Annotated in this window: 82 protein-coding genes, 5 tRNA genes and 2 pseudogenes; 21 read left to right on the top strand and 68 right to left on the bottom strand. The window is 69.8% G+C overall.

Features of this window, described 5'->3' with window-relative positions:
- A partial coding sequence (locus tag GCN81_RS00570; protein WP_197287426.1) for an XdhC family protein occupies window positions 1-579 on the top strand: 579 nt, incomplete at its 5' end.
- Window positions 580-617: 38 nt separating this feature from the next.
- Here GCN81_RS00570 and GCN81_RS00565 read toward each other — a convergent pair.
- From GCN81_RS00565 to rpsB, 10 genes are all read right to left on the bottom strand, one after another.
- Window positions 618-1,409 carry a maleylpyruvate isomerase family mycothiol-dependent enzyme gene (locus tag GCN81_RS00565; protein WP_156721389.1) on the bottom strand — a complete coding sequence of 264 codons (792 nt, stop codon included), beginning with the start codon at window positions 1,407-1,409 and terminating at the stop codon, window positions 618-620.
- A gap of 57 nt (window positions 1,410-1,466) precedes the next feature.
- On the bottom strand, window positions 1,467-2,534 hold the full coding sequence (locus GCN81_RS00560; protein WP_156721388.1) for an ABC transporter ATP-binding protein: 1,068 nt from the start codon (window positions 2,532-2,534) through the stop codon (window positions 1,467-1,469).
- Window positions 2,534-4,141 carry an ABC transporter permease gene (locus GCN81_RS00555; RefSeq protein ID WP_156721395.1) on the bottom strand — a complete coding sequence of 536 codons (1,608 nt, stop codon included), beginning with the start codon at window positions 4,139-4,141 and terminating at the stop codon, window positions 2,534-2,536. The genes GCN81_RS00560 and GCN81_RS00555 overlap by 1 nt, the downstream gene beginning before the upstream one ends.
- An 83-nt stretch (window positions 4,142-4,224) precedes the next feature.
- Entirely contained in the window at window positions 4,225-5,316 is a 1,092-nt protein-coding gene (locus tag GCN81_RS00550) for a thiamine ABC transporter substrate-binding protein (protein WP_156721387.1), read from the bottom strand.
- 226 nt (window positions 5,317-5,542) lie between these two features.
- Window positions 5,543-6,649: a 23S rRNA (adenine(2503)-C(2))-methyltransferase RlmN gene (rlmN, locus tag GCN81_RS00545; protein WP_156721386.1), complete on the bottom strand. Its 1,107-nt coding sequence runs from the start codon at window positions 6,647-6,649 to the stop codon at window positions 5,543-5,545.
- Window positions 6,650-6,767: 118 nt separating this feature from the next.
- On the bottom strand, window positions 6,768-7,826 hold the full coding sequence (locus tag GCN81_RS00540; RefSeq protein WP_156721385.1) for a phosphatidate cytidylyltransferase: 1,059 nt from the start codon (window positions 7,824-7,826) through the stop codon (window positions 6,768-6,770).
- Window positions 7,826-8,383, bottom strand: a complete 558-nt coding sequence (gene frr, locus GCN81_RS00535; protein WP_156721384.1) for a ribosome recycling factor — start codon at window positions 8,381-8,383, stop codon at window positions 7,826-7,828. Before frr ends, GCN81_RS00540 begins: the two co-directional genes overlap by 1 nt.
- A gap of 124 nt (window positions 8,384-8,507) precedes the next feature.
- Window positions 8,508-9,272 (bottom strand): UMP kinase, encoded by a 765-nt coding sequence (gene pyrH, locus GCN81_RS00530; RefSeq protein WP_156721383.1) that lies wholly within the window; start codon window positions 9,270-9,272, stop codon window positions 8,508-8,510.
- Between the two features lie 185 nt (window positions 9,273-9,457).
- The gene (gene tsf / locus GCN81_RS00525) at window positions 9,458-10,294 is read right to left on the bottom strand and encodes a translation elongation factor Ts (protein WP_156721382.1); all 837 of its coding nucleotides are present in this window, start codon (window positions 10,292-10,294) and stop codon (window positions 9,458-9,460) included.
- A 135-nt stretch (window positions 10,295-10,429) separates the two neighbouring features.
- Complete coding sequence (rpsB, locus tag GCN81_RS00520) at window positions 10,430-11,350, bottom strand: 30S ribosomal protein S2 (RefSeq protein ID WP_156721381.1); 921 nt, start codon at window positions 11,348-11,350, stop codon at window positions 10,430-10,432.
- Between the two features lie 341 nt (window positions 11,351-11,691).
- On the opposite strand from rpsB, the pseudogene GCN81_RS00515 reads away from it, so the two are divergent.
- Window positions 11,692-12,228: pseudogene (locus tag GCN81_RS00515) on the top strand (peptidoglycan DD-metalloendopeptidase family protein); the annotation flags it as partial.
- Between the two features lie 184 nt (window positions 12,229-12,412).
- On the opposite strand, the gene GCN81_RS00510 reads toward GCN81_RS00515, so the two are convergent.
- The 18 genes from GCN81_RS00510 to proS all read right to left on the bottom strand — a co-directional run bounded on the left by GCN81_RS00510 (window position 12,413) and on the right by proS (window position 27,169).
- On the bottom strand, window positions 12,413-12,970 hold the full coding sequence (locus tag GCN81_RS00510; RefSeq protein ID WP_156721393.1) for a TetR/AcrR family transcriptional regulator: 558 nt from the start codon (window positions 12,968-12,970) through the stop codon (window positions 12,413-12,415).
- A 98-nt stretch (window positions 12,971-13,068) separates the two neighbouring features.
- Window positions 13,069-13,905: an RNA polymerase sigma factor WhiG gene (whiG, locus tag GCN81_RS00505; protein ID WP_156721380.1), complete on the bottom strand. Its 837-nt coding sequence runs from the start codon at window positions 13,903-13,905 to the stop codon at window positions 13,069-13,071.
- A gap of 255 nt (window positions 13,906-14,160) precedes the next feature.
- Window positions 14,161-15,342, bottom strand: coding sequence for a DNA-processing protein DprA (dprA, locus tag GCN81_RS00500; RefSeq protein WP_156721379.1), 1,182 nt, complete (start codon window positions 15,340-15,342; stop codon window positions 14,161-14,163).
- Entirely contained in the window at window positions 15,339-16,961 is a 1,623-nt protein-coding gene (locus tag GCN81_RS00495; protein WP_156721378.1) for a YifB family Mg chelatase-like AAA ATPase, read from the bottom strand. The genes dprA and GCN81_RS00495 overlap by 4 nt, the downstream gene beginning before the upstream one ends.
- A gap of 1 nt (window position 16,962) precedes the next feature.
- Window positions 16,963-17,340, bottom strand: a complete 378-nt coding sequence (locus GCN81_RS00490; protein WP_156721377.1) for a YraN family protein — start codon at window positions 17,338-17,340, stop codon at window positions 16,963-16,965.
- Between the two features lie 106 nt (window positions 17,341-17,446).
- Window positions 17,447-17,755: a DUF2469 domain-containing protein gene (locus tag GCN81_RS00485; protein WP_055510545.1), complete on the bottom strand. Its 309-nt coding sequence runs from the start codon at window positions 17,753-17,755 to the stop codon at window positions 17,447-17,449.
- A gap of 55 nt (window positions 17,756-17,810) precedes the next feature.
- Entirely contained in the window at window positions 17,811-18,341 is a 531-nt protein-coding gene (locus GCN81_RS00480; RefSeq protein ID WP_156721376.1) for an NUDIX hydrolase, read from the bottom strand.
- Window positions 18,331-19,071: a signal peptidase I gene (lepB, locus tag GCN81_RS00475; RefSeq protein WP_156721375.1), complete on the bottom strand. Its 741-nt coding sequence runs from the start codon at window positions 19,069-19,071 to the stop codon at window positions 18,331-18,333. The genes GCN81_RS00480 and lepB (GCN81_RS00475) overlap by 11 nt, the downstream gene beginning before the upstream one ends.
- 57 nt (window positions 19,072-19,128) lie before the next feature.
- The gene (lepB, locus tag GCN81_RS00470; protein ID WP_156721374.1) at window positions 19,129-20,085 is read right to left on the bottom strand and encodes a signal peptidase I; all 957 of its coding nucleotides are present in this window, start codon (window positions 20,083-20,085) and stop codon (window positions 19,129-19,131) included.
- On the bottom strand, window positions 20,033-21,118 hold the full coding sequence (gene lepB, locus GCN81_RS00465) for a signal peptidase I (protein ID WP_156721373.1): 1,086 nt from the start codon (window positions 21,116-21,118) through the stop codon (window positions 20,033-20,035). Before lepB (GCN81_RS00465) ends, lepB (GCN81_RS00470) begins: the two co-directional genes overlap by 53 nt.
- Window positions 21,111-21,836: a signal peptidase I gene (gene lepB / locus GCN81_RS00460; protein ID WP_156721372.1), complete on the bottom strand. Its 726-nt coding sequence runs from the start codon at window positions 21,834-21,836 to the stop codon at window positions 21,111-21,113. The genes lepB (GCN81_RS00465) and lepB (GCN81_RS00460) overlap by 8 nt, the downstream gene beginning before the upstream one ends.
- Window positions 21,837-21,906: 70 nt before the next feature.
- Complete coding sequence (gene rplS / locus GCN81_RS00455; RefSeq protein ID WP_156721371.1) at window positions 21,907-22,257, bottom strand: 50S ribosomal protein L19; 351 nt, start codon at window positions 22,255-22,257, stop codon at window positions 21,907-21,909.
- A 131-nt stretch (window positions 22,258-22,388) separates the two neighbouring features.
- On the bottom strand, window positions 22,389-23,210 hold the full coding sequence (gene trmD, locus GCN81_RS00450; RefSeq protein WP_156721370.1) for a tRNA (guanosine(37)-N1)-methyltransferase TrmD: 822 nt from the start codon (window positions 23,208-23,210) through the stop codon (window positions 22,389-22,391).
- On the bottom strand, window positions 23,210-23,836 hold the full coding sequence (gene rimM, locus GCN81_RS00445) for a ribosome maturation factor RimM (protein WP_156721369.1): 627 nt from the start codon (window positions 23,834-23,836) through the stop codon (window positions 23,210-23,212). Before rimM ends, trmD begins: the two co-directional genes overlap by 1 nt.
- Before the next feature lie 93 nt (window positions 23,837-23,929).
- Window positions 23,930-24,169: an RNA-binding protein gene (locus GCN81_RS00440; protein ID WP_033321114.1), complete on the bottom strand. Its 240-nt coding sequence runs from the start codon at window positions 24,167-24,169 to the stop codon at window positions 23,930-23,932.
- Window positions 24,170-24,171: 2 nt separating this feature from the next.
- A complete protein-coding gene (gene rpsP / locus GCN81_RS00435) occupies window positions 24,172-24,615 on the bottom strand; it encodes a 30S ribosomal protein S16 (protein WP_156721368.1) in 444 nt (147 codons plus the stop codon).
- 212 nt (window positions 24,616-24,827) lie between these two features.
- Complete coding sequence (locus GCN81_RS00430) at window positions 24,828-25,421, bottom strand: hypothetical protein (RefSeq protein WP_156721367.1); 594 nt, start codon at window positions 25,419-25,421, stop codon at window positions 24,828-24,830.
- A gap of 335 nt (window positions 25,422-25,756) precedes the next feature.
- The gene (gene proS / locus GCN81_RS00425; RefSeq protein WP_156721366.1) at window positions 25,757-27,169 is read right to left on the bottom strand and encodes a proline--tRNA ligase; all 1,413 of its coding nucleotides are present in this window, start codon (window positions 27,167-27,169) and stop codon (window positions 25,757-25,759) included.
- Between the two features lie 200 nt (window positions 27,170-27,369).
- On the opposite strand from proS, the gene GCN81_RS00420 reads away from it, so the two are divergent.
- Window positions 27,370-28,263, top strand: coding sequence for an SAM-dependent methyltransferase (locus GCN81_RS00420; RefSeq protein ID WP_156721365.1), 894 nt, complete (start codon window positions 27,370-27,372; stop codon window positions 28,261-28,263).
- Window positions 28,264-28,272: 9 nt separating this feature from the next.
- Here the strand turns inward: GCN81_RS00420 and ftsH are convergent, their stop codons facing one another.
- The 6 genes from ftsH to nsdA all read right to left on the bottom strand — a co-directional run bounded on the left by ftsH (window position 28,273) and on the right by nsdA (window position 38,134).
- Window positions 28,273-30,192, bottom strand: a complete 1,920-nt coding sequence (gene ftsH / locus GCN81_RS00415) for an ATP-dependent zinc metalloprotease FtsH (RefSeq protein WP_197287425.1) — start codon at window positions 30,190-30,192, stop codon at window positions 28,273-28,275.
- 131 nt (window positions 30,193-30,323) lie between these two features.
- Window positions 30,324-31,871 carry a signal recognition particle protein gene (gene ffh, locus GCN81_RS00410; RefSeq protein WP_156721364.1) on the bottom strand — a complete coding sequence of 516 codons (1,548 nt, stop codon included), beginning with the start codon at window positions 31,869-31,871 and terminating at the stop codon, window positions 30,324-30,326.
- A 296-nt stretch (window positions 31,872-32,167) separates the two neighbouring features.
- Window positions 32,168-34,630, bottom strand: coding sequence for a [protein-PII] uridylyltransferase (locus GCN81_RS00405; protein ID WP_156721363.1), 2,463 nt, complete (start codon window positions 34,628-34,630; stop codon window positions 32,168-32,170).
- 39 nt (window positions 34,631-34,669) lie between these two features.
- Window positions 34,670-35,008 (bottom strand): P-II family nitrogen regulator, encoded by a 339-nt coding sequence (locus GCN81_RS00400; protein WP_156721362.1) that lies wholly within the window; start codon window positions 35,006-35,008, stop codon window positions 34,670-34,672.
- A complete protein-coding gene (locus GCN81_RS00395; protein ID WP_156721361.1) occupies window positions 35,005-36,294 on the bottom strand; it encodes an ammonium transporter in 1,290 nt (429 codons plus the stop codon). The genes GCN81_RS00400 and GCN81_RS00395 overlap by 4 nt, the downstream gene beginning before the upstream one ends.
- 364 nt (window positions 36,295-36,658) lie before the next feature.
- Window positions 36,659-38,134, bottom strand: a complete 1,476-nt coding sequence (nsdA, locus tag GCN81_RS00390) for a transcriptional repressor NsdA (protein WP_156721360.1) — start codon at window positions 38,132-38,134, stop codon at window positions 36,659-36,661.
- A gap of 448 nt (window positions 38,135-38,582) precedes the next feature.
- Between nsdA and GCN81_RS00385 the strand changes: the two genes are divergently transcribed.
- Window positions 38,583-39,272 (top strand): bifunctional DNA primase/polymerase, encoded by a 690-nt coding sequence (locus GCN81_RS00385; RefSeq protein ID WP_156721359.1) that lies wholly within the window; start codon window positions 38,583-38,585, stop codon window positions 39,270-39,272.
- A gap of 104 nt (window positions 39,273-39,376) precedes the next feature.
- Here the strand turns inward: GCN81_RS00385 and ftsY are convergent, their stop codons facing one another.
- Complete coding sequence (ftsY, locus tag GCN81_RS00380; RefSeq protein WP_156721358.1) at window positions 39,377-40,603, bottom strand: signal recognition particle-docking protein FtsY; 1,227 nt, start codon at window positions 40,601-40,603, stop codon at window positions 39,377-39,379.
- 199 nt (window positions 40,604-40,802) lie between these two features.
- Here ftsY and GCN81_RS00375 point away from each other — a divergent pair, with 199 nt between their 5' ends.
- Both GCN81_RS00375 and GCN81_RS00370 read left to right on the top strand, forming a co-directional pair.
- Window positions 40,803-42,266, top strand: a complete 1,464-nt coding sequence (locus GCN81_RS00375) for a cytosine permease (RefSeq protein ID WP_156721357.1) — start codon at window positions 40,803-40,805, stop codon at window positions 42,264-42,266.
- Window positions 42,267-42,375: 109 nt separating this feature from the next.
- Window positions 42,376-43,359 (top strand): LLM class flavin-dependent oxidoreductase, encoded by a 984-nt coding sequence (locus GCN81_RS00370; protein WP_156721356.1) that lies wholly within the window; start codon window positions 42,376-42,378, stop codon window positions 43,357-43,359.
- 93 nt (window positions 43,360-43,452) lie between these two features.
- Here the strand turns inward: GCN81_RS00370 and GCN81_RS00365 are convergent, their stop codons facing one another.
- The 4 genes from GCN81_RS00365 to GCN81_RS00345 form a co-directional block, all read right to left on the bottom strand.
- Window positions 43,453-44,880, bottom strand: a complete 1,428-nt coding sequence (locus tag GCN81_RS00365) for a sugar porter family MFS transporter (protein WP_156721355.1) — start codon at window positions 44,878-44,880, stop codon at window positions 43,453-43,455.
- Window positions 44,881-45,088: 208 nt separating this feature from the next.
- Window positions 45,089-48,937 (bottom strand): AAA family ATPase, encoded by a 3,849-nt coding sequence (locus GCN81_RS00360; RefSeq protein WP_156721354.1) that lies wholly within the window; start codon window positions 48,935-48,937, stop codon window positions 45,089-45,091.
- Window positions 48,938-49,149: 212 nt separating this feature from the next.
- The gene (locus GCN81_RS00355) at window positions 49,150-49,359 is read right to left on the bottom strand and encodes a hypothetical protein (protein ID WP_156721353.1); all 210 of its coding nucleotides are present in this window, start codon (window positions 49,357-49,359) and stop codon (window positions 49,150-49,152) included.
- 414 nt (window positions 49,360-49,773) lie between these two features.
- Window positions 49,774-50,055 (bottom strand): acylphosphatase, encoded by a 282-nt coding sequence (locus tag GCN81_RS00345; protein ID WP_156721351.1) that lies wholly within the window; start codon window positions 50,053-50,055, stop codon window positions 49,774-49,776.
- Window positions 50,056-50,186: 131 nt separating this feature from the next.
- On the opposite strand from GCN81_RS00345, the gene GCN81_RS00340 reads away from it, so the two are divergent.
- Window positions 50,187-51,134 (top strand): CAP domain-containing protein, encoded by a 948-nt coding sequence (locus GCN81_RS00340; RefSeq protein WP_156721350.1) that lies wholly within the window; start codon window positions 50,187-50,189, stop codon window positions 51,132-51,134.
- Between the two features lie 20 nt (window positions 51,135-51,154).
- Here GCN81_RS00340 and GCN81_RS00335 read toward each other — a convergent pair whose 3' ends face one another.
- The 7 genes from GCN81_RS00335 to GCN81_RS00305 are packed head-to-tail and all read right to left on the bottom strand — an operon-like array spanning window position 51,155 to window position 55,126.
- Window positions 51,155-52,393 carry a tyrosine-type recombinase/integrase gene (locus GCN81_RS00335; RefSeq protein WP_156721349.1) on the bottom strand — a complete coding sequence of 413 codons (1,239 nt, stop codon included), beginning with the start codon at window positions 52,391-52,393 and terminating at the stop codon, window positions 51,155-51,157.
- Window positions 52,393-52,587, bottom strand: a complete 195-nt coding sequence (locus GCN81_RS00330; protein ID WP_156721348.1) for a helix-turn-helix transcriptional regulator — start codon at window positions 52,585-52,587, stop codon at window positions 52,393-52,395. The genes GCN81_RS00335 and GCN81_RS00330 overlap by 1 nt, the downstream gene beginning before the upstream one ends.
- Window positions 52,584-54,014, bottom strand: a complete 1,431-nt coding sequence (repSA, locus tag GCN81_RS00325) for a replication initiator protein RepSA (RefSeq protein ID WP_156721347.1) — start codon at window positions 54,012-54,014, stop codon at window positions 52,584-52,586. The genes GCN81_RS00330 and repSA overlap by 4 nt, the downstream gene beginning before the upstream one ends.
- Window positions 54,011-54,223 carry a hypothetical protein gene (locus tag GCN81_RS00320; RefSeq protein WP_231626284.1) on the bottom strand — a complete coding sequence of 71 codons (213 nt, stop codon included), beginning with the start codon at window positions 54,221-54,223 and terminating at the stop codon, window positions 54,011-54,013. Before GCN81_RS00320 ends, repSA begins: the two co-directional genes overlap by 4 nt.
- Window positions 54,220-54,444, bottom strand: coding sequence for a hypothetical protein (locus tag GCN81_RS00315; RefSeq protein WP_156721345.1), 225 nt, complete (start codon window positions 54,442-54,444; stop codon window positions 54,220-54,222). The genes GCN81_RS00320 and GCN81_RS00315 overlap by 4 nt, the downstream gene beginning before the upstream one ends.
- The gene (locus tag GCN81_RS00310; protein WP_156721344.1) at window positions 54,444-54,842 is read right to left on the bottom strand and encodes a hypothetical protein; all 399 of its coding nucleotides are present in this window, start codon (window positions 54,840-54,842) and stop codon (window positions 54,444-54,446) included. Before GCN81_RS00310 ends, GCN81_RS00315 begins: the two co-directional genes overlap by 1 nt.
- On the bottom strand, window positions 54,839-55,126 hold the full coding sequence (locus GCN81_RS00305; protein WP_156721343.1) for a hypothetical protein: 288 nt from the start codon (window positions 55,124-55,126) through the stop codon (window positions 54,839-54,841). Before GCN81_RS00305 ends, GCN81_RS00310 begins: the two co-directional genes overlap by 4 nt.
- Window positions 55,127-55,299: 173 nt before the next feature.
- Here GCN81_RS00305 and GCN81_RS00300 point away from each other — a divergent pair, with 173 nt between their 5' ends.
- Complete coding sequence (locus tag GCN81_RS00300; RefSeq protein ID WP_156721391.1) at window positions 55,300-56,037, top strand: GntR family transcriptional regulator; 738 nt, start codon at window positions 55,300-55,302, stop codon at window positions 56,035-56,037.
- Window positions 56,038-57,060: 1,023 nt separating this feature from the next.
- On the opposite strand, the gene GCN81_RS32650 is transcribed toward GCN81_RS00300, so the two are convergent.
- The 6 genes from GCN81_RS32650 to rpmB form a co-directional block, all read right to left on the bottom strand.
- On the bottom strand, window positions 57,061-57,195 hold the full coding sequence (locus GCN81_RS32650) for a hypothetical protein (RefSeq protein ID WP_267904546.1): 135 nt from the start codon (window positions 57,193-57,195) through the stop codon (window positions 57,061-57,063).
- 213 nt (window positions 57,196-57,408) lie between these two features.
- Window positions 57,409-57,783 carry a DUF2283 domain-containing protein gene (locus tag GCN81_RS00295; protein ID WP_156721342.1) on the bottom strand — a complete coding sequence of 125 codons (375 nt, stop codon included), beginning with the start codon at window positions 57,781-57,783 and terminating at the stop codon, window positions 57,409-57,411.
- Window positions 57,776-58,018, bottom strand: coding sequence for a DUF4258 domain-containing protein (locus tag GCN81_RS32940; protein WP_156721341.1), 243 nt, complete (start codon window positions 58,016-58,018; stop codon window positions 57,776-57,778). The genes GCN81_RS00295 and GCN81_RS32940 overlap by 8 nt, the downstream gene beginning before the upstream one ends.
- Window positions 58,018-58,431: a DUF6941 family protein gene (locus GCN81_RS00285; RefSeq protein WP_156721340.1), complete on the bottom strand. Its 414-nt coding sequence runs from the start codon at window positions 58,429-58,431 to the stop codon at window positions 58,018-58,020. Before GCN81_RS00285 ends, GCN81_RS32940 begins: the two co-directional genes overlap by 1 nt.
- A gap of 290 nt (window positions 58,432-58,721) precedes the next feature.
- Window positions 58,722-59,588 (bottom strand): bifunctional DNA-formamidopyrimidine glycosylase/DNA-(apurinic or apyrimidinic site) lyase, encoded by an 867-nt coding sequence (mutM, locus tag GCN81_RS00280; RefSeq protein ID WP_156721339.1) that lies wholly within the window; start codon window positions 59,586-59,588, stop codon window positions 58,722-58,724.
- Between the two features lie 102 nt (window positions 59,589-59,690).
- Window positions 59,691-59,876 carry a 50S ribosomal protein L28 gene (gene rpmB, locus GCN81_RS00275; protein WP_016642993.1) on the bottom strand — a complete coding sequence of 62 codons (186 nt, stop codon included), beginning with the start codon at window positions 59,874-59,876 and terminating at the stop codon, window positions 59,691-59,693.
- Window positions 59,877-60,105: 229 nt separating this feature from the next.
- Here rpmB and GCN81_RS00270 point away from each other — a divergent pair, with 229 nt between their 5' ends.
- The 8 genes from GCN81_RS00270 to rnc all read left to right on the top strand — a co-directional run bounded on the left by GCN81_RS00270 (window position 60,106) and on the right by rnc (window position 68,321).
- Complete coding sequence (locus GCN81_RS00270; protein WP_156721338.1) at window positions 60,106-61,812, top strand: DAK2 domain-containing protein; 1,707 nt, start codon at window positions 60,106-60,108, stop codon at window positions 61,810-61,812.
- 61 nt (window positions 61,813-61,873) lie between these two features.
- Window positions 61,874-64,126, top strand: a complete 2,253-nt coding sequence (gene recG, locus GCN81_RS00265; RefSeq protein ID WP_156721337.1) for an ATP-dependent DNA helicase RecG — start codon at window positions 61,874-61,876, stop codon at window positions 64,124-64,126.
- Between the two features lie 108 nt (window positions 64,127-64,234).
- Window positions 64,235-64,831 carry a 16S rRNA (guanine(966)-N(2))-methyltransferase RsmD gene (rsmD, locus tag GCN81_RS00260; RefSeq protein WP_156721336.1) on the top strand — a complete coding sequence of 199 codons (597 nt, stop codon included), beginning with the start codon at window positions 64,235-64,237 and terminating at the stop codon, window positions 64,829-64,831.
- A complete protein-coding gene (coaD, locus tag GCN81_RS00255; RefSeq protein ID WP_156721335.1) occupies window positions 64,828-65,337 on the top strand; it encodes a pantetheine-phosphate adenylyltransferase in 510 nt (169 codons plus the stop codon). The genes rsmD and coaD overlap by 4 nt, the downstream gene beginning before the upstream one ends.
- 86 nt (window positions 65,338-65,423) lie before the next feature.
- On the top strand, window positions 65,424-66,497 hold the full coding sequence (locus tag GCN81_RS00250; protein WP_156721334.1) for a cell division initiation protein: 1,074 nt from the start codon (window positions 65,424-65,426) through the stop codon (window positions 66,495-66,497).
- A gap of 180 nt (window positions 66,498-66,677) precedes the next feature.
- Entirely contained in the window at window positions 66,678-67,316 is a 639-nt protein-coding gene (locus GCN81_RS00245; protein WP_156721333.1) for a YceD family protein, read from the top strand.
- A 2-nt stretch (window positions 67,317-67,318) separates the two neighbouring features.
- Window positions 67,319-67,492 carry a 50S ribosomal protein L32 gene (gene rpmF / locus GCN81_RS00240; protein ID WP_030361955.1) on the top strand — a complete coding sequence of 58 codons (174 nt, stop codon included), beginning with the start codon at window positions 67,319-67,321 and terminating at the stop codon, window positions 67,490-67,492.
- Window positions 67,493-67,511: 19 nt separating this feature from the next.
- Window positions 67,512-68,321, top strand: coding sequence for a ribonuclease III (gene rnc, locus GCN81_RS00235; protein WP_156721332.1), 810 nt, complete (start codon window positions 67,512-67,514; stop codon window positions 68,319-68,321).
- 330 nt (window positions 68,322-68,651) lie between these two features.
- Here rnc and thiD read toward each other — a convergent pair whose 3' ends face one another.
- Window positions 68,652-69,470 carry a bifunctional hydroxymethylpyrimidine kinase/phosphomethylpyrimidine kinase gene (gene thiD / locus GCN81_RS00230; RefSeq protein WP_156721331.1) on the bottom strand — a complete coding sequence of 273 codons (819 nt, stop codon included), beginning with the start codon at window positions 69,468-69,470 and terminating at the stop codon, window positions 68,652-68,654.
- A 1-nt stretch (window position 69,471) separates the two neighbouring features.
- Window positions 69,472-70,437, bottom strand: coding sequence for a thiamine-phosphate kinase (locus GCN81_RS00225; RefSeq protein ID WP_156721330.1), 966 nt, complete (start codon window positions 70,435-70,437; stop codon window positions 69,472-69,474).
- A gap of 212 nt (window positions 70,438-70,649) precedes the next feature.
- Between GCN81_RS00225 and GCN81_RS00220 the strand changes: the two genes are divergently transcribed.
- Both GCN81_RS00220 and GCN81_RS00215 read left to right on the top strand, forming a co-directional pair.
- Window positions 70,650-70,883, top strand: a complete 234-nt coding sequence (locus tag GCN81_RS00220) for an Lrp/AsnC family transcriptional regulator (RefSeq protein WP_156721329.1) — start codon at window positions 70,650-70,652, stop codon at window positions 70,881-70,883.
- 20 nt (window positions 70,884-70,903) lie between these two features.
- Window positions 70,904-71,389: a DUF3515 domain-containing protein gene (locus GCN81_RS00215; protein WP_156721328.1), complete on the top strand. Its 486-nt coding sequence runs from the start codon at window positions 70,904-70,906 to the stop codon at window positions 71,387-71,389.
- An 18-nt stretch (window positions 71,390-71,407) separates the two neighbouring features.
- Here the strand turns inward: GCN81_RS00215 and GCN81_RS00210 are convergent, their stop codons facing one another.
- Genes GCN81_RS00210 through GCN81_RS00200 form a run of 3 tightly spaced genes read right to left on the bottom strand, consistent with a single transcriptional unit; the run spans window position 71,408 to window position 74,434 of the window.
- Entirely contained in the window at window positions 71,408-72,580 is a 1,173-nt protein-coding gene (locus GCN81_RS00210; protein ID WP_156721327.1) for a D-alanine--D-alanine ligase family protein, read from the bottom strand.
- A 34-nt stretch (window positions 72,581-72,614) separates the two neighbouring features.
- Entirely contained in the window at window positions 72,615-73,625 is a 1,011-nt protein-coding gene (locus GCN81_RS00205) for an NAD(P)H-dependent glycerol-3-phosphate dehydrogenase (protein ID WP_156721326.1), read from the bottom strand.
- A complete protein-coding gene (locus GCN81_RS00200) occupies window positions 73,622-74,434 on the bottom strand; it encodes a lysophospholipid acyltransferase family protein (RefSeq protein WP_156721325.1) in 813 nt (270 codons plus the stop codon). The genes GCN81_RS00205 and GCN81_RS00200 overlap by 4 nt, the downstream gene beginning before the upstream one ends.
- A gap of 144 nt (window positions 74,435-74,578) precedes the next feature.
- Here GCN81_RS00200 and cofC point away from each other — a divergent pair, with 144 nt between their 5' ends.
- Entirely contained in the window at window positions 74,579-75,241 is a 663-nt protein-coding gene (cofC, locus tag GCN81_RS00195; protein WP_156721324.1) for a 2-phospho-L-lactate guanylyltransferase, read from the top strand.
- A gap of 42 nt (window positions 75,242-75,283) precedes the next feature.
- Window positions 75,284-75,499, top strand: coding sequence for a hypothetical protein (locus GCN81_RS00190; protein WP_156721323.1), 216 nt, complete (start codon window positions 75,284-75,286; stop codon window positions 75,497-75,499).
- 138 nt (window positions 75,500-75,637) lie between these two features.
- Here GCN81_RS00190 and GCN81_RS00185 read toward each other — a convergent pair whose 3' ends face one another.
- From GCN81_RS00185 to leuC, 4 genes are all read right to left on the bottom strand, one after another.
- Window positions 75,638-76,276, bottom strand: a complete 639-nt coding sequence (locus GCN81_RS00185) for an HU family DNA-binding protein (protein WP_156721322.1) — start codon at window positions 76,274-76,276, stop codon at window positions 75,638-75,640.
- Between the two features lie 123 nt (window positions 76,277-76,399).
- Window positions 76,400-76,645 (bottom strand): SCO5555 family protein, encoded by a 246-nt coding sequence (locus tag GCN81_RS00180; RefSeq protein ID WP_156721321.1) that lies wholly within the window; start codon window positions 76,643-76,645, stop codon window positions 76,400-76,402.
- 274 nt (window positions 76,646-76,919) lie between these two features.
- Complete coding sequence (leuD, locus tag GCN81_RS00175; protein ID WP_156721390.1) at window positions 76,920-77,513, bottom strand: 3-isopropylmalate dehydratase small subunit; 594 nt, start codon at window positions 77,511-77,513, stop codon at window positions 76,920-76,922.
- 8 nt (window positions 77,514-77,521) lie between these two features.
- Complete coding sequence (gene leuC, locus GCN81_RS00170; protein WP_156721320.1) at window positions 77,522-78,949, bottom strand: 3-isopropylmalate dehydratase large subunit; 1,428 nt, start codon at window positions 78,947-78,949, stop codon at window positions 77,522-77,524.
- 185 nt (window positions 78,950-79,134) lie between these two features.
- On the opposite strand from leuC, the gene ndgR reads away from it, so the two are divergent.
- Window positions 79,135-79,851 (top strand): IclR family transcriptional regulator NdgR, encoded by a 717-nt coding sequence (gene ndgR, locus GCN81_RS00165; protein WP_156721319.1) that lies wholly within the window; start codon window positions 79,135-79,137, stop codon window positions 79,849-79,851.
- A gap of 125 nt (window positions 79,852-79,976) precedes the next feature.
- Here the strand turns inward: ndgR and GCN81_RS00160 are convergent.
- The 7 genes and pseudogenes from GCN81_RS00160 to GCN81_RS00130 form a co-directional block, all read right to left on the bottom strand.
- Window positions 79,977-80,049 (bottom strand) — tRNA-Glu (locus GCN81_RS00160).
- A gap of 20 nt (window positions 80,050-80,069) precedes the next feature.
- A tRNA-Gln gene (locus GCN81_RS00155) sits at window positions 80,070-80,141 on the bottom strand.
- An 18-nt stretch (window positions 80,142-80,159) separates the two neighbouring features.
- Window positions 80,160-80,232: transfer RNA gene (locus tag GCN81_RS00150), tRNA-Glu, on the bottom strand.
- Window positions 80,233-80,317: 85 nt separating this feature from the next.
- Window positions 80,318-80,390 (bottom strand) — tRNA-Glu (locus GCN81_RS00145).
- Window positions 80,391-80,411: 21 nt separating this feature from the next.
- Window positions 80,412-80,483, bottom strand: a tRNA-Gln gene (locus GCN81_RS00140).
- A 279-nt stretch (window positions 80,484-80,762) separates the two neighbouring features.
- Window positions 80,763-81,341 (bottom strand): GTP-binding protein, encoded by a 579-nt coding sequence (locus GCN81_RS00135; protein ID WP_156721318.1) that lies wholly within the window; start codon window positions 81,339-81,341, stop codon window positions 80,763-80,765.
- Window positions 81,322-81,417, bottom strand: a pseudogene (locus tag GCN81_RS00130) (DUF742 domain-containing protein); the annotation flags it as partial. The gene GCN81_RS00135 and the pseudogene GCN81_RS00130, both read right to left, overlap by 20 nt.

Genomic DNA, 81,417 nt, shown 5'->3' with positions numbered 1-81,417 from the left:
GTGCCCGCGCCCCGGATGATCGTGTTCGGCGCGATCGACTTCGCGTCGGCGCTGGTACGGGTCGGCAAGTTCCTCGGCTACCACGTCACCGTCTGCGACGCCCGCCCGGTATTCGCCACCCGCACCCGCTTCCCCGAGGCGGACGACATCGTCGTGGAGTGGCCCCACAAGTTTCTGGAGCGTACGAGGGCGGAGGTCGACGGCCGCACGGTGCTGTGCGTCCTCACCCACGACGCCAAGTTCGACGTCCCGCTCATCAAACTCGCCCTCACCCTCCCGGTCGCCTACATCGGCGCCATGGGATCCCGCCGCACCCACGAAGACCGCAACCGCCGCCTGCGCGAAGTCGGCGTGAGTAACCTGGCGTTGACCCGCCTGCACTCCCCCATCGGCCTCGACCTGGGATCCCGTACGCCCGAGGAGACGGCCCTGTCCATCGCGGCGGAGATCGTCGCGGCCCGTCGCGGCGGCACCGGGGTCTCGCTGACCGGTGCGCATACGCCGATCCACCACGACGGCGACGAAACGGCACCCCCACCATCGGCCATGACCCAGGCGGTCCCACCCGCACGGCCTTAGAGCCCGTCCCTCAACCCGACAGCGGCTCTCGACTGCCTTCAGCCGAAGGTGGCCCGCTGTAGCCAGAAGTCAAGCAACTCCCGCTCCCCCAGCACCTCGACACGCTCGCTGTCCATCGGAAGCCGCCGGTAGAAGACCTGGAGCACATCGGTCAGCGGGCCGCGCAGCGCGACGGTCGCCTTCTCGTGCCCACGCCTCCAGCTGAAACCCTCATCGCCGAACTCGATCAACCACTCGGCGTTGAGCTCGGCCGCGGTGTCGGTGGCATGCAGATGGAGACTGCGGCCGCCGCCGCGCAGCTCCGCGGCGCTGTCGTCTGGTTCGGTGCGCTGGGCGAACCGTACGATCTCCAGCCACTCGTCGATCGCGTCGGCCGCTACCTCAGGGGCGAGCACGTACTCCGCGCCGACCGCGCCCGCCGCGTCCGCGCGGTGCACGACCGTCTCATGGGCCATCCGCCGCGCCCAGAACCCGCTGTTCCGCTCCCACGCCCAGGACCACACCTCGGCCTCGGGTCCCGCGTCGCGCAGCGCCTTGACCAGCCGCTCGGCGCCGTCCGCCAGCCAGGCGTCCAGGGCGGCGGGGTCGTCACCAACCGGCCCAGCTATCCCGGGTACCTGCTCCTCGGGGACGTCATCGGCCGCCCGCGTCCGTACCAGCAGCTCGGCCCACCGGTGGGCGCCGCCGACGTGCACGGCCAGGTCCCGCAGGGTCCAGTCCGGGCAGGTCGGCACGGTCACGGAGAGGTCCGCGCCGTCCAGGTGGCCTCTCAACAGCTCGGTCTGGCGAATGATTTCGTCGCAGAATCGGTCATGGTCCAGGAACGTCATGAGCGCACCCTATGGGCTGCCCGGCGGGTCACGACATCCGGTTTTCGCCGGGCCCGCTCAGCCGAGTACGACCACCTCGTCCGGATCGAAGACCACGCCGACCGCGTCGCCCACCGCGGGCGCGTCCCGCAGCCCGCAGGCCGCTTCGAGCCGAGGCGCGTCGGTGGGCTGAAGGTGCACGGCGACATGGGTGCCACGGAAGGTACGGGCCGCCACGCGGCAGCGCAGCCCCTCCTTCGCCGGTACGAGGCGGACGCCCGCGGGGCGCACCAGCAGGGTCTGCGCGCCCTGCGCCGAACCGTCGGGGACCGGCACCTTGCCCCAGGCGGTGTCCGCCACCTCACCGCTGACAGTCGCGTCGACCACGTTGTCGAATCCGAGGAAGCGGGCGACGAACGCGTCCGCCGGCCGCTGCCACACCTCGAGCGGAGATCCGGCCTGGGCGATGCGGCCCTCCCGCATCACGACGACCCGGTCGGCGAGCGCGAAGGCCTCGCCCTGATCGTGGGTGACGGCCAGCACGGTGGTGCCCAGTTCGTCGAAGAGTTCGCGGAGCTCGACGACCAGGCGCTCGCGGAGCGACCGGTCCAGCTGGCCGAGCGGCTCGTCCAGCATCAGCAGCCGGGGCCGTGGCGCCAGCGCTCTGGCCAGGGCGACGCGCTGCTGCTCGCCGCCGGAGAGCGAGGCGACAGCGCGGCGCCCGGCGCCGGGCAGTCCGACCAGCTCCAGCAACTCGCGTACCCGTAGCTCCCGCTGGTCGCGTGGCACGGCACGGGTCTGGAGGCCGAAGGCGACGTTGCGGCCGACGTCCCGTTGGGGGAAGAGCTGGTGGTCCTGGAACATCAGGCCGACGCCCCGCTGGTGGGCGGGGACCCGGGCCTGGTCGCGGCCTTCGAGCAGGACCCGTCCGCTGTCCAGCGGCTGGAGGCCCGCGACGGCGCGCAGCAGGGTGGACTTGCCGCTGCCGCTCGGTCCGAGTACGCAGACGATCTCGTGCTCGGCGACCTCCAGGTCGACGCCGTCGAGCGCGGGGCCGCCCGGGAAGCGGACGGTGGCCTCGGTGAGGCTGAGCAGGGCTGGCCCCCGCCCCGGCTCTGCCCCTGCCCCTGCATGTGCTGGCGTCATCAGAACTCCCCAGTCCGGTCGGTACGGATGCGTTCGAGCAGCAGCAACGAGACCGCGCACACCAGCATCAGCAGGGTCGAGAGGGCCATCGCCTGACCGTAGTTGAGCTCGCCCGCGCGGCCGAGCAGGGTGGCCACCGCGACCGGCAGCGTCGGGTTGTCGGACCGCGCGATGAACACCGTCGCGCCGAACTCGCCGAGCGACACCGCGAAGGCGAACCCCGCGGCGACCAGCAGGGCGCGCCGTACCAGCGGCAGGTCCACCTCACGCCACACCCGCCAGGGCGAGGCACCGAGCACGGCGGCGGCCTCGCGCAGCCGCACGTCCACCGCGCGCAGCACGGGCAGCATGGTGCGTACGACGAAGGGCACGCCGACCAGCGCCTGGGCGAGCGGCACCAGAATCCAGGAGGCCCGCAGATCCAGCGGCGGTTCGTCCAGCGCGATGAGGAAGCCGAAGCCGACGGTCACGGCGGAGACGCCGAGGGGCAGCATCAGCAGGGCGTCGAAGCCACGGACCAGGCGGCCCGCCCTGCGGGTGAGGGCGGTGGCGGCGAGACCGCCGATCACGACCGCGATGACGGTGGCGGCGAGCGCGTACTGGAGGGAGTTGCCGATCGCGTCGATCGGCGGTACCAGGAAAGCGCCGCCCTCCTGGGAGGTCAGCTCCCGGTAGTACGTGGTGGCGTAGCCGGTGGAGGTGTTGAAGGACCGCTCGACCAGCACACCGAGCGGCACCAGGATCAACAGGACGACTGTCAGCAGTACGCCGCCGAGCAGCGCCCACTGCCCGGCGCCGCGCGGCCTGCGCGCCGTGTGCGCCGCGTCCACCAGGCGCAGCGCGCTCTCCCTGCGCCGTACGGTCCAGGCGTGCACGGCGAGGATCGAGCCGACCGCGGCGAACTGCACCATGGTCAGCACGGCCGCCGTGTCCAGGGCGAGCAGCTGTGCGGTCTGGCGGTAGATCTCGACTTCCAGGGTGGAGAAGGCGGGGCCGCCGAGGATCTTCACGACGCCGAAGGACGTGAAGGTGAACAGGAACACCATCAGCGCGGCGGCCGCGACGGCGGGCCCGAGCGCGGGCAGGGTCACCTTCCGCCAGGCGGCGATCCGCGAGGCGCCGAGCATCCGGGCCGCCTCCTCCTGGCGCGGGTCGAGCTGCGACCAGAGTCCGCCGACGGTACGGACGACGACCGCGTAGTTGAAGAAGACATGGGCGAGCAGGATCGCCCAGACCGACGTGTCCAGACGCAGGCCCCACAGCTCGTCGAGCAGTCCGCCGCGGCCGAGTACCGCCAGGAAGGCGGAGCCGACGACGACCGTGGGCAGCACGAACGGCACCGTGACGACCGCCCTCAGCACCTGCTTGCCGGGAAAGGTGAAGCGCGCGAAGACATACGCGGCCGGGAGGGCGATGAGCAGGGTGAGCGCGGTCGAGGCCAGCGCCTGCCAGGTGGTGAACCACAGCACCCCGAGAATGCCGGGATCGCTCAGCACATCGGCGAAGCGGCCGAAGTGCCAGGCGCCGTCCGTCCGGAGACCCCGGCTGACGATCGCCGAGACCGGGTAGGCGAAGAAGACCGCGAAGAACGCGACGGGCAGGGCCATCAGGCCCAGCCGCGCCGCGCTCCCGCGCCAGCCGCGCTTCGTACGGTCGCCCGCCGAAGGGCCTGGCTGGCGCTCGGCCGCCGCTACTTCAGGACCAGCGACTGCCACGACTTGGTCCAGGCCTCACGGTTGTCGGCGATCTTCTGGGGGTCCATGGTCTGCGCGTCGTCGGCCTGCGCGCCGAACTCGGTGAACACCTCCGGCAGCTTGGCGTCCTTGACGACCGGGTTCACGAACATGTTCAGCGGCATGTCCTCCTGGAACTTCTTGGAGATCAGGAAGTCCAGCAGGGCCTTGCCGCCCGCCTCGTTCTTGGCTCCGCTGAGCAGTCCCGCGAACTCGGTCTGCTGGAAGCAGGTGCCGGTGGCGACGCCGGTCGGCGCCTCCTTCGGCTGCGGCTCGGCGAAGTGCACCTCGGCGGGCGGGCTGGAGGCGTACGAGACGACCAGCGGCCGGTCGCCGTTGGCCTGCTTGCCGCCCGCGGAGCCGGAGAACTCCTCGTTGTAGGCCTGGTCCCAGCCGTCAACGACCTTGACGCCGTTGGCGCTCAGCTTCTTCCAGTAGTCCTGCCAGCCGTCGTCGCCGTACTGGGCGGCGGTGCCGAGCAGGAAGCCGAGGCCGGGCGACGAGGTCGCGGCGTTCTCGGTGACCAGCAGGTTCTTGTACTCGGGCTTGATCAGGTCGTCGAAGGTGCTGGGCGGCGCCAGCTTCTTGTCGGCGAAGTACTTCTTGTCGTAGTTGACGCAGATCTCGCCGGTGTCGATGGGCGTGACCCGGTGCTCGTCCTGGTCGAGCTGGACCTCGTCGGGGACGCGGTCCAGGCCCTTGGCCTCGTACGGCGTGAAGAGGTCGTTGTCGAGCGCGAGGGACAGCAGGGTGTTGTCGACGCCGAAGAAGACATCGCCCTGCGGGTTGCCCTTGACCAGGACGGCCTTCTTGACCGCCTCGCCCGCGTCGCCGCTCTTGAGGATCTTGACCCGGTAGCCGGACTCCTTCTCGAACTCCTTGAGTACGTCCTTGGACACGGCGAAGGAGCTGTGGCTGACGAGGGTCACGGTCTTGGACCCGCTTCCGGACGAACCGGAGTCGCCGTCATCGCTCCCGCAGGCGGTGAGGGTGGCCAGGCCGAGTCCGGTGACCACGGCGAGCGCCGCGGCCTTCTTGATGGTGCTCACTGATTTCCTCCTGGGAGACCAGGAAGAGACGCGGCCCTGCCCGAGGCCTTGATCGGCCGCGGGCAGGGCGCAACAGCATGAGGTGATGACCGAACTTCCTACCCCGCATGACCGGGGCAAGGTTCAGAGGGTCTGCGGCCTGGACGGTTGCCGCACTCTCAGCGCTGTGGCGCTCCCCTGTCGGAATATGAAGATGTACGTGGCGTACGTGTGTACTGCGACCAGACTACCGTTCGGCAGCGGCGAGCTGACCGCACGCCCCGTCGATCTCCTGGCCGCGGGTGTCCCGTACGGTGACCGGCACGCCGTGCGCGGCGATCGCCTCGACGAAGGCCTTCTCGTCCTCCGGCCGCGATGCCGTCCACTTGGACCCCGGCGTGGGGTTCAGCGGAATCAGGTTCACATGCACCCGCTTGCCCTTGAGCAGGCGGCCGAGCCGGTCACCACGCCAGGCCTGGTCGTTGATGTCGCGGATCAGCGCGTACTCGATGGAGATGCGGCGTCCCGACTTGTCGGCGTACTCCCAGGCCGCGTCGAGTACCTCGCGTACCTGCCAGCGTGTGTTGACCGGTACGAGGGTGTCGCGCAGTTCGTCGTCGGGTGCGTGCAGCGAGACGGCGAGACGGCACTTGAGGCCCTCGTCGGCCAGGCGCAGCATCGCCGGGACGAGCCCGACCGTGGAGACGGTGATGCCGCGCTGGGTGATGCCGAGGCCGTCCGGCTCGGGGTCGGTCAGGCGGCGGATGGCGCCGACGACACGGTTGTAGTTGGCGAGCGGCTCGCCCATCCCCATGAAGACGATGTTCGACAGCCGGGCGGGCCCGCCGGGGACCTCGCCGTCCCGCAGCGCCCGCATGCCGTCCACGATCTGGTGCACGATCTCGGCGGTGGACAGGTTGCGGTCCAGGCCCGCCTGCCCGGTGGCGCAGAACGGGCAGTTCATCCCGCACCCGGCCTGCGAGGAGATGCACATCGTGACCCGGTCCGGGTACCGCATCAGCACGGACTCGACGAGCGTGCCGTCGTGCATCTTCCACAGCGTCTTACGGGTGGTGTCGTTGTCACAGCTGATGTGCCGCACCACCGACATCAGGTCGGGCAGCAGCGCTTCCTGGAGCCGTTCCCGGGAGGCGGCGGGGATGTCGGTCCACTCGGCCGGGTCGTGCGCGTACCGCGCGAAGTAGTGCTGCGAAAGCTGCTTGGCGCGAAACGGCTTCTCGCCAACGGCGACGACGGCGTCCTTGCGCTCGGCGGGCGTGAGGTCGGCGAGGTGCCGCGGGGGCTTCTTGGCTCCGCGGGGCGCGACGAAAGTGAGTTCTCCGGGCTTGGGCATGGTTCATCCAGTGTCGCAGATGTACGAAGCGGGGCCCGCCGTCCTGTGGACAACGGGCCCCGCTTCGTATACGCGCAGGTCAGAAGCTCACATCAAGAGCTCACACCTAGAGCTCACATCAGGAGCCTACGAAGACCACCAGCAGCAGCCACACCACCGGAGCCGTCGGCAGCAACGAGTCCAGGCGGTCCATGATGCCGCCGTGGCCGGGCAGCAGGGTCCCCATGTCCTTGATGCCGAGGTCCCGCTTGATCATCGACTCCCCGAGGTCGCCGAGCGTCGCACTGACCGCGACCGCGAACCCGAGCAGCAGCCCCTGCCACCAGGTCCCGTCGTCGATCAGGAACTGCATGCACAGCGCACCGGCCACCATCGCGAAGGAGACCGCTCCAAGCAGCCCCTCACGCGTCTTGCCGGGGCTGATGCGCGGGGCCAGCTTGTGCTTGCCGAAGCGCCAGCCGACCGCGTACGCACCGGTGTCGCTGACCACGGTGAGCAGCAGGAAGGTGAGCACCCGCTGCGGACCGTCGCCGGCGGTGAGCAGCAGGGCCACGAAGGTGGCCAGGAACGGCACGTAGAACGCGGCGAAGACACCGGCCGTGACGTCCCTGAGATAGCCCTCAGGCGGCTCGGTCATGCGCCAGACCAGCACCGCGAGCGCGGTCAGCGCCATCGCCACCCAGGCGCCCTCGGGACCGCGGACGTATCCGGCCACGACCATGGCCGCGCCACCGACCGCGAGCGGCACCAGCGGGGCCTTGATCTCCTTGCGCTCCGCGAGGCGTGAGGTGAGCTCCCAGAGCCCGACCACGACGGCGATCACTATGACGCCGACGAAGACGGCCTTCACGATGAACAGCGACGCGGCGATCACCACGCCGAGGCCGACCCCGACCCCTATCGCCGCGCGCAGGTCACGGCCCGCGCGCTTCTTCCGTGGGGCCTTGTGGGGCCCTGCGGACGGCTGGGGCGCGGGCTCTTGCGGTGACGGGGTGCGGCGCGAGGGCTCTGGGTCACCGGCGTCGGGGACCTCGGGCACGATGGGCATGGGCCGAGTCTGCTGCGCCGGGGCCTCATCGTAGGCGGGACCCGCCGACGCGGACCCCTGGACAGGCCCCGGCTCCGGCGGTCGCCAGTGGTCGGCCTGCGCCGGAGCCCCCCAGGAAGAGTCGTTCATCAGACCTCGAGCAGCTCGGATTCCTTGTGCTTGAGCAGCTCGTCCACCTGCGCGACGTACTTCGCGGTGGTGTCGTCGAGCTCCTTCTCGGCACGGCGGCCCTCGTCCTCGCCGACCTCGCCGTCCTTGACGGCCTTGTCGATGGCCTCCTTGGCCTTGCGACGGACGGAGCGGATCGAGATCTTGGAGTCCTCGGCCTTGGACTTGGCGACCTTGATGTAGTCCCGGCGGCGCTCCTCGGTGAGCTCGGGGAAGTTCACCCGGATGATGTTTCCGTCATTGCTCGGGTTGACGCCCAGGTCCGAGTCGCGGATCGCCTGCTCGATGTTGCGCAGCGCGGTCTTGTCGAACGGGGTCACCACCGCCATCCGCGGCTCGGGTACCGAGAACGACGCCAGCTGGTTGATCGGCGTCAGCGCGCCGTAGTAGTCAGCCACGATCTTGTTGAACATCGCCGGGTGCGCACGACCGGTACGGATCGCGGCGAAGTCCTCCTTGGCGACCACGACGGCCTTCTCCATCTTCTCCTCGGCCTCGAGGAGGGTCTCTTCGATCACCACTTGCTCCTGCGTATCTTGAGTGGGCCCGGCTTGCCCGGGGCGGTCGGCTGCGTCGCGTCTCTTTCCCTGCACGGTGTCCGACCGGCAGGGCTTTGTCTATCCCTCGGGGAGGTCCCCCGGATCAGGCCCGGGTGCCCTGGTCGCTCACGAGCGTGCCGATCTTCTCACCCTTGACCGCGCGGGCGATATTGCCCGCGGCCAGCAGCTCGAAGACGAGGATGGGCAGCTTGTTGTCGCGGCACAGGGTGATGGCGGTCATGTCGGCGACCTTCAGGTCGCGGGTGATGACCTCGCCGTATCCGAGTGCGTCGAACTTGACGGCGTCGGGGTTGGTCTTGGGGTCGGAGTCGTAGACCCCGTCGACGCCGTTCTTGCCCATCAGCATCGCCTCGGCGTTGATCTCCAGGGCGCGCTGGGCGGCGGTGGTGTCGGTGGAGAAGTACGGCATGCCCATACCGGCGCCGAAGATCACGACGCGGCCCTTCTCCAGGTGCCGTACGGCGCGCAGCGGGATGTACGGCTCCGCGACCTGCCCCATGGTGATGGCGGTCTGGACGCGGGAGTCGATGCCCTCCTTCTCCAGGAAGTCCTGGAGGGCCAGGCAGTTCATCACGGTGCCGAGCATGCCCATGTAGTCGGAGCGCGCCCGGTCCATGCCGCGCTGCTGCAGTTCGGCGCCCCGGAAGAAGTTGCCGCCGCCGAGGACGACCGCGATCTGCGCTCCGTCACGGACGACGGAGGCGATCTCGCGGGCGATGGCGTGCACCACGTCCGGGTCGACACCCAGGCCGCCGCCACCAGCGAACGCCTCGCCGGAGAGCTTCAGGAGATAGCGGCCGGTCCTTTTGCCGTCGCCGCTGGTGTCGGACGTGGTCGACTGGGTCATGGGGATCTCCTAGTGGTGCACATACAAAGAGGCCATTGCCGGTGGGATCTCAATAGTCCCTCAGCGGCAATGGCCTCCTCGTCAGATCTGCGGTCGTCCGGCGCGTACGAGGGTCCGTACGGGACGTCGTCGCCGAACGGCTGCTGTAGACCCTAGCGGGGTCTACAGCCGATCGCGGTACGGACTCAGATGCCGACCTTGATGCGCGAGAAGCGCTTCAGGGTGAGTCCGGCCTCGTCCAGAACCTTCTGGACGGTCTTCTTGTTGTCGAGCGCGTACGGCTGGCCGAGGAGGGTGGCCTCCTTGAAGAAGCCGTTGACGCGACCCTCGACGATCTTCGGCAGCGCGGCCTCGGGCTTGCCCTCGGCGCGGGTGGTCTCCTCGGCGACGCGGCGCTCGGCCTCGACGACCTCGGCCGGGACGTCCTCGCGGGAGAGGTACTTCGGCGCGAAGGCGGCGATGTGCTGAGCGATGCCCTTGGCGACCTCGGCGTCGGCCTTGTCGAGCTCGACGAGGACACCGATCTGCGGGGGCAGGTCGGGCATCGTGCGGTGCATGTACGCCGAGACGTAGCCACCGGAGAACTGGGCGAAGCGGTCCAGGACGATCTTCTCGCCCAGGGTCGCGTTGGCCTCGTCGACGTACGCCTGGACGGTCTTGCCGGGCTCGATCTCGGAGGCGAGCAGCGCCTCCAGGTCGGCCGGGTTGGTCTTGGCGACGTGCGCGGCGAGGGAGTTCGCCACGGCCTGGAACTTGTCGCCCTTGGCGACGAAGTCCGTCTCGCACTTCAGCTCGACGATGACACCGGAGGTGTTGTCGTCGGCGATGAGGGAGACCACGGCGCCGTTCTCGGCGGAGCGGCCCTCGCGCTTGGCGACGCCCTTCTGGCCCTTGATGCGCAGGGCCTCGACGGCCTTGTCCACGCTGCCGTCGGCCTCGTCCAGCGCCTTCTTGCAGTCCATCATGCCGGCGCCGGTGAGCTCGCGGAGCTTCTTGACGTCAGCGGCGGTGTAGTTCGCCATGATTCTCGGAATTCTCTCTCGAAGCGAAGTCTGAAGATCTACGGGTGGACAGATCTACGGGTGGACGGCGGGGGCCATGGCCCCCGCCGTCAACTACCGAATCTGTGACCGGTTCCCCGGGATTTTCTGGGGAGGTCAGGCCTGCTCGGCGGTGTCCGCGGCCGGAGCCTCGGCAGCGGCGTCCGCGGCCGGAGCCTCAACGGCGGCCTCGGCCGGCTTCTCAGCCTCGGCGGCCGGGGCCTCGGCGGGCTTGTCGGCGTCAGCCTTCTCGGCGTCGGCCTTCTTCTCGCCCTCGAGCAGGTCACGCTCCCACTCGGCCAGCGGCTCGCCGGCGGCCTTCTCGCCCTTGCCCTCGCCAGCGCCACCGGAGCGGGCGATGAGGCCCTCCGCGACGGCGTCGGCGATCACGCGGGTGAGCAGGGTGACGGAGCGGATCGCGTCGTCGTTGCCCGGGATCTTGTAGTCGACCTCGTCGGGGTCGCAGTTGGTGTCGAGGATGGCGACGACCGGGATGTTGAGCTTCCGGGCCTCACCAACCGCGATGTGCTCCTTCTTGGTGTCCACGATCCAGACGGCGCTGGGCACCTTCTGCATCTCGCGGATACCACCGAGGGTCTTCTCCAGCTTGGCCTTCTCGCGGGAGAGGACCAGGAGCTCCTTCTTGGTGAGGCCGGAAGCGGCCACATCCTCGAAGTCGATCTGCTCGAGCTCCTTCAGGCGCTGCAGGCGCTTGTAGACGGTCGAGAAGTTGGTCAGCATGCCGCCGAGCCAGCGCTGGTTCACGTAGGGCATGCCCACGCGAGTGGCCTGCTCGGCGATGGCCTCCTGGGCCTGCTTCTTCGTGCCGACGAACATGACCGTGCCGCCGTGGGCGACGGTCTCCTTGACGAACTCGTAGGCGCGGTCGATGTACGACAGCGACTGGAGCAGGTCGATGATGTAGATGCCGTTGCGCTCCGTGAAGATGAAGCGCTTCATCTTCGGGTTCCAACGACGGGTCTGGTGACCGAAGTGGACGCCGCTTTCCAGCAGCTCCCGCATCGTGACGACGGCCATGGCCGTACTCCTTGTTTTTGCTCGGTTATGTCCTGACACCCCAGCGCGCGCCGTGCCACATATGGGCGTGAGCCGCATACGGGACCGAGGGGCGCTGACGCCGATACTCAGGAGATCGACGTCGGGGCGTGCGAAGTCGACCCGGTGACCCGGATCGCCACAAGAAGTGTACGGGACCCGCGAGGTACCGGGTGACGCCGATGTCCACAACCGGTCGGTAGTCCACAGATCCGCTCCATGATCAGCGCGGATCGGCTCGGTGGTGCCACGGTGCGGGGATGAAACGGATCAACGATGCGTGGGCCGTGCGTCTCGTGCGGATCGTGCGGCTTGTGCGGCGCATGCGGCTTGTGCGGCTCGTACTGCTGGTGCTGTGCGCGCTGGTCCCGGCCGGGGCCGCGGCGGCTGCGCCGGCGGAGGGTGCAGGCGGGACCGTACGGGGCGAGCGCGTGTGGCCGGTCGGGGAGCGGCCTCCGGTGCTGCGTGGGTGGGAGCCGCCCGCCTCGGCCTACGGACCCGGGCACCGGGGGGTGGATCTCGCGGCGGCCGCTGGAGCGCCGGTGCGGGCGGTGGCGGCCGGGCGGGTGTCGTACGCGGGCCGGGTCGCTGGGCGCGGGGTGCTGTCGATCGAGCTCGCGGGTACGGGAGAGCCGCCCCTGCGTACGACGTACGAGCCGGTCCGCGCGACGGTCGCCAAGGGGGACGAGGTCGGCGCGGGCGACGTGGTCGGCGTCCTGGAGCCCGGGCCCGCGCACTGCGCGCCGACCTGTCTGCACTGGGGTCTGCGACGCGCCGACCGCTACCTCGACCCGCTCTCGCTGCTGCCACCGCGGGGCCCGTCGCGACTGCTGCCCGTGTTCGGGGTACCGGAACCGGCGACGGGCCGGGCGGCGGCCCGTATGACCCCTGCCATGCCGCCCCTACGCGCGGGCCCGGGCCACCACGCCCTCCAGGCGGTACTCCTCACGGTCACAGCCGCCTGGACCCACCACACCCTGCGCACCGCTACGGGGCGCCTGACACGTAACCGGTCCAGGGTGCGGCCCTGGAACCACGTGCCCCCTAGCCGCGAACGCCGCGGAGGGCCATGGATACCGCCGCGTCCGTGATGGCGGACGGGTCCTCCGCCGCGCCGAGCTCGATGCGGCGTACCGCCGCGTCCACGACGCCCTGGAGGAGCATCGCCGCCATCCGGGGCTGTTCCTGCCCCAGCGCCTGCAGCGCCTCGACGATCATGGCGACCAGACCGCCGTGCGCGGCGCGGATCTTGTCGCGGGCGCCGGCGTCCAGCTCGCTTGAGGAGATCGCGACCACCGCGCGGTGCCGCTGGTCGCCCACCAGGGCGAGCTGGGCGCGCACATACGCCTCGACCTTGCCCTCCGGCGAGTCCGCCCGCTCCATCGCCGTCTCGACCTCGGCTGCCCACACCGGGAAGTCGACCTCGCAGAGCTCTTCCACCACCGCCGCACGGGAGCGGAAGTACTCATAGACGGAGGACCGGGCCAGGCCCGTGCGCTCGGCGAGCGCGGGGAACGTCAGCGCGTCCGTACCGCCCTCGGACAGCAGGGAACGCGCGGCGTCCAGGAGGGCGCCGCGCTGCATCGACCGGTGCTCGGCCACAGAGGCCGCTCGAATCCTTGGCACGCTCCCACTGTACGGAGCCGACACCGCTGCCGGGGGCTGACCAGCGATTCAGCAGCCCCTGAGGCAGGACCGATTCAGCGTCCGAAGCTGGCCAGTTTGGCTCTGAGCTGGAGCACTGACTTGGTGTGGATCTGGCTGACCCGGCTCTCGGTGACGCCGAGGACATGGCCGATCTCGGCGAGCGTGAGCCCCTCGTAGTAGTAGAGGGTGACCACGGTCTTCTCGCGCTCCGGCAGGGTGTTGATCGACCGTGCGAGGAGTCTGCGGAGTTCACGGCCCTCGGCGACCTCCACGGGGTTGTCCGCGGAGGTGTCCTCCAGCGTGTCCATCAGGCTCAGCCGGTCGCCGCCCTCACCGCCGACATGCAGCAGCTCCTCCAGGGCCACCACGTTGGCCAGCGACAACTGACTGAAGACCGTGTGCAGTTCCTCCAGCCCGATGCCCATCTCGGCGGCGACCTCGCCTTCGGACGGAGAGCGTCGCAGCTGCGCCTCGAGCGTGGCGTAGGCGCGTTCGACGTTCCGCGCCTTCTGCCGCACCGACCGGGGAATCCAGTCCAGGGCCCGCAGTTCGTCGATCATCGCTCCGCGGATGCGGGTGATCGCGTACGTCTCGAACTTGATCTCTCGCTCGATGTCGAACTTCTCGATGGCGTCGATCAGTCCGAACACCCCGGACGAGACGAAGTCCGCCTGCTCGACGTTGGACGGCAGCCCCACGCTCACCCGGCCCGCGACGTATTTCACCAGTGGTGAGTAGTGCAGGATCAGCTGCTCGCGCAGCCGCTCGTCACCCGTCGACTTGTACGAGCGCCACAGCTCGTCGAGCGACGAGGGTGCGGGCGGGCGCACGCTGCCGCGGGCAGCTGGCGGAACAGCCGCCCGGTCAGACCCGGAGGTGTGCTGGGGCATTCGTCGCCTTGAGTCGTCCTGCTGTGAACTGGGAAAAACGGGGTGCGGTCGTGGTGCGGAGTCGGGAGTCTTGCGAGCGTAGCGTGACTGGAGCGTCGCAGTCTGCGAAGGGTAGGGGATCTGGCATGGGCAGATACGTTCAGCCGGTCGGCCCACCGTGCGGCTGCTCTCACCAGCCACGGCGGCCGAAAGACGTCTGATCCCGGAATCTGCCAAGGTCATCAGGGATCATCCGGACGGTGGAACGGCTTCGGCTCACTCCCTTTCATTCGACGAAAAGACAGTCTGTGTCGTCTGGCGTGTCAACTTCCAGCTGTCGCCATGTCGTTCGACAAACCCCAGGGACTGGAGTTCGTACAGCCTGCCGACCGCGTCGTCCGGCGTGGTCGCCGCCCCGCGGGCGACGTCCGCCGCGGACATCGCTCCCCTGGCGGGCAGCGCGGCGAGCACCCGGGCGGCCCTCGGCCCGAGCAGATCCCTGGGCACCACGGGACCGCGCCGCTCCGGGGCGAGGTCACCGATGGCCCCGACCAGCTCCGTGACCTCGGCGGCGCTGGTGACCAGCACAGCCTCACCGCGCAGGAGTTGATGCACGCCGCCGGACAGCGCGCTGGTGGCCGGGCCTGGTACCCCTATCGTGTACCGGCCCAGGGACTGCGCCCTGCGCGCCGTCACCAGTGCCCCGCTGCGGTACGCGGCCTCGACGACGACCGTGCCGCGGGTGAGCGCGGCGATGACGCGGTTGCGCTGGATGAAGCGGTACGCGGTGGGGTGGTCGCCCGGGGGTAACTCTCCGACCAGCAGTCCTTGTTGGGCGATCCGGTCGAGCAGTCTGTGGTGCCCGCGCGGATAGGGGACGTCAACACCGCTGGCCAGCACCGCCACCGTGGCCCCACCCACGCCGAGCACCCCCCGATGCCCGGCGCCGTCCACGCCGTACGCCCCGCCGGACACCACGACCCAGCCGCGCTCCGCGAGTCCCGCGCCGAGCCGCGCAGCTATCTGCGCCCCGTACTCAGTGCAGGCGCGGGAGCCCACGACGGCCACCGACCGCAGTGCCCACAGCCGCAGCGAGGCCCGCCCTCTGACCCAGAGGCCGACCGGCCGCGCGCACCCCAGGTCATCCAACTGTCCGGGCCATTCGCTGTCCCCCGGGCACACGAACCGCGCACCCGCCGCGCCCGCGGTCTCCAGATCCCGCTCCGGTCGCGCCGCGAGGGCGCGCGCACGTAGCCCCTCCTGACGTGCGGAGGTCACGCGTGGAACCAGCTCGGCCCCCTCCCTGAGGCGCTCTATGAGCCCCCGCGCGCCATACGAGCGCAGCCACGCGCCGCCTACCTCGTCACCCGGTTCCAGCACCCGGGTCAGCGCCGCCCTGGCCACCCGCTCCCCGCTCGCGACCTGCCCCGCACCGGGCGCCGCCTCCGTCCCCGTCATCCCCCGCCTCCGATCGCCATCGGCACTCCGCGGGAGACGCCCGTGCGGAGTTGCAGCGCCAGCATCACGTCGTGCTCGTCCGGCCGGGCGTGCTGGGCCAGGTCGGCGATCGTCCACGCGACCCGTAGCACCCGGTCCAGGCCGCGCGCGCTCAGCAGCCCCCGCTCCAGGTCCCGCTCGGCCTCAGCGAGTGCGCCGGGGCCGGTCTGCCAGCGGGTCCGCAGCTCGTGCCCGGGCACTTCGCTGTTGGTCCGCCAGGGTGTGCCGGTCAGCCGGGCCGCGGCCCGCTCCCTGGCCTCCCGCACCCGGTGCGCCACGGTCTCGGTGGATTCGCCCTGCCCCACCAGACCGCTGAGCTCCGAGCGAGTGACCGGGTCAACCGCGACCTTGAGATCCACCCGATCGAGCAGCGGCCCGGACAGCCTGGCCTGGTACCGACGGATCACGAAGGGCGGACAGTCACACGCATCGCCCACCAGCGTGTATCTGCCGCACGGGCAGGGATTGGCCGCCAGGACCATCAGAAACCTCGCCGGAAGCCGGACCACGCCCGCGGCCCGCGCGACGACGACGTGCCCGGCCTCCAGGGGCTGCCTGAGCGCGTCCAGCGCCTTGGCACCAAACTCCGGCGCCTCATCAAGAAACAACACGCCTCGGTGCGCGAGCGAGACCGCCCCAGGGCGCGGCAGGCCGTTCCCACCGCCGACCAGCGACTGCATCGTCGCGGAGTGGTGCGGAGCGCAGAACGGCGGGGTCTCGACCAGTGGCCGTCCCGGGGGCAGTATGCCGGCCACCGAGTGGACGGCGGTCACCTCCAGGGACTCCTGCCGGGTCAGTGGCGGCATGACGGTCGGCATCCGTTCCACGAGCATCGTCTTGCCCGCGCCGGGCGGTCCGGACAGGAAGAGGTGATGTCCGCCGGCCGCGGCGACCTCGATCGCCGCCCTGGCGGGGCCCTGACCCACCACGTCGGCGAGGTCCAGCTGATGCTCACGGTCCCCCGCGTAGACGCCGAGGCCCGCGCCCACCCCGGCGCCCGGCACACTCAGTCCGGCCAGCGACGGATCAGGGCGCCCCATTTCGTCGGGCTCCTCCTCGGGTACCGGCTCGTCCGTCAGCACCGCGATGAGCTGCCGAAGGCTCCGTACGCCCAGGACCGAGACCCCGGGCACCAGCGACGCCTCGGCCGCCGTGCGCTCCGGGACGACCACCTTGACGTACCCGGCCTCGGCCGCCGCCAGCACCGCGGGGAGCACCCCCGGCACCGGCCGCACCCGGCCGTCCAGGCCCAGCTCGCCGATCATGACGATGTCGACCAGCACCCGTGGGTCGATCCGCTCGGCCGCGCCAAGCGTCGCGCAGGCGACAGCGAGATCGAAGCCACTGCCCGCCTTGGGGACGGCGGCGGGGCTGAGCCCGACGGTGAGCTTCTTCTGTGGCCATTCGGCGTCGGAATTGACGATGGCGGCGCGCACCCGGTCCCGGCTCTCGGTCAGGCTCTTGTCCGGTAAGCCGACCAGCGTGAACGCCGCCACGCCCGGCTCCAGATCCGCCTGCACCTCGACCACGACGCCCTCGACGCCCACCAGTGCCACCGAGCAGGTGCGTGCGAAGCCCATCTCAGGCCACCCCCCGCGCGTGTTCGACCACGGGGGCCCCGCGACGCGGCAGCAGCACGCCGACCAGATCGATCCGTACCCCACCGGGTGGCGGTCCGCCGTGCCGCGCCAGCCAGCGCTCGGCCAGAGCGCGCAGGCGGTCTGCCTTCACCGGGGTGACGGCCGCCATGGGATGTTCGAAGGGACGCCGCTCGACGGGTCCCGCTCTTCGGGTCTTGACCTCGCAGATGACCAGCACATCGCGGTCCAGCGCGACGATGTCGATCTCGCCGCCCCGGCCACTGCGCCAGTTGCGGGCCAGGACGGTCATTCCGGCCTCGGCCAGCCGCCGGGCGGCGAGCTGCTCGCCGTACTTGCCCAGTGCCTTCTGTGCGTTCACGCGGCACCACCTCCGGCACCGAATGTGACGCATTTCCGCACGGCGAGTTGATCTTGGTGGACAACCCGTCAGTTGTGGATAACTCCGTCACCCTCCCGGGTGGAGATCAGCTGCTCGGCAGCTCAAGGTCACTCTTGTTGAGCTCCTCGATGTTCACGTCCTTGAACGTCAGCACCCGGACCTGCTTCACGAACCTGGCCGGCCGGTACATGTCCCAGACCCATGCGTCGGCCATGGAGACCTCGAAAAAGACCTCACCCTGTACCGAGTGCACCTGCATCTCGTAGTCATTGGTGAGGTAGAAGCGCCGCTCGGTTTCGATCACGTATTTGAACAGACCGACGACGTCCCGGTACTCCCGGTAGAGCTTGAGCTCCATCTCGGTCTCGTACTTCTCGAGGTCCTCGGCGCTCATGGCATGTTCCCCTTCAGCCGTGCGTCCCCCTATTGTGCGCCAGCCCCGGGCGGCCCTAGACGATTTCGGTGTCAAGGACCACGGGACTGCTCGGAGGACCCTCGTCGAACAGCGTGCGGAGCAGCTCGGCGAGCCTGGTCGGGTACACCGTCTCATGGCCGGACGCGAGTTCCCGCCACGTCCACCACCGCAGTCCGGCGACACTGCGCCGCTCCAGCTCGGTGAGCCCGCCGCCGACGGTCGCGACCGGCGCGTTCTGTGCCGTACGTGCCAGGAAGTACCACTCGTCCTGGTCCCAGCGGCGCCCGGCGAACGGAAAGGAGCACCTCCGCCGCCAGAGCACCGGCCCGAGCTCGACATCCGTGATGCCGGTCTCCTCGGCGAGCTCCCGCAGCGCGGCCGCTTCCCGGCTCTCGTCGCCCTCGAGGCCACCGCCCGGCGTGAACCACCAGTCGTCGGCGGTATCCCCCGGCTCGTGCCCGTGCAACAGCAGAATGCGGTCCTGCGGGTCGAGCAGCACCACCCGGGCCACCTTTCGCGGCGCCTGGGCGGGCTCCCGGGGTTCCTCCTTGGGCTCAACGGGCATGCGAGGACGCCGCCCGCCGCCGCCTGCCGAAGAACCCCGCCACCGGCCCGTACGCGGCTCCGCCCAAGATCAGCACCGCCCCGGCCAGCACCGCGACCAGGACAAGGCGCAGCGGCCCGGGCTGGGAGACCGCACCGATCTCGGCGAAGCCGGTGGGCGGCTCCAGCATCCCCTCGTTCGGCCAGGCGACCGCGTCGACCCTGGCCGCCACCGCGCCGCGCGGTACGGAACCCTTCATGGCGTCTTCCAGGCGGGCGCTGGAGTCCATCGAGTTGGCGCGCTCGTCGCCGAGCAGGAAGAGCCGTCCCTCGGGGACCGTGGTCAGCGGAATACCCCCGGCCGCCGAAGCCTCCGAGCCCGCCCGCAGATACGGTTCCTCGATGGCTTTGCCGTTCACGGTCAGCTGTCCGCCCGCGTCACAGCAGGCGACCGTGTCACCCCCGACGCCGACCACGCGCTTGACCATCGGCAGCGGGCCCCAGCTCTGCTCGTGGAACACCACGACGTCCCCACGGCGCACCTCGCTGCCGTCTATCCGCTGGGCCAGCACCCGGTCGCCGTTCTTGATCGTCGGGGACATCGAGTCACTCGGCACGCTGTACGGCTCGTACAGGAGCGCGCCCCAGAGGAAGCCGCCGAGGAAGAGGAAACAGCCGAGGGCCACAGCGACCGACGACAGCACACTGCCCAGCCGACGGCGGCCCTCGCCCGTACGTCCCGCTCTGCTCATCCCGTCCCATCCCGCGTATCGCCCGCGCCGGGTCGACCGGCGAACTGGGACGGCACCCTACCCGGCGGTGCTGCCGCCAGAAAGCCTCCGCCTGCGCCACAGCACCAACGGCACCGCGCCCGCGAGCCCCAGCGCCCCAGGCGCCGCTGCCGCCACGGTGTGCACCGCCGCACCACCAGCACCCGCGGCGTTGATGCCGGACTGCTCGAAGGTGTCCGGCACCGGCAGGGTGTCCCAGCGGTTGATCGGCCAGGCCTTCACGAACGCGCGCCCGACGACGTTGTCGACGGGGACGAAGCCGCCACCCGGGTCCTGCCGGTGGTAGCGCGAGTCGCTGGAGTTCTGACGGTTGTCACCCATGACCCAGAGCTTGCCTTCGGGCACCGTGACCTTGAACGTACCGCCGTCATTGATGTCGGTGCAGGGCGTGCCCATGGTGACGTACGACTTCTCCTCCAGCGCCTTGCCATTGACGGTCAGCGGCCCGGTGCCCTTGCACTCCACGGTGTCACCGGCGACCCCGATGACCCGCTTGATCAGGTCCTTGTCCTCGGCCGACGGCATCAGACCGATAAAGCTCAGGACCCGCTGAAACGCGTTCGGATCGGGGGTCGGCTCGCCCTGGAGCCAGTTCCCCGGATCGCGGAAGACCACGACCTCGCCGCGATCGGGCTCCGCGCCGAACCACGGGGTCAGCTTGTCGACCAGCACCCGGTCGCCGCGCTCCAGGGTGTTCTGCATGGAGTCCGACGGGATGGAGAAGGCCTGCACCAGGAAGGTCTTGATCAGCAGAGCGAGGACCAGCGCGATGCCGATGAGCAGCGGCAGCTCCTTCCAGAAGGAGCGCTGCTTCTTGGGCCCGGGCTTCGCGGGTTCAGCGGCGCCACCGCCGCCGCGCTCGCTCTCGGCGCCGTCTCGGTCTCCGCCCGCGTCCCCGGAACCGCCGCTCGTCACTTCGCGTTCATCCTCGGGTTCGTCGTGTCCTGATCGTGCGCCGACGGCCAAATCCCCCACATCCACTCCTCATTCCATGCCACTGCCTGTCCCATGCGCGACGCAGGCCTACCACTCCCATAACGAGCGGGAGTTCCGCAGGAGTCGGGAGGGGGATTTTCGTGGTCAATTCATCGGGAGCCACCCTATGCGACGCGCCGACGGCCGCGGCCGACTCGCCACGCGCGGACGCGGACGCGGCGTCGGCCCCAGCCCCAGCCCCAGCCCCAGTCGCAGTCGCGTCCGGAGCCGAGGACGCCGGCACCGAGGCATAGGTCCCGCGCGACTCAAGGGTGCGCCAGTTGCCGACGGGCCAGGCGATGACCTTCGCCGTACCGACGACACCGCCCTCGGAGACCGTGCCGTTGAAGGCCTCGTCGAGGTGGAAACGGGAGTCCGCGGAGTTGTCCCGATGGTCACCGAGGACGAAGAGACGGCCCTGCGGCACCGTCACGTCGAAGGCGCGGGGCTCCTCGTTCTGTTTGAGGTACGGCTCGTTGAGCGCGACGCCGTTGACCGTGACCCGGCCGCCTTCATCGCAGCACGTGACCCGGTCACCGCCCACACCCACGACCCGCTTGATCAGATCTTGTTCATCGTCGGACGGCAGCAGTCCGATGAACGTCAGGGCCTGCTTCACCTGCTTGACGACGACGGGGTCGTCCTCACGCTGCTGCTGCGGGTCAGCTTCGAGCCAGTTCCCCGGGTCCCTGAAGACGACCACGTCACCGCGCTGCGGCTTGGCGCCGAAGAACGGGGTCAGCTTGTCGACGATCACCCGGTCGCCGATATTGATCGTCTGCTCCATCGACCCGGAGGGAATCACGAAGGCCTGGACCAGGAAGGTCTTCAGGACCAGGGCGATCAGCACCGCGACACCGACGAGCAGAGGTATCTCCCGCAGCGCGGAGCGGCGTCGGCGCCGTTTCACCTTACGGGCCAGCTTCCGGCGCTCGGCCCTTCCCGGCGGTACGGGGCCGCTCGTCCGCCGCGTACCGGTGGGCAGCCGGGTGTCGATGTCCGGGTTGGTCCGCGGGCGTCCACGGCTACCCATGCGCGCCGTCCGGCGCTGGCACCCGCTCAAAGGTCCGGGGGCGGTCCAGGGACGTCCAGCGGCTGAAGGGCCAGCCGATCCAGTCGGCTCTGCCGATCACCGTGTCGACGGGCACCATGCCGCCGCCCGGCTTGCCGAGACGGTCGCGCGAGTCGCTGGAGTTGGCGCGGTGGTCGCCCAGGACGAACAGGGTGCCCTGCGGTACGACGACTTCGAACCGTACGGACGACGGCTCGTCTCTCGGGTAGAGGTACTCCGTCTCGTCCACCGGCTCGCCGTTCACCTTGAGGCTCCCCTCCTCGCCGCAGCAGACCACCCGGTCGCCGCCGACACCCACCACACGCTTGACGTAGTCAGAGTCACCGAAGGCGTCCGTGCCGTCGAAGACCACGACATCACCCCGCTGGGGCTCGGAACCGAAACGGTACGCCAACTTGTTGACCAGCACGCGGTCCCCGGACCACAGCGTGGGCTCCATGGAACTGCTGGGAATCTGGAACGGCTGCACCACAAAGCTGAAGAGCAGCAGGAAGGCCCCACACAGGGCACCGACCCCGGCGGCCGCGCGCCAGGACAGCCACGGCCCAGGCCTACGTCGGGAGATCCGGCACGACAGGTGCCGTGAAACGCGCACGGAGCGCGACCCCTCTCCGTCCTCCGCGCTGTCGGCGGGTTCCAGAGAGCGATCGCGCTCCGTGTGCTGTGCTTCGCTGTCCATCGGGGCTTGAGCCTATCCGGCCGCCCCGACGGGCCTATTGCCTGCCCGGCGGACAGGCCCTAGCGCGAGATCAGTTCTCGCGCTTCTCCTTGATCTTCGCGGCCTTGCCGCGCAGGTCACGGAGGTAGTACAGCTTGGCGCGACGGACGTCACCCTTGGTGACGAGCTCGATCTTCTCGACGATCGGGGTGTGCACCGGGAAGGTGCGCTCGACGCCAACGGAGAACGAGACCTTGCGGACCGTGAAGGTCTCACGGACACCGGCGCCCTGGCGACGGATGACTACGCCCTTGAACTGCTGCACACGGGAGCGGTTGCCCTCGATGACGCGGACGTGCACGTTGACCGTGTCGCCCGGGCGGAAGGAGGGGATGTCGGTCCGCAGCGACGCGGCATCGACGGTGTCGAGCAGGTGAGCCATGATCGTCTACTTCCTCACTGATGCCACAGGTCATCAGCGGAATCATTGTGATGAGTTTCGGGGTGCTGACCACATCGGGCGGGCGTCGTTCCCCCTGTGGCAGGGGCGCACGCTGGACGTACAGCAGCGGCCTATTCTTCCACGTCCTGGACCTTGCGCCAAAATCGACCACCGGGCTCGGGGGCCCAGCCCAGGATGGACAGCATCTCGCGGTCCTTCTTGTCGAAGTCGGCCGCGGCGCAACGCTCCAGCAGGTCAGGTCTGTTGAGCGCGGTACGGCGCAGCGCCTCGTCCCGGCGCCAGCGGGCGATCTTTCCGTGGTGACCGCTGAGCAGAACGTCCGGAATGCCCCGGCCGCGCCACTCGGGCGGCTTGGTGTACACCGGCCCTTCGAGCAGATTGGCCATCGCACCGGGCGCGAAGGAGTCGTCGCGGTGGGACGCGGCGTTGCCGAGTACGCCCGGCAGCAGCCGGGCCACCGCCTCGGTGATCACCAGCACCGCGGCCTCGCCACCGGCCAGGACATAGTCGCCGATGGACACTTCGTAGACCGGCATCCGGGCCGCGTACTCGTCCATGACCCGGCGGTCGATGCCCTCGTAGCGCGCGGGGGTGAAGACCAGCCAGGGGCGCTCGGAGAGTTCGACCGCGAGCTCCTGGGTGAAGGGGCGGCCGCTGGGGGTCGGCACGACGAGGACCGGCCCGCCGTCGCCCGCCTCGTAGCCGTCGGCCAGCAGCGAGTCGAGCGCGTCGCCCCAGGGCTCGGTCTTCATGACCATGCCGGGGCCACCCCCGTAGGGAGTGTCGTCGACCGTGTTGTGCCGGTCGTACGTCCACTGCCGCAGGTCGTGTACGTGGACGTCGAGCTGCCCACGCGCGCGTGCCTTGCCGACCAGGGACACGTTCAGGGGTTCGAGGTACTCGGGAAAGATCGTGACGACGTCGAGGCGCATCAGTCCTGGCCCTCCGAAGCGTCGCGCCCCGATGACTCCTCGGAGGCGGATGACTCCTCGGAGGTGGGTGACCCCTCGCGCGCCGATGGCTCCTCGCGCGCCGAAGCGATCTCCGCCCGGTCGTCGATCAGCCCGGGCGGCGGGTCGATCACGGCCTGCTGCTTCTCCAGGTCGATCCCGGTCACGATCGCCTCGACGAAGGGGATCATCACCTCGCTGCCGTCCGGCCGCTCGACGATGAACAGATCCTGCGAGGCCAGGTGCGAGATCTCGGTGATCCGGCCGACCTCGGTGCCGTCGGCGAGCACCACGTCCAGGTCCATCAGCTGGTGGTCGTAGTACTCGTCCGGGCCTTCGGGCTGCTCGTCGGGGTCGACGTCCGCGATCAGCAGGGTGTTACGGAGCGCCTCCGCGGCGGTGCGGTCACGGACGCCCGCGAAGCGCAGCAGCAGGCGGCCGCTGTGCACCCGGCCGGTTTCGATGGTCAGCGGCCCGGTGGCGGCCGGGTCCGTGGCCAGTACGGCACCGGGCGCGAGCCGCAGCTCCGGCTCGTCGGTGCGTACCTCTACGGTGACCTCGCCCTTGATGCCGTGGGCGCGGCCGATCCGCGCGACTACCAGCTGCACTTGCGTTCTCTCCTGTCAGAGCCTGCTCTCCTACGACGTCGGGCCGGGGACGGCTCGAAAGCCCTCCCCGGCCCGAGCCGGTGCTGCGATGGTTCAGCGAACCTGGTCGACGTCGACGAGGTCGACGCGGACACCGCGGCCGCCGATAGCGCCCACGACGGTGCGCAGAGCGCGCGCGGTGCGGCCGTTACGGCCGATCACCTTGCCGAGGTCGTCGGGGTGCACCCGAACCTCGAGCACGCGCCCACGGCGCAGATCGCGCGAGGCGACCTGCACATCGTCGGGGTTGTCGACGATGCCCTTCACGAGGTGCTCGAGAGCCTCCTCGAGCATGCTCAGGCCTCGGTCGACTCAGCGGCGGAAGCCGACGCGTCCGCCTTCTCGGCGTCGTCCGCCTTCTTGTCGGCCTTCTTCGCCTTCTGGGTGATGGCCTCACCCTTGGGCTCGTCGGCGACGGCGACCGCGTCGAAGGTCGGACGCTCGGCCTTCGGCGCCGGCTGGAGCAGCGGCGGCGGGGCCGGGAGACCCTTGTGGGCCTGCCAGTCGCCGGTGAGCTTCAGGATGGCCATGACCGGCTCGGTCGGCTGGGCGCCGACCGACAGCCAGTACTGGGCACGCTCGGAGTCGACCTCGATGCGCGAGGGGTTCTGCACCGGGTGGTACAGGCCGATCTCCTCGATGGCCCGGCCGTCACGGCGGGTACGGGAGTCGGCGACGATGATGCGGTAGTGAGGCGCACGGATCTTGCCCAGACGCTTCAGCTTGATCTTGACTGCCACTGGAGTGGTGTCTCCTGGTCTTGACGTGGTAGGGCACAACGAGATGCCGCGTGGGGTTGCGGTACCCGAGTGCCCGATGGACGCGTCAGCCGGAGGATGAGAGGGTTCCTATGCGGCTGTCGAGTACAGCTAGCCATTGTGCCATACGTCGTTCGGGCGGCCGACCCGGCGCCGACCGCCCTCGGAGACAGGCTCTCAGGCCCCGGCCTGGGTCATCTCGCGGCGGCCACCACCTCGGGAATACGGAACGGCTTGCCGCAGCCACCGCACACGATGGGCGCCTGGGCGAGCACCGACGGCACCACGCGGACGTTACGTCCGCAGTCGCAGACGGCCTTGACCCGCACGCCGCCACCGGACGAGCCGTGCCGTGCGGCAGGCCCCCGGAAGCTGCGTGCCGTGTCCTCGGAGGTCGCCGCGGTGTGTGCCTGAAGGGCGCGCTGCAGGCGCTCGATCGTCGGGCGGTAGCGCTTCCTGGCCTCGGGGTTGAGCGAGACCAGCGAGAAGCCGCTACTCGGATGCGGTTCCTCGGGATGGTCCAGGCCCAGCTCCTCTGCGATCGCCAGGAATCGGCGGTTGTGGTAGCGGCCAGCGCGCGAGGTGTCACGGATGCCACGCGCGGCGGCGATGCCGTGGACTGCCTCGTGCAGCAGTCGCTCGAAGGAGAGCTCGGCGCCACAGGCGGACGACGACTCTCCGATCAGGGATTCGGGCGCGGCAAGATCCGGCAGCTCGGAGTGGTGCCGCTGAATGTCGGCCCACGCCTGTGCCAGCTCTGCGGCGAGAACAGGTGGTGTCGTGCTCACGTCGTGACAACGAGCCGGGTGCCCTCGGTGTTCCTATTACGGGGCATCTCAAATAATTTGCACGTACCCGTCAGTTGCTACTCATGCGTCACGACGACGGCGTGTGCGCTGATCTGCGGAGAAGCCACACAGCTCACACGATTGTGGTACGTAGCAGCGCGTACGCCCGCCCGTCTCCCACCACCGCCCTCAACGGAGGCCCTGCGGGCCCGCCCCCGCTCTTCGGCGTGTAGGCCTACTCCGCACGCCAGGTAACCGTTCTCATCACATCCGCAAGAGGCATTTCGGCCTCGTCGCTCCGGGGCATCCGCGGTCGCCCGGCACCTCAGTACGCGTCAGTATGCGCGGGCCACCACGGCGACCGTACCGGGTGCGTCGTCGGAGTCCGGAACCGACCCGTCCTCGGCCAGCAGACACCGTACGGTCACGGCGTTCTCCGCCAGCTTCGCCTCGCCCTCACCGCCGAGCGTCGCCCACGGAAGGCGCGCCCAGCCGCCCGCCGCGGCCACCTCGGCGGCCTCCTCGACCGTGGCCACATCCGTCGTACGGGACACCCGGCGCGCACTGGACTCCGCCAGCAGCCGCGCCTGGTCCTCCTCGAACACCTCAGGAAGCAATCCAGCCAAGGAGTCGATCGCCACCGGCTCCTTGCCACCCGGGATACGGCGCGCCAGCATCGCGGTGCCCGCCGCCAGGTCGCGCGGGCCGATCTCGATCCGCACCGGCACGCCCTTCAGCTCCCAGTCCACCGCGCGCCTCCCGAAGGGGGTGTCCACGCGGTCGTCGACCTGGACGCGGATGCCCGCGGCCTTGAGCCGCTCGCCGATCTCACGGACCTTGGTGATGGCCTCGTCTCCCTTGATGGCCATCACCACGACCTGGACGGACGCGAGGCGCGGCGGTACGCGCAGACCGTTGTCGTCGCCGTGCGACATGATCAGCCCGCCGACCATCCGGGTCGAACTGCCCCAGGAGGTCTGCCAGACCAGCTCCTGGTTGCCGTCCTTCGACAGGTACTGCGTACCGAAAGCCTGGGCGAAGTTGGTGCCGAGTTCGTGACTGGTGCCCATCTGCAGGGCCTTGCCGTCGCGCATCATCGCTTCGAGCGTGAGGGTGTTGATGGCGCCCGCGAAACGCTCCTGGGGCGTCTTACGGCCGAGCACCACATCCATGGCCAGCACGTTCTCCATGAAGTCCGCGTACACCCGCCGGTGGATGTACGCGGCGTAGTCCCGGGCTTCCTCGTAGGTGGCGTGCGCGGTGTGGCCCTCCTGCCAGAGGAACTCGGTGGTGCGCAGGAAGACCCGCGGGCGCATCTCCCAGCGGACCACGTTCGCCCACTGGTTGATCAGGAGCGGGAGGTCGCGGTAGCTCTGCACCCACTTGGCGAAGGAGGCGTTGATGACCGTCTCGGAGGTGGGGCGGACGACGACCGGCTCTTCGAGCTCCTTGCCGCCGCCCCGCGTGACGACCGCGAGCTCGGGCGCGAAGCCCTCGACGTGCTGGGCCTCCTTCGTCAGGTACGACTGCGGGATGAAGAGCGGGAAGTACGCGTTCTGGGCACCCGCCTCCTTGATACGGGCATCCATCTCCTGCTGCATCCGCTCCCAGAGCCCGTAGCCATACGGCCTGATGACCATGGTGCCGCGCACCGGGCCGTTGTCAGCCAGTTCGGCCTTGGTGATCAGGTCCTGGTACCAGCGGGGAAAGTCGTCCGCCTGGGGCGTGAGAACGGGAGCCTTTGCCATAGCGCGCATGGTACGACTCGCCCCGCCCCGCGCGGCGCGCAAGCGGGACCCGACAACCCCTGGACGCCGTCGCGGATGCGCAGTTCCCTGGCATACGGGGGACGTGCGCGCACGGACACGGGGGCGGAGAACACGTACCAGGGGAACCTCTCGTCACTCTCGTCACCTCTCGTCACCTCTCGTCGATTGGGGCACTTTCGATGACACCCACGCTCGTACGACGACAGCTTCCCCAGCCAGGGGCCGCGTCCCCCTCCCGTACCGAAGGTACGGACGCGCGGGCGCGCGCGCGTGACTGGGCGGAGATCCAGGAACGGATGCTCGTGCCGCTCTACGAAGAGGCGTACGACCGGCTGGAGATCGGCCCGGGCACCCGGCTGCTCGGACTCGGCTGCGGCTCCGGGCTCGCGCTGTTGCTGGCCGCGTCCCGGGGCGCGACGGTGACCGGTGTCGAGCCAGCGGCACCGGAGCGGCTGGCGCTGGCCCATGAGCGGCTGCTGCCCGGCCCTGCCCCGGCCGCGCGGGCCGAGCACGCCCAGCTGGCCGGGCACACCCACCTGTTGGCCCACGACGTTGACCAAGCGGCGACGGCGGCCGAGCTGCCCCCGTACAACCTGGTGACCGCCTTTCAGCCGATCGGGTGCGCGGCCGGGGACTCCGACTGCCTGGCCGCGCTGCTGAAGCGGGCCGCGCCGCTCGCCGAGCATGGCGCCCCGGTGGTGCTGGCCGGCTGGGGCCCACCCGAGCGGTGCACCACGTCGTCGGTCCTGCGGGTGGCGTCGCGGCTCGCCGATCCGCTGCGGGCCAGTGGCGGTTGGCGGCCCGCGCTGCGGGACGACCTGGAGGAGGTCGCCCAGCGGGCCGGGCTGCGGCCGGACGGCTCGGGGCGGGTGGCCTGCCCCTTCGGATACGCGGATCTGGACAGCGCGGTGCGCGGGCTGCTGTCGACCGGACTGTTCGAGACGGCGATCGAGGCCACCGATCCGGCACAGGTGACGAAGGAACTGGCGGAGGCGCTGCACCCGCATGTCCGCCGGGACGGCACCGTATGGATGGCGAACGTCTTCCGGTACCTGATCGCCCGCACCCGCTGAGCCAGGCCCTCACGTGTCCTTCGTCATCCGGGTGATGCCCGCCGCGCGGTACGCCTCCGCCTCCTCCAGGGTCTCGTTCGCCAGCAACGCCGTCGCCAGCGCGTCCAGCCGCCCCCGGTTCTCCCGCAGTTGGTCGCAGGCGCTCTCGTAGCACTCGTCGACGATGCGCCGCATCTCGTGGTCCACCACGTCGAGCGTCGCCGGAGCCGCCGCCAGACCGTACGGCTGCTGCTGTCCGTTGTTCGGCAGCGCGGACAGCCGACCCACCCGCTGGCTCATGCCCCAGCGCGCCACCATGCCCCGGGCGATGGCGGTGACTTGTTCGAGGTCGTTCTCAGCACCCGTCGTGATGACGTCGAAGACCACATGCTCGGCCGCCATCCCGCCCAGCGCGCCGATGATGCGCCCCCGCAGATAGTCCTCGGTGTACGCGTACTTGTCGGCCTCGGGCGTCGACAGCGTCACCCCGAGCGCCCGCCCCCGCGGCACGATGGTGATCTTGCGGACCGGGTCGGCGCCAGGTTGCAGCATGCCGAGCAGCGCGTGGCCGCTCTCGTGGTAGGCGGTACGGCGGCGGTCCTCGTCGGACATGACCAGCGGGCGTTCGGCGCCGAGCTGGACCTTCTCCAGGGCGTCGGAGAGGTCGGACTGGGTGACCTCCCGCCGGTTCCGCTTGACCGCGATCAGGGCCGCCTCGTTGGCCAGGTTGGCGAGGTCCGCACCGGTCATTCCCGGTGTCGTACGGGCGACCTGGGCGAGGTCGACGTCCTCGGCCAGCGGGATCCCGCGGGTGTGAATCCGCAGGATGGCCTCGCGTCCGCCGCGGTCGGGCGGGCTGACCTGGACCGTACGGTCGAACCGGCCGGGGCGGGTCAGGGCCGGGTCCAGGACGTCCGCGCGGTTGGTGGCGGCGACCACGACCACGCCCTCGGAGCCGGAGAAGCCGTCCATCTCGGTGAGGATCTGGTTGAGGGTCTGCTCGCGCTCGTCGTGTCCGCCCATGCCGGAGCCGCCGCCACGGGCCCGGCCGATGGTGTCGATCTCGTCGATGAAGATGATCGCCGGTGCCACCTTGCGGGCCTCCGCGAACAGCTCCCGTACCCGCGAGGCGCCCACGCCCACGATCATCTCGATGAACTCCGACGCGGAGGCCGAGAAGAAGGGCACTCCGGCTTCGCCCGCGACCGCCCGCGCGAGCAGCGTCTTGCCGGTTCCGGGCGCACCGGCCAGCAGGACACCGCGCGGCATCTTCGCGCCCATCTTGCGGTAGGAGTCGGGATTCCTGAGGAAGTCGACGACGTCGTTGAGCTCGCCCTCCACCTCGTCGATCCCGGCGACGTCCTCGAAGGTGGTGCGCTTGCCGGACTCCATCTCGATCGGCTTGGGCGGAGCCTTACGGCCGAGCATGCCTCCGGCGCCGCCCATGCCCGCCGCCATCCGCCGGGCCACGAACACCCACAGGGCCACCAGGAGCAGGATCGGCAGCAGCGCGATCAGCAGATTGCTGAGCAGGCTGGGCTCCTCGAACACCGGCTCAGCGGCGACCTCGACCTCGTGCTCGGTCAACTCGTCCCAGAGGTTGTCGTCGGCGAAGCTGGGGCGCTGGGTGGTGAACCGGTCGTAGGTGCCGTTGTCGTCACCGGGCACGTCCGCGGCCTGCTTCAGGTCACCCTGGATCTGGTCGCCCTTGGCGTGGATCTTCGCGACGTTGCCCGCGGTGACCTGGCTGCTGAACTCGGTGTACGAGATGGTCCTGGGCGCGTCATCACCGAAGAACGAGAGCACCACATTGGTGGCGAGGTAGACGAGCAGCGCGGTCAGGATCAGAGCGCCCCAGCGCATCTTCCGCTTCTGCGGCGGGGGCGGCGGTGCTCCCTCGGAGCGCCACGGCTGGTCGGTGCGGTCGCGCGGGGGCACGGGACTGGTCACGCTGGCCATTATTGGCGTACGGGACATTCCCGGCATGTTCACTACGCCATGGGTACGCGTAAGGGGCGCCCCTCCTGGAGGGCGCCCCTTACGCGCAGATCACGCTGCTACGTCACATGAACGTCGTGACGTCACATGAACTTCTTGAACTCGTCCGGGAGCTCGAAGTCCTTCTGCTGCTCCCCGCCCGGCAGACCGAACGCGCCGCCCGCCCCGGCCTGCTCCTCGCGGCGCTTGGCCGCCTCCAGCTCCTGCTGCTTGCGCTTCATCGGGTTACCGGAGCGCTGCTTGCCCTTGGCCTGCTTCTGCTTCTTCTTCTGCCGACCCGGGCCGCCACCCATGCCCGGCATACCAGGCATCCCCGGCATACCGCCGCCCTGAGCCATCTTCGACATCATCTTGCGAGCCTCGAAGAACCGCTCGACCAGGTTCTTCACCGCGCTGACCTCGACGCCCGAGCCCTTGGCGATACGGGCCCGGCGCGAGCCGTTGATGATCGTCGGCTGGTCACGCTCGGCCGGGGTCATCGACTTGATGATCGCCGCGGTGCGGTCCACGTCCCGCTCGTCGAGATTGTCGATCTGGCTCTTCATCTCCCCCATGCCGGGAAGCATGCCGAGCAGCTTGCTGATGCTGCCCATCTTCCTGACCTGCTCCATCTGAGCCAGGAAGTCGTCGAGCGTGAACTCCTTGGGGCCCTTCTGGAGCTTGGCCGCCATCTTCTCGGCCTCGGCCTGGCTGAAGGTCTGCTCGGCCTTCTCGATGAGGCTGAGCATGTCGCCCATGCCGAGGATGCGGGACGCCATGCGGTCCGGGTGGAACGCGTCGAAGTCGTCCAGCTTCTCGCCGTTGGAGGCGAACATGATCTGGCGGCCGGTGACGTGCGCGATGGAGAGCGCGGCACCACCACGGGCGTCGCCGTCCAGCTTGGACAGCACGACGCCGTCGAAACCGACGCCGTCGCGGAAGGCCTCGGCGGTGTTGACCGCGTCCTGACCGATCATCGCGTCGACGACGAAGAGGACCTCGTCCGGGCTGACGGCGTCGCGGATGTCCGCGGCCTGCTGCATCAGCTCCTGGTCGATGCCGAGGCGTCCGGCGGTGTCGACGATGACGACGTCGTGGACCTTCGTCCGGGCGAACTCGATGGAGTCCTTGGCGACCTGGACCGGGTCGCCGACGCCGTTACCCGGCTGTGGCGCGTACACCGCGACGCCCGCGCGCTCGGCGACGACGCTCAGCTGGTTCACGGCGTTCGGACGCTGTAGGTCACAGGCGACGAGCAGCGGCGAGTGGCCCTGGCCCTTGAGCCACCGGCCCAGCTTTCCGGCCAGCGTCGTCTTACCGGCACCCTGCAGACCCGCGAGCATGATCACGGTGGGCGGGTTCTTGGCGAAGCGCAGGCGGCGGGTCTCGCCACCGAGGATGCCGACGAGCTCCTCGTTGACGATCTTGATCACTTGTTGGGCCGGATTGAGGGCCTGCGAGACCTCAGCCCCCGCTGCCCGTTCCTTGACCTGCTTGATGAAGGACCGGACGACGGGGAGGGCGACGTCCGCCTCAAGGAGCGCGATACGGATTTCACGCGCCGTGGCATCGATGTCCGCCTCGCTGAGGCGCCCCTTGCCGCGAAGGTTCTTGAAAGTCGCTGCGAGGCGATCGGAAAGAGTATCGAACACGGCGGTCGCAGATCCTCGGGTCGGGTGCGGGCGGACAGACGCCCTCCAGGGTATCTGGCCGCTGGCGGTGGGGTCTCCACCGCGGGGTGTGCTGGTCTGGTTCCGGTGCGGTTCGCGGTAGCGCGCGCCAGGGCTCTGTCCCCGCCCCGCCCCTTCCCGAGAGTCCTCAATCGCCGGACGGGCTCAATTTGAGCCCGTCCGGCGATTGAGGACCAGCCCGAAGGGCGATTCGGGGTCTGGGGGTTTGCCCCCCGATACGGGCAGGGGCGGGGCGGGGGAAAGGAAGCTCCCTGGCCTCAGCCCCGAAACGTACCCTCCAGTGCCTGGGCCAGCGTCGCCGCCTCCTCGCCCGGCAGGGGTGCACCGTCCGGGCCTGTGACATAGAAAGCATCCACCGCGTTCGCGCCGAGCGTCGAGACATGGGCGCTCCGCACCCGTACGTCCGCCCCCTCCAGCGCCCGCCCGATCCGGTGCAGCAGCCCTGGTGCGTCCTGGGCCCGTACCTCGATCACCGTCGCCAGTCGCGACCCGGCCGGGGCCACCGTCACGCGCGGCGGCGGCGCCGAGACGCCCCGGCGCCGCGGGTACGCCGCCTCGCGCTCGGCCAGCCGGGCCGGGATGTCGAGCGACCCGTCGAGGGCCCGTACGAGATCCGCCCGGAGCCGCGCGGCCTGCGGTAGCGACCCGTACTCCGCCGCCACCCGCCAGTCCAGCAACAGCACCTCCTTGCCCAGACCGTCCGGCAGCTCAAGACCGCGCACCTCCGCGGTACGCACGGTCAGCCGGTGCAACGCCAGCACCCCCGCCACCGCGGGCAGCACCCCGGGCTGGTCCGGGACCGCGATCAGCAGCTCGACACCGAGCGGCTCGGGATCGTCGTCCGCGCCCGCGTCCGCGCCCGGGGCCTCCGGGTGCGCCCGCAGCGCGAGGACGGGACCGCCCGTGCGGAACGCCTCGACGGCGAGCCGCTCCTGCTCGGCGGTCGGCACCGCGGCCTCGGGTGGTTCCACGGCCTCCCCGTCCAGGACCGCCGTCACCCGCTTGACCAGGTCGGCCACCAGGGACCCGCGCCACGACGACCAGGCGGCGGGCCCGGTCGCCAGCGCGTCCGCCTCGGTGAGCGCGTGCAGCAGCTCCAGCGTCGATACGGAACCGACCGCCGCCGCGACAGCGCCGACGGTCGCCGGATCGTCCAGATCGCGCCGGGTCGCCGTCTCGACGAGCAGCAGATGGTGCCGTACGAGACAGGCGAGCTGGGCCACATCGGCCCGGTCGAAGCCGATCCGCGCCGCCACGTCGCGGGCGATGGTCTCGCCCGCCACCGAGTGGTCGCCCGGCCAGCCCTTGCCGATGTCGTGCAGCAGGGCCGCGACCAGCAACAGGTCGGGCCGTCCGACGCGACGGGTCAGTTCGGCGGCGCGTACCGCCGTCTCCACCAGGTGCCGGTCGACGGTCCAGGTGTGTACGGGGTTGCGCTGGGGGCGGCAGCGCACCCGCTCCCAGTCCGGCAGCACCCGGGTGATCAGGCCTTCGGCCTCCAGTGCCTCCCACACCTCGACGGTGCTGCGGCCCGCGCCCAGCAGGGTCACCAGTTGCTCCCGGGCCTCGGCGGGCCAGGGGGTCGGCAGCGGGCGTACGGCGCCCGCGAGGCGGCGTACGGCGTGCGGGGACAGCGGCAGACCGGCCTGCGCGGCAGCGGCGGCGGCCCGCAGGGGCAGCACCGGATCCCGCTCGGGCCGCGCCGTGCGCGCCAGCACCACCTCGCCGTCCTGCTCTACGACGCCCTCGGCCAGCGGGGTCCGTTCGGGCGCCGCCTTGCCCGCGCCGAGCAGCTTCCGCAGCCGTGGCCTGGCCGCGCGTGAGCGCAGCACCCGGTCGACCTCGCGCCAGGTGACGTCGCTCGCGTACGAGATGGTCCGGGCGGCCTCGTACACCTGGCGGAGCAGCGTGTCCGCGTCCAGCAGGCCGAGACCGGCCGCGACCTGGTCCTGCTCCTGGAGGGAGAGCCGGTCGGTGGCGCGCCCGGTGCCCAGGTGCAGGGCGTCCCGTACGTCGAGCAGCCGCCTGGTGGCGTCGGCGAGCCCGGCGCGCGGGGCGTCGGCCAGCCAGGAGGCGGCGACGGCGCGCAGGGCGGTGACATCCCGGAGGCCGCCCCTGGCCTCCTTGAGGTCGGGTTCGAGCAGGAACTGCAGCTCGCCCTGGCGCTCGGCCCGTGCCTCGCAGAGCTCCCGCAGGGCGGGCAGCCGTTTGGGGGCCTGGTTGCGCCAGTCCGCGAGGACCGCGGTGCGCAGTCCGGCGGTCACGCCCAGGTCCCCGGCGAGGTGCCGGGCGTCGAGGAGGCCGAGCTGCACCTTGAGGTCGTCGCCCGCGGTCTTGCGCGCCTCGGCGGGAGTACGGACCGAGTGGTCGAGGGCCAGCCCCAGGTCCCAGACCGGGTACCAGATCTGGTCCGCGACCGAGGCGACGGTGCCCGGGTCCGCGCTGCCGTCGTGCAGCAGGAGCAGGTCCAGGTCGCTGCGCGGTGACAGCTCACCGCGCCCGTACCCGCCGACGGCGACGAGTGCCATGCCCCGGGTGTCGGCCGCCGCGGCGGCGAACAGCCGGGTGAGCCAGCCGTCGGTGAGTTCGGCCAGCGCCGCACGGCGCGGCGGCCCGGACCGCGCCTCTCCTTGGAGGAGGCGCAGCCGGGCCGCCGCGTAGCCGCTGGGTTCCGTACTGCCTGTGTCTTCCGTTCCCGTAGTCACGTCCACACCCGTCACCCAGCGACTCCTTGTCGATCTGCTGTCTGTCCGTGTCGGTCAGAGCGCGTCGGGGCCGCGCTCGCCGGTGCGTACCCGGACGGCGGTCTCGACCGGGATGCTCCAGACCTTGCCGTCTCCGATCTTTCCGGTGCGGGCGGCCTTGACCACCACGTCGATGAGCTGTTCGGCGTCATCGTCCTCGGCCAGCACCTCGATCCGGATCTTCGGCACGAGGTCCACGGTGTACTCGGCACCGCGGTAGACCTCGGTGTGGCCGCGCTGGCGTCCGTAGCCGCTGGACTCGGTCACCGTGAGGCCCTGGACGCCGAAAGCCTGCAGGGCTTCCTTGATCTCGTCGAGCCGGTGCGGCTTCACAACTGCCGTGATGAGCTTCACGCTTCCACCTTCTTGGTCTGCGGCGCGGCCGCGTTGTTCTCGTCGTTGCTCGCTGCGGGCAGCGTACGGCTGATCGGGGTGCCGCCCACCGCGCTGAAGTCGTAGGCCGTCTCGGCGTGGAAGGCCTGGTCGACACCGCTGGTCTCGTCGTCCTCGGAGGCCCGGAAGCCGATGGTGACATCGACGATCTTGGCGAGGATGTAGGAGACGACGAAGGAGTACGCCATCACCGAGAAGGCGCCGATGGCCTGCTTGCCGAACTGGCTGACGCCGCCGACGCCGTCGATGGCGAGGAAGCCGACGAGCAGGGTGCCGATGACACCGCCGACGAGGTGCACGCCGACCACGTCGAGCGAGTCGTCGTAGTTCAGCTTGTACTTGAGGCTGACGGCCCAGGAGCAGACGGCACCGGCGACGACGCCGATCAGGAGCGCGCCGAAGGCGTTGACGTGGGCACCAGCCGGAGTGATGGCGACCAGACCCGCGATGGCACCGGAGGCGGCGCCCAGCGTGGTGAACGCGCCGTGCCTGATGCGCTCGTAGATCAGCCAGCCGAGGATCGCGGCGCCGGTGGCGACCTGGGTGTTGAAGGCCATCAGGGCGGCGGTGCCGTTGGCGGCGAGCGAGGAGCCCGCGTTGAAGCCGAACCAGCCGAACCAGAGCAGGGCCGCGCCGAGTACCACCATCGGGAGGCTGTGCGGGCGCATCGGGTCCTTCTTGAATCCGATGCGCTTACCGACGACGAGGACCGCGGCCAGGGCGCCGACGCCCGCGTTGATGTGGACCGCCGTACCGCCCGCGAAGTCGATCACTTCGAGCTGGAACAGCCAGCCGTCGGCCTGCCACACCCAGTGGGCGACGGGGAAGTACACGATGCTGACCCACAGGGCGATGAACAGCGCCCAGCCGGTGAACTTCACGCGGTCGGCGAGCGCACCGCTCATCAGGGCAGGCGTGAGGATCGCGAACATCAGCTGGAAGAGCGCGAAGGCGAGGACCGGAATGCCCTCGTCGCCGCCGGTCAGCGTCTCGGCGCTGATGCCCTTGAGGCCGATGTGGTCGAAGTTGCCCAGCAGCCCGCCGCCGATGTCATCGCCGAAGGTCAGTGAGTACCCGTAGAGCACCCACAGCACACTGACGATGCCGAGCGAGATGAAGGACATCATGAGCATGTTGAGGGCGCTCTTCACCCGCACCATGCCGCCGTAGAAGAATGCCAGGCCGGGCGTCATCAGCATGACGAGCGCGGCACTGATCAGGACAAATGCGGTATCTGCGCCATTCAAGGCCGAGTCTCCTCGTGATCGCGAACGGCCCGTGCGGATGCTTCTGAAGGGGTGGGCCGACTGTGCTGAGGAGACTGGCGCAGCGCCGTTTCCGTCGATGCCCCTCGATGTTTCGGGCCAGTGACGAACACGGCCTACGTGTTACGCCCCAGTGAACCGCGCCCGAAGGCTCCCGCCTCGGACATACCCTCCCCAACCGCAACCATCAATTGAGGACCCCAACGGCGAGCAACCACGTCCGCGAGAGCGGCGCCGGTTTAGGCGCAAAGAGGGGACCGACCGCGGCTGGCCGTCCGAATGACTTGGCGGGGGAGCCGAGTCGGGCTGTTCGGGACGGCGAGCCGCGGCCGGAGTGTGAGGGTCCCTAGACCGCCTCCGCGGTTTCGGGCAGTTGCACGGCGAGCCGGTCGGTGAGGTCGATGACCTCAGCCACGTCACCGAAGTCCCGCAGCGCCGTGTCGACGGTCTTACGCAGCCGGGTGTTGACCCGCTCCGAGCGGACCTTCTTGGCGATGTCCAGCGCCTCCCCGACCAGGACCGTGCTCTGCTCGGGCTCCCGCTCCAGGAGGTGCACGGTGGCCATCCCGATGAGGTTCAGCGCGTACGAACGCTGGTGCTCGGTGTCCTTGCCGAAGAGCTCGACGGCGCGCTCCATCACCGGGCGGGCCAGCGAGGCGTAGGTGGGGCTGCGGCCGGCCACATAGGCGAGGTCGCGGTACGAGTGGGAGTTCTCGCCGTTGAGTTCGGCCTCGGAGAAGAAGCGAATCCAGTCGGGCTCCTGCTCGGCCGTCTCGATCGCGTCGGCGAAGCTGTCCTCGGCCATCCGCACGGCGCGTTTGGTCTTGCTCGGGTGGCCCATGTTGGCGAACGCGCGGGCCTCCATCGCATACAGCATCGCCTGGGTGCGGGCGGTGGCGGAGTCCCGGCTTCCGTACTGCGCGAGGTGGATGAGCTCCAGCGCGTCGTCGGGGCGTCCGAGGTGGATCATCTGACGGCTCATGCCGGACAGGATGTACGAGCCGAGCGGCTTGTCCCCCGCCTCCTTCGCGGCGTGCAGGGCGAGGACGAAGTATTTCTGCGCGGTGGGCTGTAGCCCTACGTCGTAACTCATCCAGCCCGCCAGCTCGGCCAGTTCGGCCGCGATCTTGAAGAGCCGCTTGGCGGTGGCCTCCGGGTGGGATTCCTGGAGCAGGTCCGTCACTTCGTGGAGCTGGCCGACGACGGCCTTGCGGCGCAGCCCGCCGCCGCACTGGGCGTCCCACTTGCGGAACATGACCGTGGTGGCCTCGAGGAGTTCGAGTTCGGGCCCCGACAGCCGCGATCCACGCCGTGCCTGGGACCCCGGCTCCTTGGCCGCGGCGGGCGCGACCGGAGTGGGCACCAGCCAGCGCTGCATGGGCTCGATGAGCGCGGGGCCCGCGGCGAGGGCCAGTGACGTCCCCAGGAAGCCGCGCCGCGCCAGCATCAGGTCGCTGCGGGAGAACTCGCTGATCAGTTCCACCGCTTGCGGGGCCGTCCAGGGCAGGTCCACTCCGGAGAGGGACGGCGTCTGGTGCGCGGTGCGCAGGCCCAGGTCGTCGATGGCGACGACGGCGCCGAAGCGTTCGGAGAAGAGTTCGGAGAGGATGCGGGGGATGGGTTCGCGTGGCTGCTCGCCGTCGAGCCAGCGGCGCACGCGCGAGGTGTCCGTGGAGATGTGGTTGGCGCCCATCTGGCGCGCTCTGCGGTTCACCTGGCGTGCCAGTTCACCCTTGGACCAGCCGCTCCGCACGAACCACGAAGTCAGTTGGTCGTTAGGGCGCTTGTCAGCGCTTCCCACGCTGTCGCCGGTGCCGCCCACTGGAACACCCCCATTCCTGAAGCTCGGATGCCGCGCGGATGTCGCGCGTTCGTACGCGAAGTACTAACAGAATGCCGTGACTTGAGGCCTCCCGTCCGCCCGTTGTCACTCGTCGAACAAGAAAACGGCTTGCCTCCGGCATACCCACGAGCACGCACATCCCCTGGGCTCGTGTACCGAAAGTAATCCTACGATCACCCCTCCGGCGAGGGGGTTCGCGGAAACGCCACCATTCGCCACCCCTTCGAATGAACTCAGGAACCGCTACACGCGATTCACTTGACACAGGCCATCCGCGAGTGGGCGGACCGAAGCACGCCAGGGCGTACGCGGCCCGGCGCACCACCCGTGACACTCCTGGACGCTGCCAGAACGGGCATCGCCCACTGTGGGTCACGGGTCCACTTCGGTTCGTAACCAGCGACGCGCTCGACCCGTTGGAGGGGGCATGGGCTTCACGATCGGCGGCAGCCGCGGAATCCGGGAGATCAGGCCCGGCGCCCGCCGCCGCGGGCGCACCTCGGAGTGCACCGCGGTGGCGGAGTTCACCAGTCTCTGGGGGTGGGACGCGGTCCCCGGCGCGCGTGCCGCCGCCGGGGCGTGCTCCTGCGGCGACCGCGCTTGTACGGCGCCGGGCGCCCACCCACTGGACCGCGCCGCGCGTATCCCGGCCGGGGCCACACTCGACGAAGTCACCCTGACCTGGTCCGAGTTCCCCGGCGCCGCGGTGCTGCTGCCGGTCGGCGACGCCTTCGACGTCCTGGAGGTCTCCGAGCCCGCGGGGCGCCGCGCCCTGGTCCGCCTGGAGCGGATGGGCCTGCCGCTCGGGCCGGTGACGGCGACGCCGCAGGGCCGCGCCCAGTTCTTCGTCGCCCCCGGCGCCGCGGCCGAACTCCCCACGCTGCTCTACCGGATGGGCTGGGACGACGCCGAGCTCGACCTCCGCGGCATCGGCCCGGGCGAGTACGTCACCGCGCCGCCGTCGGACCGCGGAGGCCTCGGTCCGGTCCGCTGGCTGCGCGCCCCGGCGCTTGACTCGGCCACCCGGCCACCGCAGGCGCGGCTCCTGCTGGGCGCGTTGGCGTACGCGTCCCACCGCCATCCGGCCCCAGGACCACGCCGAGCGACGTCCAGCTGAGCCACAACCGGAAGGACCCGCCCCAGCTGCACCCTGGGGCGGGTCCTTTCCGTCAGGTCGGCTTCTCGTCTCCGGGTCTCCGGGTCTCCGGGTCTCCGGGTCCCCTAGTCTCCGATGAGCGCGTCCACGAAAGCCTCCGGCTCGAACGGCGCCAGGTCGTCCGCGCCCTCGCCGAGTCCGACCAGCTTGACCGGTACGCCCAGCTCCCGCTGGACCGCGACCACGATGCCGCCCTTGGCCGTGCCGTCCAGCTTGGTGAGCACGATGCCGGTGATGTCCACGACCTCGGCGAAGACCCGGGCCTGCACCAGGCCGTTCTGCCCGGTGGTGGCGTCGAGTACCAGCAGCACCTCGTCCAGCGGCGCGTGCTTCTCGACGACCCGCTTGACCTTCCCGAGCTCGTCCATCAGGCCGCTCTTGGTGTGCAGTCGGCCCGCGGTGTCGATGAGGACGACGTCAGCGCCCTCCTCGATGCCCTCCTTGACGGCGTCGAAGGCGATCGACGCCGGGTCGCCGCCCTCGGGGCCGCGCACCGTACGGGCGCCGACCCGCTCGCCCCAGGTTTGCAGCTGGTCAGCGGCGGCGGCCCGGAAGGTGTCGGCCGCGCCGAGCACCACCGAGCGGCCGTCGGCGACCAGGACCCGTGCCAGCTTGCCGGTGGTGGTGGTCTTGCCGGTGCCGTTGACCCCGACGACCATCACGATGCCGGGGGCCTCGGTGTCGGACTCGGTGTTGACGACCCGGTCCATGGTGGGGTCGACGAGCTGCAGCAGCTCCTCGCGCAGCAGGGCGCGCAGGTCCTGCGGGGTACGGGTGCCGAGGACCTTCACCCGCTCGCGCAGCCGCTCGACGAGCTCCTGGGTGGGGGCGACGCCGACATCGGCGGTGAGCAGGATCTCCTCGATCTCCTCCCAGGTGTCGTCGTCGAGGTGCTCGCGCGCGAGGAGCGTGAGCAGCCCCTTGCCGAGGGCGTTCTGGGAGCGGGACAGCCGGGCACGCAGCCGGACCAGTCGGCCCGCTGTGGGCTCGGGGACCTCGATCTCGGGCGCGGCGGGAGCCTCGGGCTCCTCGACGGCGATCGGGGCTTCGGGCCCGGCGGGCGCGGCCTCCGCCTCGGGGAGCGTGACCTCCTCGATCGTGCGGCGTGGCTCGTCGCGCGGTTTCTCGGCCTCTTCGCCGACATGCGGCTCGGCTGGGGGCGCGGTGACGGTCGGCGTGGCCGAGGGCGCCGTGGGGGGCAGCTGCTTCTTCTTACGACTGCCGACCACGAGCCCGCTGACGAGGCCGATCGCGACCAGGGCGATGACTACAGCAAGGATGACGATTTCCATAACAGCCCCAGTATCAGTCATCGGCCGCCGAACCCCGCCGGTTGGAGCTTCCCCCAAAGGACAAAAGACCCTACAAGGCACTACTCAGATCAAAGTACGATGGTGAGGGCCGTGTCAACGCGCGTAGAGTCGGCGCTGCACCCTCCCGCCCCCAACGGCTCACCGTCGAGCCGCACAAGAGGTCTGGACACACCCACGCATGAGCACTACCGCCGAAGCCGAAGGCACCGCCCTGGAGACCCGAGGTCTCGACCCGGTCCCTGACAGCGAGCGCACCGGCAAGGTCAGCGAACTCTTCCCCACCTGGGTGGCCGCCAACATCAGCGTGTTGTTGCTCACCATGGGCGCGAGCCTGGTGGTGGCCTTCCAGCTGAACTTCTGGCAGGCCGTCATCGTGGCGGTCGCCGCCCCCAGTCTGTCGTACGGCCTGGTCGGCCTGTTCGGTATCGCGGGCAAGCGGGGCGGCGCTCCGGGTATGGCCCTGTCCCGCGCGGTCTTCGGGCAGCGCGGGAACCTGCTGCCGGGATCGCTGATCTGGGTCGCCCGCTGGGGCTGGGAGACGATCAACGCGGTGACGGGCGCGTACGCGCTGCTCACGGTGCTCGACATCGTCTTCGGCATCCAGAAGAGCACCCCGCTGGTCATCGTCACGCTGCTGCTCTTCGTGATCGCGACCTTCGTGATCTCCGGCCTCGGCATTCACGCCGTGCAGAGGTGCAACAAATACGCGACGTATCTGTTCGGCGGGTTCTCGGTCCTGGTACTGGTCTATCTGATCTTCAACACCGACTGGAGTGCCGTCTTCGACCGCCCGGCGGGCAGCACGGCGATGGTGGTCGCGGGTATCGGCATGATCGCCGCGGGCGGTGTCAGCTGGATTCCCTCGGCCCCGGACTTCACCCGGTACCTGCCGCGTACGGCCTCCGCCAGGGCGATGGTCGGCAACTCCATCGGCGGCGCCGGGATCGTCGTCCTGCCGATGGTCCTGATGGGTGCGGTGATGGCGGTCTCCACTCCGGATCTGGCCAACGCCAAGGACCCCGTCTCGTTCCTCGGTGAGATCCTGCCGATGGGGATCGCGGTGCCCTATCTGCTGATCGCGCTGGTCGGCATGCTGCTGATCAACGCCATGTCGATGTACTCGGCGGGCTTCACCGCGCAGACCCTCGGCTTCACCGTCGCCCGCCACTGGGCCGTGTCGATCAACGCCCTTATCTCGCTGGTCTTCGGCGGCATCCTGATGCTGGTCGCCACCAGTTTCTTGGGCTCCTTCATCGCTTTCCTGTCGCTGCTCGCGGTGGCCTTCTCGGCCTGGATCGGCGTCTTCGGCGCGGACATGCTGCGCCGCAAGGAGTACGACGGCGAGGCCCTGCTCGACACCACGCGCACCAGTGCCTACTGGTACAAGGGCGGCTTCGCCCCGGCCGCGGTGATCGCCTGGGGCGTGTCCCTGGTGGTGGGCCTGCTGTTCACCACGTCGGACTGGTTCACCGGCCCGCTGGCGTCGAACAACCCCATCGGCGAGTACGGCCTCGGCTGGATCGCGACGATCGTGATCTCGGGTCTGCTGTACCTGGCGCTGCCGAAGCCCTCGCTTGAGGCACCGCGGACCCAGGACACCGAACCGTCTGAGCCAAAGGCGTCTGAGCCCGCAGGGGTCTGAGTCACAGCCGTCTGAGCCGTAGCCCTCCGCGCCGGACTCTGGCCATCTGACACACCGTCAACTACCGTCCCCCTTCCTGGGCACCCGCCCGGTGAAGGGGGACTTGGCCATGCCCGTCACGGTCGTACGCTTCAACCTCGTCGCCCCCGGTGCGACACCCGACGCGCTCTCCGCCCGCTATCGCGCCGCCGTCGAGATGGCCGCGTACAGCGACGACCGCAGCATCAGCACGATCCAGACGGAGGAGCACCACGGCGCCGCCAACAACTGGCTGCCGTCGCCGTTCGCCTTCGCGGGCGCGGTCTTCGGCGCCACCCGCCGCCTCGCGGTCACGGTGTCGGCGGTCATCGGGCCGCTGCACGATCCGCTGCGGCTGGCCGAGGAGATCGCCGTACTGGACCTGCTGAGCGGCGGCCGCCTGGTCACGGTGGCGGGGATCGGCTACCGGCCCGAGGAGTACGAGACGTTCGGCGTCGAGTGGGGCAGCCGGGGCAAGCTCCAGGACGAACTCCTTGAGACCCTGCTCACGGCCTGGACCGGTGAGCCCTTCACCTTCCGCGGCCGCACCGTCCGGGTCACCCCACGCCCGTACACCCAGCCCCACCCGCTGCTGCTGGTCGGCGGTTCGTCGCGGGCCGCGGCGCGGCGTGCGGCCCGCCTGGGGCTGCCGTTCTTCCCGAGCGCGCACCTGCCCGAACTGGAGGCGTACTACCACGAGCGGCGCGCGGCGCTGGGGACCGACGGCTGGGTGATGATGCCCGCGTCCGAGACGCCACTGCTGCATGTCTCCGACGACCCGGACCGCACGTGGGCCATGTACGGCGGGCACTTCCTGCACGAGGCGCGGACGTATGCCTCGTGGCAGTCCAAGGACATCCGCTCGGCGGTCCGTTCCCGCGCCACGACCGTCGACGCGTTGCGCGCCGAGGGCGTGTACCGGGTGCTCACGCCGGACGCGTGTGTGGCCTTCGCCCAGGACCACCAGGGCCACAGCCTGATCCTGCATCCGCTGTGCGGCGGAATGCCGGTCGACGAGGGGTGGCGCAGCCTGCACCTGTTCGCGGAGCAGGTGCTGCCACGGCTGACGGAGTGACCCGGACTCCTAAAGTGAACCAGGGAGCGAACAAGGCCGCCCCCACCCGGAATCCGGGCAGGGGCCGCCTCCTGGAGCGAGGGGCAGCGGGGTTTAGCCCATCTGCTCCAGGGTCTTGCCCTTCGTCTCGGGTACGAACCGGAGGATGAAGGGAATCGAGAGCAGCGCGAAGGCTGTGTAGATCATGTAGGACGCGGACAGGTTCCAGTCCGACATGCTCGGGAAGGTCTTGGTGATCGCGAAGTTGGCGATCCACTGGGCGGACGCGGCCACACCGAGCGCGGCGGCGCGAATGCGGTTGGGGAACATCTCGCCGAGCATGACCCAGACCACCACGCCCCAGGAGAGCGCGAAGAACAGCACGAAGGAGTGGGCGGCGAGCAGCGCCACGGTGCCCTGCGCGTCCGGCAGTGTGATGTTGTCGCCGGTGCCTTCCTTGTACGAGAACGCCCAGGCGGCGAGCCCCAGCGAGACGGCCATACCGGCCGAGCCGATCAGCGCGAGGGGCTTACGCCCGAGCCGGTCGACGAAGATCATCGCGATCACCGTGCCGATGATGTTGATGATCGACGTGGTGAAGGAGTAGAAGAAGGAGCTCGACGGGTCGATGCCGACGGACTGCCACAGCGAGGAGCTGTAGTAGAAGATCACGTTGATGCCGACCAGTTGCTGGAAGACCGAGAGCCCGATACCGACCCAGACGATCGGCAGCAGTCCGGCGCGACCGCCCATCAGGTCGCTGAGACGCGGCTTGTGCTCCATGTGCATCCGGGCGTCGATCTCGGCGACCTTCGCGTCCAGGTCGGTGCCCTTCGGCTCCACGTCCGCGAGTACGGCCTGGGCTTCGGCTCTGCGGCCCTGGGCGATCAGGTACCGCGGGGACTCGGGGATACGCAGCGACATCAGGCCGTACAGCAGGGCCGGGACGACCTCGACGCCGAGCATGATCTGCCAGGCCTCCAGGCCGAGCAGCGAGCCGCGCTGATCACCGTCGGCGAACTGCAGCAGCACCCAGTTGACCAGCTGCGAGATGGCGATGCCGAGCACGATCGCGGCCTGCTGGAAGGAGGCCAGGCGGCCTCGGTACTCGGCGGGCGCGACCTCGGCGATATAGGCCGGGGCGATGACCGACGCCATACCGATGGCGACGCCGCCGAGTGTCCGCCACATGGCCAGGTCCCACAGGGCGAACGGCAGCATCGAGCCGAGGCCGCTGACCGCGAAGAGCACGGCGGCGATCTGCATGACCCGGATACGGCCGATGCGGTCGGCGAGGCGGCCCGCGACCATGGCGCCGATCGCCGCGCCGAGCAGGGCGATGGCGATGACCGTGCCGAGGGTTCCGGGGTCGACGTCGAACTTGCCGCGGATGCCCTCCACGGCGCCGTTGATGACCGCGCTGTCGTAGCCGAACAGGAAGCCACCCAGTGCCGCGGTGGCGGCGATGAAGATGACATGACTGAGGTGTTCGGGCCGACCGCCGCCCGCGGGCGTCGGCTTCAGCTTCGCTGTGGTGGTCACGGTGTCTCCTACAGAGCCCGGACGGCGGCGTCCGGGCGTGTGGGGCTGGGGCCCTACAAGTGGCGCACACCTTGGAGTCGACCACCACTTGAAGGTAAAGACTGCGTTGCAGAGACTATGCCTTCAAGTTTCGAAGTCAATAGGTCTAATGGTGTGACTTTGAAGAGGCAGTCCCAGCGTAAGAGTTCAAGGCTTGAAAGGAAGGGCGTCAGCGGAGCCGCTGGCTGATCACCTTGGAAACGCCGTCACCCTGCATCGATACGCCATACAGCGCGTCGGCGACCTCCATCGTGCGCTTCTGATGCGTGATCACGATGAGCTGCGAGGACTCCTGTAGCTCCTCCATGATCCGGATGAGCCGCTGCAAATTGGTGTCATCCAGCGCGGCCTCGACCTCGTCCATCACGTAGAACGGGCTGGGCCGCGCCTTGAAGATGGACACCAGCATGGCGACCGCGGTCAGTGACCGCTCTCCTCCGGAGAGCAGGGAGAGCCGCTTGACCTTCTTGCCCGGGGGCCGCGCCTCGACATCGACGCCGGTGGTCAGCATGTTGTCCGGATCAGTCAGCACCAGCCGCCCCTCGCCGCCGGGGAACAGCCGCGAGAAGACGCCCTCGAACTCCCGGGCGGTGTCCCGGTAGGCCTCCGTGAAGACCTGCTCCACGCGCTCGTCGACCTCTTTGATCACCTGTAGCAGGTCGGCCCTGGTCTTCTTCAGGTCTTCGAGCTGCTCGGAGAGGAACTTGTGCCGTTCCTCCAGCGCCGCGAACTCCTCCAGGGCGAGCGGGTTGACCTTGCCGAGCTGCTGGTAGGCCCGTTCGGCGGCCTTGAGCCGCTTCTCCTGCTCGGCGCGGACGTACGGGACCGGCTGGTTCCTCGGGTGCTGAGGGTCAGCGGGAAGCTCCTCGCCCTCGGCGGGCGGCGACGGGGCCACCAGCTGGTCGGGGCCGTACTCGGCGACCAGACCCGCCGGTTCGACGCCCAGCTCCTCCAGCGCCTTGGCTTCCAGCTGCTCGATCCGCATCCGCTTCTCGGCGCCGAGCACCTCGCCCCGGTGCACCGAGTCGGTCAGCTTGTCCAGCTCCTCCTTGAGGCCGCGGCCCGCGTCGCGCTCGGCGACCAGGTCCCGCTCGCGTTCCGCCTTGGCGCTCTCGGCCGTGGCCCGCTCCTCTTCGGCCCGTACGAGGGACACCTCGACGTGCGCCAGAAGCTGCCGGGCGCCCGAGGCGACCGCGGCGGCGACCTCCGCCTCGTGGCGCAGCCTGGCCCGGCGCCGCTCGGCACGCGCGCGTGCCTCGCGTTCGGCCCGCGCGCCACGGTCGAGGCTGTCGGCCCGTCCCGCGAGGCCCTTCACCCGCTCCTCGTGGGTACGTACCTGGAGGCGGGCCTCCATCTCGGTCTGGCGGGCGTTGGCGCCGTCGGCGGCGAGCCGGTCCCGTACGGCGGTGTCGGGCTCCTCGTCGACCGGGGCCTCCTCGGCGACGGCCAGCCGCTCGGCCAGTTCCTCCGCCTCCCCCGTCGCCCGGTCCAGGGCCTCCTGGGCCCTGGCCGCCGCGGCGGCCGTACGCTCGGCCTCGCCAGCGGCGCCACGGGCCTGTCCGGCGAGCCGCCCGAGCTGCTGGGACACAGTCGACTTGGCCCGGTCGGCGGCCCGCCGCCGCTCCCCCAGCTCCTCGACCAGCGCGGCGCTCTCGCCGCGCCGCTCCGCCGCCAGACGCTGGTCCTGGGTCAGCTCGTCACAGCGCACGTCCAGCTCGGCCAGCTCGGCGGCGGCCTCGTCCACCGACGCCTGCACCTCCAGCAGGCTCGGGGCCCCCGCGGAGCCGCCCTGCGCGAAGTGCGCGCCCAGCACATCGCCTTCGGCGGTCACGGCCGTCAGCTCCGGGTGCGCGGTCACCAGGTCCTCGGCGTCCTCCAACGTGCCGACGACCACCGTGTTCCGCAGCAGCCACCGCACGGCGGGCAGCAACGCGGCGGGCCCCCGCACCAACTCGGCGGCGGCGGGCGCCCCCTCGCCGGTGCCCGGAGGCGCGGCCACGGCCTCGTCCACGGCCGGGCCGCCGTGAGTGGCCCCCCGGGCCCCAGACGTCACGGCGCCACCGGCGGACGCACCCTCAGCGACCGCCCCGGCGGAACCCGCCCCCGCGCCAGCACACACGCCCTCAGCCACCTCGCCGGAAACATGCGAACCACCAGCGGACGGCCCCACGCGCTCGCCCGCGGCGTGGCCACCGTGAGCGGCGCCTCGCGCCCCAGGCAGCGGCGCTCCAGCGACAGACGCACCGTCGGCGGCACTTGTGGGGCTGGGCCTCGGCGGCGGGAGCGCGGGATGGCTCGGGGCGGCTGCCAGCAGGAGGGCGGCGCGGCCCGCGTCCTGTTCACGGAGGAGGCGGATGGCCTCCGCCGCGGTCGAGGGGTCGGCGACGGCGATGGCGTCGGCGGCCGCGCCGAGTGCCGCCGCCACCGGGACCTCGAAACCCGGGGCCACGGTGAGGAGTTCGGACGCGGGGCCGAGCAGCCCGGTCAGCCGGTCGTGTGCGGACAGTAGCGCGCCCGTACCGTCCTTGCGTCGCAGGCCGAGGGCGAGCGCCTCATGGCGGGCTGCGGTGGCGGCCCGCCTGCGCTCCGCGGCGGTGACCGCCTCGCGCGCGGCGGACAGCGCGGCCTCCGTGTCCGCGAGCTCCCGTTTCGCGGCGTCGTGCCGCTCACCGAGCGCGGAATCGTCCGCGTCCAGACCGTCGACTTCGGCCTGGAGCTGCTCGTACTCGCGCTGCGCGGCCGCCGCCCGCTGCCGCGCCTCGTCGCGCGCGGCGGCGAGGCGGCCGATCTCCGCCTGGGCCGACGCGGCCCTGCTCCGGGCCGCGTTGACCTGGCCGTGCAGCCTGGCCAGGCCCTCGCGGCGGTCGGCGATGACCCGGGCCGCGTCCTTGAGCCGGCGCTCCTCCTGGGCGAGGTCGCGCTCCAGCTCGGCCCGGCGCGCGACCGTGTCCTCCAGCGCGTACTGGGCGGCCTCCAGGGCCGCCTCCAGCTCGGCCTCCTGCTCCCGGACCCGGGCGGCCTCGCGCTCCATGTCCTCGGGGTCCCGGCCGCGCCGCTCCTCTTCCGGGGCGCTGCTCGCACTCTTCACGCGCGCCTCGGCGAGCGAGATCGTGCCGCGGACGCGCTCGGCGAGCTGGGACAGCTCGTACCAGGTCTGCTGGGCGCGCTGAAGCCGCGGCGTCAGCCGTCGTACGTCCTCTTCCAGCGCGGACTCCCGCGCCTGCGCCGCCTTCAGCTCGGCCTCGGCCGCGTCCTTGCGCCGCTTCAGCTCGGCCTCGTCGGCGATCTCGCCGCGCAGCGCGTCACGCAGCCGGACCAGGTCGTCGGCGAGCAGCCGCAGCCGCGCGTCGCGCAGGTCGGCCTGGATGACAGCGGCCCGCCGCGCCACCGCGGCCTGTCGCCCGAGCGGCTTGAGCTGGCGTCGCAGCTCGTCGGTGAGGTCCTGGACACGCGCCAGGTTGGCCTGCATCGCGTCCAGCTTCCGCAGCGCCTTCTCCTTGCGCTTGCGGTGCTTGAGCACCCCCGCGGCCTCTTCGATGAAGGCCCGCCGCCCCATGGGGTCCGCGTGCAGTACGGAGTCCAGCTGGCCCTGGCCGACGATGACGTGCATCTCGCGGCCGATACCGGAGTCGGACAGCAGCTCCTGGATGTCCAGGAGACGGCAGGTGTCCCCGTTGATCTGGTACTCGCTGCCGCCGTTGCGGAACATGATCCGCGTGATCGTGACCTCGGCGTACTCGATCGGCAGCACGCCGTCGGCGTTGTCGATGGTGAGGGACACCTCGGCGCGTCCGAGCGGCGGCCGCCCGGTCGTCCCGGCGAAGATGACGTCCTCCATCTTGCCGCCACGCAGCGACTTGGCCCCCTGCTCGCCCATGACCCAGGACAGCGCGTCCACGACGTTGGACTTGCCGGAGCCGTTGGGCCCCACGACACAGGTGATGCCGGGTTCGAACCGCAGCGTCGTGGCGGAGGCGAAGGATTTGAACCCGCGCAGGGTCATGGCCTTGAGGTGCACGCCCCCGGACTTTACTGCCTGCGCGCCGTCTCACCCTGCGAGCCATCCGGTTTCACGGAGGAAGGTGCAGGGCACATCAGACGGTAAGAGGCTGCCGGGCAGGGGGGACCGGGTGGAAAGAGAGAAGGGACGCCGAGGCGCCCCTTGCAGGTCTTCTTCTCAAGCAGTTGACGGTGACATGAGCAGCCTGACCCTCGTTCTACAGTCCCGGGTCAGGTAAGCGCAGGCTCCGCCTGGGGTACGTCGATGCTCTCGAGGAGTTCTCCGGGGTGAGAAGCGGCAGCCGAAGCCAGCGCGTCGTTCTCGGCCTGGATGCGTCCGAGCTCGGATTCCAGGTCTTGGACACGCTGCTGAAGCCGTCGCATCTCGGCGAGGAGTCGCGGGTCAGAACCGCCGACGTATCCGAGAAGCGCCTTTGCCATGATGGATGGTCCTCCACACTGAGTGACCGACCGAAGCGGTGTGGGTCGTGAGGGAAGCACCCGCGGTGATTGGCACTACTGATGATTACTGCGTTCCCACATGCCAAACAGCTAGGGTGCGCGGGGCTTTCAGCGTCTCACCAAAAAGTTTGACGGTCAACACGATCACGCCCCGTATTGGCGGGCAACCCGGGGGCGCGCGGCAAGAAAACGTGCGGCGCAGCCTCTTCCACGGGGCCGTTTTGTCCCATCTGTCCAAAGACGTGATGGTTCGAAGGCGTGGAGATCATCCTTACTCGCGCAGCCTGGCACGCATGGCCGTTCTTGGCAACCACCAGGCTGTTTCCGCCGTCCACAGCCGCCGCGCGTGGTTACCGTGGGCGGCTCCCCCGGCTCGCTTCCCCCGGGGGTGGCTCAGCGGATGGCGAAGCCGTCGTAGCCACCGCGTGGCGTGGCCCAGATCTCAGTGACTCCGTCGACCCTGCCGGGTGTGTCGCCGTGCCGCAGCCAGTCGAGGAGCCGCTCACACTCCGTCCGCGGCCCCTCGGCCACCACCTGCACCCGACCGTCCTCCAGGTTGAGCGCGAAGCCGATGAGCCCACCGATCTCCAGGGCCGCCGCCCTGGTGAACCAGCGGAAGCCCACTCCCTGCACTCGGCCGCGTACCCAGGCGGTGAACCGTACGTCGTCATTCATGTGGGCAAGCTAACCGGCCAAAAGCTCTCGAGGCACTTCCTCCCCAGGCGACTTCGCGTACAGTCGCGTCCGATGTGGCTCACCCGGATGGGCGAAGCGCATTGACCGTACGTACCGAGGAAGGCCTGTACATGGGACGCCACCGACGCTCCGACGCCGCAAGCGCCGTCGGCCAGCAGCGCAGGAAGCGAGCCGCAGCCGCCCCGGTACGGACCGGACTGCTCGGCGTCTCCGCGGCGGTGGCCCTGGGCACCGTGGCCGTCACCTCGGGCGTGCTGCCGACCGGCGACACCTTCCGGCTGGGCAGTGACGACAGCAGGGTGCAGGCCGACGGTTCGTCCGACGTACAGGCACAGGGTGGCGCCAGTGAGGCGGCGGAGCGCGGGGAGACCCCCGCCAGCCGAGGCTCCGATCGCGCCACACCGTCCGTACCATCCCCGTCGGAGTCCCCCGCCGAGCCCTCGGCGAAACCGTCGAAGGACGCTGACGCGGAAAACGACGAGAAGAACAACAGGGACAAGAAGGGTAAAGAGGAGCAGGCGTCCAAGGCGCCCGCTTCCACCGCGCCGGACCAGGCGGCCAAGAAGCCCGACCAGCCGGAGAAGGCCAAGAACCCGGGCCAGGCCCAGGGTCAGCGCCGCGCCGAATCCGCCAAGCCCGCGCCCGCCCCCGCACCGGCACCCGCCCAGGCGACCGGCGCGGCCGCCGAAGCCGAGGCCGAGGTGCTCTCGCTGGTGAACCAGGAGCGCGCCAAGGCGGGCTGCGCCCCGGTGCGCGCGGACGCCAGGCTGGCCACCCTCGCCAGGAACTTCAGCCAGGACATGGCCACCCGAGGCTTCTTCGACCACACCGACCCGGACGGCGACACTCCATGGGACCGGGCCGACCAGGCCGGGATCGACAACATGGGTGGCGAGAACATAGCCAGGGGCCAGGCCGACGCGCGGGCCGTGATGGAGTCCTGGATGAACAGCCCGGGTCACCGCGCGAACATACTCAACTGCGACTACACGACCCTCGGCGTCGGGGCGCACTTCGCGTCCGGCGGGCCGTGGTGGACCCAGAACTTCGGGTTCTGAGAATCACGCAGGCCAGAGCCCTAGGCGGGCGGTTGGGCCGTGGTGGGGCCGTCATCCGAGGCTCCAACGTCCCGCAAGACGCGATCGACAGCAGCCCGAGTCCGGGACTCGCTGGCGGGCATCAGATGGGTGTAGGTCCGCAGCGTGTATCCGGGGTCATGGTGTCCCAGGTACTCGGATAGAGCCTTGATCGATTCCCCTGCATCGAGAAGCACCGACGCGTAGAAGTGCCGTAGCGCGTGCAACCCGTTCTCACGTCCCGTAGGCACCCCAGCGGCACGGAGAGCCGGACGCCAGACGCGATCGTTGAAGCGGTTGCGTATCAAAGCGAGACCCCCCAGACCGTAGAAGATCAGCGTTGCCGTGACCGGTGGCCCGTCGAGCGTCTTCCACGGGAGAGTGACCTCTACCGGTGGATAGCGGGTGATGTGCGCAGCCAGGGCAGAGCCGACCGAGTCGGGCAGCGGCACATCTCGTTCTTTGCCGCCTTTGGGTGGGGCGAAGACCGGCCGGTTGTTCACGAGCTTCACCTGACGCACGACGTGAACGACGCCGCCGAGGAGATCAACGTCTTCCACGGCCAGCCCGAAGGCTTCCCCCTGGCGATGTCCGCACCCCGCCGCCAACTCGATGATCTCGCGGTACCGGTCAGGAAGCTCCAGCCGCACAGCCATGACACGCTGTTGCATCCACGGCTTGACCTTGCGTGGATCGAGCCGCGGAGCTTTGACAGACCGCGAGGTACATGGATTCGTACGAATGACACGGTCTTCCATAGCTGCTGTGAAGAGCGTTGATACGTGCGCGAAGATCACTCGGCGGTACGCCGGAGACAGCCCAGCATCCTCCATCTGTCGCATCCAGAGGCGCAGGTGAGACGGCTGGAATGCACTCATTGCCCGTGACCCTAGATGCGGGGTGGCGTGCAGCCGTAGCCGCATCTCGGTAGCGGCCCGTGTGGCCGGATCAGTGGTCAGAGTCTCCAGCCACTCCCCCGCGTACTGCCGAAAGGTGATCTTGCCAGCGTTCGGGTCAACGTAGTCACCGCGGGTCATGTCGGCTTCGATGTTCGCTAGCCAGGCTTCCGCTTTGCGCTTCTGCTTGTCCGGGAATGACTGGCTCTTCTCGGTGCCGTCCGGGGCGATGTATCGGGCCCTGTAGCGCTTGCCAGTGCCGTAGCGGTCGGTCTTGACCCTGCGCCCCTTGCCGTCGGGCCCGGTTTCAGTCTTGTACCAGCGGTCTTGGATGTGTCCGGCCATCACGCGGCCCCTTCCATCAGGGTGGCGATCCAGGCGCGGACGTCTTCGGGGTCGTAGCGCAGGTGTCGGCCGACGCGGAAGCCGCGGGGTCCGGTGCGCTTGCGACGCCACTGGTAGACGGTCTCGACCGGGACGCCCAGGAGATCGGCGACGTCGACCGGGGTCAGGTACCGGTCCGGAAGCGGACGCTTCATGCGCACACCTCCCAGCCGTCGACGTCGTCTAGGTCGGCGAGTGCTTCGCGGGCGGTTTCGCGGTTCAGCCGGAGGTCTCGGGCGATGGAAGCGGCGAGCCAGGATTCACCAGGGGTGTGGCCGTGTCCGGCATAAGTCCAGTGGGCGAGGACCAGCGTGGAGCCCTCCGTGTCGTCGAGGTCTTCCGCGTAGCCGCGCTCCTGACGTTCTTGCCGGGCGCGGTAGTCGGCACGGACCTTGCGCAGCGCCCCGAGGGTGGTGGAGTAGCGGCGGGACTTCGAGCTGAAGTGGCCGCGGAAGCCGAGCATGTGGGACCAGTGGGCCAGCAGCCGGTCCGGGTAGGCGCCGTCCAGCTCCCAGCAGGTTTCGATCAGACGCCGGGTGTGGGCGGGCAGGCCGGGCAGTTTGTCGAGTTCGGCCAGCTCTCCGATGCGGCGGTCGACGGTGCCGGTGGTCTCAGCGGCCTTGGTGGCGTACTTCGCGACGTAGGAGGCGACGGCCTGCTCGGTCAGCTCCTCGTATCCCAGGGCGCCGATCGGCTGCACATCCACCTGCGTACCCCAGCGCAGCACCCGTTCCGGGTGGGGGCCGGAGGCCGGGACGGTCACCGCGGCACGTCCGGCAGCGGCCCGGATCGCCTCGTCCAGGAGCTGGGTGCTGGCCCAGGCGGGCGGGACGGAATCGGGCCCGTCGGGCCCGTCGATACGCACCACGGCATGGAAGTGGACCGCGCCGCGGCGCTGGAATTCGGCGACCTTGCCGAACGAGACCCGGCAGTGCTCGCGTAAGGCGCGCTGGGACAGGCCCGCCCGTGCGGCGATCTCCCTGCCGAGGCGGATCGTGAAGCGCTGCCAGAGCTGCCCGGCATGGTTGTTGAACAGCACCGCCCCCGCATAGTCGTACCGCTCGGGGTCGAGCGCAGTGCCGAGCGCGGGATCGTCCTCGCCATGGCGGACGCCGCAGCGGCAGCGGCCGGTGTCGGGGCGGTTGTGGACCGGGCCGAACGACGGTGCGGTCAGCGTGACGAACACGCGGGGGTGGTCGCGGACGGTTTCAGGGACGTCCTTGCGTTGGTCGCCGGTGATCCCGGCGCGGATCAGGTGGTAGGTGTCCCCGGCGTAGGTCCAGGCGCAGGAGGGGCAGCGCGAGGCGCGCCGGTTGCCGCAGGCGATCCGCAGCCGCCCACCGGGCTCGCCCTGGGTCGAGTAGGAGTACAGGACTTCGCCCGAGGCCCGGTCGCGGGTCACGGTCTGGCCCGTCAGGTGGATGGGGTTGGAACAGCCGCCGGTGCGCTTGATCTGCTCGCGCCAGCGGTCGAAGCCGGGGGTGTTGGCGACCCGCAGCAGGTCGGCCAGGGTGGTTGGGTCGGTGCCCAGGGAGGCCGCAGCACCGGCTACGGCCTCAGGGGCGATGGGGAAGACCGTCACGGGTGGTCCTCCCTCGGGTAGCCGTGGCCGAGGGGCGGGTACTGGCCGTGCAGCTTGGCCCAGTCCTCCGCGTAGATCGCATCGTCCACCACGGTGAAGAACTCGGTGTGCGGCCTCACGTCGCAGGCGTCCAGGAACGCGGCGATCTGGCCGGTGCGCTCTTCGTCGGCCGCTTCGGCGGCGTGCTGGGGGTCGTCGAAGTAGGTCACCAGCGCCGCCCCCTCTCGGGGGTGCTGGCCGAGTCACAGGAAGGCCCGGAAGTGTCCCCCTTGGGCTTGCCCGCGTCCAGGGCTTCGTTGGCCCTGTTCGTCTCCGCAACGACCTGCTTGGCGTAGTCGTAGGGGTCCCTGCCGAGTGCTCGGGCTTCCGCGTTCATCTCCGCGGCGTAGCGCTCGCCCTCATCCTTGTCGCGTCCGCTGAAGAGGCCCATCACGCAGCCACCCCCACGGACTCGGTCGACGGCAGCGGCTCGGGTCCGGTCAGCGCGCCGAAGGTAGGGTCGCCAGGGCAGATCGTGTTGCCGTCGTGCGTCAGCACCCGAAGACCGTCAGCCTGAACGAAGGTCCACGACGGGAAGCGGTCCGAGGCGCAGCCGGGGCAGGGCACCCGGCCGGTGTCCACGTCGGCCCACACGAAGGACAGATCCCGACTGACCGGAGATCCCACCGCCTCCGGGTTATGCACGGGGCAGTTGGCCACACTCCAGGTGTTCGGGGTGTCCGAGGTCTTCCGTCGAATCCATCCCGACTTGTAGCAGCCACAGTCACCGTCGGTCGGCACGGCGGCCCGAGCGGTCACGGTTCGCGTGACGATCACCGAAGCAGTCATGCCGTCACCCCCGCGGCAGGCACGGGCAGGGTGTCGCCGGTCACCCAGTCAAACGGCGCGGCCGTCGGGCACGGAACCGAGCCCTCGGTGGTGTGGTGCATCAGCACCCCGGTACCGACCCGGTTGACCCAGCCCCAACCCCCGATCTCCCGTCCGCACGCCATGCACGACGAGGAGATCACCTCAGCGTCATCCGTACGCGACAACGGAGCCGACAGGCAACCAGAGGTCACGGCCGGTGAGACACCGACCAAAGAGTGCGAAGCATTCAACGTCGCAGGCATGATGGAAGCTCCCTTCGAGGGAGCCGGGGGCGACGAAACTGCTTGGCGGTAGGACGTCGCCCCCGGCGTTCGTGTACTAGCTCACACTCATATATACGCGTGCTAGCACGCGATGGCAAGAGGGGTTCCGGGGTATGCTTGTCTGCGAGCTAGTAGACGATCTCGGAGGAGAGATGACACCGCGAGTCCAGCGAGCCGCACCACCGTTCATGCAGATCGCGGACCACTTTCGGCAGAAGATCATTGATGGCGTTCTGACCCAGGACACCAAGCTCCCGCCCATCGCGGAGATCGCCGAAGAGTGGGGGGTAGCCACCGCCACAGCAGCCAAGGGGATCAAGCAGCTACAAGCCGAGGGGTACGTACGCTCATCAACGCAAGGCACCTTCGTTGACCTTGGCCGGAAGCTCACGAGCGGCTCCGACCGCCTCCAGCTCCAGCGGGCAACCGGCAGCGGGTTTCGTCCTGGTGAGCATGTCGAGATCCTCAGCGCCGGACTGACGCCAGCCCCAATCGAGGTCGCCGAAGCCCTTGGAGTCGAGGAGGGTGCGCCAGTCGTACGCCGTCAGCGCCGGTACCTGGATGACGACGGAGTAATCACGCTGTCCACATCCTGGCTGCAAGGCGAACTTGCCGAGAGCGCTCCGGAATTGATCGTCGCAGAAGCGTTGCCGAAGATGACCTTCGGGTTGATCGAAGAGCGCACCGGGCGCCGCACAGTCCGAAGGCGTGATGTTGTCGGCCTACGTCCAGTGCCAGAGGACGCCGCGCCGCTACTCGGAGTCGAGGCAGGAGAACCCGCCTTGACCATGACCAACTACTACTGGGACCAGCACGGTTCCATGACCGAGTACGCGACCGACTTCCTGGGCGCTGGCCGACAGCTCACCGCGGAGTACGACCTCAACTGACCGCCGTACGACGGGCCGTTACAGATTTCTCTACCTCATCAAGACTCGCTCCGCTCGCGGCCGTCTGATCAGCCGAAGGCGCCAACCGCCCCTTGCCCGAGCCTTCGACCCGGTGACGCGGGTTTGCCCGCCGCGTACCGCCGCCGCGATCCGACCTAGGAGGGGAGAACCCTTCAGCAACCGTAGGACCACAGGGCGCACGCACACGAAACACCCCATCAAGACCACCAGACCGGCGCCGCCCAGCGAAGTCGGGTCGATCCAAAGGACCGAGGGCCGCGCACGCGCGGCGGCGCCGGTCGGCCGCCGCCCCGCCGCTTCCATGTCTCCGCCACCAGCTGCGGACCGCCGTCCGCCCGTCGCCCCCACCAGCGGCCAAACCCAGCACCAGGCCATAGGGGCACAAGGGGATTGCCGCACCACCAGGTCACCGACGCTGTGGGTCACCGATAAGGCCGGATCGCGGCGGCGGTACGCGGCGGGCAAACCCGCTCCCTGGGCCGGTGCCCCGTGGCTGGGGCGGTCGGCTCCACGGCTTTAGGCAGCCACCATGGGGCGAGCCTCGAAGATCATGGCCCCAGATCGGGCTATTGCGGGCAGGTCCACGGACTGCCCGATCGCGGCCAGCGTAAGGGGCCATGATCACTCACCCCATGGCAGCTCCCGCCCAAAGCCGCTCCACCGACCGCGACGGCCAACGTGACCGTTCACTGGGGTGGCTCCGGGCGGTGGTCCCAGGGGCGCCTCTGAAGACGTCGCCCTCTCTCATCGCGCTTCGCTGGCAGGATGGATTCGACGAATCCGTAAACGCCGAAGATCCCGAAGGGAACGGTCACCACGAGGCCCGCCCACCACCAGGCGCCCTCGCTTACCGCCATCCAGGCGAAGAACGCGGAGGCCATTAAGAGCAAGACAGCGAGGGTGACTCCTGACCAATCGCGAGCCTCCTCCTGTCGCTTGGACATGTAGCGTCGGAGCAAGTCATCGATGCGTACTTGAAGGGGCTCCCGAAGCTCGCTTTGATCAGGCAGCAGCGAGGATGTCGAGCTCTCTCTTGATCTCCTCCGCCGCATGCCCGGTCGTGCGGCGGCTCTGGATGTACAGACCCGCTAGACCTGAGACAGCGACGACGGCCGCAGCAAGTGGCTGGTAGTTCATGACCGGATGATGACACCCTCAGGCAGCCGCGTAACCGCCGACTAGGCTCGACCCGGCAAGAGGGGTCCGGCTACCCACAAAGGGGGAAGAAGGCTGCTTGCTGAGCAGCACGCACTAGGCGCGAACCCCACTGCCCGTTAGAAACGAGTAACCCCTAACCATCTCACCTGGTCAGGGGTTGTTTCGTCCAGCTACCTATGCCATCAACAGAGCTCAGTGGCACTCTGTGAGCCTTGGCTGGGTGGACGCACGGAGTACTCCGTAGGTCGCGCGGGGGGCTAGCTGCTGAGCAGCCTTTCGCTCAGCGACCTGCCTCTCCCAGTCGGCGACGACATTGAGCGCAGGCGACAGGAGATCCAGAACGGAGGACGGGATGTGATACTGCCCAGCAAGGCGAGCGCGCAGCTCTGCGTCGAGGTTGACGGAGAGCGTGAGCAGCTCAATCCCTAGAACCATTCCGTACCGGTCCAGGTCGATCGCGATCTCAGGCGTGAACTCGTCGGTCCTGTCTACCTGGCCCTGGCTAAGTTCGACGTAGGCCAGGTCGACGGAGGGCTCAATCTCGATGCGAACCATGGGCTCAGACATCACTCACTCCTTCCCAAGCCACGCTCTTGATGATCTTGTCGGACATTGGCCCTTGGTCTGGCACTACCCACACCTTGAGTATGCCGCCGTTGAGGCCAGGGCCGCGATACCGGATGCTCGGTTCAGGGGTGCACTTCCTCTCAATGAAGTTACCCAAGGCGTGCTCAACATCACTCTTCGTTACACTTCTTTGCTGCATGCGCCTCTGTGCGTGGCGAGTGTACGTCAGTCGCATTAGGCATCGGCCTGTCCCGTGGCCGACTGCAACTCGACGGTGAACGATGCGTCTTGTCGCTCCTCGCCATTGACCGTCACCTCAAAGGTGTACAGGCCTTCTGCTACGACGGGAAGCCCAAAAGTGGCCGCAAAGATGACACCTACGTGGCCTAGATGAGGTTTGGCGTCTACGGGTGGCCTTACCGTGCTGGCGATAGCTAGCCCCCTGCCCTGTGGTGGACGCACGGCGACACTGAGCTGCGCCTCTGACTCTCCCTCGTCGAGGAGCACGCGCGCCGCGCATCCCAATGACAGTTGGCCTGGTAGCGCGTCGACGGCGACCCTGTCGAACCCCGCCCCCACCACAGTAAGCAGCCCACCCGCGTCGACGCGGGCGTACTCAGCAAGCAAGAAGTACTGCAATCGAGCCATGCCAACCTCCGGAAGCCCAAGATAGGGGAGCCGCTACACTGCGGCGCACCGTTTGCGCGTACTGCCACAAGGGCGAATCACCCTAACGCGCACAGGGGGCTGCCGAGTCGTCGACACGGGCCGTCCCTGGGCCGTCCGACAGTGGCCAACGGTGACAGACGACAACCGCAGCCCACCGTCATTCCGTAGGTCGGGCTACCGATCACCAACAAGTTCCCAGGTCAGCGAGGCTCCGCGTCACTTCTTCGGGTTCTGACGCCTAGAACGCCTCCTGGGGGCGCGGCGCACGCCTACTGCGGGCGCGGCGGGCGCTGGCAGCGCGGGCAGTAGTAGCTGGAGCGGTTCATCCAAGGGCGGCGGCGCATGGGAGTGCCGCAGCGGCGGCAGGGTTCGTCCTCGCGCCCGTACGCGTCCAGGGACCGCTCGAAGTACCCGGACTCGCCGTTCACATTGACGTAGAGGCTGTCGAAGCTGGTGCCGCCGACGGCGAGTGCGTCGTTCATCACGTCCCGGATGTGTCCCAGGAGCTCCGTGGTCTTGGGGCGGGTGAGGGTGGCCGTGGGGCGTTCGTAGTGCAGCTTGGTACGCCACAGGGCCTCGTCCGCGTAGATGTTGCCGACCCCACTGATCAGTGACTGGTCGAGCAGGGCGCGCTTGACCGTGGTGCGGCGGCGGCGCAGGGCGGTGTGGAACGCGGCGTCGTCGAACTTCGGGTCGAGCGGGTCGCGCGCGATGTGGGCGATCACGTCCGGGAGGCCGTCCGGGGTGTTCTCGTGCAGCGAGAGCCCGCCGAAGGTGCGCTGGTCGACGAAGCGCAGTTCGGTGCCGAGGTCGTCGGTGAAGCCGACCCTGATCCGCAGATGCCGCTCGTCCGCCGTGTCCGTCGGCTGGACCAGCAGCTGGCCGCTCATGCCGAGGTGGGCGAGCACGGAACACCCAGGGGCCGCGGAGTCCCCGAGCGGCAGCCAGAGGTACTTGCCACGGCGCTGGACGGAGCCGACACGGTGTCCGGTGAGCCGGGCCGCGAAGTCCACGCCGCCCGCCGGGTGACGGCGTACGGCGCGCGGGTGCAGCACCTGCACGTCGGCGACGGTCCGTCCGCTGACCCAGGCTTCGAGTCCGCGGCGTACGACCTCGACCTCGGGCAGCTCGGGCACAGTAGCTCCTGGGGGTTGGGGAGTGAGTAACAGAACAGCCGGCCCACCCTGGGGTGGACCGGCTGTTCAGCAACCAGGCAAGTGGCCGCGCTTAGCGTTGCGTCAGCGCGAGACCTTCCCGGCCTTGATGCACGAGGTGCAGGCGTTGAGCCGCTTCGGCGTCCCACTGACCACGGCACGCACGCGCTGGATGTTCGGGTTCCAGCGACGGGGCGTACGGCGGTGCGAGTGCGAGATGTTGTTGCCGAAGCCCGGCCCCTTGCCGCAGACGTCGCAGTTGGCAGCCACGGGACACTCCAAAGACTTCAGATGCTCTTACGGTTAAACCCGGCATGCCGGGTTCAGTGATCTGAAGTGGCGGTGCCAGGGGGTGACCCGATATCTATCGGGCAACCGGAGCAGCATACAACGACCGCTTCGGTAGAACGAAACTACCATGGTCAGCTCGCCCCCCGCCCCGGGCACCCTGCCCACCGAGAACTACCCTGCGGAGCAAAACCGCAGCTAGGAGGCCCAGGTGCCGCAGTTGCTCGACGCCGTCGTGGTGCGCACCTGGTGTGGTCTCGCCCTGGACGCGTTGGGGCGGGCCCGCGAGGAGATCGACGCGATCAACGTCTATCCGGTCGCGGACTCGGACACCGGTACGAACCTCTACCTGACGGTGGAGTCGGCGGCGCAGGCGGTCGAGGCCGTGTTCGCCGGGCACGAGGCGGCCGGGTCGGCCGAGGGCCCTTCGGCGGCTGAGGCCATGCGCGCGATGGCGCATGGCGCGCTGATCGGGGCGCGCGGCAACTCGGGCACGATCCTGGCTCAGCTGCTGCGGGGCATGGCTCAGGTGGTGTCCACCGAGAGCGACGCGGCGCGGCCTGTCGTGGGCGGGGAGCTGCTCGGAATCGCGCTGCGGCGGGCCGCGGACTCCGGATACCAGGCCGTCGCGCACCCGGTCGAGGGGACGGTCCTCACGGTGGCCACCGCCGCGGCCGACGCGGCGACCCAGGGCGCCGACGGCGACTGCGCCACGGCCGCGCGGGCGGCGTACGACGGGGCGCGTACCGCGCTGGCCAGGACCCCGGGGCAGCTGGCCGTGCTGGAGCGGGCGGGTGTCGTGGACGCGGGCGGGCAGGGTCTGGTGGCCGTGCTGGGAGCGCTGGTGGAGGCGCTGTCGGGGCAGGCGCCACCCGCACCCCCACGGCAGATACGCGGCTACGCGCGCGTGCGGCAGGCTGAGCGTACGGACGTCGGGGCAGCCGCGGCGTCGGCTCACCTGGTGGACTGTGCGGCCGACGCGGTGCCCGCAGGGAGCGGGCCCGCGTTCGAGGTGATCTATCTGCTGGAGGCCGACGACCCGGCCGTCGACCGGCTGCGCGGCCGCCTGGACGCGCTGGGCGACTCCCTGGTCGTGGTCGGCGGCGACGGGCTGTGGAACGTCCATGTGCATGTCGACGACGCGGGCGCCGCCGTCGAGGCGGGCGTCGAGGCGGGGCGCCCGTACCGCATCAGGATCACGCACTTCGGGGCCCAGGACGCGCACAGCACGGGCTTCACACCGCCACGGGAGCGGGTGCGGCGCGCGGTCGTCGCCGTGGTCCAGGGGGAAGGGCTTGCCGGTCTGTACGCCGAGGCCGGGGCCACCACGGTGCTCGCGCGTCCCGGCGAGCCGCCCGCGAGTGGTGAGGTCGTCGACGCCGTCCGCCGCGCCCACGCGCGCGAGGTGGTGCTACTGCCCAACGACGGGACCCTGCGGCACACCGTCGCGGCCGCCGCGGAACAGGCCCGTACGGACGGTGTACGGGTCGCGCTCATCCCGACCCGGTCCGCGGTACAGGGCATCGCGGCGCTCGCCGTACACGAGCCGGACCGCCGCTTCGACGAGGACGTGGTCTCCATGACCTCGGCCGCGGGCGCGACCCGCTACGCCGAACTGGCCGTCGCCGAGCGGCAGTCCTGGACGATGGCCGGGATCTGCCAGGCCGGTGATGTCCTGGGGCTCATCGACGGGGATGTCGCCGTGATCGGCGCGGACCTCCCGGACATCGCCACGACCGTGCTGGACCGGATGCTCGCGGCGGGCGGCGAGATGGTCACCCTAGTGCTCGGTGACGAAGTGCCCGACGCTGTCGCGGTGCGGCTGGAGGACCACGTACGCGAGGCGCATCTGGCGGTCGACACGGTCGTCTACCGCGGCGGGCGGCAGTCGCCGCTGCTCCTCATCGGAGTGGAATAACACTCCGCGCATCGGAGGGTTTTCTACAGGCGGACCGTGTCTGTCACTGCCGTGGTGTGCAATGGAACATGTGCCCGCGCTAGAAGAACCGCTGAAGAAACTGCTCGGCCCCGCCACCGCGAAGGTCATGGCCGAGCACCTCGACCTGCACACCGTCGGCGATCTGCTGCATCACTACCCGCGGCGGTACGCGGAGCGTGGTGAGCTGACCCGCCTCGCCGAGCTGCCGATGGACGAGCATGTGACCGTGGTCGCCCAGGTCGCGAGCGCCCGGGTGCTGAAGTTCAACCACGGCAGGGGCCAGCGCCTGGAGGTCGTGATCACCGACGGCAGTGGCCAGCTCCAGCTCGTGTTCTTCGGCCGTGGCATCCACAAGCCGCACAAGGACCTGCTGCCGGGCACCCGCGCGATGTTCGCGGGCAAGGTCTCCGCCTTCCAGCGCAAGCTCCAGCTCGCCCACCCCGCCTACGAGGTCCTGCGCGGCGGTGACGGTGGCGAGGGCGGCGAGGGTGCGGACGCGGCGGCGGTCGGCTCCTGGGCCGGGGCCCTGATCCCGATCTACCCGGCCACCGCGAAGCTGGAGTCCTGGAAGCTGGCCAAGGCGGTCGACGCGGTGCTGCCCAGCGCCCAGGAGGCCGTGGACCCGCTGCCACCCGCGCTGCGGGACGGCCGGGGGCTGGTGCCGCTCCCCGAGGCCCTGCTGAAAATCCACCGCCCGCACAGCAAGACGGATATCGCCGACGCCAGGGCCCGCCTGAAGTGGGACGAGGCCTTCGTGCTCCAGGTGGCGCTGGCCCGGCGCCGGTTCGCGGAGACCCAGCTGCCCGCCGTGGCGCGCAGGCCCCAGCCGGGCGGCCTGCTGGACGCGTTCGACGCGAAGCTGCCCTTCACCCTCACCGAGGGCCAGCAGAAGGTCTCCGGCGAGATCTTCGACGACCTCGCCACCGAGCATCCGATGCACCGGCTGCTCCAGGGCGAGGTCGGTTCGGGCAAGACGCTGGTGGCGCTGCGCGCGATGCTCACGGTGGTGGACGCGGGCGGGCAGGCCGCGATGCTCGCGCCGACCGAGGTGCTCGCGCAGCAGCACCACCGCTCGATCGTCGAGATGATGGGCGAGCTAGCGGAAGGGGGAATGTTGGGCGGTGCCGAGCAGGGCACCAAGGTGGTGCTGTTGACCGGCTCGATGGGGGTGGCCGCCCGCCGTCAGGCGCTGCTTGACCTGGTCACCGGTGAGGCCGGGATCGTCATCGGCACCCATGCCCTGATCGAGGACAAGGTCCAGTTCCACGATCTGGGCCTGGTCGTCGTCGACGAACAGCACCGCTTCGGCGTTGAGCAGCGCGACGCGCTGCGCTCCAAGGGCAAGCAGCCCCCGCACCTGCTGGTGATGACGGCGACCCCGATCCCGCGCACGGTGGCGATGACCGTCTTCGGTGACCTGGAGACCTCGGTCCTGGACCAGTTGCCCGCGGGCCGCTCGCCGATCGCCAGCCATGTCGTACCGGCCCAGGACAAGCCACACTTCCTGGCGCGGGCCTGGGAGCGGGTGCGCGAGGAGGTGAACAAAGGGCACCAGGCGTACGTCGTGTGCCCGCGAATCGGCGACGGCGAGGAGAACGGAACGGAGCCGAAGAAGAAGTCCGCCGAAGGCGACGGCGCGGCCGAGGCCGGAGCCGGAGCCGGAGCCGAGGCCGAGAAGCGGCCGCCGCTGGCCGTGCTGGACGTGGCCGAGCAGCTCGCCCAGGGGCCGCTGCGGGGGCTGCGCGTCGAGGTGCTGCACGGCAGGATGCCGCCGGACGACAAGGACGCGGTGATGCGCCGGTTCGCCGCGGGCGAGGTCGACGTTTTGGTGGCGACGACGGTCATCGAGGTCGGGGTGAACGTCCCCAACGCCACCGCGATGGTGATCATGGACGCGGACCGGTTCGGCGTCTCCCAGCTGCACCAGTTGCGCGGCCGGGTCGGCCGAGGCGCGGCCCCCGGACTGTGTCTGCTGGTCAGCGAGATGCCGGAGGCCAGCCCCGCGCGGGCCAGGCTCGGCGCGGTGGCCGCGACACTGGACGGCTTCGAGCTGTCCCGGATCGACCTCGAGCAGCGCCGCGAGGGCGATGTGCTGGGCCAGGCCCAGTCCGGCGTCCGCTCCTCGCTGCGGGTGCTGGCGGTCATCGAGGACGAGGAGGTGATCGCCGAGGCCCGGGCGGAGGCGGTAACGCTCGTCGCGGACGATCCCGACCTCGAGCGGTATCCGGAGCTGCGTACGGCGCTGGACGCGCTCGTCGACAAGAACCGGGAGGACTACCTGGAGAAGGGCTGACGCACTCTGCTTGTCGCCTCCACCCGGGCCTGACCGGGACTGGCCGGGTCCATTCGGCCCGTACGCCATATCGTGGGGTGACCGCATCACCGAGCCCGAAGGACGCAGATGACCCGCGTGATCGCCGGAAGCGCCGGCGGGCGCCGCCTGTCCGTACCCCCGGGGACCGGCACCCGCCCCACCTCCGACCGCGCGCGCGAGGGCCTGTTCTCGACGTGGCAGTCGCTGCTCGGTGGCCCGCTGGACGGCGAGCGGGTACTCGACCTGTACGGCGGTTCGGGCGCCGTCGGCCTGGAGGCGCTGTCGCGCGGCGCGAGCCACGCCCTGCTCGTCGAGGCCGACGCCAAGGCCGTCCGTACGATCCGCGAGAACGTCCGCTCGCTCGGCCTGCCCGGCGCCGAGGTCAGGGCCGCCAAGGCGGCCCAGGTGATCGCGGCACCGCCCGCCGGCGACCCGTACGACCTGGTTTTCCTCGATCCTCCCTACGCCGTGACCGACGACGATCTTCGGGAGATCCTGCTCACACTCCGCACTCAGGGCTGGCTAGCCGCCGATGCGCTCGTCACCGTGGAACGCAGCACCAGAGGCGGCGAGTTCCACTGGCCGGACGGCTTCGCACCACTGAGGTCCCGACGCTACGGCGAGGGCACATTTTGGTACGGTCGCGCCGCCTCTACCTGCGACAACGCAGAGACCGCACCATGACCGGACCGGAGAGCGAGGGACTTCAGTTGCGCCGCGCCGTCTGTCCGGGGTCATACGACCCCGTCACCAATGGACATCTCGACATCATCTCCCGCGCGTCCAAGCTGTATGACGCCGTGCATGTGGTGGTGATGATCAACCAGTCCAAGCAGGGCCTGTTCACGGTCGACGAGCGGATCGACCTGCTCCGCCAGGTCACCGCCGCCTACGGCAACGTCCAGGTGGAGCCGTTCCACGGCCTGCTGGTCGACTACTGCAAGCAGCGCGACATCCCGGCCATCGTCAAGGGTCTGCGCGCGGTCAGCGACTTCGACTACGAGCTGCAGATGGCCCAGATGAACAACGGCCTCTCGGGCGTCGAGACGCTGTTCGTCCCGACCAACCCCACCTACAGCTTCCTCTCCTCCTCACTCGTGAAGGAGGTCGCGGCCTGGGGCGGGGACGTGTCCCACCTGGTGCCGCCGGAGGTCCTCGACGCGCTCACCAAGCGTCTCGCGAAAGACTGAACCCGGGCCTGCGCGGCAGGCGCTGGAGCTAAGGTCGACTTGTCAGGCTCCAAGCAGGCACCCAGGCAGAGAGTGGCGAGCACCCCGTGGACGTGCAGAAGAAGCTCGACGACATCGTCGGGGCGGTCAAGGGCGCCAAGTCCATGCCGATGTCGGCCTCATGCGTGATCAACCGCGCCGAGCTGCTGTCGATGCTCGAAGAGGTACGGGAGGCGCTGCCCGGCTCCCTCGCCCAGGCCAGGGAAGTCATCGGTGACCGGGAGCAGGTCGTGGAGCGGGCCCGCCAGGAGGCGGGCCGGATCATCGAGGCGGCCCGCGCCGAGCGTGGCTCGCTGATCTCCGACACGGCGGTCGCCCGGCAGTCCCAGGAGGAGAGCGAGCGCATCCTCGCCCAGGCCCGCCAGGAGGCCGACGAGATCCGCGCCGAAGCCGACGACTACGTCGACTCCAAGCTGGCCAACTTCGAGGTCGTCCTCAACAAGACCCTCGGCTCGGTCGGCCGCGGCCGCGAGAAGCTCCTGGGCACCGGCGCGGGCCTGACCGAGCAGGGCTACGAGGACCCGGACTTCACCGAGGCCCCCGAGCGCAGCCACGACCCCGAGACGCTACGCCGACGGGCCGATGAGTACGTCGACGTCAAGCTGGGCGCCTTCGAGGCGGTGCTGGCCAAGACCCTGGACGCGGTCGGCCGTGGCCGCCAGACCCTGCACGGCCGGATGGCCAGCGACGGCCTGGGCGAGCAGCCCACCGACGCGCTGACAGGCGAGCACACCAGCGACGCCGACTACCTCGCCGAACTCGCCGAGCCGCCCACGGCACCGACCCAGCCGCCGCCGTACGCACCGCAGCAGGAGCAGTACGGATACCCCCAGCACCCCGAGCACCCCCAGCACGACCCGTACGCCTACCAGCAGCAGAGCCAGCACCAGAGCCAGCACCAGCCGTACGGTCACCAGCAGGAGCAGTACGGCTATGCGCAGCAGGAGCAGTACGGCGGCCAGCGGGACCCGTACGGATACCCACAGCAGGGCTACGCCCCAGCAGCAGCCGCGGCCACACCGGAACCGTCGGCGCTCGACGAGACGAGCCTCTTCGACACCAGCATGATCAGCATGGACCAGCTACGCCAGTACGAACAGGACCGTCGGCAGAACCCCTGACCGGTCCCCGCCGCCTGCGCCGAGGCACCGGATTGGGCCGACGGCGAAAGGTCCAGTATCCTGGCTCTTCGGTCGCGCATACGCCCGCGATCACGGCTGCCCACTCATCGTGAGAACTCATCCAAGCGCTCACGAGGTCGGCCTCTTCTCGACTTACATGATCCGAAAGCAGGAAACGCCCTGAGTACGCGCCTCGACCACCGCAACCCTCTCGTGTTCGACACACACGAGTTGGGTCGGCGTCCTGGTGCGCTCCAGCGGCTGACCCGCACCGTCCGGGCCCCCAAGGACTTCGGTCTCCAGGGGGTCATCGGGACGCCGGAAGGCGAACCGGTGGAGCTTGAGCTGCGGCTTGAGTCGGTCATGGAAGGGGTGCTTGTCACAGGCACCGCCCGTGCACGGGTCGAGGGGGAGTGCGTAAGGTGTCTGGAGCCGCTCGAGCGAGAGCTCGTCGCGGACTTCCAGGAAATGTTCTCGTACCCTGACGCCGATGACCGGGGCCGCAGCAAGCAGGCGGAGCCGGCCGACGACGCCGAGGACGAGGACATGACCCCCCTCGAGGACGGCATGTTCGACCTCGAGCCCGTGCTGCGTGATGCGGTGGTGCTCGCACTGCCGATGCAGCCGGTGTGCCAGGACGACTGCCCGGGTCTGTGCTCCCAGTGTGGAGTGCGGCTCGCGGACGACCCGGACCACCACCATGACGCCGTCGACATTCGTTGGGCGGCACTGCAGGGACTCGCCGGTTCGCTCCAGGACGGCGAGAAAGACAAGAAGAGCGGCGCCGAAGCGGGCGTCGACGAAGAGCAGGAGAAGTAGCCGTGGCTGTTCCGAAGCGGAAGATGTCGCGCAGCAACACGCGCCACCGCCGGTCGCAGTGGAAGGCTGCGGTCCCCACCCTGGTTTCGTGTGAGCGGTGCCAGGAGCCCAAGCTGCAGCACATCGCGTGCCCCGCTTGTGGCACGTACAACAAGCGCCAGGTCCTCGAGGTCTGAGCGGCTGGTGAGAGGCACGATGTCTGAACCGTCGAACGCTAAAAAGCAGGCGGACAACACGGCCTCGTCCCACACGCTTCTGGAAGGGCGGCTCGGGTACCACCTCGAGTCCGCCCTTCTGGTGCGTGCGCTGACCCATCGTTCGTACGCATACGAGAACGGCGGTCTGCCCACCAACGAGCGGCTCGAATTCCTCGGGGATTCAGTGCTCGGCCTGGTGGTCACGGACACGCTGTACCGCACCCACCCCGACCTGCCCGAAGGCCAGCTGGCCAAGTTGCGGGCCGCGGTGGTCAACTCGCGTGCGCTGGCGGAGGTGGGCCGCGGCCTGGACCTCGGTGCCTTCATCCGGCTTGGCCGGGGCGAAGAGGGCACGGGCGGCAGGGACAAGGCGTCCATCCTCGCCGACACCCTTGAAGCGGTGATCGGCGCTGTCTACCTCGACCAGGGTCTCGACGTGGCCTCCGAACTGGTGCATCGCCTGTTCGACCCGCTGATCGAGAAGTCGTCGAGTCTGGGCGCGGGCCTGGACTGGAAGACCAGTCTCCAGGAGCTCACCGCGACCGAGGGGCTCGGGGTTCCCGAGTACCTGGTCACGGAGACGGGCCCGGACCACGAGAAGACCTTCACCGCTGCTGCCCGCGTCGGGGGCGTCTCGTACGGCACCGGCACCGGCCGCAGCAAGAAGGAAGCGGAGCAGCAGGCCGCGGAGTCCGCCTGGCGCGCCATTCGCGCCGCCGCGGACGAGCGCGCGGAGGCGGCCAAGGCCGCCGATTCCGCGGTGGAGGGGGCGGCCGCCGACACCGCCTCCGACACGGCACCCGCCTGACTGACTGACGCCTGACCGCACATGCCCGCCGGGGAACTCTCCCGGCGGGCATGTGTGCGTCACGCGGGCAAACACGCGCATACGGCGCTGAGCGCGAGCCCGGCTGACGGGGTCGGGCGCGGACCGGGCGCGCCCTCAGGCCGCAGGCGCGACGCCTAGCGCGGCGAGGCGGGCGTGGTCCCGCCGGGCCGCGGGCGCGAAACCGACGGGCGAGAACGCGGCGGAGGGCACGCGCGGACCGCCCACCGAACCGCGCCGCCGAGCGCGCACTCCGTGTGTACCGGACAACCCCACGCCGCGCCCCCTCGCACACAGGCGGCGCTGGCCGCCCTACGCGCCCCTGAACCGCCAGCCGTGGTCCACCGGGCCGATGCCCGCGCCGAGCGCGAACCCGGCGGCGATCGCCCCGGTGACGTACTCCTTGGCGGCCTTCGCCGCCTCCGGGACCGTCAGCCCCTTGGCGAGGCCCGCGGCGATCGCGCTGGCCAGGGTGCAGCCCGTGCCATGCGTGTGGCGGTTGTCGTGGCGGGGCGCGCGCAGCCAGTGTTCTTCGGAGCCGTCGGTGAGCAGGTCCACCGCGTCCCCCGCGAGATGGCCGCCCTTGATCAGCGCCCAGCGCGGCCCGTACCCGAGCACCGCGTCGGCCGCCCGCCGCAGGTCGTCCTCGGAGGCGACCCGTACGCCAGTGAGCTGGGCGACCTCGTCGAGGTTCGGCGTCGCCACGGTCGCGGCGGGCAGCAGGGCGCTGCGTACGGAGTCGAGGGCGGACGCGGCCAGCAGCGGGTCACCGTGCTTCGAGACGCCCACCGGGTCGACCACCGTCGGCGCGTCCGTGCCAGCGAGCAACTCCGCGACCGTCTCGACCAGTTCGGCCGAGGACAGCATCCCGGTCTTGACGGCGTGCACCCCGATGTCGTCCACGACGCTGCGGTACTGCGCCCGCACCGCCTCGACCGGCAGCTCCCACGCGCCCTGCACACCAAGGGAGTTCTGCGCGGTGACGGCGGTGAGCACGCTCATGCCGTGCGTGCCGAGCGCCAGCATCGTCTTCAGATCGGCCTGAATGCCCGCGCCGCCACCGGAGTCGGACCCGGCGACGGTCAGCACCAGAGGCGGAGCACCGGTCGCATCAGTCGCGTCGCGGGTCATCTCAGTCCTCGATCTCGCCGAAGTGGTCCCAGCCGCCCTTGCTGGTCCACGGCGCCCCGTCGACGGTCACCTGGGGCAGCGCCGAGGGATGGAGTACCTCGCCGATCACCTTCCAGCGGGCGGGCAGCTTCACGTCCGGCGGGAACGTCGCGACGATCGCGTGGTCCTCTCCCCCGGTGAGCACCCACTGCATCGGGTCGATGCCGACGGCCTGCGCGATGTCGTTCATCTGCGAGGGGACGTCGATGCTGCCGGACTTCACATCGATCCGGACCTTGCTCGCCTCGGCGATATGCCCGAGGTCGGCGATCAGTCCGTCACTCACGTCGGCCATCGCGCTGGCGCCGAGCCCGGCCGCGGCGGGTCCCGCGTGATACGGCGGCTCCGGCCTGCGGTGCGCCTCCACGAAGGCCCGCGGCGAGCGGAAGCCGCGCGAGAGCACCGCGTATCCGGCGGCCGACCAGCCCAACCAGCCCGTGTACGCGACGACATCGCCCGGCTGGGCGCCCGCCCGGGTCACCGGTTCGTGGTTGCGCAGATCACCGAGCGCGGTGATCGACACGGTGATGGTGTCGCCCCGCGTGACATCACCGCCGACCACGGCCGCGCCCGCGACCTGGCACTCGTCGCGCAGCCCGTCCATCAGCTCGGTGGCCCAGGTGACCGGCAGCTCGGCCGGGACCACCAGGCCAAGCAGCAGCGCGGTCGGTACGGCGCCCATCGCGGCGATGTCCGCGAGGTTCTGCGCGGCCGCTTTTCGGCCCACGTCGTACGCCGTGGACCAGTCACGGCGGAAGTGGCGCCCTTCGAGCAGGATGTCCGTACTGGCCACCACCCTGCGGTCGGGCGCGGCCACGACCGCGGCGTCGTCGCCGGGGCCAAGGCGTACCGCCGGAGTCGTGGTGAGCCGGGAGGTGAGCTCCCTGATCAGCCCGAACTCTCCGAGCTCTCCGACGGTGCCCTTCATTGGTGTACCCCTTCTGCGCCAGTCCGCTTGCGGTCGCGGGCCACTGTGGCCACGGGTACCGTCAACAGACAGGTCGAATTCGTCAACTTCGGTTGTCCACACGCCATACTCTCCGCGCCACAGGGCCCGCGGGTCTCCCCGCGACGTGCGACGACGCGATACCGTGGCGTCTCTTTCCCCCACATGATCCTCGTGGCCGCCCTGGAGGTTCCGTGGTACAGGCGTACATCCTGATTCAGACCGAGGTAGGCAAGGCGTCGACCGTTGCCGAGCTCATTGGCCAGATTCCCGGAGTGATCCAGGCTGAGGACGTGACCGGTCCCTACGACGTCATCGTGCGCGCTCAAGCCGACACGGTCGATGAACTTGGCCGTATGGTGGTCGCGAAAGTCCAGCAAGTGGACGGTATTACTCGCACGCTGACCTGCCCGGTCGTGCACTTGTAACCCCCGTCTACCCTTGGCCGGTGAAGATTTTCCGTCGCCGGCTCAGCCTGCTGCCCGCCCTCGGCCTGCTGCTCGCCGCCGTGGGCTGCTCGTCCGCGGACGACACGCCGTCGGCCGCCGTTCCCTCGCCCGGTTCACGGTCCGCCGCGGCCTGCCGTGACCTGCACGGCGAGCTGCCGCGGCAGCTGGACGGTCTCGACCGCGCCGACCCCACGCCCCGCTCCGAACTGACCGCGGCCTGGGGAGGCTCGGCGATCATACTGCGCTGCGGTGTCCCCCGCCCTGACCGGATGAGTGACGAGAGCGCGGACGGCGTCGAGGTGAACGGCGTCGGCTGGCTGCTGGAGCGGCAGGGCGGCGGGGGCTTCCGGCTCACCAGCACGCTGCGCGAGGCGTATATCGAGGTCACGCTCGACAAGAAGCGGGCCGAGGCCGGTGGCCTCGGCCCGCTCACGGACCTCGCGGGGCCCATCAAGAAGACGGTGCCGGAGGGAATCGCGGGCTGACCCGCGCGGGCCCAAGCGCTAGCGCAGCCCGGTGGGGCGGCGCAGAGCCGCCTGGAGGAGGCGGTCCACCAGTTCCGCGTAGCCGACGCCGCTCTCCTGCCACATCCGCGGGTACATCGAGATGGGGGTGAAGCCCGGCATGGTGTTGATCTCGTTGATCACGAACTGGCCGTCATCGGTGAGGAAGAAGTCCGCGCGTACGAGCCCCTCGCAGGCCGCTGCCTCGAAGGCCTCGACCGCCAGCCGCTGTACGTCGGCGGTCTGCTCGGCGGTGAGCGGCGCGGGCACGATGCCGGACGCCGAGTCGATGTACTTGGCCTCGAAGTCGTAGAAGGCGTGGTCGGAGACCGGCGGGATCTCGGCCGGCAGGCTGGCCCGCGGCCCGTCCTCGAACTCCAGCACACCGCACTCGATCTCGCGTCCCCGCAGCAGCGCCTCGACCAGGATCTTCGGGTCGTGCCGCTGGGCCTCCTCGATCGCCTCGTCCAGGCCTTCGAAGGACTCCACCTTGGTGATGCCGATCGAGGACCCGGCCCGCGCGGGCTTCACGAAGAGCGGCCAGCCGTGCTCACCGGCGAACTCGACGATCTTCTTGCGGGCCATGTCACGGTCCTCGGCCCACTCGCGGGGGCGGATCACCACGTACGGGCCGACCCGCAGCCCGAAGGAGGTGAACACCCGCTTCATGTACTCCTTGTCCTGGCCGACGGCCGAGGCCAGCACGCCCGAGCCGACGTACGGCGTCCCGGACAGCTCCAGCAGGCCCTGGAGGGTGCCGTCCTCGCCGTACGGGCCGTGCAGGACGGGGAAGACGACGTCGACCTCGCCGAGCGCCTTGGGCACCGAGCCCGGCTCGGCGTACACCACTTCGCGGTTGCCGGGGTCGACGGGGAGCACCACGCCGCCTTCGGCGGACTCGGCGAGCTGGTCCACGTCCGGCAGGGCGCGGTCGGTGATGGCCATCCGCTCGGGGTCGTCCGTGGTCAGCGCCCAGCGGCCGTCGCGGGTGATGCCGATCGGCAGGACGTCGTACTTCGTACGGTCGATGGCCCGCATGACGGCGCCGGCCGTGACGACCGAGATGCCGTGCTCGGAGCTGCGGCCGCCGAACACGACGGCGACACGCGGCTTGCTGGGCTCCCCTCCGGGCGAGGAGGGAACCGGGCTCTGGGGGGAGGTCTCGCTGCTCATATCAGGCTGAGCGTACCTGCTGGTAGAACGAGAGTCAGCGTCGCTCGGCCTTGGCACTGCGGGACATCAGCTCCTTGAGCGCGACCACCGGCGGCTTGCCCTCGTGCACGATGCCGACCACGGTCTCGGTGATGGGCATGTCGACGCCGTAGCGGCGGCCCAGCTCCAGTACGGACTCACAGGACTTGACGCCTTCGGCGGTCTGCTTGGTGACCGCGATGGTCTCCTCGAGCGTCATGCCCTTGCCGAGGTTGGTGCCGAAGGTGTGGTTGCGCGACAGCGGCGAGGAGCAGGTGGCCACCAGGTCGCCGAGGCCCGCGAGTCCGGAGAAGGTCAGCGGGTCGGCGCCCATGGCGAGGCCGAGCCGGGTGGTCTCGGCCAGGCCCCGGGTGATCAGCGAGCCCTTGGTGTTGTCGCCGAGGCCCATACCGTCGGCGATGCCCACGGCGAGACCGATGACGTTCTTGACGGCTCCGCCGAGTTCGCAGCCCACCACGTCGGTGTTGGTGTACGGGCGGAAGTACGGGGTGTGGCAGGCGGCCTGGAGGCGCTGGGCGACGGCTTCGTCGCGGCAGGCGACCACGGCGGCGGCGGGCTGCCTGGCGGCGATCTCGCGGGCCAGGTTGGGTCCGGTGACGACGGCGACGCGTTCGGCGGCCGCCTTGGTGACGTCCTCGATGACCTCGCTCATCCGCATCGCGGAGCCCAGTTCGACGCCCTTCATCAGGGAGACCAGGACGGTGTCGGGGGCCAGCAGCGGCGCCCACGCGGCGAGGTTGCCGCGGAGCGTCTGGGAGGGCACCGCGAGCACGGTGAAGTCCGCGTCTCTGGCGGCGTCGGCGGGGTCCGTGGTGGCCCGGATGTTCTCCGGCAGTTCCACGCCGGGAAGGTAGTCGGGGTTCCGCCGGGTGGAGTTGACGGCGTCGATCAGCTCCGCGCGGCGGCCCCACAGGGTCACCTCGCAGCCCGCGTCGGCGAGCACCATGCCAAAGGCCGTACCCCAGGAACCTGTGCCGAAGACAGCTGCCTTCACCGGCCGTGTCACTTCTCGTCCTCCAAGGACTTACTGCGATCTGACGTACTGAGGTCGGACGGGCTGCGGTCGGACCCGCTGCGGTCCACGGCCTTGAGCCGCTGTTCGATGCGCGCCTGGCGCGGGTCATAGGGCGTCGGCGGTGCCTTCTCGCCGCGAAGTTCCTCCAGGAGTTCGGTGACGGCGGCCATGATGAGCTCCGTCACCTCCTTGAGGACCTCCGGCGTGGGCTCCTGGTCGTAGTACCGCGTGAGGTCGACCGGCGCTCCGGCCCGTACCCGGAACGTCTTACGCGGGAAGAGCCGGAACTTCTTCTCCCTGGCGTACGGCGGCATCGCGAGGTGCGCGCCCCACTGGGCCACCGGCACCACCGGGCACTTGGTACGCAACGCGACCCGGGCGACTCCGGTCTTGGCGGCCATCGGCCAGAGCTCGGGGTCGCGGGTGAGGGTGCCCTCGGGGTAGAAGGCGACGCACTCGCCTCTCTCGATGGCGTCGAGTGCGGCGCGGAAGGAGTCCAGGGCGTTGGTGCTCTCGCGGTAGACCGGGATCTGGCCGGTACGGCGGATCATTGTGCCGACAAAGCCGTCCTTGAAAAGGCTGTCCTTCGCCAGGAAACGCGGTACCCGTCCGGTGTTGTACTGGAAGTGCCCGTACGCGAGGGGGTCGAGATACGAGTTGTGATTGACCGCGGTGATAAATCCGCCAGCGGCCGGAATGTGCTCCATTCCATGCCAGTCCCGCTTGAACAGAACCACAAGCGGCGGTTTTGCGATGACCGCCGCCAGGCGGTACCAGAAGCCGATTCTGCGGCGGGACACTCGGACACCTTCCTCTACGGGCCTACTGCGCTGGTGCGCCGCACAAGTGTCGCCCCAGGCCAACCGTCTGTCGAGAACGTAAGAGAACACCGTACGCCCGCCACTCTCCCCCGGACTCCCCCGCGGCAGGCCAGAATGGGCCTGATGCGCATCGATGTCGACCAGCCCGTGGTCTCCGCGTGGACGCTGGTCATACCCCTGAAGCCCTTGCCGCGGGCCAAGAGCAGGCTCGCTGACACGGCGGGCGACGGTCTGCGCCCCTCGCTGGCGCTCGCCTTCGCCCAGGACACCGTGGCCGCCGTGGTGGCCTGCTGGGCGGTACGGGATGTGGTGGTCGTCACGGATGACGCGCGGGCCGCGGCGGAGCTGGGGGCGCTCGGGGCCCGGATCGTGCGGGATGAGCCCGCAGGGGGGCTGAACGCCGCTCTGGCGCACGGAGCGCGCAGCGCGCGAGCGGTACGGCCAGCGAGTGCTGTGGCGGCCCTGAACGCCGATCTGCCGGCGTTGCGGTCGGCGGAACTGGGCCAGGTGCTCGGCGCCGCCGCGGCTTTTCCGCGGGCTTTTCTGGCCGATGCCGCGGGAATCGGGACCACCCTGCTGACCGCCGCGCCTGGCGTGGAATTGCGGCCGCTTTTCGGCGGGGCCTCCCGTGCCCGGCATCTGGCGTCCGGGGCCACCGAACTCTTGACGCCCGATGTGGACTCGGTCCGCCAGGACGTGGACACCGGCGCCGACCTCGACGCCGCCCGCCGCCTCGGTCTGGGGCCCCGCACGTCGCACGCCAGCCGTGCACTGCGGCCCGCCTGAGACCAGCGATGAGGGCGCGGTCCGCCCGATAGGCTGCGGGGCATGCAGGCGACCTCGTACACATACGATCCCGAGACCCGCTGCGGCAGTGTGCTACTGGACGACGGCACCCCGGTGCCGTTCGACGCCGCGGCGTTCGACGCGGGCGGGCTGTTGTTGCTGCGGGTCGGGCAGCGGGTCCGTATCGAGATCGACGAGGACGCGACGGGGGCGGGCGACGTCCCGCGGATCACGCTGGTGACGCTCCAGACCCTCTGAAGTCCCGCGCGGGCTTGCTCACGCACGCGGGCCGGGTTCCCCGTGGGGAGCCCGGCCCGGCGCGTGAGAAGCCCAGTAAGCCCAGTTAAGCCCAGTAGGCCCAGCGAGCTCGGTGAGCCCAGTAAGCCTTGGCCTCGCCTACTTCTTCCTGGCGGTGGTCTTCTTGGCGGTGGTCTTGCGCGCCGTGGACTTCTTCGCGGGCGCCTTCTTCGCTGTGGCCTTCTTGGCGGGGGCGGTCTTCTTGGCGGTGGCCTTCTTGGCGGGAGCCGCCTTCTTGGCCGTGGTCTTCTTCGCCGTCGCCGTCTTGGCCGTGGTCTTCTTCGCCGTGGTCTTCTTGGCGGTGGCCTTCTTGGCGGTGGCCTTCTTGGCGGGAGCCGCCTTCTTGGCCGTGGCCTTCTTCGCCGTCGCCTTCTTGGCGGCGGCCTTGGCGGTGGTCTTGGTACCACCCGAAAGGCTGCCCTTGGGCGCCTTCTTGACCGCGACATCGTGCTTCGGGAGCTTCTTCGAGCCGCTCACCAGGTCCTTGAAGCCCTGTCCCGCCCGGAAGCGGGGCACCGAGGTCTTCTTGACCCGGACGCGCTCGCCGGTCTGCGGGTTACGGGCGTACCGAGCCGGCCGGTCGACCTTCTCGAACGAACCGAAGCCGGTGACCGAGACACGGTCTCCGGCGACGACCGCGCGGACGATGGCGTCGAGTACGGCGTCGACCGCGTCAGCGGCCTGCTGACGCCCACCGAGCTTGTCGGCAATCGCTTCTACGAGCTGCGCCTTGTTCACGTCTTCCCCTTCGGAGACATTGCCCGAACGTATTGTTCAGGCTTTTCGCACGTTAGGCAGATGTATACCGCAAATCAAACACGAAACGGGCTAATCACCCTTGTGCCGCAACGAACTCGACGGTCACTCGGGTCCATCGGCGGAGGGATCTTGGGGAAAACGACCCTCGTCGATGTCCTTCATCAACCGGTCCAGTCGCCTTGCCGCATCAGCGAGATCGTGTTTGGCCGCGGCCGTTACGACCAGCAGCTTCCGGGTCAGCGCCATCCGTACGCCCTCCGGGACTTGCAGTGCGCGCACGGTGGCGTGCGCTTCTTTCAGCCGGTCAGCGACTAGGCCGTAGAGCTCAAGTTGGCTGTCGCGTTCCATGCACCGATTGTGCCATCTGAGTTGAGTTGTCGCCCCACGAGGCCTCAGCGTGCCGCCCAAATGGGGCGATCGGGCCCTGCGGAGCGGCTAAGTCGACCCGGGACGACGCCCTCATCGGGGTGGCCGAAAATCGCCCAACTCATCGTAGGCCAGGAAGGGTTGTCACGGGCCACTGGCGGGGCCGGAAAACGCCGAACCGCGGTCTGCGTGCAGACCGCGGTTCGGATGGTTCGGAGGGAGCGGGTGGTTCAGATGGCGCAAGCGGGTCGTGAGGTCAGGCCTGCACGGTGCTCGGCTTGTGCGCGGGCCGACCCGACTCGTAGGTCGCGATGTCGGCCTCGTTCTGCAGCGTGATGCTGATGTCGTCCAGGCCGTTCAGCAGCCGCCAGCGGGCGTTCTCGTCCAGCTCGAAGTCGGCGGTGACGCCTTCGGCGCGCACCTGCCGGTCCTGCAGGTCGACGGTGATCTCGGCCGTGGGGTCGGCCTCGACGAGCGCCCACAGCTCGTCCACGGTCTCCTGCGGCAGAACCACCGTCAGCAGGCCGTTCTTGAGCGAGTTGCCCCGGAAGATGTCCGCGAACCGCGAGGAGATGACGGTCTTGAAGCCGTAGTTCTGCAGCGCCCAGACCGCGTGCTCGCGGGACGACCCGGTACCGAAGTCAGGACCGGCCACCAGGACTGTGGCGCCCTCGTACTCGGGGCGGTTGAGCACGAACTCCGGGTCCTTGCGCCAGGCCTCGAAGAGCCCGTCCTCGAAACCGTCGCGGGTGACCTTCTTCAGCCAGTGGGCCGGGATGATCTGGTCGGTGTCGACGTTCGAGCGGCGCAGCGGGACGGCCCGCCCGGTGTGGGTGGTGAATGCTTCCATGGCCATGGTTATCGGGCTCCGGCGGTCACGGGGGTGTCGGACAGGTCGGCCGGCGAAGCCAGGTGGCCCAGGACGGCGGTGGCCGCGGCGACCTGCGGCGAGACCAGGTGGGTACGGCCGCCCTTGCCCTGCCTGCCTTCGAAGTTGCGGTTGGAGGTGGAGGCGGAGCGCTCACCGGGTGCCAGCTGGTCGGGGTTCATGCCCAGACACATCGAGCAACCCGCGTGCCGCCATTCGGCCCCCGCGGCGGTGAAGACCTTGTCCAGGCCTTCCTCGACGGCCTGCAGGGCGACCCGGACGGATCCCGGTACGACCAGCATCCGTACACCGTCGGCGACTTTGCGGCCGCCGACGATGGCGGCGGCGGCCCGCAGGTCCTCGATCCGGCCGTTGGTGCAGGAGCCGACGAAGACGGTGTCGACGTTGATGTCGCGCAGCGGCTGACCGGCTTCCAGGCCCATGTACTCCAGGGCCTTCTCGGCCGCCAGGCGCTCCGAAGCGTCTTCGTACGAAGCCGGGTCGGGGACCGACGACGAGAGCGGCGCGCCCTGGCCGGGGTTGGTGCCCCAGGTGACGAACGGCGCGAGCGAGGTAGCGTCGATGACGACCTCGGCGTCGAAGACGGCGTCGTCGTCGGACTTCAGGGTCTTCCAGTACGCGACGGCGGCGTCGAAGTCGGCGCCCTGCGGGGCGTGCGGACGGCCCTCGATGTAGTCGAAGGTGGTCTGGTCGGGGGCGATCATGCCCGCGCGGGCACCGGCCTCGATCGACATGTTGCAGATGGTCATCCGGGCCTCCATCGAGAGCTTCTCGATGGCGGAGCCGCGGTATTCGAGGATGTAGCCCTGGCCGCCGCCGGTGCCGATCTTGGCGATGATGGCCAGGATCAGGTCCTTGGCGGTGACGTCGTCGGCCAGTTCGCCCTCGACGGTGATGGCCATGGTCTTGGGGCGGGCCAGCGGCAGCGTCTGGGTGGCCAGCACATGCTCGACCTGCGAGGTGCCGATGCCGAACGCCAGCGCGCCGAAGGCGCCGTGGGTGGACGTGTGCGAGTCGCCGCAGACCACCGTGGTGCCGGGCTGGGTCAGGCCGAGCTGCGGTCCCACGACGTGGACGACGCCCTGCTCGACGTCGCCGAGCGGGTGCAGCCGTACGCCGAAGTCCGCGCAGTTCTTCCGCAGGGTCTCCAGCTGGGCGCGGGAGACCGGGTCCGCGATCGGCTTGTCGATGTCGAGCGTCGGGGTGTTGTGGTCCTCGGTGGCGATGGTCAGATCCAGGCGCCGCACCGGGCGGCCGGCCTGCCGCAGGCCGTCGAAGGCCTGGGGGCTCGTCACCTCGTGCAGCAGGTGCAGATCGATGAAGAGAAGGTCGGGCTCGCCCTCGGCGCGCCGGACGACATGGTCGTCCCAGACCTTTTCCGCGAGTGTCCTACCCATCGCTTTCCCTTCGGCCGACGTGATGTCTCGGCCCCACTAGAGAGGTGAACGCCCGACGCCCGTAGCCCTGGTACCGGGCGTGCGACGCCGTTGCCCGTTGGTTGGCGGGCGCTGTCCGTACAGGGTGACAAGTTCACCGGAAAATTGAACTTGCGTTTCACAGAGTGAGACGCGAATATCGTTGCATGGACAACTCTAGCGGCGTAGGCGTTCTCGACAAGGCAGCCCTTGTCTTGGGCGCCCTGGAGTCCGGTCCGGCCACCCTCGCGGGGCTGGTCGCGGCCACGGGACTCGCACGACCCACGGCACATCGCCTCGCCGTGGCACTGGAACACCACCGGATGGTGGCGAGGGACATGCAGGGCCGGTTCATCCTGGGCCCCCGGCTGGCCGAGCTGGCCGCTGCGGCGGGCGAGGACCGCCTGCTGGCGACGGCTGGCCCCGTACTGACCCATCTTCGCGACGTGACCGGCGAGAGCGCCCAGCTCTACCGCCGCCAGGGCGACATGCGCATCTGCGTCGCCGCGGCGGAGCGCCTGTCCGGACTGCGGGACACGGTGCCGGTCGGCTCCACGCTGACCATGAAGGCCGGTTCGTCGGCGCAGATCCTGATGGCCTGGGAGGAGCCGGAGCGGCTGCACCGCGGCCTTCAGGGCGCCCGCTTCACGGCGACCGCGCTGTCCGGCGTACGGCGTCGTGGCTGGGCACAGTCGATCGGCGAGCGGGAGCCGGGCGTGGCCTCGGTCTCGGCGCCGGTGCGCGGTCCGTCGAACCGCGTGGTCGCCGCCGTCTCGGTCTCCGGACCGATTGAGCGGCTGACCCGGCATCCGGGCCGGATGCACGCCCAGGCGATCATCGACGCGGCGGGACGGCTCTCCGAGGCCCTGCGCCGTACCGGCTGACCTTCAGGGCATGTGGCGGAGCCGCCTCAACGCCGCGGCGAGCTCCGTTACGTGCCCTGCTCGATCGGAAGTTGACCCAACGTCGAAGAGGCCCTTCCCGTACGGGAAGGGCCTCTTCGATGACGTACCCCCGACCGGATTCGAACCGGCGCTACCGCCTTGAGAGGGCGGCGTGCTAGGCCGCTACACAACGGGGGCCTGCCTGCATTATTACTGCGCTGGGCTACCAGGACTCGAACCTAGAACAACGGAACCAGAAACCGTCGTGTTGCCAATTACACCATAGCCCACTGGTCTAGACCAGCAAGTACCCCCGACCGGATTCGAACCGGCGCTACCGCCTTGAGAGGGCGGCGTGCTAGGCCGCTACACAACGGGGGCCCTAGCGATCCCCACCCGACAGGAGCCGGATGGATGTCACCGCAGACCACCGGGTGCGACCCAGGTGATCCACAGGATGGATCTGTACCCCCGACCGGATTCGAACCGGCGCTACTGCCTTGAGAGGGCAGCGTGCTAGGCCGCTACACAACGGGGGCGTTGCAGATGAGCTCTGCGAGCTGGCCTACCAGGACTCGAACCTAGACTAACGGAACCAGAAACCGTCGTGCTGCCAATTACACCATAGGCCACCAAAACACAACCCCCGGAGGAGATTTTGTTCGGCTTGCGCTTCCCGCCTGACCTTTCGGCCCGGTGGGCGGCGCAGAAAGAACATTACCCGAAGGTGGACGGCACTCCAAAACGGGTATCCCCGCACCGCACTTCACGCCACGGCCAAACCCCGCCACCCGGACCGGGGACGGCGTCAACGGCCCGTACAGGCGCTCCCGGACAACGGCGAAGGGCCGCGCACCCGTAGCGGGTGAGCGGCCCTTTCGTGGCCTGTGGCGGCGACACCGCCACGGCTGCTAGCGCAGGCGTGCCATCAGGGCGTGCTCGACCAGCGTGATCAGGCCGCTCTTGGCGTCCGCGCGGTGCCGGGCGTCGGTGGTGATGATCGGGGTGTCCGGGCCGATCTGCAGGGCCTCACGCACCTCGTCCGGGCTGTACGGCTGGTGGCCGTCGAAGCCGTTCAGGGCGATCACGAACGGCAGACCGGAGTTCTCGAAGTAGTCCACCGCCGGGAAGCAGTCGGCGAGGCGGCGAGTGTCCACGAGGACGACGGCGCCGATGGCGCCCCGTACCAAGTCGTCCCACATGAACCAGAAACGGTCCTGACCCGGCGTACCGAACAGATACAGGATCAGGTCCTGGTCCAGCGTGATGCGGCCGAAGTCCATGGCGACGGTCGTCGTCGTCTTGTCCCCGGTGTGCGTGAGGTCGTCGATACCCGCCGAGGCTGACGTCATCACGGCCTCGGTGCGCAGCGGATTGATCTCCGAGACAGCGCCGACGAACGTGGTCTTGCCCACGCCGAAGCCGCCCGCCACCACGATCTTGGCGGATGTGGTGGAACGGCCTCCGCCGTCAGAGCTTGCGAAGTCCACTGAGCACCCTTTCGAGCAGTGTCACATCTGGCTGACCGCCGGCGTTCTCGTCGCCGCCGGGCTGGTGAATAGCGAC

It is taken from the genome of Streptomyces apocyni, from assembly GCF_009739465.1.
Taxonomy (GTDB): domain Bacteria; phylum Actinomycetota; class Actinomycetes; order Streptomycetales; family Streptomycetaceae; genus Streptomyces; species Streptomyces apocyni.
Note: the sequence above shows the minus strand (reverse complement) of the source record. Positions and strands in the feature narration are given on the sequence as shown.

What these genes read in the sequence shown, in the direction of transcription:
- GCN81_RS00210 (WP_156721327.1), bottom strand. Translation starts at nt 72,580, where the DNA reads ATGAGCAGCGAGACCTCCCCCCAGAGCCCGGTTCCCTCCTCGCCCGGA.
- GCN81_RS00345 (WP_156721351.1), bottom strand. Translation starts at nt 50,055, where the DNA reads ATGAATGACGACGTACGGTTCACCGCCTGGGTACGCGGCCGAGTGCAG.
- GCN81_RS00370 (WP_156721356.1), top strand. Translation starts at nt 42,376, where the DNA reads ATGCCCGTCACGGTCGTACGCTTCAACCTCGTCGCCCCCGGTGCGACA.
- cofC (WP_156721324.1), top strand. Translation starts at nt 74,579, where the DNA reads ATGCGCATCGATGTCGACCAGCCCGTGGTCTCCGCGTGGACGCTGGTC.
- rsmD (WP_156721336.1), top strand. Translation starts at nt 64,235, where the DNA reads ATGACCCGCGTGATCGCCGGAAGCGCCGGCGGGCGCCGCCTGTCCGTA.
- GCN81_RS00375 (WP_156721357.1), top strand. Translation starts at nt 40,803, where the DNA reads ATGAGCACTACCGCCGAAGCCGAAGGCACCGCCCTGGAGACCCGAGGT.
- thiD (WP_156721331.1), bottom strand. Translation starts at nt 69,470, where the DNA reads ATGACCCGCGACGCGACTGATGCGACCGGTGCTCCGCCTCTGGTGCTG.
- GCN81_RS00485 (WP_055510545.1), bottom strand. Translation starts at nt 17,755, where the DNA reads ATGAGCGCCGAGGACCTCGAGAAGTACGAGACCGAGATGGAGCTCAAG.
- rpsB (WP_156721381.1), bottom strand. Translation starts at nt 11,350, where the DNA reads ATGGCCGTCGTCACGATGCGGGAGCTGCTGGAAAGCGGCGTCCACTTC.
- GCN81_RS00180 (WP_156721321.1), bottom strand. Translation starts at nt 76,645, where the DNA reads ATGGAACGCGACAGCCAACTTGAGCTCTACGGCCTAGTCGCTGACCGG.
- GCN81_RS00310 (WP_156721344.1), bottom strand. Translation starts at nt 54,842, where the DNA reads ATGACTGCTTCGGTGATCGTCACGCGAACCGTGACCGCTCGGGCCGCC.
- tsf (WP_156721382.1), bottom strand. Translation starts at nt 10,294, where the DNA reads ATGGCGAACTACACCGCCGCTGACGTCAAGAAGCTCCGCGAGCTCACC.
- coaD (WP_156721335.1), top strand. Translation starts at nt 64,828, where the DNA reads ATGACCGGACCGGAGAGCGAGGGACTTCAGTTGCGCCGCGCCGTCTGT.
- leuC (WP_156721320.1), bottom strand. Translation starts at nt 78,949, where the DNA reads ATGGGTAGGACACTCGCGGAAAAGGTCTGGGACGACCATGTCGTCCGG.
- GCN81_RS32650 (WP_267904546.1), bottom strand. Translation starts at nt 57,195, where the DNA reads ATGAACTACCAGCCACTTGCTGCGGCCGTCGTCGCTGTCTCAGGTCTA.
- GCN81_RS00300 (WP_156721391.1), top strand. Translation starts at nt 55,300, where the DNA reads ATGACACCGCGAGTCCAGCGAGCCGCACCACCGTTCATGCAGATCGCG.
- lepB (WP_156721372.1), bottom strand. Translation starts at nt 21,836, where the DNA reads ATGGACAGCGAAGCACAGCACACGGAGCGCGATCGCTCTCTGGAACCC.
- lepB (WP_156721373.1), bottom strand. Translation starts at nt 21,118, where the DNA reads ATGGGTAGCCGTGGACGCCCGCGGACCAACCCGGACATCGACACCCGG.
- GCN81_RS00560 (WP_156721388.1), bottom strand. Translation starts at nt 2,534, where the DNA reads ATGACGCCAGCACATGCAGGGGCAGGGGCAGAGCCGGGGCGGGGGCCA.
- GCN81_RS00340 (WP_156721350.1), top strand. Translation starts at nt 50,187, where the DNA reads ATGGGACGCCACCGACGCTCCGACGCCGCAAGCGCCGTCGGCCAGCAG.
- leuD (WP_156721390.1), bottom strand. Translation starts at nt 77,513, where the DNA reads ATGGAAGCATTCACCACCCACACCGGGCGGGCCGTCCCGCTGCGCCGC.
- GCN81_RS00555 (WP_156721395.1), bottom strand. Translation starts at nt 4,141, where the DNA reads ATGGCCCTGCCCGTCGCGTTCTTCGCGGTCTTCTTCGCCTACCCGGTC.
- GCN81_RS00330 (WP_156721348.1), bottom strand. Translation starts at nt 52,587, where the DNA reads ATGAAGCGTCCGCTTCCGGACCGGTACCTGACCCCGGTCGACGTCGCC.
- GCN81_RS00295 (WP_156721342.1), bottom strand. Translation starts at nt 57,783, where the DNA reads ATGTCTGAGCCCATGGTTCGCATCGAGATTGAGCCCTCCGTCGACCTG.
- GCN81_RS00305 (WP_156721343.1), bottom strand. Translation starts at nt 55,126, where the DNA reads ATGCCTGCGACGTTGAATGCTTCGCACTCTTTGGTCGGTGTCTCACCG.
- GCN81_RS00440 (WP_033321114.1), bottom strand. Translation starts at nt 24,169, where the DNA reads ATGCTCGAGGAGGCTCTCGAGCACCTCGTGAAGGGCATCGTCGACAAC.
- GCN81_RS00190 (WP_156721323.1), top strand. Translation starts at nt 75,284, where the DNA reads ATGCAGGCGACCTCGTACACATACGATCCCGAGACCCGCTGCGGCAGT.
- recG (WP_156721337.1), top strand. Translation starts at nt 61,874, where the DNA reads ATGGAACATGTGCCCGCGCTAGAAGAACCGCTGAAGAAACTGCTCGGC.
- rplS (WP_156721371.1), bottom strand. Translation starts at nt 22,257, where the DNA reads ATGGCTCACCTGCTCGACACCGTCGATGCCGCGTCGCTGCGGACCGAC.
- proS (WP_156721366.1), bottom strand. Translation starts at nt 27,169, where the DNA reads ATGGCAAAGGCTCCCGTTCTCACGCCCCAGGCGGACGACTTTCCCCGC.
- GCN81_RS00480 (WP_156721376.1), bottom strand. Translation starts at nt 18,341, where the DNA reads ATGCCCGTTGAGCCCAAGGAGGAACCCCGGGAGCCCGCCCAGGCGCCG.
- rlmN (WP_156721386.1), bottom strand. Translation starts at nt 6,649, where the DNA reads ATGCCCAAGCCCGGAGAACTCACTTTCGTCGCGCCCCGCGGAGCCAAG.
- lepB (WP_156721375.1), bottom strand. Translation starts at nt 19,071, where the DNA reads ATGAGCAGAGCGGGACGTACGGGCGAGGGCCGCCGTCGGCTGGGCAGT.
- GCN81_RS00420 (WP_156721365.1), top strand. Translation starts at nt 27,370, where the DNA reads ATGACACCCACGCTCGTACGACGACAGCTTCCCCAGCCAGGGGCCGCG.
- GCN81_RS00540 (WP_156721385.1), bottom strand. Translation starts at nt 7,826, where the DNA reads ATGAACGACTCTTCCTGGGGGGCTCCGGCGCAGGCCGACCACTGGCGA.
- pyrH (WP_156721383.1), bottom strand. Translation starts at nt 9,272, where the DNA reads ATGACCCAGTCGACCACGTCCGACACCAGCGGCGACGGCAAAAGGACC.
- whiG (WP_156721380.1), bottom strand. Translation starts at nt 13,905, where the DNA reads ATGCCCCAGCACACCTCCGGGTCTGACCGGGCGGCTGTTCCGCCAGCT.
- GCN81_RS00355 (WP_156721353.1), bottom strand. Translation starts at nt 49,359, where the DNA reads ATGGCAAAGGCGCTTCTCGGATACGTCGGCGGTTCTGACCCGCGACTC.
- rnc (WP_156721332.1), top strand. Translation starts at nt 67,512, where the DNA reads ATGTCTGAACCGTCGAACGCTAAAAAGCAGGCGGACAACACGGCCTCG.
- dprA (WP_156721379.1), bottom strand. Translation starts at nt 15,342, where the DNA reads ATGACGGGGACGGAGGCGGCGCCCGGTGCGGGGCAGGTCGCGAGCGGG.
- GCN81_RS32940 (WP_156721341.1), bottom strand. Translation starts at nt 58,018, where the DNA reads ATGCGACTGACGTACACTCGCCACGCACAGAGGCGCATGCAGCAAAGA.
- GCN81_RS00315 (WP_156721345.1), bottom strand. Translation starts at nt 54,444, where the DNA reads ATGGGCCTCTTCAGCGGACGCGACAAGGATGAGGGCGAGCGCTACGCC.
- GCN81_RS00495 (WP_156721378.1), bottom strand. Translation starts at nt 16,961, where the DNA reads ATGGGCTTCGCACGCACCTGCTCGGTGGCACTGGTGGGCGTCGAGGGC.
- trmD (WP_156721370.1), bottom strand. Translation starts at nt 23,210, where the DNA reads ATGCGCCTCGACGTCGTCACGATCTTTCCCGAGTACCTCGAACCCCTG.
- ndgR (WP_156721319.1), top strand. Translation starts at nt 79,135, where the DNA reads ATGGACAACTCTAGCGGCGTAGGCGTTCTCGACAAGGCAGCCCTTGTC.
- GCN81_RS00285 (WP_156721340.1), bottom strand. Translation starts at nt 58,431, where the DNA reads ATGGCTCGATTGCAGTACTTCTTGCTTGCTGAGTACGCCCGCGTCGAC.
- GCN81_RS00225 (WP_156721330.1), bottom strand. Translation starts at nt 70,437, where the DNA reads ATGAAGGGCACCGTCGGAGAGCTCGGAGAGTTCGGGCTGATCAGGGAG.
- GCN81_RS00385 (WP_156721359.1), top strand. Translation starts at nt 38,583, where the DNA reads ATGGGCTTCACGATCGGCGGCAGCCGCGGAATCCGGGAGATCAGGCCC.
- GCN81_RS00335 (WP_156721349.1), bottom strand. Translation starts at nt 52,393, where the DNA reads ATGGCCGGACACATCCAAGACCGCTGGTACAAGACTGAAACCGGGCCC.
- GCN81_RS00565 (WP_156721389.1), bottom strand. Translation starts at nt 1,409, where the DNA reads ATGACGTTCCTGGACCATGACCGATTCTGCGACGAAATCATTCGCCAG.
- ftsY (WP_156721358.1), bottom strand. Translation starts at nt 40,603, where the DNA reads ATGGAAATCGTCATCCTTGCTGTAGTCATCGCCCTGGTCGCGATCGGC.